The sequence below is a fragment of the Kitasatospora sp. Xyl93 genome, from assembly GCF_055383135.1.
On sequence record NZ_AP029185.1, the window covers coordinates 3,184,526 to 3,297,717 of the forward strand.

Here is a 113,192-nt window from a genome sequence, read left to right on the forward strand (position 1 = left end):
CATCGTGCCGCCGTCCACCAGCAGCACCAGCGGGGTGCGCTGGTCCCCGCCGGGCGGGGCGGTCAACTCCCTGGTCCCGCCGCGCTCCTGGTACGAGCCGACCGGTCCGCCGTCCAGGAAGATCCCGGCGGTGCCGGCCGCCTCGTCGACCAACCCGCCGGAGTTGCCGCGCAGATCGAGCACCACGCCGGTGTGCGGGGCGCGCAGCGCGGCGCGCACCTGGTCGGCCACGCCGCTGGTGAAGGCGCGCACGGTCACCCGCAGCACGCCCTTGCCCAGCTGCTCGGCGGTGACCTGGCGGCTGTCCAGCAGCACGCGCCGCAGCCGCAGTTCGCGTTCGTCGCCCCCGCCGCGCCGGACCGCCACGGTGACCTCGGACCCCGCCCGGCGCTCCTCGCCCTGGCCGCGCAGCCGCGCGACCACCTCGGTGACCGGCAGGTGGTCGGCCTGGTCCCGGCCGATCCGCACCAGCCGGTCGCCGGGGGCGATCCCGGCCTCGGCGGCCGGTCCGCCCGGCGCGACCTGGGAGACCTCGGTGACGCCGTCCTGGCCGCGGCCGACCGACACGCCGACGCCCGGGTACCGGCCGTCCAGGCCCTGGCTGAACTCGGCGTACTCCTGGGCGCTGTAGTACGCGCCCCAGCGGTCGCCGCCGGCCGCCAGCAGGTGCTCGGCCTGCTGCTCGGACAGGGCGGCGCCGGCCGGGTCGGCCGGGAGCCCGGCGGCGGCCCGGACGGTGTCGGCGGAGGGCCGGTGCGGCGGGTCGGCCGGGTCGCCCCAGGCGCCGGTCGCCGCGCCGGTCAGCAGCACGGCGCCGAACACCAGGCTGAGGGCGGCCACCTGGCGGCCCCTGCGCGGAGTTTGCAGCATGGCATCGGAGTGTAGACACCGCTCCGCGCGGGGCGGGCCGGAACGGTGGACCGCGGAAGGCCGACGGCCCCGGACGGCGCAGTGCCGTCCGGGGCCGTCGGGGCGTCCGGGGATCAGACCTTGAGGTACTTGCGCAGCGTGAAGAACGCCGCGACGCCGGCCATGCCCATACCCACCACGATCAGCAGCGGTATCACCGCGAGCACCGACCCGAGGCCGATGAAGTGGATGAACTGCACCCGGTCGGCCAGCCAGTTCTGGACGAAGAAGTGCCCGCCGATCAGCAGTCCGGAGGCCATCATCGCGCCGAGCAGCGCCGAGAAGGCCGCCTCGGCGATGAAGGGCATCTGGACGTAGAAGTTCGAGGCACCGACCAGGCGCATGATCCCGGTTTCGCGCCGTCGGCTGTACGCCGACACCCGGACGGTGTTGACGATCAGCAGCAGCGCGACGAACAGCATCAGCACCATGATCACGAAGGCTGCCGTCTGGAGGCCGTTGAGCAGGCCGAACAGGTTCTCCAGGATCTTCCGCTGGTCCTCGACCGACTTGACGCCGGGCTTGCCGGCGAAGGCGCTCTGGATCACGTCGTACTTGGTCGGGTCGTTGAGCTTGACCCGCCAGGACTGCGGCATGGCGTCCGGGCCCAGGACGGAGATGAGCGGGTTGTCCGGGTTCATCTCCTTCCAGTGCTTGTACGCCTCGGGGGAGCTCTCGTAGGTGGACGACTGGACCACCGACGTCATCTTGTCCAGCTGGTCCTTGATGTCCTGGACCTGCTGGTCGGTGGCCGCGCCCTTGTCGCACTGGGGCGAGTTGCGGGCGTCCGCCTTGGTGCAGAAGTAGATGCTCACCTCGACCTTGTCGTACCAGTACCCCTTCATGGAGTTCACCTGGTCGCGGACCAGGAGCGAGGAACCGGCGAGGGCGAGGGAGAGCGCGACGCTGACCACGACCGCGATGGTCATGGTCAGGTTGCGTCGGAGACCCACACCGATCTCCGACAGGACGAACTGGGCACGCATGCGGGAAACAACTCCAGGGTCGGTACTGCTCCGGGACTGGCGGTTCGGGCCGACGGCCCTACGGGTCAGCGCTGGTCGGTCAGTGCTGGTACCCGTAGACGCCGCGGGCCTGGTCGCGGACGAGCAGCCCCTTGTCGAGCTCGATGACGCGCTTGCGCATCTGGTCGACGATGGCCTGGTCGTGGGTGGCCATCAGCACCGTGGTGCCGGTGCGGTTGATCCGGTCGAGCAGCTTCATGATGCCGACCGAGTTCTGCGGGTCGAGGTTGCCGGTGGGCTCGTCCGCGATGAGCAGCATCGGACGGTTCACGAAGGCGCGGGCGATCGCCACGCGCTGCTGCTCACCACCGGACAGCTCGCCCGGCATGCGGTCCTCCTTGCCGCCGAGGCCGACCAGCTCCAGCACCTCGGGCACCACCTTGCCGATGGCGCTCTTGGGCTTGCCGATCACCTCCAGGGCGAAGGCGACGTTCTGCGCGACCGTCTTGTTCGGCAGCAGGCGGAAGTCCTGGAAGACGGTGCCCAGCTGGCGGCGCATGTGCGGCACCTTCCAGTTGGACAGCTTGCCGAGGTCCTTGCCCAGCACGTGCACGGCGCCCGTGGAGGGGCGCTCCTCGCGCAGGCACAGGCGCAGGAAGGTGGACTTCCCCGAGCCGGACGAGCCGACCAGGAAGACGAACTCGCCCTTCTCGATCTCCAGCGAGACGTTGTCCAGGGCGGGACGATTCTGCTTGGGATAGGTCTTGGAGACGTTGTCGAATCTGATCACGGCTGCATCACGGAGGCCATCCTAGGCGGCGCCAGTCCTCGGTCGGTCCGCCCCGGAGGCCCGGTCCATGGGCGGGCGACGGGAACGCAGAGGGCCGCTCCCGGACTGGGACCATACGCGAATCGGGAACGGGCCCGCAGGGACCGCCCGTGACAACGGCCACCCCTTGGGAGAGAATGTCCGCTTATGCCCCGAATATTGGGAGGCATCTCACAGCCCGGGAGCCGGAACCGCCGGAACCTGGCAGAGTGGAGGGGGCGACCGTGTCACGGCCGCTCCCCCGTACAGGGCAGTGCGTGGAACCAAAGCCCCGTCCGGTGCGTTGGCTGTAGCAGCAAGGAGGAGATCGCATGACCTGCGACCATCTGGTGTGCGCCAACTGCAACGGCCGCGTCAGCGACGGGCGTTGCCCGGTGTGCCGGGCCAACCGGGCCCGGATGCAGGAGCAGCAGGGGCCGTTCGCCGCGCTCTCCCCCGCGATGCTGCTGGCTTTGGTGGCCGGGCTGCTCGCGGTGGCGCTGATCGCCCGGCAGGCACTGGCCTGACCCCACGAGACGTACGAGAAGGCCCCCGACCACTGCGGTCGGGGGCCTTCTGCGTCGTGTCGGTGCCTACTCGGCGCTGGTCTCGCGCTGCTTGCGCCAGCGGATCCCGGCCTCGATGAAGCCGTCGATGTCGCCGTCCAGCACGGCCTGCGGGTTGCCGGCCTCGTACGCGGTGCGGACGTCCTTCACCATCTGGTACGGGTGCAGCACGTAGGAGCGCATCTGGTTGCCCCAGGAGCTGCCGCTGTCCTTGAGCGCGTCCATCGCCGCCTTCTCCTCCTGGCGGCGCCGCTCCAGCAGCTTGGCCTGGAGGACGTTCATCGCGGACGCCTTGTTCTGGATCTGCGAGCGCTCGTTCTGGCAGGAGACCACGATGCCGGTCGGGAGGTGGGTGATGCGCACCGCCGAGTCGGTGGTGTTGACGCCCTGGCCGCCGGGGCCGGACGCGCGGTAGACGTCCACCCGCAGGTCGCCCTCGTCGATGTCGACGTGGTCGGACTGCTCGACGACCGGGAGGACCTCGACGCCGGCGAAGGAGGTCTGCCGGCGGCCCTGGTTGTCGAACGGCGAGATGCGGACCAGGCGGTGGGTGCCCTGCTCGACCGAGAGGGTGCCGTAGGCGTACGGCGCCTTCACGGTGAAGGTCGCGGACTTGATGCCGGCCTCTTCGGCGTACGAGGTGTCGTACACCTCGGTGGGGTACCCGTGCCGCTCGGCCCAGCGCAGGTACATGCGCATGAGCTGCTCGGCGAAGTCGGCGGCGTCCACGCCACCGGCCTCGGCACGGATGTTGATCAGCGCCTCGCGGGCGTCGTACTCGCCGGACAGGAGGGTGCGGACCTCCAGCTCCTCGACCGCCTTCTGCAGGGCGACCAGCTCGGCCTCGGCCTCGGCGCGGGTGTCCGCGTCGTCCTCGGACTCGGCCAGTTCGAACATCACGCCCAGGTCGTCGATGCGGCCGCGCAGGCCCTCGACGCGGCGCAGTTCGCCCTGCAGGAAGGAGAGCCGGCTGGTCACCTTCTGCGCGTTCGCGACGTCGTCCCACAGGGTGGGGGCGGCTGCCTCCTCCTCCAGGACCGCGATGTCGGCCCGGATCTTGTCCAGGTCGATGACGGCCTCGATCGACCCCATGGTCGTATCGAGGTTCTTGAGCTCTTCGGAAGGATCGACGGCTGCCACGCCCCCCAGGGTAATGGTTCCGGGGGTGGTCATGACGACACCCCCGGTTCCCCAGGCGTCACAACGGCGGTCAGGGCGCCCGCGGGGCCGTGTCCGACACCGCCGGGCGGGTGGGGCGGCCGCCGTCCGGGACGGTGGCCGCGAAGGCCGTCCAGGCCGCGGCGGCGCCCGCCAGCAGCAGCACGGTGGCGATCAGGACGGCCAGCAGCCGGCGGCGGCGCAGCAGCGCCTGGCGGTCCCGGCGGTGGCCGGGGGCGACGCGCTGGGCGCGGGACTCGACCGCGTAGGCGGCCAGCTCCTCGGCGGACGGGCGGCGCAGGCTGGTGTGGGTGTCCCGGGTGGAGTCCGGGGCGGCGCCGGGCACCAGCGGCACGGCCGGGCCGCGGCGGCGCTTGTGGGTGCCGGGGCCGGCGTCGACCTCGGCGTAGACGGCCTCGCCGGGAGTCAGCTGCTCCTCGGCCGGGGCCCGGCCCTGGACGGGCACGGCGAGCACCGGCAGGCCGGCCAGCGAGGGCAGCTGCTCGCGCAGCCGGGAGGCCAGCTCGGCGGCGCGCAGCCGGGAGGCCGGGGCCTTGGCCAGGCACTCGGAGATGATCCGCCACAGCCCGTCCGGCAGACCGGGGATCGGCGGCACCTGCTCGGTGACGTGCCGGCGCAGCACCGCGCCGGTGTGGCCGCCGCCGAACGGGGTGGAGCCGGCCAGCAACTCGTACAGCACGGTGGCGAGGGCGTAGATGTCGACGGCGGCGCGCGGCTCCAGGCCCTCGATGATCTCGGGGGCGAGGTAGTCGGGGGTGCCGATGATCCGGGTGGCCCGGGTGCGGCGGGGGGCGTCGACCAGGCGGGCCACGCCGAAGTCGGTGAGCTTGGCGCGCGGGGCGCCGCCCGGGCCGGGGGCGGCGGCGAGGTCGAGCAGGACGTTCTCCGGCTTGACGTCGCGGTGGACGATCCCGGCCGTGTGCGCGGCGGCCAGGCCGTCGGCGACGTCGGCGATGACCGAGGCGGCGGTCTGCGGGGGCAGCGCGCCGTCCCGCTCCAGCCGGGAGCGCAGGTCGGTGCCCTGGACCAGCTCCATCACCAGGGCGAGGTCGCTGCCGTCCACCACCATGTCGCGCACGCCGACCACCCGGGGGTGGTCGAGGCTGGTCAGCGCGGTGCGCTCCTGGACGAAGCGGCCGACCAGCACCTGGTCGGCGGCGAGGTCCTCGCGCAGCAGCTTGACCGCCACCGGGCCGTCCGGCCCCTCACCGAGCCAGACCGTCCCGGCCGAACCCCGGCCGATCACCTGGTGGACGGTGTACCGGCTGCCGATCTTGCGTGCCAATGCTGCTCCGTGGGCGGCGCGGGAGCGCTCCGGGGGTCCGGCGCGCTCGGTGGGGCGGGACAACAGCGACCAACCTACGCGCCCGGAGGCCCCGCGCGGGCCGCCTGAGGGGCCCTGGGCGGGACTCCCGGCCGAGAAATCTCGCGAATTGTCGACATAGCGTCAATATCGCCGCCCGGGCGGGCCGGGGCCGGATCGGCCCGGCCCCCGATGCCGAGCCGGCACGGGCACCGGCCCAGTCGGCCTGGCACGGGCGCCCTCCCGGGGCGCTACCTGCCGAGGACGCTGTTCACCCAGCCGCGCGCCGAGTCGAACCAGCCCACCACGTTGTCCCAGTACTGCGGCAGCGGCGTGAAGTTCCACAGCGCCACCCCGGCCACGGCCAGCACCAGCAGGACCATCAGGCAGCCCTTGAGGCAGCCGAGCCCCGGGATGTACATCCGGTTGCGGCTGCGCGGGCGCGGCTCGCGGGCCGGCGCGGGCTCGCGGCGGGCCGGGGCCGGCGGCTCCTCACGGCGCTGCGGCGGGGCCTCCCGGTACTGCGGCGCGGGCGGCTCGGCCCGGCGCGGCACCGGGGTGGGCGCGGGCGGCGGCGGGTAGCCGCCCTGCGGCTGCCCGTACCCGGACGGGGCCTGCCGGTAGCCGCCGGGCTGCTGCGGCCCGGGGCGGCCGCCCTGGCCGCCCTGGCCCCGCTGACCACCCTGGCCCTGCGGACCGCCGTGGCCGCCCTGGCCCGCCTGGTACGGCGGCGGGGCCACCGGCGGGCGCTGGGCGTAGCCGGGCGGGGGCGGGGACTGGCGGTAGCCGCCGGGCTGCTGCGGCCCGGGGCGGCCGCCCGGGGCCCCCTGGCCCGGCCGACGGCCCTGGCCGGGGTGGCCGCCCTGGCCGGCCTGGTAGGGCGGCGGGGCGACCTGCGGGTCCGGGTAGTCCTCGTAGTCCTCCGGGCCGAAGTAGCCGACCTGGGTCTGCTGGTTGCGGTCCCGCGCCGCGCGCAGCTGGGTCTGCCACGGGTGCGGCGCCTCCTCCTGGGGCGGCGCGGCGGGCGGGGGCGGCGGCACGGCGGCGGGCGGCATCACCCGGGTGCGGTCCTCGGCGCCCTGCGGGGGCGCCGGCGGCGGCTGGGTGCCCATCACCCGGGTCGCCCCGGCCGGGTCGTACTGCGGTCCGGCCGGGGGCGGCGGCAGCACCTGGGTGCGGTCGTCGGCGCCCAGGGCCGTCGCACCCGGGCCCATCGCGCCCGGCACCGTCGCGGGCGGCAGCGGCGACGCGGTGGCGGGGACGGCGGTCGGCTGCGGGTCCGGCAGCAGCAGGGCGCCGACCGCCAGCGCCTCGTCCACCGCCGCCGGGGAGGCGTGCACGCCGACGCCGGCCGCGACCACCCGCAGCGCGTGGGCCAGCGAGGTGGCGCCGGGCCGCTGGGCCGGGTCCTTGCGCAGGCAGCGCTCGATCACCGTCCAGAGCGGCTCGGGCATGGTGCTGGGCCGCTGCGGCTCCTGGGCCAGGTGGGCCTGGAGCACGGCGAGCGCGCTGTCGCCCTGGAACGGCTGGCGGCCGGTGACCAGCTCGTACAGCATGATCCCGGCGCCGTACACGTCCACCGCGGAGGTCTGCGGACGGCCCTCGGCGGACTCCGGCGCGACGTAGGCGGGGGTGCCGACGAACTCGTGGGTGCGGGTGACGCCCGGGGAGTCGGCCAGCCGGGCGATGCCGAAGTCGGTCAGCAGCGGGTGCATCCGCTCGACGCCGTCCACCAGGGTGGAGGCGAGCAGCACGTTGGCCGGCTTGAGGTCGCGGTGGACGATCCCGTCCGCGTGGCTGGCCGCCAGCGCGTCCGCGACCTGGGCCATCAGCAGGGCGCCCGCGATCGGGCTGAAGGGGCCGTTGGCGCGCAGGTAGCGGGCCAGGTCGGGGCCCTCCACCAGGTCCATCACCAGGGCCAGCAGCTCGCCCTCGACGACCAGGTCGCGGACCCGGACGATGTTGGGGTGGGTCAGCCGCAGCAGCAGCGAGCGCTCGCGCAGGAAGCGCATCACCACGTCCGGGTCGGCGGCCAGCTCCTCGCGCAGCACCTTGATCGCCACCCGCTGGCCGGGCGCGCAGCCCGGCACCTGGACGTCCTCGCGCACCACGCCGCGCCAGACGGTCCCGGTCGCACCCCGCCCGAGGGTCTCATCCAGCAGATATTTGCTGCCGACTGGCCGCACCTGTCGCACTCCTCGCCGTGCCGCCCGCGCGGGGCGCTCCTCCGCTGGTGCGGTGAGCCTGCCGGGCCCGTGTCTGCGGCCACTCTAACGGTGTCCGTTCGGGTTTTTGAGGTGGCCGGTAGGCCATCCGCAGGGTCTGGGGAAGGGTTGGGGGACATCCCCTAGGGAAGGTCCCGGGCACCCCGCGAGGGGCCGGTCGACCTGACCCTCCGTCGCCCGCGCCACGGCGATGATCGCAAGATCGTCAAATCCGGTACGGTGCGCGGACCGTCCTCGACGGATGGCAGGATGGACACTCGCCACTCGTGTGGCCCAACGGTGCCCACGGCACCGGGCAGCGGCACCAGGCTTCACATCAGCAGAAGGGACCCGCGGGCGAGATGCAGATCCGGCTGACCGTCCTCCGACCGCGCAGCGGCCCGTCCGCCGCCGGCTCCGCCATTCCCTACGTGGACGTGCTGGTCACCGCGCCCGTCGGCACCGCACTCGGCGCCATCGCGGGCGCGCTCGCCGGGGCCGTGGGCGTCCGCGGGCCGCGGGCCGCCACCCACGTGCACCTCTACGCCGGGGCGCACCGGGTCGACGAGCACACCCTGCTCGGCCACCCCCCTCTGCTCGACGGCGCCGTGCTCAGCCTGAACGAGCCCGACCCCACCGCCGACGACCCCGACGACGCCCCCGCCGCCGAACTGCGGGTGGTCGGCGGCCCCGACGCCGGCGGCGTGCACCGGCTGCACGGCCGGGAGATCCGGGTCGGCCGCTCCGCCGAGGCCGACGTCCCGCTCGACGACCCGGACGTCTCGCGGCTGCACCTGTCCCTGCACCTCGCCGAGGACGGCCGGGTCTCCGTCCGCGACCTCGGCTCCACCAACGGCACCGCCCTGGACGGCCGGCTCGTCCCGCCCGGCCCGCCGGAGGCCGCCGTCCCGCTGGAGCCCGGCGCCCTGCTGCGGATCGGCGAGTCCACCCTCCAGGTGACCGCCCCCGAACCGGCCGAAGCCACCGGAGCCGTCCGCGCCGCCCTGCCGGACGGCCACGGCCACCTCCAGCTCGCCGCCCCCGGCCCGGTCCGGCCCGCGCCGCCCGTGGTCGAACCGCCCGCCGCCCCCGAACCCGCCCAGGGCCGCGGCCGCGGGCTGTTCTCCCTGCTGCCCGGCCGCGCCGCCGAGCCGCCCGGCCAGGAGAGCGCCGAACGCCACCACGCCGCGGTACGGCTGCGCCAGACCGCCGCCCAGCGCGAACGCTGGCCCGACCTCGCCACCCTGCTGCTCAACGCCGTCGGCCCCGGCCCCCGGCTCTGGGAACGCGGCCCCGGCCACCCCGACGCGCTCACCCTGCGCCTCGGCACCGCCGACCGCCCCGGCGGCCCCGGCACCACGCCGGGCACCACGCTGCCCGCCGTCCCGATCACCCTCGACCTCCAGACCGCCGGCAGCCTCGGCCTCAGCGGCCCGCGCGAGCGCCTGGACGCGCTCGCCCGCGCCGTCGTCGCCCAGCTCGCCGCGCTGCACCCGCCGACCGGGCTCAGCCTTGTCGTGGTCGACGCCGACCCGGCCCGCGCCGCCGAGGACCGCGCCGACACCTGGGCCTGGGCCCTGTGGCTGCCCCACCTGCGCCCGGTCGACGGCCAGGACTGCCGACTGCTGATCGGCCTCGACGACGAACAGGCCACCGCCCGGCTGACCGAGCTCACCGCCCGGCTCAGCGGCCCCAGCGGCCTCGGCGGCCACCCCGCCACCGTGGTCGTGGTGGACGGCCGCCCGGCCACCGAGGCCGCCCGGCAGGCGCTCGACCTGCTGCTGCGCCAGGGCCCCGCCGTCGGCATCTTCCCGATCTGCCTCGCCGAACAGCCCGAACTGCTCCCCCGGGGCCTCGGCGCCACCGCCGTGATCACCGGCGAGGTCGGCACCCAGTTCTCGCTGGACCGCCCGGTCGCCCGCGGCCGGGAGGCCCTGCACGAGGTCTCGCTGGACGCCGTCTCGGACGCCTGGGCCGAACGCCTCGCCCGGCTCCTCGCCCCGCTGCGCGAGGCCACCCCGGCCGCCCGCGGCCCGCTGCCCGACGTCCTGCGGCTGCTCGACCTGCTCCAGCTCGACACCGTCACCCCGGCCAAGCTCTCCGCCCGCTGGGACGCCCACGCCGGCGGCATCGGCGCCGCCACCGCCCTGCTCGGCACCACCCGGGACGAGCTCTGCACGCTCGACCTGGCCGACCCCGAGCTCACCCTCCCCTCCCCCGACCCGGGCGGCCCGCACCTGCTGATCGGCGGCGCCCGCGGCTCCGGCAAGACCGAGCTGCTGCGCACCCTGGTCGCCTCGCTCGCCGTCTCCGAGCGGCCCGAGCGGCTGGCCGTCACGATCATCGAGGGCCGGGCCGTGTCGGACGGGCAGGACGGGCTGGACGGCTGCACCGAGCTGCCGCACGTCACCGGCCGGGTGAACGCCGCCGCCGACCCGCGCGCCGCCCTGCTCGCCGCCGAGGCGCTGGAGGACGAACTCACCATCCGGGAGCGGCTGTTCGACGGGCTGGACTTCGCCTCCTGGCACGCCGCCCGCATCCTGGACGAGCAGAGCCTGGACGGGCCGGAGGAGGACGCGGAGCACGCCAAGGTCCCGGTGCCCGCCGCCGTCGGCGGCGGAGCGGCCACCACCCCCCGGATCATCCCGCCGCGCAGCGCGGAAGGCCCCCGCCCGACCGGACCGGCCGCTCCCCCCGCCCGGCTGGTCGTCGTCGTCGACGACTACGACGCCCTGCTCTCCCCCACCTCCGCCGCCGGCCGCCCGCTCGCCCGCGCGCTGGCCGCCGTCGCCCGCCGCGGCGGGCCGCTCGGCATCCACCTCGCCGTCGCCACCGGCCGCCCGGAGGAGAGCGCCGGCACCGAGGTGGACGAGGCCGCGCTGCTGAGGATCGCGCTGCGCACCGACGACCCGGCCGACTCCGACCTGCTGATCCATCTCGGCGACGCGGCCGCCCTCCCCGAGGACACCCCCGGCCGCGGCTACCTCCGGCTCCCGGACGGCGGCGTCACCGCCTTCCAGACCGCCCGGATCAGCGGCCGCATCCCGCGCACCGCCACGCTGCGGCCCACCGTCGTCGCCATAGACCCGCTCCAGCTCGGCGCCCCACCGGCCCGCCGCCCGGTCCGCGAGCTCGGCAACGGCCCCACCGACCTCGCCCTCCTCGCCAGCGCCCTCCAGCGCGCCGCCGCCCGCTGACCGGCCGTCCCGCACGAGAAGTCGGCCAGTCCGACTTCCCGTGCGGCAGGTGGGCGTACCACGCCGAAGCCGGCGGCGGGGCCGCGTGAACGCACGCGGCCCCGCCCCGAAGAGAGAGTCACGGCGGCCCCGGCCATGAGTGGCTGGGGCCGCCGAACGCACAACCGACCTCCCCTCAGCGGCGGCAGATCAGGATGCCGCCGAGGCTGTTGATCTCGAAGACCCCCTCGGTGGCGATCGCCGCGGCGACGATCTCCGCTGCCCGGCCGACCGTCTCGTGGAACGGGACGCCGCTCCGGTCGGCCCAGGCCTCGTAGGAGGCCAGGTGGGCGACGACCGGCGCGGGGTCGGTGACCTCGATGACGCCGGGCAGTTCCCGCACCCTGATGTCCTCGAACACCGCACCGAGGTAGCCGGAGGCCTTCTCCAACGAGAACCGGGAGCTCAGGGTGACCCTCCCCGGGCCCTCGGGAACCCCGAGGACGTCCCCTGCGGCCCTGGCCCAGAGCCGGTCGAGCTCCTGCTTGTCGGTGTCGCTGTTGGTCGAGGCGATGAGCACACCGCCAGGCCGGAGGACGCGGGCCAGTTCCTTGATCGTGGCCTCGATGTCGCCCACGTGGTACAGCATGTGCAGGGCCAGCACCGCGTCGGCGCTGCCGTCGCCGAACGGCAGGGCTTGGGCGTCGGCCACCAGGACCGGCTTCGGGACGTCGGCGAGGATGCCCGCCGAGATGTCCACTCCCACGACCTGGAGGTCCGGTCGGTCCCGGTGCAGGCGATTGACGTACGTTCCGTTGCCGCAGCCGATGTCGATCACGGTGCCGCTGGTGCCGGCCAGCTCTTCGACGACGATCCCCGGCAGGTCGTACCGCGGCCGCTGCCACTGGTAGAGGGACTGCCGGGCGGCCAGGTGGCGGCCGTCGGCGTAGGCGCTGTTCGCGAGGATCGCCTTGTCGGCGACGGCGGCGTCCTGCTGTGCGGTGTTGCTCGTCACTGTGGCAGCTCCGGAGGATTCGTGAGTGCGGGGCGAGAGCAGGCTTCTCCGCCATTCTCACGACGCCTCGGGACGATTGGGAAGCCCGCCCCGACTCCTCCTTCTCCCCGTCGCCGCTTCGGTGAGCCGAAGCGGCGAGACTGCGTTGTCCGGTCTTCTGCGCAGGAAGTCGGCCTGGCCGACTTCCTGCGTGCACAGGCAGGTCACACGGGTGCGGCAGTGAGTGAGGGCGTACCTGATGCGGCGGTCGGAGGGGAGGGTGGTGGCGAGGAGTTCGCCGGCGGTGACGAGGCTGGCCCAGTAGCGGGTGGGGTCGCCGGTGCGGGGCAGGGGGCGGGCAGCGGCCAGGGAGAGGTAGGCGGCTGTGAGGTTGCCGGTGGCGAACCAGCGCTGGAGGCCGTGCTGGTGGCCGGGCCGGATGCCGCCCATGGCCTCGATGGCGACCAGGAAGTGGTCGACGACGGCGAGTTCGGTGTCGGTGAGGGACTTGGGGACGTCGAAGACGCCGAGGGCTTCGAGGAGTTCGCCGGTGTCGTGTTCCGAGTCGGGACGGGGGTCGGCGAGCAGCGCGTCATGGCAGTCGGCGAGGCGGCGGACGGTCTCGGCGAGGGGGATGCCGAGGGCGAGGCAGACGGCGCGGGCCGTGGGCAGGGGCTTGTGACCGAGGCGGGCGATCAGGGCGTAGGTCGCGGCCGGGGTGGCGCCACGGGAGAGGGTGTGCCGGGCGAGGGTGGCGAGGTGCATGGGGAATCGGGCTTTCAGGGGGTGGTGGCGGGGGCGATGAGGGCCCAGACGTACTTGCCGATGCCGCACGGGCGGGAGGCGCAGCCCCGGCGTTCGGCCAGTTCGCCGACGAGGAGCAGGCCGCGTCCGTGCTCGTCGTCGGGAGTGGCGGTACGGAGGAGGGGGCGGGTGGTGTCGGCATCGTGCACTTCGAGGCGCAGGAGGTCGTCGGGGGTGAGAGTGAAGCGGACCTCGATGTGCCGGTCGTCGGGCGCGGCGGAGTGCTGGACGGCGTTGGCGAAGAGCTCGCCGAGGAGCAGCTCGGCAGTGTCGCGGTAGCGGTCACCGGTGGGGAGGCCGGAGAGGTAGGCCCGGAGCAAGTAGCGTGCCAGGGGCGTGGATTCGACACGGGAGTCGAGACGCGCGACGAACATGCGGGGGCGACGGAACGTGAGCATGGGGGAGCACCTCGAAGGGGAGGAAAGAGGAGGCCGGTTGCACCACCGTTGGTGATCATCCGATAGCGAGCAGTCATCACCGGAGGGCTTGATGGTGCCCTGCGAGGTCAATCCATTGCGACGCCGCTCAGACGTCTTTCCGGTGTCCGACAAGGCGTCATTTCGGCGTCTTTCAGCGGCGGCTGACCTCTATCGTTGGGTTCATGACGACGCCGAACGAAACTCTGAGGGCCGTGCGCCTTGGACTTCGCCTCAGCCAGGACGAGTTCGCGAAGCGCCTGAGGGCAGTCGGGGTGACCCAGGGAGAACCCAATGACGCGAGCAAGCGTCTCGTACAGCGCTGGGAGTCAGGGGAGGTCAGGTTTCCCCGCCCGGTGTACGTTCGAGCCCTTGAGGCTGTCACCAAACTCTCCGTGGACCGCCTCGGCTTCGAATCACCACAGCTACCGCCGAGGGTCAGCGTGGACGGTACGGGAGGCCATGACATGACCAGCGATGAACCGGGCGTGCCCGTGCAGGCCGCATCCACCTCCCCGGGTGAGGACTACTCGGGGATCTGGATCAGCCACTACGAGTTCTTCAGCAGCAGCCGGGAGAACTCGTTCACAGGCCTGCACCACGTCGTGCTGTCCCAGAGCGGAAACCGGATCACCGGCCGCTCCCTCCCCGGCGCGTCGTCCAACCCCGACTCACCGCTGTCGTTCGACCTCACCGTCGACCGGAACGTCGTGACGGGCTCATGGGTGGAGCAGACCGCGCAGGACGGCTACTACCAGGGGGCCAGGTACCACGGCGCCCTTCAGCTGCTGGTCGATCCGACCGGGCGCCGGATGGCCGGCAAGTGGGTCGGCTTCGGCAAGGAGTTCGACGTCAACACCGGGCCCTGGGAGCTGCGCCTGCTGGACAGGGCCACCACCGACGACGTCTTGAGCCGCTACAGCGTGCCGCCCGAGGCGTAGCGCCGTGTTCGATCGAGGTGGTGGATCATGTCCAGGCGTGACTACAAGGACGACCCGAACGCCCCCGAGGCAAACTCGCTGGTCCCGGCCGCGTCGGTGGTCGCAGTCGACGGCGCGGGCCGTGTCCTGCTCCAGCGGCGTACCGACAACGGGATGTGGGCACTGCCCGGCGGAAAGATGGAGATCGGTGAGTCGCTCGCCGGGTGCGGCATCCGCGAGACGCGCGAGGAGACCGGCATCGAGGTCGAGATCACCGGAATCGTCGGCACATACACCGACCCTCGGCACGTCTTCGCCTACGACGACGGCGAGGTCCACCAGGAGTTCTCCATCTGCCTACTCGGCCGCCCGCTCGGCGGGGAACTGAGGGTGTCCGACGAGTCCCACGAGGTGGCCTGGTTCACCCCGGCCGAAACGGACGGGCTGCCGATGGTGTCGAGCATCCGCAAGCGGCTGGCCGACTGGCGCTCCGGAGCGATTCCCGTGGTGCGTTAGCCGCCGGGCGATTCCTCCTCCTCTACGGCACCCCTGGCGGGCGGGGGATGTCCGCAAACGGTTCGCACCCTGTGTAGCCGATGTGCTACTTTCCGCATCATCAACAGAACATAGGAGACCCCGGCGGTGGTGACACACCCCGGGGTCGGGCACCAGGAGCAGCAACTCCAGATGCAGATTCATCGTAGCGTTCACACACGCGCGTTCACCGTGCTTCCCAACGGCCTGTTGCAGGACCGTCGGCTTTCCTACACCGCTCGCGGCCTGCTCGCCGATCTCCTCTCCCGCCCGGACGGCTGGCGGGAGGACGGGCGGCAGATGGCGGACAGCAGCCCGCAGGGGCGGGGCGCTGTGCGGCGGGCGCTCAAAGAACTCAAGGACGCCGGGTACTACCGGGTCGACACCGTCCGGATGGCCGACGGGACGGTCCGCTCCGAGGCCCACGTCTACGACACCCCGCACCGCGCACCGGCTGTCCCCCGTCCGGCTTCCGGTGGAGGAGGGACCGGCGGCGCTGTCACCCCTCCCGTAAAGAACCCGGAGCAAGAACCCACCCTCCCGGATGAACGGACACGGGCGGCCGTGGCCACCCTGTTCCGGGTGATCCGGCCCGAGCCGCGTCTGCGCATCGGCGAGGCCGAGGCGCGGACGCTGGCGCCGCTCGTCGCGCAGTGGCTGGAACGGGGATGCGACGAGGCCGGGTTGGCCCACGCCCTGCTCCCCGGGCTGCCGCAGCCGATGCACTGCCCGGCGGCGGTCCTCCGGGACCGGCTGCGGCGCAAGCTCCCCCCGGAACGCCCCGAAGCCCCACCACCCACGCCCCGAGCCGAGTGCGGCCGCTGCCACGATCCGGTGCCCCGCCCCGGCATCTGCCGCGCCTGCGCGGGCCTCGGCACGAGAACCGTCGCCGTCGGCACCGGGGCCGGGGCCACCCCCGGCGGCGCGGCCCGCGCCCGCGCGGCGCTGCGCGGGCTGCCCCTGCCGAACCGTCAGGCCGTCAGCTGCACTTGATGTCGCGGTTCACCGCGGCCATCCCGGTGACCTTGCCGCCGTCCACGGTGAACTCGTACTGCCAGCCCTGCTGTCCCTCGGCCGGCATCACGTACCTGCCCCTCTTGTCGAGCTGGAGGCCCTTGGCCCCGTACGCCTGCTGGAGCGCCTCCACGGTGGAGCCGGCGCCGATGCCCTCGGCCGTCCGCGCGTCCGCCGGGGCGGCCAGCTCGCGCAGGCCCGTCGCGGCGAAGGAGACCCGGCCGGTGGCCAGGTACGCCTGGTCCTTGGCCTCCTGGGCGAACCTCATGGCGACCAGGGCCTGCGTGGCGTCCGCGATCAGCTTCGCGGAGGCGGCCGAGTCCGCGGCCGCGGCGGCCGATCCCGCGGCGGCGGCCGCCGCGTCCTTGGCGGAGGCGTTCGGCGGCAGGGTGCCGCCCGGGGCGGGCGCCTTCCCCGAGGCCGCGTCGGCCTGGGCGTTCAGGTCCTTGTAGCGGGCCTCGGTGGCCGCCTCTGCGGCCATCCGGGCCTGGTCCGGCGCCGGGCCGCCCTTGTAGACGAAGTCCGTGCAGCCGTCGAGCAGCGAGACCGGCGAGCTCTCCAGGGCGCCGGTGGCCAGCCCCGCGTCCTTGGCCATCCCGGGCTTCAGCCCCCGGTACCCGGCTGCCGCGAAGGCCTCCGGGCCCTTCGTGGCGGTCGCGGTCGCGGCCGCGCCGGTGGCGGCCGGGGCCGCCTTCGCCGTGTCCTTCTTGTCGTCGGACGAGCAGGCCGCCGCTCCGACGACCAGCAGTACCACCGAGATGCCCACGCCCACCGCGCGGACCGAGGCCCGGTTCTCCCCCATGTCACAACCCCCACTTGATCGTTCGAGGGCTACCGTACCGAGGGCGCGGGCACGGCCCATAACCGGTTTCCGCGCGCGTGCGGAGGAGGGACCCGGGCCCCTCCTCCGCACCGCCGGTCAGTCGGCCGGGTGCTGGGCGGCGAGGCCGCGGGAGTAGTGGGCGGCGGCGAGGACGGAGGCCATCAGCTCGGAGTCCAGCACCGAGGCGTCGGCCAGCCGGGTGGCCGACGCGTGGGAGGCGAGCAGGGTCTTGGTGACCCGCAGGGCGGCCTCGGGGCGGCGGGTGACGGGCCGGGCCCACTCGGCCACCGCCCCGTCCAGGTCCTCCTCGGCGACGACGCGCTGCAGGATGGCCAGCTCCCGCGCCTCCACCGCGCCGACCGGACGGCCGGTGAGGATGATCTCGCGGACCCGGGCCGCGCCGACCTCGTGGAGCAGCCGGGGCAGCAGCCCGCCCCAGGCGACCGGCAGGCCCAGGGCCAGCTCGGGCAGCCGGAAGACGGCGTTGTCGGCGCCGACCCGCAGGTCGCAGGCGAGCGCCAGGGCGAAGCCGGCGCCGGTCGCCCGGCCCTGGACCCGGGCGACGGTGACGGCGGGACTGTTGGTGAGGGCGTCGCAGACCCGACGCGCCCTGTCCCCGTAGGCCCGGATCCGGCCGCCGGTCGGGTCCTCGTCCAGGCCCGCGAGGAGTTCGTCGCGGTCGCCGCCGAGGCAGAAGTCCCGGCCGGCCGCGGACAGCACGATCACGCGCACGGCCGGGTCGGGTACGGCGAGGACGGCGAGGAGTTCGTCCAGCATCGCCATGGTGACGGCGTTCCCGGTCTCCGGGCTGTCCAGCTCGACGTGGAGCACCGCGCCCCGGAGCTCGGAGCGGACGGTACGGGCCGGCGCGGGCACGGGGACCGCCACGGGTTCGGGAGCGGGCCGCGGGTACCAGTCGGCGGGCGTCGAGGGGTGCGCGATGTACGGGGGTTGCATCGCGTACGGGGGGTACTGGGGAGCCCGCGGGGTGACGCTCATGCGGCGACTCTCAGGGACGTCACCCGGTGGAAGACCATCCGGGGCGCGTGCTCCGGCGGGCTCACCGCCCGCAACGTCGGGAAGCGCTCCAGCAGTTGGCCGAGCAGGGCGCGCGCCTCCAGCCGCGCCAGGCCCGCGCCGAGGCAGTAGTGGGCGCCGCCGCCGAAGGTGAGGTGGGCGCCCCGGCGGAGCGGGTCGAAGGTGTGCGGGTCGGGGTTGCGGCGCGGATCGCGGTTGGCGGCGCCGTACATCACGTGGACCATGGTGTCCTTGGGCAGGAACACCCCGGACAGCTCGGTGTCCTCGCCCGCGATGCGGCTGTTGACGCGGATCGGCGGGTCGTAGCGCAGTGCCTCGTCGATCACCCCGTCGACGTGCTCGGGCCGCTCCCGCAGCCACTGCCACCGGCCGGGCGACCGCAGCAGCTGCCACACCATCGAGGAGAGCATCGTCGCCGTGGTCTCCAGCGAGGCGATGGTGACGAACATGGTGAGCTGGTAGACCATCCGGTCGGTGGTCTCGCGGTCGGACTCCAGCGCGTCCCAGGTGCGGATCCAGCCGGCGATCACGTCGTCGCCGTCCCCGTCGCGGCGCTCCTGGACGAGGCGGGTGAAGTACCGGCGCAGCTCCATGGTGGCCTGCTCGGAGACCGCCAGCTGGCTCTTGGTGGGCAGCAGCTCCTGGGCGTGCACCTGGTCGTGGGTCATCGCCAGGATGTGCGGGTAGTCCGCGGGCCGGATGCCCAGCCAGCGCCCGACGGTGCCGATCGGCAGCTGCTCGCTGACCACGGCCGCGAAGTCCGCCTCGCCGTCCGCCCGTATTCGCTCGGCGAGGTGGTCCAGCAGCCCGGCGGCGTCGGCCTCGACGGCCGGCACCATGTCCCGGAGGGTGTTGCGGTCGAAGAGGCTCCCGAGGCTGCGCCGTTGCCGGGTGTGCTCGGGGGCGTTGAGCCGGGAGAGCGTCCGGCTCATCTCCTGGGTGGCGACGGCCTCCCAGCGCTCCGTGCCGGTCTGCCGCTCCTGCCAGGCGAAGTCGGGGACGAGCCAGTTCCTGCCGCGCAGGACCTGGTCGCACGCCTCGTAGCCGGTGACCAGGTAGCCGCCCCAGGGCGCCGGGACGAGGTCGCCAAGCGCCCGCAGCTCGTCGTAGACCGGGCTCGGGTCGGCGAGCCCCTCGGGCGAGCGAAGCCTCCGCAGCAGCGGCACGGCGGCGCGGCGGTCGGCCCTCCCGTCTGGTCGCTCCGGCGCGGGGCGGGCTTCCAACACAGCGGTCACACGGGGCTCCTTAACGCGCGGGCGGGCAGTACGGCGGCGTACTACCCAGCAACAGCGCGCTCAAGCGTCGATCAGTGTTGCCCCCGTCACGTACCGCACCGGCGTCGCACGCCGTTCACCTCGCGGTGACCGAAGGGCCCTTGACGGCCCCTCCGTCGACGCCCCCGACCGGAGGCCGGGCCCCAGGACACCCCAGGGCCCGGGCCAGCCCGGGACACCTCGGGCCCCCGAACACCCGGGCCCCGGGCCACCCCGGGGCCCGAGGACGCCTCAGAGCCGGAAGACGTCCAGGAAGGAGCTCCACCACCCCTTCTTCTGCGGAGCCCGGCCCGCCGCCGGGGCGGTGGCCTGCGGGTACGCCTGCGCCGGCTCGGAGCCGGCCGGCGCCGCCGACGGGGCCGGTGCGGCGTCCGCCCCAGCGGCCGGCCCGGTGGTCCGGGCGGGCGCCGGGCTGAACCGCACCGGCAGCGAGACCAGGCCGCGCTGGAACGGACCCGGCCGCCACTCCACGCTCTCCGCGGGCACCGCGAGCGTGACGTCCGGCAGCGCGTTGAGCAGGCACTCGATCGCGCTCAGGGCGATCAGCTGGGCCGGGGACTTGGCCGGGCAGGCGTGCGGGCCGGCGCCCCAGGCCAGGTGCGCCCCCTTGCTGAGGGTCAGCCGGGCGTCGGTCAGCGCGGGGTCGCTGTTGGCGGCGGCGAAGCTGATCACCACGGGGCTGCCGGCGTCCATCGGGACGCCGCCCAGGTTGAGGTCCTGCATCGGGTAGTGCGTCGCGTAGTTGGCGATCGGCGGGTTGTTCCACAGCACGTCGTCGAGGGCGTCCTCGATGCGCAGCCCGGAGCCGCCCTCGCCGGAGAGCAGCAGGAGCAGCGCGTTGCCGATCAGGTTGCGCTCGGGCTCGACGCCGGCGCCCATCAGCATGACCAGCTGGTCCTTGAGCTCCTCGTCGCGCAGGCCGGCCGGGTGCTGGATGAGCCAGGAGGTGATGTCGTCGCCGGGCTGGCGGCGCTTCAGCGCGACCAGGTCCATCAGGCAGGAGGTCAGCTCCTCGTTGGCCTGGATGACGTCGATGCCGTCGAAGAGCGCGGACATGCTGCGGGTCAGCCGGTCGCCGATGTCGGCCGGGCAGCCGAACAGCTGGTTGAACAGCAGCAGCGGCAGCAGCCTGGCGTAGTCGTTGAGCAGGTCGGCCCGGCCCAGCGGGCTGAACTGGTCGATCAGGTAGCCGGCTATCCGCTCGACGTGCCGGTTGAGCCGGCTGTCGTTGAGCCGCTCCAGGCTCTCGGTGACCGCCTTGCGCAGCCGCAGGTGCTCGGCGCCGTCCGTGAAGAGGCAGTTGGGCCGGTAGAACATCATCGGCAGGACGGGGCTGTCCATCGGCACCCGGCCCTCGTTCAGCGCCGCCCAGCGCCGCGAGTCCCGGGCGAACATCCCCGGGTTCTGCAGCACCCGCAGCGCGGCCTCGTGCGAGGTGACCAGGGTGGCGTCCACCCCGGGGGCCAACTCCACCGGCGCGGCGGGGCCGTGGACGCGCAGCTTGTCGTAGACCGCGCCGGGGTCGGCCGAGAACATCTCCCCGTAGAGCGGGGTGCTCACGCCGGCGTGCATCGGGCAGCCCGGCGGAGGCGACGGGACGGGTCGCGGCAGAGATTCCATGGGTCGTTCCTTGGAGGTGGCCCCGGGCGGATGCGGACCCGGGAGGTGTGAGGGGAGGAAGGCGTGGGGGAGGTCAGGAGGCGCGGTCGAGCAGGTGCCGGACGAGCGTCAGCAGGGCGTTGGCCGAGGAGCGCTGGTCCCGCGCGTCGCAGAACACCACCGGGGTGTGCGGCAGCAGGTCGAGCGCCTCGCGCAGCTGGTCCTCGGTGTAGTCGCTCTGCCGGTCGAAGCTGTTGACCGCCACCGCGTACTCCAGGCCGTACTGCTCGATCAGGTCGATGACGGGGAAGGTGTCCGCCAGGCGGGTGGGGTCGGCCAGCAGCAGCGCTCCCAGCGCGCCCCTCGCCATGTCCTCCCAGAGCTGCATGAACCGCTGCTGCCCCGGGGTGCCGAACAGGTACAGCACCAGGTCGTCGCCGAGCGTCAGCCGGCCGAAGTCCAGGGCGACGGTCGTGGTCTTCTTGTCCGGTACGCCGCGGAGGTCGTCGACGCGGACGGACGCCTGCGTCATGCTCTCCTCGGTGCTCAGCGGGGCGATCTCCGACAGGGCCCCGATGAGCGTCGTCTTGCCGACCGCGAAGTGCCCCACGACCAGGATCTTGACGGCGGTCGTCACCGCGCCCGGGACGTAGATGTCCTCAGGCGAACCGGCGTTGAAGTCCATGCAGTACCTTCTCTAGAAGTCTCGGGTCCGGAGCCTGGGCCGGAGGCGGGGCCGACCGGCGCAGCAGCCGTCCCTCCCGGATCAGGTCCGTCAGCAGCAGCCTGACGACCCCCACCGGAAGCTCCAGCCGTGCCGCGACCTCGGCCACCGAGAGGTAGCCGCCGGAGCACAGCTCCCAGATCGCCCGGGTCTCCGGGCTCGGCAGGACGGGCATGCCCTGCTCGGGCGCGACGGTGACCAGGGTGATCAGAGACAGGTCGTCCGCGTTCGGTAACTCGCGTCCACCGGTGATGACGTAGGAGCGGATGAAGCCACCGGTGACCCACTGTTCCTCGCCGCCGGCCGTCATGAGCCGCTGAGCGTGCTCTGGCGCGGCGCCGCCGACATCGCCCGGCCGAGTGCGCCCACCTGCTGCTGCATCCGGAAGGACATCGCCTCCATGTCGACGTCGGGGGCGGTGGAGGCGGCCAGGTACGCGCCGCTGCCGGCCGCGATCAGGAAGATCCAGCCATGGTCGTACTCCAGGAGGGTCTGGCGCCAGGCCCCGCCGCCTCCGCCGACGAACGGGGCGACCGCGCGGCTCAGCGACTGCATGGAGCTCATCGCGGCGGCGTTGGTCTCCGCCTCGTCGCGGCCGATCTCGCTGGACCGTTCGAGCAGGAGGCCGTCGGCGGAGACGAGGATAGCGTGCCGGGCGCCCGGTACCTGGAGTACGTCGTTGAGCACCCAGGAAAGATCGCGGCTCACTGGATCTCGGTTCCTTCCGTGGTCATGGTGTTGCGCCCGGACAGCGTGCCGCGCTGGAACGCGCCGAGGCGGGACGGCGTGTGCTGGCCGGTGCTCCGCACCGGTTCCTCGGCCCGGACGGGGTCCTGCGGGGCGGGGACGACGGACACGGGGCGCTGGCGGCGCCGCCGGGGCAGCAGTCCGTCCGCGGTCGTCTCCGCCGCCGCCGTCGGCGCCGGCTGCGGCGCCGGCACCGGGGCCAGCGGCGCGGCCGGCTCGGACAGCGACACCAGCCGCTGGCCGGCGGCGGGCGCCCAGGCCTGGGCGGGCTGCTCCACCGGCACGGGCTGGTAGTCTGCGCGCTCGGCGACGGGCGGGGCCGCGACCTCGCTGCTGAGCAGCTCGGCCGGCAGCAGCACCACGGCCCGCACGCCGCCGTACGGGGAGACCGAGTCGACGGAGACCCGGAAGCCGTAGCGGGCGGCCAGCATGCCGGAGACGGCGAAGCCGAACTTCGGGGGGTTGCCCAGGCTGGCGAGGCTGATCGGCGCGCCCGGGTTGAGGAGCTGCGCCGCGCGGTCCTTCTCCTCCTGGCCCATGCCGAGGCCGGCGTCGTCGATGATCAGGCAGACGCCGGTCGGGACGGCCTGGACGCTGACCTCCACCGGGGTGTCCGGGGCGGAGTAGTTGGTCGCGTTGGCGAGCAGCTCGGACAGCACGACGGCGACCGGCTCGACGACCTTGCTGGCGAGCGAGACGCTGACCCGGGAGTGGATCCGCACCCGGTCGAAGTGCCGGATCCGGCCCTGGGCGCTGCGGGCCACGTCGTAGACCGAGGCGACGCTCTCGCGGCGGCCCAGCCAGCCGCCGCAGAGCACCGCGATGCCCTGGGCGCGCCGGCCGAACTGGCTGTTGGTGTGGTCGATCGTCATCAGGTCGGCGAGGATCTGCGGGCTGTCGCCGTACTTCCGCTGCACCTTGTCGATGACGACCTGCTGCTCGTCGGCCAGGCCCTGCAGCGTCCGCATCGCCGCCTTGAGGACGGCCTTGGTGTCCTCCTCGGCGTCCCGGCGGACGGCGGTCAGTTCGGACGCGTGCTGCCCCCGCAGGTGGTCGTGCAGCGCGGCGGCCTCGTCGCGCTGCCGCTGTGCCAGGGCGCTCTCCTCCTCCAGCGCGGCGTTGCGCCGCCGCAGGGCGAGGTTGGTTCTGCGTGCTTGGAGGGCCGCTCCGACGGCCACGAACATCACCACGATGAAGACCCAGAAAAAGGGTTCCTGCACAAATGACGTCATGAAACTCTCTTCAGGTGGCATCGCGTGGAGCCGGTCCGGGCCCCGAAGCGCGAATGGGACTGGCGGCCCGAGCCTCTCCGAAAGGCACCTGATGTCACATCACATCGAAGTGCTTTGCGGCACGAGACCTGCGGCGACGCCTATCGCGGAGTCAGCCTACTGCAACTCATGCCTTGTCAGAACAGCTGTCAAAAAGGGCAGTTGGGGCGAAATTCCGCGACCCGCCGGGAACTCTGACGGCAATTGGCGGAGTTTGTGATGCCGCGTTAACCGCAGGGACACATCCGGAGCCCGTCCCGGTTCACGCGCAGCGTGATCCGGCCGTCACGCTCCGGAATCCGGGCGGCGTCCGGGAACGCGGAAGGGGCCCGCGTCCGAAGACGCGGGCCCCTTCCGGTGCGGCCGTCCGTCAGCGCATCGAACCGGTGCGCAGCAGGGTGCGGATGACGCGCATCGCGACCGAGAGGCTGGACAGCTCGTAGTTGTCCGAACCCCTTATGTCGTCGAGGGTGCTCTTGGCGCGGTTCAGCAGGGTCGAGTTGAGCTCGGCCCAGGCGGTGTACCGCTCCTCCGGGGTGGCCGCCTCGGGCCCGCAGGCCAGGATGTCGGCGGTCAGCGCCGCGTGCGCCGCGAAGAGGTCCTCGCGGATCGCGGCCCGGGCCATCGACGACCAGCGGTCGGTGCGGGGCAGCTCGATGATGCGGTCGAGCAGGTGCGAGATCTGGAGCCGGTCGCCCAGGTCGTAGTAGAGGTCGGCGACCTCGGCGACGTCCTTCCCGGAGCGGTCGGCGACCTCGACGATGTCCAGGGTCGGGAAGACCGAGGAGAGGCCGGCGATCCGGGTGGCCAGCTCCTCCGGCACCCCGGCCGCGGCGAGCTCGCCGTACACCGACTCGAACCAGGTGAGGTCCTCGCCGCGCAGCGGCTTGGGCAGCGAGGCCCAGACCTGGTTGACGCGGTCGTGGAAGAACTCGATGGTGCCGGCGATGTCGAGCGGCTGGCGGCGGTTGTTGAGCATCCACCGGGTGGCGCGCTCGACCAGGCGCCGCGAGTGCAGCCGCATCTTGGTCTGCACCCGGGCCGGGACCTTGTTGTCCAGGTCCTCGATCTCGGCCCAGATCGGCTCCAGGTCGAAGACGGCCCGCGCGGCGGTGTGCGTCCGGGCGATCTCCTCGTAGGTCGCGCCGGTCTCCTCCTTCAGGCGGAAGGCGAAGGTGCAGCCACCCCGGTTGATCGTGTCGTTGACGATCAGCGTGGTGATGATCTCGCGGCGCAGCGCGTGGTTGTCGATGGCGTCGGCGAACCCCGCCCGCAGCGCGCTCGGGAAGTACTCGTGCAGCGCGGTGCGGAAGAACGGGTCGTCCGGCAGGTCGGTGGCCAGCAGCTCCTCAGCGAGGATGATCTTGGTGTACGCGAGCAGGACGGACATCTCGGGCTGCGAGAGTCCGCGGCCGCCCTGCTGGCGCTCACGGATCTGGCGCTCGGTGGGCAGGAACTCCAGCCCCCGGTCCAGCCGGCCGGCCGACTCGAAGCGGCTGATCATCCGGGCGTGCACGTTGACCATGCTGTGCGCCTGGGCGACGGCGTTGGCCAGCACCACGTTCTGCGCGTAGTTGTTGCGCAGCACCAGGTGGCCGACCTCGTCGGTCATCTCGGCCAGCAGGGCGTTGCGCTGCTTGACCGTCATGTCGCCCTCGGCGACGACCTGGTTGAGCAGGATCTTGATGTTGACCTCGTGGTCCGAGGTGTCCACACCGGCCGAGTTGTCGATCGCGTCGGTGTCGATCCAGCCGCCGGAGCCCTCCGGGCCGCCGGTGGCCGCGTACTCGATGCGGCCGAGCTGGGTGCAGCCGAGGTTGCCGCCCTCGCCGATGACCCGGGCCCGGACCTGCTCGCCGTTGACCCGGATGGCGTCGTTGGACTTGTCGCCGACCTCGGCGTTGGTCTCGGTGGAGGCCTTGACGTAGGTGCCGATGCCGCCGTTCCAGAACAGGTCGACGGGCGCCTGCAGGATCGCCTTCATCAGCTCGGCCGGGGTCAGGCGGGTCTCCTCGACGCCGAGGGCGGCCCGGACCTGCGGGGTCAGCTGGATCGACTTCGCCGAGCGGGGGTGCACCCCGCCGCCGGCCGAGATCAGCGACTTGTCGTAGTCGTCCCAGGAGCTGCGCGGCAGCTCGAACAGACGGCGGCGCTCGGCGTACGAGGTGGCCGCGTCCGGGTTCGGGTCGAGGAAGATGTGGCGGTGGTCGAAGGCGGCGACCAGGCGGATGTGCTCGCTGAGCAGCATGCCGTTGCCGAAGACGTCGCCGGACATGTCGCCGATGCCGATGACGGTGAAGTCCTCGGTCTGGGTGTCGACGCCGAGCTCGCGGAAGTTGCGCTTGACCGACTCCCAGGCGCCGCGGGCGGTGATGCCCATGCCCTTGTGGTCGTAGCCGGCCGAGCCGCCGGAGGCGAACGCGTCGCCCAGCCAGAAGCCGTAGGACTCGGCGACGCCGTTGGCGATGTCCGAGAAGGTCGCGGTGCCCTTGTCGGCGGCGACGACCAGGTAGGTGTCGTCCTCGTCGTGGCGGACCACGTCGGCCGGGTGCACGACCTCGCCGCCGACCAGGTTGTCGGTGATGTCGAGCAGCGCCGAGATGAAGGTCTTGTACGAGGAGACGCCCTCGGCCAGCCAGGCGTCGCGGTCGACCGCCGGGTCCGGCAGCTGCTTGGCGACGAAGCCGCCCTTGGCGCCGACCGGGACGATGACGGTGTTCTTGACCATCTGGGCCTTGACCAGGCCCAGGATCTCGGTGCGGAAGTCCTCGCGCCGGTCGGACCAGCGCAGACCGCCGCGGGCGACCTTGCCGAAGCGCAGGTGGACGCCCTCGACCTGCGGCGAGTAGACCCAGATCTCGAACGCCGGGCGCGGGGCCGGCAGGTCCGGGATGGCCTTCGGGTCGAACTTCATCGACACGTAGGAGTGCCACTCGCCGGAGCCGGAGCGCTGGAAGAAGTTGGTCCGCAGGGTGGCCCTGATGAGGTTCAGGAAGGAGCGCAGGATGCGGTCCTCGTCCAGCGAGACGACCTCGTCCAGGGCGCCGGCCAGCTCCTCCAGGATGCCCTCGGTCAGCTCCAGGGCGCCCGAACGGTGGCTCGGGCTCAGCCGGGCCTCGAACAGGTTGACCAGCAGCCGGGTGGTGTGGGTGTTGTTGCGGAGCGCGTCCTCCATGTAGTCCTGGGAGAACGTGGAGCCCGCCTGGCGCAGGTACTTGGCGTACGCGCGCAGCATCATCGCCTGGCGCCAGGTCAGCCCGGCGGTGAGGACCAGCTCGTTGAAGCCGTCGTTCTCGGCCCGGCCGGTCCAGGTGGCGGCGAAGGTCTCCTGGAACCTCTCGCGGGCCTCGTCGGTGAGCTCGGTGGCCTCGCGCAGCTTCAGGCCGAAGTCGTAGACCCACGCGGTGGTGCCGTCGGAGCGGCGCAGCGCGTACGGGTGCTCGTCCAGCACCTCGACGCCCAGGCGCTGGAGCACCGGCAGGACCTCGGTGAGCGAGATCGGGCCGCCGACCCGGTAGATCTTGAAGCGGCGCTCGTCGTCGCCGGCGCCGACCGGCTGGTACAGGTTCAGGCGGAAGTCGCCCTCGCCGTGCAGCGACTCGATCTGCTTGATGTCGGCGACGGCGGTGCGCGGCGGGAAGTCGGCGCGGTAGCCGTCGGGGAAGGCGTTGGCGTACTTGTGGCCGAGCTCGGCGGCCTTCTCCTCGCCCAGCTCGGTGTGCAGCTGGTCGTGGAAGCCGTCCATCCAGAACCGGGCGGCCTCCGCCAGGCGGTTCTCGATCCGCTCGATGTCCGTCTCGGAGAGCTGCGGCAGCTCGGTGCCCGGGGCGACCCGGACCACGAAGTGCAGACGGGTCAGCACCGACTCGGTGGCGTACACCGTGTAGTCGATGGTGGCGCCGTTCAACTCCTCCTTGAGGATGTCGGTGATCAGCAGCCGGATGCGCGTGGTGTAGCGGTCGCGCGGCAGGTAGATGAACGCCGAGAAGTAGCGCCCGTACTCGTCCTGGCGCAGGAACAGCCGCAGCTTGCGGCGCTCCTGGAGGTAGAGCACGCTCGTCGCGATGGAGAGCAGCTCGGAGGCCGGGGTCTGGAAGATCTCGTCCCGCGGGAAGGTCTCCATGATCTGGAGCAGGTCGCGGCCGTCGTGGCTCTCGCTGGAGAAGCCGGACTCCTCCAGGACCTCCTGGACCTTGCGGCGCACGACCGGGATGCGGGTGACCGACTCGGTGTAGGCGGCGGAGGAGAACAGGCCGAGGAAGCGGCGCTCGCCGACCGGCTCGCCGGCGGCGTCGAACTTCTTCACGCCGACGTAGTCCAGGTAGGCCGGGCGGTGCACGGTGGCACGGCTGTTGGCCTTGGTGAGGACGAGCAGCTTCTTCTCGTGGGCCTTGGCGCGCACCGGCGCGGAGAGCCGGCCGAAGGCCTCGCTGACCGCGTGGTGGTGGTCGTCGTGGCTGTGCGGGTCGGAGCGCAGGATGCCGAGGCCGGTCCCGGCGACGGCCTTGAGGACCTCCTCGCCCTCGTGCTCGACCAGGTCGTACTCGCGGTAGCCGAGGAAGGTGAAGTGGTCGTCGGCGAGCCAGCGCATCAGCTCCCAGGCCTCGCCGACCTCCTGCTCGGGCAGGCCGGTCGGGGGCTCCTCGGCCAGCTCGTCGGCCAGGCGCAGGGCGCTCTCGCGCATCTTGCCCCAGTCCTCGACGACCTCGCGGACGTCGCCGAGCACCCGGCGCAGGTCGGCCTCGATGGAGCGCAGGTCCTCGCGGTCGGTCTCGCGGTCGATCTCGATGTGCATCCACGACTCGACGGTCGCGTCGGCGGGCCACTCGGTGCCGGCGGCCTGGCTGCGGGAGCAGGCGTCGACGTCCAGGATCTCCAGCAGCTTGCCGGTGATGTCACGGCGGACGACCAGCTGGGGGTGGATCACGATGTGGATCGCGCGGTCCTGGCGGGACAGCTCGTTGGTGACGGAGTCGACCAGGAAGGGCATGTCGTCGGTGACGACCTCGACCACGGTGTGGCCGCAGGACCAGCCGTTCTCCTCGACCGAGGGGGTGTGGACCCGCACCTCGGCGGTGCCCTGCGGGCGCTTGAGCCCCAGGCGGTAGTGGGAGGCGGCCGCGCCGTAGACGTCGACCGGGTCGAGGTCGACCAGGTCCTCGGGCGCGGTGTGGAGGTAGTAGTGGTGCAGGTACGCGGTCAGAGCGCCGTTGCTCAGACCCTCCCCCGGCGCCGCTCCCCCCACCTGGCTGTTCTCAGCGGCTGCGGCTGCCTTCTTGAGCAGTTCGGCCTTGGCTGCGTCCAGCTTGGTCTGCATGACTTCTTGGCTCCTGTCGCGCGCCGTTGCGTGACTCGGTGGTGTGTGGATGTACACCGACGGGTCACCGCAATCCTGCCGCACCATCCGACTGAAAGGGGCTCATGGCACGCATGAAACGTCCTCCCAGCGGGTAGGACGACTCGTTCGTCCTGCAGCCACCCGACGACGCCAGCCAGCCTAACCGGATCAATCGAAGGTGCACAGGGACAGGTAGGCGCAAACCCGCAGGAAGTCGGCTCCGTCCTGGACAGCATGTCCAAACCGGAGCCCGGTGTTCACTCTCAGCCCATGTGCGGGTATCCGTGGTGGGTCGGCGGGACGAAGGTCTCCTTGATCGACCGGGCCGAGGTCCAGCGGAGCAGGTTCTGCGCGGCGCCCGCCTTGTCGTTGGTGCCGGAGGCCCGGCCGCCGCCGAAGGGCTGCTGGCCGACGACGGCGCCGGTCGGCTTGTCGTTGATGTAGAAGTTCCCCGCGGCGAAGCGCAGCTCCTCGACGGCCTGGGCGATGGCGTAACGATCCTGCGCGACCACCGAGCCGGTCAGGCCGTACGGGGCGCCGCCGTCGACCCTTCGGAGCACGTCGTCCCAGCGGGAGTCCTCGTAGACGTGGACGGCGAGGATCGGGCCGAAGTACTCGGTCCGGAAGATGTCGCCCCGGTGGTCGGAGGAGACCAGCACCGTCGGCCGGACGAACCAGCCGATCGCGTCGTCGTACTGCCCGCCGGCCGCCAGTTCGATCGTCGGATCGGCCTTCGCCCGGTCGATGGCGTCCCGGTTCTTCTCGAAGGCCCGCCGGTCGATCAGGGCGCCCATGAAGTTGGACAGGTCGGTCACGTCGCCCACCGGGAGCGCGTCCACCTCGGCCAGGAAGTCGTCCTTGATCCGCTGCCAGAGGCTGCGCGGCAGGTAGGCCCGGGAGAGCGCCGAGCACTTCTGGCCCTGGTACTCGAAGGCGCCGCGGACCAGCGCGGTCCGCAGGACGTCCGGGTCGGCCGAGCGGTGGGCCAGCAGGAAGTCCTTGCCGCCGGTCTCGCCGACGATCCTCGGGTACGCGCGGTAGCCGCCGATGTTGGCGCCGATGGTCTGCCACAGCGACTGGAAGGTGGCGGTGGAGCCGGTGAAGTGCAGCCCGGCGAACGCCGGGTCGGCCAGCACCACCGGGGAGACCTGCAGGCCGTCGCCGGTCACCAGGTTGATCACCCCGGGCGGCAGGCCGGCCGCCTCCAGCAGCCGCATCAGGTGGTACGCGGCCAGGGTCTGGGTCGGCGCGGGCTTCCAGACCACGGTGTTGCCCATCAGCGCGGGGGCGGTGGGCAGGTTGCCGGCGATCGCGGTGAAGTTGAACGGGGTGACCGCGTAGACGAAACCTTCCAGCGGGCGGTGGTCGGTGCGGTTCCACACGCCGGGCGAGGAGATCGGCTGGTCGGCCAGGATCTGCCGGGCGAACCGGACGTTGAACCGCCAGAAGTCGACCAGCTCGCAGGCGGAGTCGATCTCGGCCTGCTGCGCGGTCTTGGACTGGCCGAGCATGGTGGCCGCGTTGAGCGTCTCCCGCCAGGGGCCGGCCAGCAGGTCGGCGGCGCGCAGGAAGACCGCCGCGCGGTCGTCGAAGGAGAGCGAGCGCCACTGCCGCCCGGCGGCCAGCGCCGCGTCCACCGCCGCCCGGGCGTCCTCCCGGGTCGCGTTGCCGAGCACGCCCAGCTTGGCGGCGTGGTGGTGCGGCTGGACCACCTCGATCCGCTCACCGCCGCCGAACCGCTGCTCGCCGCCGATGGTCATCGGCAGCGGGACCTGCTCGGCCGCCAGTTCGTCCAGCCGCCGGACCAGCCGGTCCCGCTCCGGGGTGCCGGGCGCGTACGAGCGCACCGGCTCGTTGACCGGCACCGGCACCTCGGTGACTGCGTCGATGGGCATGGCGGCTCCGTCCTGGCGGCTGGTCGGGTGTGACACCAGCCTGACCAGCCGGGGCGCGATCCGCCCGTTCAGACACGCGGACGGCGGACGTGGCGCCCGCCACGTCCGGCCGGTCCGGGGCGTGGTTCAGCCCGCGCCGACCGCCTGGTCCCGGGGTGGTTCACCGCGCCGCGTCGGGCCGGTCCTGGGCGTGGTTCAGCCCGCGATCCGGCCGGCCAGCTCGACCGCCTCGGCCAGGGTGTCCACCACCGGGACGCCGACCGGCTCCAGCTTCTCCCTGGTGTGCGAACCGCCGGTGTAGAGCACCGCGTGGGCCCCCGCCCCCAGCGCCGCCAGGGCGTCGTCCGCGGCGTCGCCGATCAGCACCGTACGGGCCGGGTCCACCAGCTCACCGAGCGCGGCCAGGTGCCTGACCAGGTGCTCCGCCTTCTGGCCGCCGGCCGGGCCGCTGCGGCCGTCCACCCGCAGGAAGCCGTCGGTCAGGCCGAAGGTGTCGACCAGCGGCACCAGCCGGTCGTGCTCGTACATCGACAGCAGCGACTGGCTGTTCCCGGCCTCCCGCCAGCCGTCCATCAGCTCGCGCACGCCCTCGGCCAGCCCGCAGGACGGGCTGAGCTCCCGGTAGCGGTCGTGGAACGCGTCGTCGAGCCTCAGCCACTCCTCCGTGGAGGGCATCCGGCCGAGCAGGCGCTGGTAGAAGCGGGGAATCGGGATCTCGTACTGCTCGCGGTACTCCTGGAGGGTCATCGGCCCGACGCCGATGGTCGCGAAGGCGGCGTTGCTCGCCCCCAGCACGGCCTCCATGTCGTGGAAGAGCGTGCCGTTCCAGTCCCAAACGATGTGAGTGCGCACAGGGTGAAACGGTAACCCGGCCGGGTGACACGCCGGTAGGACGGAACTCACGCGGACCGGGGCTCAGGCCAGCAGGGCGGGGATCTCCTGGGTCGCGTACCAGAGCAGGTCGTGGTCCTCGGCGCCGTCCACGGTGAACTGGGCGTCCTGGTCGCCCGCGTCGGCCGCGGCGACCGCCGCCACCGCCGCCGCGACGTCCGTGACCACCTCGTCGTCGGCCACGTCGGCGTGCACCGCGGCCGCCTTGGCCAGCCGCACCGGGCCGGCCAGCACCACCCGGCCGAGCGAGGCCTGGTCCTGGTACTCGTCGCCGGGGAAGGGCCGCACCGAGGCGTCGGCCACGTCCAGCGCCACCACGACCCGGCGGCGCGGGGCGCCCGGGTCGGCGGCCAGCTGCCGCAGCGAGGCCTGCGCGGCCCGGTTCAGCGCCGCGTACTCCAGTTCCTCGAGGTCGTCGCTGACGTACCACTCGCGCAGCGCGGGGGTCACGGCGTACGCGGCGGACTGCTCCAGGGAGCCGCCCTCGTGCGCCGCCGCCAGGCCGGTCAGGGTGGTGGGCAGGTACACGCGCATCGGTGGCACTCTCCGGTTCGTCCAGCGGGGTTCGTCCAGCGGCACAGCTTCTCCAGCGCCCCAAGAATAAGCGCCGCCGGACCGGCCGTGATCACCTCCGTGCGGGGCCGGGCGCTCACCGCCCGGCGCCGAGCGCCTCCCGGCTGGTGCGCAGGGCGCTCTCCAGGACGGCGCCCCGGCGGGCCGGGTCCATCATGTTCGGGCCCATCACGGCGAGGTCCGCCGGGGTCGGCGCCAGCAGCCGCACCCGGACGCCCTCCGCCCGCAGCAGCGCGGCCTCGCGCAGCAGCTGCCGGGTGACGGCGCGGCGGTAGCGGCTCACCAGCTGGGCGAGGACGCCGCGCGGACGGTCCCGGGCACGCCACTCGCGCAGGGCGGCCAGGATGTCGCCGCCGTGCCGGAGCCGGCCCCCGCCCCCGGCCCGCCCCGGCCGGGGGTCCAGCCGCAGCGCCATCGGGGCGAGCACGTACACCTCGTCCAGCCCCCGGCCGAGCATCAGGTCGGCGTTGGTGGCGGACCAGCAGCCGCCGTCCACGTACGCCGAGCCGCCCAGCCGCACCGGGGCGAACCATCCGGGGATCGCGCAGGAGGCCATCACCGCGTCGGGCACCGGGACGGCCGGGGCGTCCGGGTCGCCGAACACCACCCGGCGGCCGCTGCGGTAGTCCACGGCCACCACCCGCAACGGCGATCCCCCGCCACCGGGCGGCCCACCGGGGCCGGACGTCGCGCCGAAACCTGACGCCGCGCCGGGACCTGACGCCGTGCCGGAGCCGGACGTCGCACCGGGGCCGAGCAGGCCGCGGACCAGCTCGCCGACCGGCGTCAGCGACCCGCGGCCGTGCGGCGCGATCGCCGAGACCATGGTCAGCAGCGGGTACGCGCGCGGGTGCCGGACGGCGTCGCGCAGCAGGCCGGGCGACCCGATGCCGGCCCGGGGGCGGGGCGGCAGCGCGCCGCCGACGGCGGTGTCGTAGTCGAAGGCCGCCCCGGCCAGCGGCCCCTCGGTGACCGGCAGGCCGCGCTGGTGGTCGCGCAGCTGGTCGGGGCGGACGCCGCCGGCCAGCATCGCGGCGAGGATCGCGCCGGCCGAGGTGCCGAGCAGCACGTCGGCCTCGCCCGGCGGCCGCCCGGTCACCTCCTCGACGGCGCACAGCGCGCCGACCGTCCAGGCCGCGCCGAGCATCCCGCCGCCGCCCAGCACCAGGCCGCGCCGGGGCGCACCCGCGGCGGGCGGGGCGCCGCCCGCGGCCCGCGCCGCCCGTGTGGTCATACCGGCCACCCCTCGTCGTGGGAGCCCCGCCGTCCGCTCCCGACCAGGCTCCCGATGGTGCGCGCCGGGCCGGTACGGCGCAATGCGGCGGGCGGGCGCCGCCACCCGGTCCGCCCAGCCCGAACGTCCCCTTTAGGACCGTACGGCCCGTCCCCACACGTCAACCGGACGCCTTCGCCCGACCCCTGGGGCCCGGCGCCGCACTGGCCGGTTCACCCGGATAGGTGAACTCGGCAGCCCGTCCGGACCACCCCGGAAACCCGTTGCCGCCCTGCGCGGGACGCCCCCAGCCTGGACCCGTCCGTACCCGCACCACCAGCTCGAGGAGCCCCGCCGTGACCGTCCGCTGCAGCGCCCACCCCACCGTCCGCCCGCACCGCCGTCCGCGCGCCGCCGGCGGCTGCGACCCGGCCGGGCGCCGCCCGCGCCACCCGCGCGCCGCCTGCACCGCCGCCCCCGGCGTCGGGCCCGGGGCCGGCTCCCGGCCCGACGCCGGGGCACTGGCCGGCCGGTTCGCCCGCCAGCTGGTCGAGGTGCTCACCGGTGCACGGCCCTCCGGCCAGCTGATGCGGCACACCAGTCTGGACGGCTACGGGCAGCTCGCCTCGCTGGTCCGGGCCGGCGCGCTGCGCCGCGGCGGCCCCGCCGACCGGCCCAGGCTCGGCCCGGTGCACGAACGCTCGCCCTCACCGGACGCGGTCGAGGCCTGCGTCCGGGTCGACCTCGGCCGACGGCACCACATGGTGGCCTTCCGGCTGGAGCAGCGCGGCCCGGCCGGGCAGTGGCAGTGCACCGCCGTGGAGGCCCGGTGAACTCCCTGCCGCGCCCCCGGCGGCACACCACGGCGCAGGGCGCCGCCCCGGTCCGGGAACGGCGCCCTGCGAGGCGTCCTGGCTGGTCTCCAGCGGCGGGCTCAGGCCTTGCGGCGGCGGCCCTTGGCCGACTTCGCGGCCTTGCGGCGCTCGGCGCGGGTCAGCCCGTCGCCCTCGTCCTCCGGCGCGAGGTCCTCGAAGTCGCCCTCGATGACACCGCCGCCGACCTCGTCCGAGGGGGCCGTGTAGTGCAGCCGCTGCGGCTTCGGGGCCTCCAGGCCCTTGGCCTTGATCTCCGGGCGGGCGGAGTCCTTCTCCAGCTTGTCGAGCACCACCTGGGCGTCCTCGACCGGGACCTCCTCGACCTGCTGCTCGACCTGGACCTCCAGGTTGAACAGGTAGCCGACGGACTCCTCCTTGATGCCCTCCATCATCGCGGTGAACATGTCGAAGCCCTCGCGCTGGTACTCGACCAGCGGGTCGCGCTGCGCCATGGCCCGCAGGCCGATGCCCTCCTGGAGGTAGTCCATCTCGTAGAGGTGCTCGCGCCAGCGGCGGTCCAGCACCGACAGCACGACCCGGCGCTCCAGCTCGCGCATGATCTCCGCGCCCAGCTGGTCCTCACGGGCGCCGTACTGCGCCTGGATGTCCTCCTGGATGACCTTGATCAGGAACTCGGGGGTCAGCCCGGCCTGGCCGCCGGCCTCCTCCTCCAGCTCCTCCAGGTCCAGGGTGATCGGGTAGAGCTGCTTGAGCGCCGTCCAGAGCTTCTCCAGGTCCCAGTCGTCCTCGAAGCCCTCGCCGGTGGCCGCCCGGACGTACGCCTCGACGGTGTCGTCCATGAAGTGGCCGACCTGCTCCTGGAGGTCCTCGCCCTCCAGCACCCGGCGGCGCTCGCCGTAGATGACCTCGCGCTGGCGGTTGAGCACCTCGTCGTACTTGAGGACGTTCTTGCGGATCTCGAAGTTCTGCTGCTCGACCTGGGTCTGCGCGGAGGCGATGGCGCGGGTGACCATCTTGGACTCGATCGGCACGTCCTCGGGCACGTTGGCCATCGAGAGCACGCGCTCGACCATGCCGGCCTTGAACAGGCGCATCAGGTCGTCGCCCAGCGACAGGTAGAAGCGGGACTCGCCCGGGTCGCCCTGACGGCCGGAGCGGCCGCGCAGCTGGTTGTCGATCCGGCGGGACTCGTGCCGCTCGGTGCCGAGGACGTAGAGGCCGCCGGCCTCCTTGACCTCGTCCTGCTCGGCCTTCACCGAGGCCTTGGCCTTCTCCAGCGCGGCCGGGAAGGCGGCCTCGTACTCCTCCGGGGTGTCCGTCGGGGTCAGCCCGCGCTGCGCCAGCTCGGCGGCGGCCAGGTGGTCGGCGTTGCCGCCCAGCATGATGTCGGTGCCGCGGCCGGCCATGTTGGTGGCGACGGTGACGGCGCCCTTGCGGCCGGCCTGCGCGACGATCTGCGCCTCGCGCTCGTGGTGCTTGGCGTTCAGCACCTCGTGCGGGATGCCGCGCTTGCGCAGCTCCTGCGACAGGTACTCGGACTTCTCGACCGACACGGTGCCGACCAGCACCGGCTGGCCCTTCTCGTGCTTCTCGGCGATGTCCTCGACCACGGCGGCGAACTTGGCCGGCTCCGACTTGTAGATCAGGTCGGGCTGGTCGATGCGCAGCGGCGTCTTGTTGGTCGGGATCGGCACCACGCCGAGCTTGTAGATCTGGTGGAACTCGGCGGCCTCGGTGGTGCCGGTACCGGTCATGCCCGCGAGCTTGTCGTACAGGCGGAAGAAGTTCTGCAGGGTGATGGTGGCCAGGGTCTGGTTCTCGTTCTGGACCTCCACCCCCTCCTTGGCCTCGATCGCCTGGTGCATGCCCTCGTTGTAGCGGCGGCCGGCCAGGATGCGGCCGGTGTGCTCGTCGACGATCATGACCTCGCCGTTCATCACGACGTAGTCCTTGTCCCGCTTGTACAGCTCCTTCGCCTTGATGGCGTTGTTCAGGAAGCCGACCAGCGGGGTGTTCACCGACTCGTAGAGGTTGTCGATGCCCAGGTAGTCCTCGACCCGGGTGACGCCCTCCTCCAGGATGCCGACGGTGCGCTTCTTCTCGTCGACCTCGTAGTCGCGGTCGATCTTCAGGCGCAGCACCAGCTTGGCGAAGTCGGCGTACCACTTGGTCGCCTGGTCGGCCGGGCCGGAGATGATCAGCGGGGTGCGGGCCTCGTCGATGAGGATCGAGTCGACCTCGTCGACGACCGCGAAGTAGTGGCCGCGCTGGACGAGTTCGTCCTGCGACCAGGCCATGTTGTCGCGCAGGTAGTCGAAGCCGAACTCGTTGTTGGTGCCGTACGTGATGTCCATCGCGTACTGGCGCTTGCGCTCGGCCGGCGTCATGTTGGCCAGGATCACGCCGACTTCGAGGCCGAGGAAGCGGTGCACCCGGCCCATCCACTCCGAGTCGCGCTCGGCGAGGTAGTCGTTGACGGTGATCAGGTGGACGCCCTTGCCGGTGAGCGCGTTCAGGTACGCCGGCAGGGTGCCGACGAGGGTCTTGCCCTCACCGGTGCGCATCTCCGCGACGTAGCCGTGGTGCAGCGCGGCGCCGCCCATCAGCTGGACGTCGTAGTGCCGCTGGCCGAGGACGCGCTTGGCGGCCTCGCGGACGGTGGCGAACGCCTCGGGGAGGATGTCGTCCAGGGTCTCGCCGTCGGCGAGCCGCTGCTTGTACTCGTCGGTCAGTGCGCGCAGCTCGGCGTCGGTGAGGTTGACGAAGTCCTCTTCGATGGAGTTGACCTGGGCAGCAATCCGCTGCAGCTTGCGAAGGATCTTGCCCTCGCCTGCGCGCAAGATCTTGTCGAAGACGGACACGTGAGCGGGCTCCTTGCCTGTATTGGCACTGGACGACTGCACGGGGGGTCCACCCCACCGCACGGGCCATCGTATGCGAGGAGTCCAACCCCCCGGGAGGTGCGTCAGCACGGTATTCCCGTGTCACCCGCGCGAGCACATGGCCCGATAGCACCGTCCACCGGGACAAAACGGTCGGCGGGCCCGAGAGTTGGCCGTCCGCGGAACCGGTGGACCGGCGGAATAATCGGGTGCCCGCTTTCCTCGTCCGGCGAAATAATCCGTTCATGGAAGAAACCCCCGAACCGGTCGTCCTCACCACCGAGCGGCTCGTGCTGCGCGCTCCGCGGGAATCCGACATCGACGCGGTCTTCGCCGCCTGCCAGGACCCGGAGATCCAGCGCTGGACGGTCGTCCCGTCCCCGTACCGGCGCGAGGACGCGGAGTTCTTCGTACGCGATCTCGCGATTGAGGGCTGGCGTACCGGGGCGAACCGGATCTGGTGCGTTTTCGAGCGCGATTCCGGCGCCCTGGTCGGCAGCCAGGGGCTCGTCCTGCGCGCCCACGACCCGGGCGCCGCCGAGATCGGCTGGTGGGCCGTGAAGGAGTTCCGCGGCCGCGGCTACACCACCGAGGCCGCCCGCGCCGTCTCCCACTACGGCCTGCGCGACCTCGGCCTGCGCCGCCTGGAGTGGCTGGCCTACGTCGGCAACGCGGGCTCCCGCGCGGTCGCCGAGAAGGCGGGCTACCGCTTCGAGGGCACCCTGCGCTCGTACGCGGAGCAGCGCGGCGTCTTCCACGACGCCTGGGTCGCCTCCCTGCTGCCCTCCGACCTGGGCTGAGTCCGCGCTGTCGGTGCCCCCGGCTACGCTCGCCGGCATGACCGCCGCTGCCGCCCGCCCCGCCCCCGTCGCCGTCCTCAGCGCGGACGACGCCCGCCGGATCGCCCTGCGCGCCCAGGGCCTGCTGGGTGCGCCGGACCGCCGGGGCGGGGTGCGCGGGGTGCTGCGGCACCTGGGCGCCGTCCAGCTGGACACCATCTCGGTGCTCGCCCGCTCGCACGAGCTGGTGCCGTACGCCCGCCTCGGCGCGGTCGGCCGCCCGGCCGTCGAGGCGGCGTACTGGGGCGGCGGCACGAGCTTCGAGTACTGGTCGCACGCGGCCTGCGTCCTGCCGGTCGAGGAGTGGCCGCTGTTCGCCTTCCGGCGCCGCCGCTACCGCGACCGCGGCCACCTCTGGGGCCACCAGGTCGCGCCCGAGACCTACCGCGCCGTGCTCGACAAGCTGCGCGCCGAGGGGCCGTTGACCTCCACCGAGCTGGGCGGCGCCAAGCGGACCGCCGAGTGGTGGGACTGGTCCGACACCAAGATCGCGGTCGAGCGGGCGCTGGCCTTCGGCGACGTGGTCTGCACCGAGCGCCGGAGCTGGAAGCGGGTCTACGCGCTGGCCGAACAGGCCGTCCCGGACGCCCTGTTCGGCCAGGACCTGCCGGACGAGGAGTGCGTGCGCACCCTGGTCGCCCAGGCCGGAGCCGCGCTCGGCGTGGCCACCCGGGCCGACCTGCTGGACTACCACCGGTTGCGCGCCGAGCAGTTGGACCCGGTGCTCGCCGACTGCGGGCTCGTCCCGGTCGAGGTGGCCGGCTGGGGCCCGGACGGCGCCCCGGCCCCCGCCTGGGCGGACCCGTCGGCCCTCGCCACCGCCCCGCGCGGGCGCCACCGCACCACGCTGCTCTCGCCGTTCGACTCGCTGATCTGGGACCGCGCCCGCACCGAGCGGATCTTCGGCATGACGCACCGGCTGGAGGCCTACACCCCCAAGCACAAGCGGGTGCACGGCTACTTCGCGATGCCGCTGCTGGCCGGCGGCCGGCTGGTCGGCCGGGTCGACCCGGCCCGCGAGGGCCGCACCCTGGTCGCCCGGCAGGTCTCGCTGGACGGCGGCCGGGCCGGCGGTGCCCGGCACGTGGAGGCCCTGGCGACGGCCCTGCGCGAGGCGGCCGCCTGGGTCGGCTGCGAGGAGGTGCGGGTCGGGACGCTGCACGACGAGCGGCTGCGCCCGGCCCTGGAGAAGCTGCTGGCCGGCCGCTAGCGGCCGGCCCAAGTCCCGTAAGACTCAGCCTATTTCGAGGATCTTCTCGCGCATCGCGTACACCACGGCCTCCATCCGGGAGTGCAGCTGGAGCTTCTCCAGGATGTTGCGCACGTGGTTCTTCACGGTGTTCTCGCTGATGAACAGCTCCTTGGCGATCTCCCGGTTGTTCATCCCGGTCGCCACCAGCTTGAGCACCTCCAGTTCCCGGTCGGTGAGCCGGGGCGCGGGCACCAGGTCCCGGTCGTCGGAGCGGCGCTGGATCATCGACTTGAACTCGGTGAGCAGCTTGGAGGCCATCGACGGGCTGATCTGGGACTGCCCGTCGGCGACCGCGCGGATCGCGGTGGCGACCTCGTCGGTGGAGATCTCCTTGAGCAGGTAGCCGGTGGCCCCCGCCTTGATCGCCTCGTAGAGGTCGGCCTCCTCGTCGCTTATCGTCAACATGATGATCTTGGTGCTGGGCGCCACGTCCTTGATCGCCGTACAGGCCTCGATCCCGCTGCGGCGCGGCATCCGGACATCCATGAGGATGATGTCGGGCAGCAGGTCGGCGGCCTTCAGCACGGCCTCTGCGCCGTCCCCCGCCTCGCCGACGACCTTGATGTCCGGCTCCTCCGCGAGGACGATCTCCAGCCCCCGGCGGAACAGCGCGTGGTCGTCCACCACCAACACGCGGATCGGCTCACCCCGGTGCGGCTCGTACGCGGGCTCGTCCTCCGCCCCCAACGGCAGCCCGGGCCCTGCCCCGGGCCCCAGCCCGAAGTGATCCCCCATCCGCTCCTCCCCCTTCGCGGGTCGTCGTACGCCAATCATTCCACGCTCCGACCCCGCCACGGTCACCCTCCGATGCCGATTCCCCCGCATCGGGTGACCCCTCGCCCGGGACGCGACGCGTTCGAACCGCCCTTCCCCCGAACGCCGGTGACCCCGGCGGCCACGGGCCGCCGGGGTCACCCCTCCATCGCTGCTCGGACGGTCAGTCCTCGTCGTCGGCCCCGCCGATCGCGCCGCCCGCCCCGCCGCCCGGCCCGGCCGCGAGGTCGGTCTGCAGGTGGATGACGCCGTAGTGGTAGCCGTGCCGGCGGTAGACCACGCTCGGCAGGCCGCTGTCCTTCTCCACGAAGAGGTAGAAGTCGTGGCCGACCAGCTCCATCTCGTAGAGCGCCTGGTCCAGCGCCATGGGGGCGGCCGGGTGCGTCTTCTCCCGGACCACCAGCGGGCCTTCGCCCTCCACTTCCAGGGAGCCCATCATGGTCTTGCGGACGGCGCCGTTCGTCTCGCCCTCGGGCGCCGTCGTGTCCGGCAGCGCGGCCAGGGCCGCGGTCGCCTCGGCGACGCTGATCGGGGTGCGGCCGTTCGCGCCGCCCTTGTGCACCCGACGCCGGTCCGCGGACTTGCGCAGCTGCGCGTCGAGCTTCGCCGAAGCCAGGTCGAGCGCCGCGTACGGGTCGCCGGCGGCGGCTTCGGCCCGGATCACGGGACCGCGGCTGCGGAGAGTGATCTCCACCCGATCGGACCGGTCGGCCTGCCGCGGGTTGTGCTCCTTGGACACCTCGACGTCGAGGCTGATGGCCTTGGCGTCGAACTTCTGGACCTTCTCCAGCTTCTCGGCCACGTGCTCGCGGAACCTCTTGGGCACCTCGGTCTTGCGGCCCTTGACGACGATGTCCACGCAGAACTCCGATCCCTCGTGCTGACGCCGATCCGGGTGCTACCGGACCGGACTGAGACCCAGCTGGACCAGCCCATCCACTGCCGGCCCCCCGCCCCCGCCGCCAGCGGCGGGAAACGACTGGCCCTCACCTCACTTCCTCCCCACCAGGGACGGTTGAAACCCCCTGGGCCTTATCGAACACCTCACACGGGTTTTTCGCCTCCTCAGGCGACAAGGAGGGTATGACCCGATACTGCGACCGGGCGGTCAAGCTGGTGCACCCTGTCTACCCTCCCGCGAGTGAAGTAAGGGTAAATACCTGGACAACGCCCCCCATACGGCGCATCCTTTGCTGACTCTCCGTGCCTGCCGCCGCCAGGAGCAGCCGTGCCGCCCTCCCTCTCCCCCGCTCCTCCGCCGTCCGCCCAAGGGCCGTTCGGCCACGCACTGGCCGGGCTGCTGGACGTCCTGCTGCCCGCCGACTGCGCGGGCTGCGGCAGCGAACGCACCCAGCTCTGCCCGGCCTGCCGGCACGTGCTGGCCACCGCCCGGCCGGCCCCCACCCCGCTGCCCTGGGCGCACGCCGCCGCGCCGTACACCGGTCCGGTCCGGCAGCTGCTGCTCGCCCACAAGGAGCGCGGCGCGCTGCGGCTGGCCGGGCCGCTCGGCGAGGCCCTCGGCCGGGCGGTGCGCTCCGCCCTGGGGGCGCGGGCCGGGGCGGCGCCGCTGCTGCTGGTCCCGATGCCCTCGGCACGCCCGGCCGTCCGCGCCCGCGGGCACGACCCGACGCTTCGGCTGGCCGGGGCGGCCGCCCGCTCGCTGCGCCGGGCCGGCCTGGACGTCCGGGCCGCGCCGCTGCTGCGGCACGCCCGGCCGGTGGCCGACCAGACCGGGCTGAACGCGGCCGAGCGGCGCCGCAACCTGCACGGCGCGCTCACCGTGCTGCCGCGCGCCCGCACCGGACGGGCGGGCCTCGCGGGTCTGGCGGGCCTGGCAGGCCTGGCGGGCCGTCACCCGGTGCTGGTGGACGACCTGGTGACCACCGGGGCCAGCCTCGCCGAGGCCGCCCGGGCACTGGCCGACGCCGGCCTGCCGGCCCGTGCCGGCGCCACGGTCGCGGCCACGGCGCACCCGGCCCGCTGAGCCCGGCGCGCGCGCCGACCCACCGGGCCGTCAACCGGCCGCCGGTCAGCCCGGGTAGAAGAACGAGCGCGGCTTGTCGATCAACTGGGCTTCCCGCCACTGGTTGTTGAGCAGCCGGTAGACCTTGGTGTCCGACACCGCGAGCACCGGCGGCGCCTGGGTCAGCACGTCCCCGCGGGACTCCGAGGCGGAGACGGTCCGCATGCTCTCGCCGATCCCCAGCCGGGTGTCCGAGCTCTGCGAGCCGTCGGTGCTGATGTAGTGCAGCTGCTGGGTCCGGTCGACCTCCTTGCCGAGCACCAGCAGCTGGTCGGTCTCCACCCAGGACACCGAGGCGACGTCGGTGATGGTGGGGGCCGCCCGGCGGATCCCGGTGATCTTCGCGGTCGGCGCCTCCTTGGTGCCGCCGTGCACCACCAGACCGAACACCAGCGAGCTGGTGGCCACGCCCGGGGTCTTGACCACCAGGGCGACCCGGGCGCCGTCCGAGGCGATCTTGAGCGACTCCACGGTCTGCCCGGTCAGCCCCTCGACCGGCACGGTGTACGACTTGTTGCCGCGCACCATCACCACCCGCGGGTTCTGCTTGCCGCGGTCCACCACCCAGAGGTCGCCGCGGCCGTCCCAGCTGGGCGAGGCGAAGCCGTCGTCCTTGTCGCCGCCCTTGGCCGGCGCGCTGAGCACCGGCTCGCCCATGCTCGCCGTGCTGTCCGACAGCGGCACCGAGAAGACCTGGCGGCCGTCCCCGCTGACCGCGGCGGCCCAGCCGCCGTCCCGGCTGACGGCGACGGTGCCCAGCGGCGGGGTGCCGTTCGGCTGCGGCTTGCCGAGGGGGCCGCGGACCGGGTCGCCGGTGCGCCCCTCGTCGATCTTCATCAGCACGCCGTTGTCGGCGCGCTGGTAGTACTGCTGGGTGGAGGCGCTCCCGGCCAGCGAACCTGGCCCGGTGGCCGGTCCGTCGTTCCGGCTGGCCGTGCAGGTGCCGTGCCGCCCCTTCAGCTCCAGGCGGTCGAGCCCCTTGCCCTGGTCGGCGAGGGTGTAGAAGAGCTGGGTCGCCATCCGCCGGCAGCCCGTCGGCTCGCCGGTGTCCGCCCCGCCGAGCCGCACGTGGGCGCCCCGGTTGTCGTCGATGCCGACCTCCTCGACCGTGGTGCCGGACGGGAACGCCGTGCCGACCACCGGCGAGAGCCAGGTGGACGGGCCCTGGACGAGCGCCCGGGCGGCCGAGGCGAGCGGGTCTATCCGGCGCCGCAGGTAGATCGGGTCGGCGACCAGCACCTCCTGGCCGGTGTTCCCGGCGACCGCCGAGGACGGGTCCGGCGCGGTGTAGAAGAACCGCTCGACCTGCCGGAAGCTGTTCCGGAAGTTGGTCTCGTTCATGATCACGCCGGGCGGCAGCTTGTCGATCCGCCACTCGCCGCCCTCCCGGACGAAGGTGAAGTCGGAGGAGACGTTGTTCTGCCCGGCCACCAGCAGGTACGAGTGCCGCTCGTCGACGGTGGCGACCAGCTGCCCGGTCACCGTCGCGGAGACCACGGTGTCCGTGTCGGTGACGTCCTGGCCGGCCGTGGTGGCGGTGGCGGTGAGCACCTGGGTCCCGGCGTCCGGGTTCCAGGTGGCGGCAGCGCTCTCGGTGAGGTACTTGCGCGCGGTGTCGTACCCCTCGTCGGCGGTCACCGCGTCCAGGAACCCGGTCAGCAGCTCGCGCGGCTTGGCGCCCCGGCCGGGCGCCATCGGGTAGACCCGGGCCTGCAGGTTCTTGTCGGCCGAGCCCTGGGACAGCTCCACCTTGGTGATGCCGCCGGAATCCGGCATGGCCGCGCAGCCGCTCGCCACCAGGGCGCCGAGCAGCCCGCCGACCGCCGCGAGGAGCCGCGGCTCAGTCCTGTTGCTCGTCCTTCGCACGCTGCGGCCCCTCCGCCGTCGTCCCACCCGTCACGTCCGGCTCCGCCGTCCGCTGTGCCACCGACGGCCGTCCCGGCGTCGGGTCCACCATGACCTGGGCGCCGGTGGTCCCGTACCCGGCGGCCGTCCACACGTCCGAGGGGTCCGCGCGCGGCCCCTCGGGCAGCCGGCGCCGGCCCAGCCCGGGGCCGATGTTCAGCACTCCGCCGAGCCCGCTGCCGAGGCCGTTGCCCACGGCCTCCGGCGTCTCCGCCTGGTCGTCGACGGCGGCCGTCGCCGTCGCGCCGGCCGGGCTGATCGCCCGCCGGTACGGCGTGCCCTGCGCGCCCAGGCCCCGGTTGTTCCGGGAGTCCTCCGGCTCCAGCCGGAACGGCGCCCGGGTGATCTCGCCGCCACGGGTGCGCGGCAGGGTCAGCCGGAAGTGCGAGCCGCCGCCGGGCTCGCCCCAGGCCTGGAGCCAGCCGCCGTGCAGATGGGCGTCCTCGACCGCGATGGACAGGCCGAGGCCGGTGCCGCCGGTGGTCCGCACCCGGGACGGGTCGGCCCGCCAGAAGCGGTGGAAGACCCGGGACGCCTCGCCCGGCTTGAGGCCGATGCCGTAGTCGCGCACGCCGACCGCGACGGCGCCGTCCGCGGAGCCCAGCCGGACCACCACGTCGCGGCCCTCGCCGTGCTCCAGCGCGTTGACCACCAGGTTGCGCAGGATGCGCTCGATCCGGCGGGAGTCCACCTCGGCGAGCACCGGCTCGCCGTCGCCGCGGATCAGCACGGTGCTGCCCTTGGCCTCGGCGAGCGGCTCGGCGGCCTCCACCACGCGGGCGACGATCTCGCGAAGGTCGACCGGCTCGGCGTCCAGGATCGCGGCGCCGGCGTCGAAGCGGCTGATCTCCAGCAGGTCGGCGAGCAGCGACTCGAAGCGGTCCAGCTGGCCCTGGAGCAGTTCCGCCGAGCGGGCCGCCATCGGGTCCAGGTCCTCGCGGCTGTCGTAGATGAGGTCGGCGGCCATCCGGACCGTGGTCAGCGGGGTGCGCAGCTCGTGCGAGACGTCCGAGACGAAGCGGCGCTGCACCCGGGACAGCTCCTCCAGCTGGCGGATCTGCGCCTGGAGGGCGTTGGCCATCCGGTTGAAGGACTCCCCGAGGCGGGCGATGTCGTCCGTCCCGGTGACCTTCATCCGCTCTTCCAGGTGCCCGTCGGCGAGCCGCTCGGAGATCCCGGCGGCCATCCGGACCGGGGTGACCACCTGGCGCACCACGACCCAGGCGATGCCGCCCATCAGGATCACCACGAACACGCCGGCGGTCGCCAGGGTGCCGGTGACCAGGTTGAGGGTGTCGGTCTCCTGCCCGAAGGAGAACACGTAGAACAGCTGGTAGCTCTTGTCGGCCGGGCCCATGAACTGCATGCCGAGGGCCAGCCCGGGCTCGGACTTCCCGCTGCTCTCGGGCGAGCGGTGGATCCGGGTCGGCTGGTCGAACATCTGGTTGGGCTCGGCGAGCAGCTTGGCCCGCAGGGAGTCGGGGATGCTGCTGGGCTGGATGTCGCCCGAGTAGCGCGGCGCGAAGCCGGCGGTGTCCGGGACGACGGCGCCGGTGCCGGGGGCCATCGCGATCACCGAGTAGACGGTCTGCCCGCTCCCGGCCAGGTCGTTGACCTGCCGCAGCAGCCAGGTGCCGGTCTCGTCGAGGGTCGGGTCCGCGGTGCCCCGCAGCTTCTGGTCCCGGGCCTCGTCGATCTTCTTCTGCTCGACCTGGAAGCCGATCCTGGCCTGCGCCCGGGCGGCGTCCATCTTGGTGTCGAGCAGGCCGTTGCGCACCTGGGCCACCACGACCACGCCGAGCACCAGGACGACGGCGATGGACGCCAGCAGCGACACCGCGACCACGCGCAGCTGGATCGACCGGCGGTACAGCGCGGCCGTCCGGTGCACGGGGCGGCGCAGCTGACGCTTCACCAGCGCGACCACGCCGGACGGGCGCCGGCGGCGGGTCGTCGAGCTGAGCACGTCGCCGCGCACGGCCCCGGCCCCGTCGGTCGCGGTACCCGACGGGGTGTCGTCTGCCCGGTCCGTCACGTCAGCTGGGTCCGGCCTTGTAGCCGACGCCGCGGACGGTCACCACGATCTCGGGGCGCTCCGGGTCCTTCTCGATCTTGGAACGCAGGCGCTGCACGTGGACGTTGACCAGGCGGGTGTCCGCCGCGTGGCGGTAGCCCCAGACCTGCTCCAGCAGCACCTCGCGGGTGAACACCTGCCAGGGCTTGCGGGCCAGCGCGACCAGCAGGTCGAACTCCAGCGGGGTCAGCGGGATGCCCCGCCCGTCCCGCTTCACGGAGTGGCCGGCCACGTCGATCACCAGGTCGCCGATGGTCAGCTGCTCGGGCGTGGGCTCCTCGGCACGGCGCAGCCGGGCACGCACCCGGGCCACCAGCTCCTTGGGCTTGAACGGCTTGGTGACGTAGTCGTCGGCACCCGACTCCAGGCCCACCACGACGTCGACCGTGTCGGTCTTCGCGGTCAGCATGACGATCGGGATGCCGGACTCCGCCCGGATCTGCCGGCACACGTCGATGCCGTCCCGGCCGGGCAGCATCAGGTCGAGCAGGACCAGGTCGGGCTTGGTCTCCCGGAACGCGGCTAGCGCCCTGTCCCCATCCGCGACGAAAAACGGCTCAAAACCCTCACCACGCAGCACGATGCCGAGCATCTCGGCCAGTGCGGAGTCGTCATCAACGACGAGGACGCGTCCCTTCATGCGTCCATCTTCTCATTACCGGATTGTGACCTGCCGCACAGCAGTGCCATTGCTCCAGAACGGCCAACTCCCCCACCGGTGCATTCCGGCCATACCGGGCGAATACCCCCGCCGGGGACACCTCCGGACTCCCTCCCGCCCCACCGCGGACCACCACCCGCCCCGCTGCGGACGCCCGTTGCCGATCAGCAACCGGATCGCGCTGGGGCCGGTTTCCGGCCCATGGCACGATGGGCGCTGCGCGCGGGCGGAAGATCCGTTCGCAGTCGCGCCCGTGACGCCCTCCGAGGAGCAGTGATGACCGACACCCCGGGCTGGGCCTCGCCCAGCTCGTCCGAGCCGCCCCGCGACGACGCCCGGCCCCCGGCCGACGCGACCGCCGCCGCGCCCGGGCCGTCGGCACCACCGCAGGCCGCCCCCGGCTGGACCGGCCCGGCCGGCGCCCCCCGCGGCGGACAGCAGTGGGGACAGCCCTCCGGCGGGCACCGCCCGTACGGCTGGGGCGCCCCCGCGAGCCCCAAGCCCGGCGTCATCCCGCTGCGGCCGCTGAACACCGGTGAACTGCTGGACGGTGCCGTCACCACCGTCCGCCGGAACTGGCGCACCGTGCTCGCCCTCTCGCTCGGTCTCGCCGTGCTCTCCCAGGCCGGCACCGTCCTGGTCGACCTGACGGTCAAGGGCAGGACCGGCGAGGCCACCCAGGTCCTGCGGCTGCTGGCCGGCCTGCCGCTGGACCTGCTGCTCAACGTGTTCGCCACCGCCCTGCTCACCATCGTGGTCAGCCGCGCCGTCCTCGGCCGGTCGGCGACCGCCGGGGAGGCCTGGCGCGACGCCCGCCCCCGGCTGCTGCAGCTGCTCGGGCTGACCCTGATCACCGCCCTGATGGGCCCCGGGGTGGTGCTGCTCGGCTTCGTCCCGCTGCTCGGCTACGAGGCCGGCGGCGCGGGCTCACCCGCGATCAAGGGCCTGCTGGCGCTGGTCGCCCTGCTGATCGTGCCGGTCGCCGTCTGGCTGTGGATCCGCTTCAGCCTCGCCGCCCCCGCCCTGATGCTGGAGAAGCAGGGCGTGCTGACGGCGCTGTCGCGCGCGCGGCGCCTGGCCCGCGGCGCCTGGTGGCGGATCCTCGGCATCACCCTGCTGGGCCACGTGCTGGCGCTCGTCGTCGCGCTGGTCATCGCCGTCCCGGCCCAGTTCATCGGCCTGGCGCTGGGCTTCGAGAGCCTCGACAGCCAGGGCCTGCCCGACTCCGCCGACCGGGGCGTCGCCATGCTGCTCCTGCTGGCGGTCGCCGGGATCATCGCCGGCACCTTCACCACCCCGTTCATCGCCGCCGTCGGCGTGCTGGTCTACATCGACCAGCGGATCCGCCGCGAGGCCCTGGACATCGAGCTCGCCCGCGCGGCCGGCCTGCCCGAACACGGCGGCACCGGCCCGGCCGGGCCGGGCGACCCGACCGCGGCGAGGCGCTGAGCCGGATGTCTGACTGGGGGGACAGGCTCCTCGCCGCGGGCGGAGCACCGGTCACCGTGCCACGTGACCCGGCACGCGAGGCCGCCCGCGACGAGCTGCTCGACGCGGAGTACCACAAGCACGACCCGTCCGTGCTGCAGCGGATCACGGACTGGTTCTACGACCGCATCGCCGGCGCGCTCGACAGCATCTCGGGCGACGGCACCACCGGTACCACCGGGCTGGTCCTCTTCGTCATCGTCGCGGTGCTGATCGGCGCCGCGCTCTGGTGGCGCCTCGGCGCGCCCCGCCGCGCCGCCCGCACCGTCCAGGACGTGTACGGCACCGAGGGCCCGCGCAGCGCCGACCAGTACCGGGCGGACGCCGCCGGGCACGCCGCCGCCGGACGCTGGACCGAGGCCGTCCGCGAGCAGATGCGCGCCCTGGTGCGCAGCCTGGAGGAGCGCACCCTGCTCGACACCCGCCCCGGCCGCACCGCCGACGAGGCCGCCGCCGAGGCCGGCCGGGCCCTGCCCGAGCACGCCGCCGCCCTGGCCGCGGCCGCCCGGACCTTCGACGACATCGCGTACGGCGAGCGCACCGCCGACCAGGACGCCTACCGGCTGCTGCACGAACTCGACCGGACGCTGGAGCGCACCCGCCCGGTCCTCGCGCCCGACGCCGCCGAAGCCCCCGTCCCGGCCCCGACCCCGGGAGGAGCGGCATGACCGGTACCGTCCCCGCCCCCGCGACCCCGCCCGACGCCGGGGCACCCGCGACCGCGCCCGCCGTCCCGACCAGCCTCGCCCCCACCACGCGCGGCCTGTGGCGCCGGGCCCGCTGGTACCTGGCCGTCCTCGCCGCCCTGCTGATCGGCGCCGCCGCCGTCTCCGCGCTCGGCCAGGACCGCCGCTACCCGGCGCTCGACCCGCGCTCGTACGACCGCGACGGCACCCACGCCGTCGTCGCCCTGCTCGAACGCCAGGGCCTGAAGACCGGGTTCAGCACCGATCCGGCCGCCGCCCCGGACGGCCCGGACACCCTCGTGCTGCCCGAACCCGACCTGCTCAGCCCCGACCAGCTGCGCGCCGTCGCCGCCGCCCGGCACCGCCGGCTGGTGCTGGTCGCCCCCGGCCCGGCCGCGCTCACCGCGCTCGCCCCCGGCATCCGGCTGTCCGACGACGCGGGCGGGCTGCCGTACGCCGCCGTCCGCTCCACCACGGCGGAGTGCTCGCTCACCGAGGCCGTCCGGGCCGGCAGCGCCCAGCAGGGCGGCATGCTCTACACCAGCGGCAGCCGCGGCCAGGGCTGCTACCCGCGCGGCCACGGCTACCCGCTGGTCAGCCTCCCGGTCGGCGACGGCGGCCGCGACGTCATCGTGCTCGGCAGCGGCACCTTCCTGCACAACGGCGAGCTGGCCAAGGATGGCAACGCCTCCCTGGCGCTCGGCCTGCTCGGCTCGCAGCCCCGCCTCAGCTGGCACCTGCCCGACTACTCCGTCCCCGCCCCCGAGGGCGCCCGCACCAAGACCTTCGGCGACTACCTGCCGAGCGGCTGGCACTGGGCCGGCTACCAGCTCGCCGTCGCCGCCGTGCTCGCCGCCCTCTGGCGCGGACGCCGGCTCGGCCCGGTGGTCAGCGAGAACCTGCCGGTGGTGGTCCGCGCCGCCGAGACCACCGAGGGCCGCGCCCGGCTCTACCGGCGGGCCAGGGCCCGCGGCCGCGCCGCCGAGGCGCTGCGCGGCGCCACCGCCCACCGCCTCGCCCCCGCCCTGGGCGTCCCGCTCCAGGCCGGCGCCCCCGACCCCGACGCGCTCTGCGTCGCCGTGGCCGGCCGACTGCCCGAACGGCCCGCCGGGGACGTCCGGGCCCTGCTGTACGGCCCGCCCCCCACCGACGACGCCGCACTGCTGCGGCTCGCCGACGACCTCGACGCCCTCGAAAGGCAGGTACGGAACCCGTGACCGACCAGGCAACCGCCCAGCTCCGCCCCGTCCCCGGCACGGCACCCGCTACCCCCGCCACCGACCCGCGCACCGCGCTCACCGCCCTGCGCGCCGAGATCGGCAAGGCCGTGGTCGGCCAGGACGCCGCCGTCACCGGCCTGGTCGTCGCCCTGCTCTGCGGCGGCCACGTGCTGCTGGAGGGCGTCCCCGGCGTCGCCAAGACCCTGCTGGTGCGCACCCTCTCCACCGCCCTGAGCCTGGAGACCAAGCGCATCCAGTTCACCCCCGACCTGATGCCCGGCGACGTCACCGGCTCGCTCGTCTACGACGCCCGCACCGCCGAGTTCTCCTTCCAGCCCGGCCCGGTCTTCACCAACCTGCTGCTCGCCGACGAGATCAACCGCACCCCGCCGAAGACCCAGGCGGCCCTGCTGGAGGCCATGGAGGAGCACCAGGTCACCGTGGACGGCGAGCCGCGCGCGCTGCCCGTCCCGTTCCTGGTCGCCGCGACCCAGAACCCGGTCGAGTACGAGGGCACCTACCCGCTGCCCGAGGCCCAGCTGGACCGCTTCCTGCTCAAGCTGATCCTGCCGCTGCCCGACCGCGACCAGGAGTTCCAGGTGCTCTCCCGGCACGCCGCCGGCTTCGACCCGCGCGACCTCGGCGCGGCCGGCGTCCGCCCGGTCGCCGGGCCCGAGCACCTCGCCGCCGCCCGCGAGCAGATCGCCCGGCTGACCGTCGCCCCCGAGGTCCTCGCCTACATCGTCGACCTCTGCCGGGCCACCCGGCAGTCCCCGTCGCTGTCGATCGGCGTCTCCCCGCGCGGCGCCACCGCCCTGCTGGCCGCCTCCCGGGCCTGGGCCTGGCTGGCCGGCCGCGACTACGTCACCCCGGACGACGTCAAGGCGCTGGCCCTGCCCACCCTGCGGCACCGGGTCGCGCTGCGCGCCGAGGCGGAGATGGAGGGCGTCACCGCCGACTCCGTCATCCAGGCCGTCCTGGCCCAGACGCCCGCCCCCCGCTGACCCGGCCCACCGCACCGTCACCCGCACCGCACCGCCCCCGTTCGGCCCTCCGGCCCACGGGCTTCCGACCCACCGGTCTCCGACTCACGGGCTTCCGAAGGAGCGCACCGCATGGCCCTCACCGGGCGAACCGCCCTGCTCGCCGCACTCGGCGCGCTCGTCGTGGGCCTGCTGCTGCCGTCCCGGACCGGGATCGGCCTGGTCACCGGTGCGGTGCTGGTCGCCGTCGCGGTCGACCTGGTGCTCGCCGCCCCGGTCCGCGGCCTGCGGTTCGCGCGCGGCGGCGACACCACGGTCCGGCTCGGCGAACCCGCCACGGTCGAGCTGACCGTCACCAACCCGTCCGCCCGACCGCTCCGGGGCCTGGTCCGCGACGCCTGGGCCCCGTCCGCCTGGCGCCCCGGCACCGCCGAGACCGCCTCCCGCCACACCCTGGCCCTCCCCGGCGGCGAACGGCGCCGGATCACCACCGTGCTCACCCCCACCCGCCGCGGCGACCACCACGCCCACCGGGTGACGGTCCGCTCCCTCGGCCCGCTCGGCCTGGCCGGCCGCCAGGGCTCCCACCTCGTCCCCTGGACGGTCCGCGCGCTGCCCCCGTTCGCCAGCCGCAAGCACCTGCCCTCCCGGCTCGCCCGGCTGCGCGAACTCGACGGCCGCACCTCGGTCCTGACCCGCGGCCAGGGAACCGAGTTCGACTCCCTGCGCGAGTACCTGCCCGGCGACGACGTCCGCTCCATCGACTGGCGCGCCAGCGCCCGCCGGAACACCGTCGCCGTCCGCACCTGGCGCCCCGAACGCGACCGGCACATTCTCGTCGTCCTCGACACCGGCCGCACCTCGGCCGGCCGGGTCGGCGACGCGCCCCGCCTGGACGCCGCCCTCGACGCCGCACTGCTGCTCACCGCCCTCGCCACCCGGGCCGGCGACCGGGTCGACCTGCTCGCCCACGACTCCCGCAAGCGGGTCGCGGTGGCCGGCAGCTCGGCCCACGAGGTGCTGCCCGCCTTCACCCACGCGATGGCGGGCCTGGAACCCGCGCTGCACGAGACCGACATGCGCTCGCTGGTCGCCACGGCCCTCAAGATGGCGCCGCAGCGCTCGCTGATCGTGCTGCTCACCGGCCTCGACGCGGCCCCGGTCGAGGACGGCCTGCGCCCGCTGCTGCCGATGCTCACCAAGCGCCACGAGGTCGTCCTCGCCTCGGTCGCCGACCCCCGGCTGGACGTCCTCGCCACCGGGCGGGGCACCGTGGAGGCGGTCTACGGCGCGGCGGCCGCCGAGCAGACCCGGGCCGACCGCCGGGCCACCGCCGAGCGCCTCACCCGCCACGGCGTCACCGTCCTGGACGCCCCGCCGACCCGGATCGCCCCCGCCCTGGCCGACACCTACCTGGCGCTGAAGGCGGCCGGCCGGCTCTGAGCCGAGGCGTCACGTCGGCCGACGGCGCTTCAGCAACGTGTTGAGCCGGGCGGCCTGACGGGTCAGATGCTCGCGCTCGGCGAGGTTCGGCGCGCGGTGCGCCGCCTGCGCGTACAGCCGGGCCGCCGCCGCCAGGTCCCCGTCACGCTCGTGGAGGTAGGCCGCCACCGCCGCGTACCTGGGCAGGGTGTCGTCCAGCTCCGCGAGCGCCGCCAGCCCGGCGCGCGGACCGTCGGCCTCGCCGACCGCCACCGCCCGGTTCAGCCGCACCACCGGGCTCCCGGTCAGCCGGACGAGCTCGTCGTACCACTCGACGATCTGCGTCCAGTCCGTCTCCCCGGCGGTGGGCGCGTCGGCGTGCAGCGCCGCCACGGCCGCCTGCGCCTGGAACTCCCCCAGCCGGTCCCGGGCCAGGGCCGCCTGGAGGATCCCGATGCCCTCGGCGATCATCGCGGTGTCCCACCGACCGCGGTCCTGCTCGGCCAGCGGCACCAGCGCGCCGTCCGGCCCGGTCCGGCCGGCCCGCCGGGCGTGGTGCAGCAGCATCAGGGCCAGCAGCCCCGCCACCTCGGGATGGTCGATCACCGCCGCGAGCTGCCGGGTCAGCCGGACGGCCTCCGCCGCCAGGTCGACGTCACCGGAGTAGCCCTCGTTGAAGACCAGGTAGAGCACCCGGAGCACGGTGGCGACGTCCCCCGGCTGATCGAACCGGACGGCCGAGACGGTGCGCTTGGCCCGGCTGATCCGCTGCGCCATGGTCGCCTCGGGCACCAGGTAGGCCCGGGCGATCTGGCGGGTGGTCAGCCCGCCCACCGCGCGCAGGGTCAGCGCGACCGCCGACGAGGGCGTCAACGACGGGTGGGCGCACAGGAAGTAGAGCTGGAGCGTGTCGTCCACGGCGGCCGCGGGCCCCGGCTCCGGCTCCTGGTCGGCCGCGTCCTCACGGCGCCGGCGGGCGGCGTCCGACCGGGTCGCGTCCAGGAACTTGCGCCAGGCCACGGTGATCAGCCAGCCCTTGGGATCGCGCGGCTGGTCGGCCGGCCAGACCCGGATCGCCTCGACCAGCGCCTCCTGAACGGCGTCCTCGGCCGCCGCGAAGTCTGCTCCGCGGCGGACGAGGACGCCGATGACGCTCGGCGTGAGGCTCCTCAGCAGGGCCTCGTTCATCGGCGAGGTCACTCCGTGACGGTCGGCGGCATCGCCAGGAACGGCCGCAGCTCCAGCCACTCGTGGATCGGCTTCCCCCCGGCGCCGGGGGCCGCCGACAGTTCCCCGGCCAGCTCGACGGCGCGCTCGTAGCTGTCGACGTCGATCACCATCCAGCCGGCGATCAGGTCCTTGGTCTCGGCGAACGGACCGTCGGTGACCGGCGGACGCCCCTCACCGTCGTACCGGACCCAGGTCCCCTCCGGCGCGAGCGCCTGGCCGTCGACGAACTCGCCGGTCTTCTCCAGCCGGGCCGCGAACTCCTGCATATACGCGATGTGCGCCGTGACCTCCTCCGGCGTCCACTGGTCCATCGGCACGCAGTTGACCGCTTCCGGGGCGCCCCGGTAGTGCTTCAGCAGCAGGTACTTGGCCATCGTCTTCTCCTCGGAGCCTGGTGCGACCCATTGTGGCCGCGTCCACCCCGGGGACGACGCCGGTCACGGGTTCTCGACACGACTGACCAAGATTTTTTCTGGCGACCCTCCCGGACCGCACCGGCCCGGAAACGCGAAGAACCCCCACCCGGATCCCGGATGGGGGTTCTTCAGCAATGATTGTTCGGCGGCGTCCTACTCTCCCACAGGGTCCCCCCTGCAGTACCATCGGCGCTGTAAGGCTTAGCTTCCGGGTTCGGAATGTAACCGGGCGTTTCCCTCACGCTATGACCACCGAAACACTATGAAACTGTCAACCGCACACCCGTGGACACGGGCGGGTCGTTGTTTCAGAACAACACAGTGGACGCGAGCAACTGAGGACAAGCCCTCGGCCTATTAGTACCGGTCAACTCCACCCCTCACAGGGCTTCCATATCCGGCCTATCAACCCAGTCGTCTACTGGGAGCCTTACCCTCTCAAGGAGGTGGGAGTGCTCATCTCGAAGCAGGCTTCCCGCTTAGATGCTTTCAGCGGTTATCCCTCCCGAACGTAGCCAACCAGCCATGCCCTTGGCAGAACAACTGGCACACCAGAGGTTCGTCCGTCCCGGTCCTCTCGTACTAGGGACAGCCCTTCTCAACACTCCTACGCGCACAGCGGATAGGGACCGAACTGTCTCACGACGTTCTAAACCCAGCTCGCGTACCGCTTTAATGGGCGAACAGCCCAACCCTTGGGACCTACTCCAGCCCCAGGATGCGACGAGCCGACATCGAGGTGCCAAACCATCCCGTCGATATGGACTCTTGGGGAAGATCAGCCTGTTATCCCCGGGGTACCTTTTATCCGTTGAGCGACGGCGCTTCCACAAGCCACCGCCGGATCACTAGTCCCTACTTTCGTACCTGCTCGACCCGTCAGTCTCACAGTCAAGCTCCCTTGTGCACTTACACTCAACACCTGATTGCCAACCAGGCTGAGGGAACCTTTGGGCGCCTCCGTTACCCTTTAGGAGGCAACCGCCCCAGTTAAACTACCCACCAGACACTGTCCCTGATCCGGATCACGGACCCAGGTTAGACATCCAGCACGACCAGAGTGGTATTTCAACGGCGACTCCACAACAACTGGCGTTGCTGCTTCACAGTCTCCCACCTATCCTACACAAGCCGAACCGAACACCAATATCAAGCTATAGTAAAGGTCCCGGGGTCTTTCCGTCCTGCTGCGCGAAACGAGCATCTTTACTCGTAATGCAATTTCACCGGGCCTATGGTTGAGACAGTCGAGAAGTCGTTACGCCATTCGTGCAGGTCGGAACTTACCCGACAAGGAATTTCGCTACCTTAGGATGGTTATAGTTACCACCGCCGTTTACTGGCGCTTAAGTTCTCAGCTTCGCCTGGTCGAAACCAAGCTAACCGGTCCCCTTAACGTTCCAGCACCGGGCAGGCGTCAGTCCGTATACATCGCCTTACGGCTTCGCACGGACCTGTGTTTTTAGTAAACAGTCGCTTCTCGCTGGTCTCTGCGGCCACCCCCAGCTCAAGGTGCAAGACCCATCACCAGGAATGGCCCCCCTTCTCCCGAAGTTACGGGGGCATTTTGCCGAGTTCCTTAACCATAGTTCACCCGAACGCCTCGGTATTCTCTACCTGACCACCTGAGTCGGTTTGGGGTACGGGCCGCCATGAAACTCGCTAGAGGCTTTTCTCGACAGCATAGGATCATCCACTTCACCACAATCGGCTCGGCATCAGGTCTCAGCCCATATGTGAGGCGGATTTGCCTACCTCACGGCCTACACCCTTACCCCGGGACAACCACCGCCCGGGCTGGACTACCTTCCTGCGTCACCCCATCGCTCACCTACTGCAGACTTGGTTCAGCGGCTCCACCACGTCCCTTCGTCCGAAGACTCCAGGCCGGCTTCACGGCTTTAGCATCACCTGGTTCAGCGTTGGCGCTTCAAAGCGGGTACGGGAATATCAACCCGTTGTCCATCGACTACGCCTGTCGGCCTCGCCTTAGGTCCCGACTTACCCTGGGCAGATCAGCTTGACCCAGGAACCCTTGGTCAATCGGCGCAAGAGTTTCCCACTCTTGTATCGCTACTCATGCCTGCATTCTCACTCGTATACCGTCCACGACTGGTTTCCACCGCCGCTTCACCCGGCACACGACGCTCCCCTACCCATCACAGCAGGCGTTGGCCCTATTGCTGCAATGACACGACTTCGGTGATGTGCTTGAGCCCCGCTACATTGTCGGCGCGGAATCACTTGACCAGTGAGCTATTACGCACTCTTTCAAGGGTGGCTGCTTCTAAGCCAACCTCCTGGTTGTCTCTGCGACTCCACATCCTTTCCCACTTAGCACACGCTTAGGGACCTTAGTCGGTGTTCTGGGCTGTTTCCCTCTCGACCATGGAGCTTATCCCCCACAGTCTCACTGCCACGCTCTCACTTACCGGCATTCGGAGTTTGGCTAAGGTCAGTAACCCGGTAAGGCCCATCGCCTATCCAGTGCTCTACCTCCGGCAAGAAACACGTGACGCTGCACCTAAATGCATTTCGGGGAGAACCAGCTATCACGGAGTTTGATTGGCCTTTCACCCCTAACCACAGGTCATCCCCCAGGTTTTCAACCCTGGTGGGTTCGGTCCTCCACACGGTCTTACCCGCGCTTCAACCTGCCCATGGCTAGATCACTCCGCTTCGGGTCTTGGGCATGCAACTCAACCGCCCTATTCGGACTCGCTTTCGCTACGGCTACCCCACACGGGTTAACCTCGCTACACACCGCAAACTCGCAGGCTCATTCTTCAAAAGGCACGCAGTCACGGCCCACCAGCAAGCTGGCGAACGACGCTCCCACGGCTTGTAGGCACACGGTTTCAGGTACTATTTCACTCCGCTCCCGCGGTACTTTTCACCATTCCCTCACGGTACTATCCGCTATCGGTCACTAGGGAATATTTAGGCTTAGCGGGTGGTCCCGCCAGATTCACACGGGATTTCTCGGGCCCCGTGCTACTTGGGAGTTCTTCAAACGAGCCGTACAGATTTCGTCTACGGGGGTCTTACCCTCTACGCCGGACCTTTCGCATGTCCTTCGACTACCCATACGGTTTCTGACTCGCCGACCGGCCGGCAGACCGGTCAAGAAAAATCCCACGACCCCGAAACGGCAACCCCTGCCGGGTCTCACACCATTCCGGTTTAGCCTCATCCAGTTTCGCTCGCCACTACTCCCGGAATCACGGTTGTTTTCTCTTCCTGCGGGTACTGAGATGTTTCACTTCCCCGCGTTCCCTCCACACTGCCTATGTGTTCAGCAGCGGGTGACAGCCCATGACGACTGCCGGGTTTCCCCATTCGGAAACCCCCGGATCAAAGCCTGGTTGACGGCTCCCCGGGGACTATCGTGGCCTCCCACGTCCTTCATCGGTTCCTAGTGCCAAGGCATCCACCGTGCGCCCTTAAAAACTTGGCCACAGATGCTCGCGTCCACTGTGCAGTTCTCAAACAACGACCAGTCACCCACCCTCGACGATCCGAAGACCACCTCAAGTGAGGCCGGCTCTGAGACAACGTTTCCGTTCCCTCAGGACCCAACAACGTGCCCGACACAGTCGATACAGGACCTGTCTTCCACGCCCCGAAGGGCAGTACTGGCAGTCCGTTCTCCACTGTGCCGAATAGTCAACGTTCCACCCATGAGCAACCGTGCAGGACATTCGCCTGCAAGCGGCTATGTGCTCCTTAGAAAGGAGGTGATCCAGCCGCACCTTCCGGTACGGCTACCTTGTTACGACTTCGTCCCAATCGCTGGTCCCACCTTCGACGGCTCCTCCCCTTACGGGTTAGGCCACCGGCTTCGGGTGTTACCGACTTTCGTGACGTGACGGGCGGTGTGTACAAGGCCCGGGAACGTATTCACCGCAGCATGCTGATCTGCGATTACTAGCAACTCCAACTTCATGGGGTCGAGTTGCAGACCCCAATCCGAACTGAGGCCGGCTTTTTGGGATTCGCTCCACCTCACGGCATCGCAGCCCTTTGTACCGACCATTGTAGCACGTGTGCAGCCCAAGGCATAAGGGGCATGATGATTTGACGTCGTCCCCACCTTCCTCCGAGTTGACCCCGGCAGTCTCCTGTGAGTCCCCATCACCCCGAAAGGCATGCTGGCAACACAGAACAAGGGTTGCGCTCGTTGCGGGACTTAACCCAACATCTCACGACACGAGCTGACGACAACCATGCACCACCTGTATACCGACCACAAGGGGGCACCTGTCTCCAGGTGTTTCCGGCATATGTCAAGCCTTGGTAAGGTTCTTCGCGTTGCGTCGAATTAAGCCACATGCTCCGCTGCTTGTGCGGGCCCCCGTCAATTCCTTTGAGTTTTAGCCTTGCGGCCGTACTCCCCAGGCGGGGAACTTAATGCGTTAGCTGCGGCACCGACGACGTGGAATGTCGCCAACACCTAGTTCCCAACGTTTACGGCGTGGACTACCAGGGTATCTAATCCTGTTCGCTCCCCACGCTTTCGCTCCTCAGCGTCAGTAATGGCCCAGAGATCCGCCTTCGCCACCGGTGTTCCTCCTGATATCTGCGCATTTCACCGCTACACCAGGAATTCCGATCTCCCCTACCACACTCTAGCCTGCCCGTATCGAATGCAGACCCGGGGTTAAGCCCCGGGCTTTCACATCCGACGCGACAGGCCGCCTACGAGCTCTTTACGCCCAATAATTCCGGACAACGCTCGCACCCTACGTATTACCGCGGCTGCTGGCACGTAGTTAGCCGGTGCTTCTTCTGCAGGTACCGTCACTTGCGCTTCTTCCCTGCTGAAAGAGGTTTACAACCCGAAGGCCGTCATCCCTCACGCGGCGTCGCTGCATCAGGCTTTCGCCCATTGTGCAATATTCCCCACTGCTGCCTCCCGTAGGAGTCTGGGCCGTGTCTCAGTCCCAGTGTGGCCGGTCGCCCTCTCAGGCCGGCTACCCGTCGTCGCCTTGGTAGGCCATTACCCCACCAACAAGCTGATAGGCCGCGGGCTCATCCTGCACCGCCGGAGCTTTCCACCAACCCCCATGCGGAGGAAGGTCGTATCCGGTATTAGACCCCGTTTCCAGGGCTTGTCCCAGAGTGCAGGGCAGATTGCCCACGTGTTACTCACCCGTTCGCCACTGATCCACCCCGAAGGGCTTCACCGTTCGACTTGCATGTGTTAAGCACGCCGCCAGCGTTCGTCCTGAGCCAGGATCAAACTCTCCGTGAATGTTTACCCGTAATCGGGTGCACACCCGCGTTGAGCGGCACGGCAACCACCGGAATAGGGCGGCCCCGCGCACTGCGTCCTCGCTAGTGTTTGTTTCAAAAGGAATCTCCAACCCCAGGAATCCTGAGGCCGGGGATGTCAACATATCTGGCGTTGACTTTTGGCACGCTGTTGAGTTCTCAAGGAACGGACGCTTCCTTCGAGCCGCCTTCCAGCAGGCCCTCCGGGCTTCGTTCTTCCGTGTTTCCAGCTTACCAGACGTTTTCCGCTCCGTTTTCCGGAGTTTCAATTCATCCGATTCCCGCTGGCGGGATTTCCTGCGACTTCGTTCCCAAGCCTATCAAAGGCTTTCGGAGTGTTCAGTCCGCGGGATTTGCTTCGTCGGAGGGCGCGCATTTCGTGAAACGCGCTCGCCTCGATTCGGCGGTGTCGTAGACACTAGCGCCCGGGCCCGACCGTTGTCCAGTCAGTCCCAACCGTTCAAACCTACTAGCCCACCCTCACCACGTCAATGGTTTGACCGGGCTGAGAGGAAGACTAGCAGGTCAGGGGCCTGTCGATCACATCGGCTCAGGCGGCGACGGGCTGGAGGTCCGCCCGGTCGGACTCGTCCAGATCGCCGAACTCCCCGGCCTCGGCGGCCCGGCGGCCCAGCACCAGGGCGTAGAGGAGGAAAGCCGCCTCCGCGAGCACGCCGATGGAGATGCGGGCCCAGGTCGGCAGGCCGGACGGGGTCACGAAGGCTTCGAGGACGCCGGAGACCGCCAGGACCGTCGCCAGGCCGATCGACATGCCGATGATCGAGCGGCCCTGTTCCGCCAGCGCGACCGACCGGGTGCGCGGACCGGGGTCGATGACGGTCCAGCCGAGGCGCAGGCCGAGGCCGCCGGCCACGAAGACCGCGGTCAGCTCCAGCAGGCCGTGCGGGATGAGCAGGCCGAGGAAGACGTCGAGGCGCCCGGCGGAGGCCATCAGCCCGACGCCGATGCCGAGGTTGAGCACGTTGGTCCACATCACGTAGAGCACCGGGATGCCCAGCGCGATCCCGAACAGCAGGCACTGCACGGCGATCCAGGCGTTGTTCGTCCACACCTGTGCGGCGAAGGAACTGGCCGGCCGGTCCGAGTAGTACGACTCGTACTGGCCACCGGGGCGGGTCAGCTCCTGGAGGTGCTCGGGGGCGATCAGGCTGTTGCGGACCTCGGGGTGGCTGGCCATCCACCACGCGAGCAGTGCGGTGGCGGCCATCGAGACGACCGCCACCGGGATCCACCAGCGGCGCGCCCGGTAGAGCGCGGCCGGGAAGCTCACCGCGTAGTAGCGGGCGACGTCCTGCCAGCCGTTGGTCCGGGCGCCGGTCACCGCGCTGCGGGCGCGGGAGACCAGGCCGGTCAGCCGGCTCACCAGGGCCGGGTCCGGCGCGGCGGCCTGGACCTTGGCGAGGTGTCCGGTGGCGCGCTGGTAGAGGGTGACCAGTTCGTCGGCCTCCTCCCCGCTGAGCCGGCGCCGACGGGCGAGGGCGTCCAGTCGGGCCCACTCCCCCTGGTGGGTGGCGACGAAGACGTCCAGGTCCATTTCGGCGGCTCCCTGATCGGCGGCGGGCGCGGACGTGCGTGCGCGGGCGGGTCGGTCCGGGCGGGCGGGTGCCGGCGGACACGTGCGGCCCAGCATGCCAGCAGCGGCCGTCGCCCCGGCCGTCGGGATCTCACTTCCCGTGCGCCCACCGGGCCCCGTATGTTTGCGGCTGCGGATCAGACGGCGGGGAGCGGGTCACGGGGAGCCGATCCGGGGTGGTTCCCTCCCCCGGCACCGCCGCCCTCCCCGGGGCCGGATCTCCATGCGCGAGCCGTACGGGCTCCAAGAACGTGAACGGACGGGTGTCTTGAGCGACCTGGTGACGGGTGAGGCGGTCGTCCTCGGCCTCCAGACGGCGAAGCTTCCGAGCCGGGCCCTGGCGATCGTGATCGACCTGCTGGTGGAGTTCGCCGCCCTGCTGGTGTTCACGCTGGCGCTGAGCATCGCCCTGATCGGTCTGGACGGCGCGGCGCTGGCCGCCACGATGATCGGCCTGACCGTCTTCTTCCTGGTGGCCGTCCCCGTGATGGTCGAGACCCTCACCCGCGGCCGCTCGCTCGGCAAGGCCGCGCTCGGCCTGCGGGTGGTGCGCACCGACGGCGGGCCGGTGCGGTTCCGGCACTCGCTGGTGCGCGGGCTGGTCGGCTTCTTCGAGATGATCGTGCTGACCGGTGCCCCGGCCGTGATCACGTCGGCGGTGCACTCGGACGGCAAGCGGCTGGGCGACATCTTCGCCGGGACGGTGGTCGTCCGCGAGCGCACCCCGGGCGCGGGCGGCTCCGCCTCCCCGCTGCCGCCGGTCCACCCGCACCTGCTGCAGGCGATGGGCCACGAGCTGGTCGCGATGGACCTGTCCGCCGTGCCGGAGCCGCTCTGGCTCGCCATCCGCCAACTGCTGGGCCGGATCCGCCAGTTGGACCCGGCGGTGATGCTCCGGATGTCCACCCGGCTGGCCGAGGACCTGTCCGACCGGATCGGCCACCCGATCGCCCCGGGGCTGCACCCGGCGGCGTACCTGGGCGCGGTGCTCACCGAGCGCCAGCGGCGGGAGTGGACGCGGGCCCAGGAGCAACTGTGGGCGGGCAGGCCGCCCTTCGCCCCGCCGGCCGCCGCCCAGGTGCCCGCTCCCCGCCCGGCCTCCGGTCCGTTCCCCGCGCCGGTTCCGACGGGCCCGGCCGGCGGACGGCCCGCCCGGGTCCTCGGCCTGCCGGCGCAGCAGCCCGCGCCCGTGGCTCCGGCCCCGCCCGCCGCACCCGCCGCACCGCCGGCTCCGTCCTTCGACAAGCCCGCCGCGGACACCGGCTTCGCCCCGCCCGCCTGAACCGGTCCGCCCCGGACCGGGTGGTACGCCCGAGCCGGGCCGCCCCGGCCGTACGGCCCGCTACTCCTCCTCCGCCCCCACCCGCCAGGCGTTCGGCGCCGACTCCAGCTCCTCCAGCTCGATCCCCTCCGCCGCCAGCACCACGTCGCCCGCCAGGTGCACGACCTGCTGCTCGCCCGTCTCCAGGTCCGCCACCTGGTAGCGCTCCACCAGCAGCGGCCCCTCGTCCGTCTCGTGGGTGTCGACGCCCTCCAGCAGCCATCCCTGGTCGAGGGTGCGCGGCGCCAGCACCGGCTCGGTGAACGCCACCAGCCGCACCCGCGCGCTCGCCCCCTCCCGCAGCCGCAGCAGCCGGGCGGTGGCGACCAGGAAGCCCGGCGAGCGGCCGGTGAAGGCGTGCGCCCGGTCGTGGCCCTCCGTCGCGTGCTCGCCGCCGGGGTCGGCGGCGTCGGTACGGACCCAGGCCACCCCGTCCACCGCCCCGCCGCGCACCTGCCAGCCGCCGGCCCGCAGTTCCATCCGCAGCGGCCGGGCGCGCGAGTCCAGCGTGAGGTCGGTGCTGCCGAGCACCCGGCCGTCCGGCGCGTAGGTCTTGGAGACGTACCGCCACCCGGCCGCGCCGGGGGCGCAGCTGAAGCGTTCCTCCCCGAGCAGCAGGTGGTCGTGGCTGTCGTGGAGCGAGTACCGGCCGTTAGGCATACCGGAAAGCCTACGTGCGCGTCCGCGTGCAACCTTCCGCCCGGTACCCGCATGAGAGCGGCGGACGCCGCGACAAGGCGCCGCCGCCACGACGAGAGGGGGTGCGGATGGCGGAGCAGGCGCGCGACGTGGAGTTCACCGAGTACCTGGCGTCCAGGAGCGGCTGGCTGCGCAAGGTCGCCTATCTGCTGTGCGGGGACTGGCACCGGGCCGACGACCTGGTGCAGGAGTGCGCGACCAAGCTGTACGTCAACTGGTCACGGGCCGGCCGGGTGGAGAACCTGGACGGCTACGCCCGCAGGGTGCTGGTCAACACCTTCCTCGCCGAGCAGCGCACGTCCTGGTGGCGGCGGACGACGCGGACCGCGACGCCGGCGGAGGTCGCGTCGGTGGCCGCCGACCTCGACGTCCGGCTCGACCTGCGCAGGGCACTGACCGCGCTGCCGCCCAAACAGCGGGCCACCGTGGTGCTCCGGTACTACTGCGACCTCACGGTCGACCAGACCGCCGATGCGATGCGCTGCTCATCGGGCAATGTGAAGAGCCAGACCTCGCGCGCCCTCGCCACCCTCCGGACGACGCTCGCCCCTCGTCCCACCACCGCCGAGAGGACGTCATGAGGTCGCACGAACAGCATGAGCTGACCGCCCGGCTGAGCGCCCTCGCCGAGGCCCCGGCGCCGCCCGCCGCACTCGACGCCTCGGCGGTGATCGCCCGCGGGCGGGTCCGGCTACGCCGACGCCGGCAGGCCCTGGTCGGCGTGGTGGCCGGGTCGACCGCCGCCGTGCTGGCCGGCGTCCTGCTGCTGCGCCCGTCCGGCGGGCCGCCCGTCCCGGCTGTCCCCGCGCCCACCGCCCCGACCTCGTTCGTCCCGTCCCCGACCGCCACGCCGACGCCGGCCGTGATCACCGGTCCGCTGGGCGCCGAGGCCCGCTTCGGCTGGCTGCCGCCGTGGCTGGCCCGGCCGGCCGTCGGCTACGCGAACAGCGACGGCCGGTCCGTCGTCACCGCGGCCACCACGACCGCCGTCGAGAACGCCGTCCCCGCCCTGAGGCTCGAACTGCTGCGCGACCCCGGCGAGTCCGTCGCCCCCGGGGTGCACACGGTCGCCGCGCCCGCGGTCGCCGGCCGGGAGGCCCGGTGGCTGGTCACCGACGCGTCGGGGACCCCGGTCGGCCTGCGCTGGATGACCGCTTCCGGTCGCTGGGCCCAGCTGAGCGCCACGCTGTGGATCGGGGCGAAGGTCAAGGAGGACCTGCTCCGGGTCGCGGCCGGCGTCGAGTTCGGCGGCCGGGACGTCCCGTTCCCGGTGCGGCCGACCGGCGTGCCCGCCGAGCTGGAGCCCCGGAACGTCGAGCTCCACCGGCCCACCAAGGGCTCCGAGCCCCCGTGGAGCGCCATGCTGTCGTACACCGTCGACGGGAAGTGGCTGAGCGTCACGGTCCAGCCGGACGGCTTCGGGGTGTTCGCGGACGGCCGGCCGGACGGCGGCACCCCGGTGTGCCGGGTCGAGAAGGGCGTCCAGCTCTGCGCCAACGGCAGCGCGGCGACGATCCCGGCGGTGCAGCGGACCGGCGGGCTCGCGGGCCTGCTCGAACGGTTCACCGTGCTCGGCGCGGACGAGGGGTCCTGGACCACCGGCCGCTGACCGGGCCCGCCGACGCCGACGGCCGGCGCCCCCGGAGGAAGGGCGCCGGCCGTCGGACCGTCGGGCGATGCGATCAGTAGCGGTACTGCTCCGCCTTGTACGGGCCCTCGACCGGAACGCCGATGTAGTCGGCCTGCTCCTGGGTCAGGGTGGTCAGCTTCACGCCCAGCGCGTCGAGGTGCAGGCGGGCGACCTTCTCGTCCAGGTGCTTCGGCAGCACGTAGACGCCGATCGGGTACTGCTCGGTCTTCGTGAACAGCTCGATCTGGGCGATCGTCTGGTTGGCGAAGGAGTTGGACATCACGAAGGACGGGTGGCCGGTCGCGTTGCCCAGGTTCAGCAGGCGGCCCTCGGACAGCATGATGATGGTGTGGCCGTCCGCGAAGCGCCACTCGTGGACCTGCGGCTTGACCTCGGTCTTCACGATGCCGGGGAGCTTCGACAGGCCCGCGATGTCGATCTCGTTGTCGAAGTGGCCGATGTTGCCGACGATCGCCTGGTGCTTCATCTTCTCCATGTGCGAGGCAAGGATGATGTCCTTGTTGCCCGTGGTGGTGATGAAGATGTCGGCGATCGAGACGACCTCCTCCAGGGTGGTGACCTGGTAGCCGTCCATCGCGGCCTGGAGCGCGCAGATCGGGTCGATCTCGGTGATGATCACGCGGGCGCCCTGGCCGCGCAGCGACTCGGCGCAGCCCTTGCCCACGTCGCCGTAGCCGGCGACGACGGCGACCTTGCCGCCGATCAGGACGTCGGTGGCGCGGTTGATGCCGTCGATCAGCGAGTGGCGGCAGCCGTACTTGTTGTCGAACTTCGACTTGGTGACGGCGTCGTTGACGTTGATGGCCGGGAACAGCAGCTTGCCGTCACGGTGCATCTCGTACAGGCGGTGGACACCGGTGGTGGTCTCCTCGGTCACGCCCTTGATCGTGGCGGCGACCTCGGTCCACTTGTTCGGGGTGTCCTTGAGGGTGCGGTTGAGCAGCTCCAGGATGATCCGGAACTCGTCGTTGTCCGCCGTGGACGGGTCCGGCGCGGCACCGGCCTTCTCGAACTCGACGCCCTTGTGGATCAGCAGGGTGGCGTCGCCGCCGTCGTCCAGGATCATGTTCGGGGTCTTGCCGTCAGGCCAGGTCAGGGCCTGCTCGGTGCACCACCAGTACTCCTCCAGGGTCTCGCCCTTCCAGGCGAAGACCGGCACGCCCTGCGGGTTCTCCGGGGTGCCCTCCGGGCCGACGGCGATGGCCGCGGCCGCGTGGTCCTGGGTGGAGAAGATGTTGCAGGAGCACCAGCGGACCTCGGCACCGAGCGCCGTCAGGGTCTCGATCAGGACGGCGGTCTGCACGGTCATGTGCAGCGAGCCGGTGATCCGGGCGCCGGCCAGCGGCTGCGCCTCGGCGTACTCGGCGCGGATCGCCATCAGACCGGGCATCTCGTGCTCGGCCAGCTGGATCTCCTTGCGGCCGAACGGCGCCAGGGAAAGGTCGGCGACCTTGAAGTCACCGGTGATGTCGGTCGACATGCGTCTGCTCCTCGCTGAGGGGGGTGGGGCCATAGGTCCGGGCGTGCGTCGCGCGCGTCGGCCGTACGGGTGCACGGCCACGCCGGAAGGGCCGGGTCCGTGGTGGACCGGCTTCCGTTGCGCAGCACAAACCGTCGGAGGACCTCTCTCCCTCGACCGGCGCACACCCCACGGGATGCCGACCGCCGATCGACCGCCATCAGCAGCGACGTTCTGGCTCTGGTGACGAATCTACACCGACGGCCCTGCCGGTCGTCCGCCGATGACCGATTTCGGCCCCCGCCCCGACCCGCTCCCGGGCCTGGCCGCGGACCGGGGTCAGTGCGCCCCGCCCGGGCCGGGACCGCCCGGCGTGGCGGCCGGGTCGTCGCCCGCCGCGGCCTTCTCGGCGCTGTAGACGTCGGGCTCCAGGTAGATCGCCCGGGCAATCGGGACGGCCGCGCGGACCCGCTCCTCGGCGGCGTCGATCGCCTCCGCCACCCGGGCCGCGCTGTCCTCCGCGTTGACGGCCACCTTGGCGGCGACCAGCAGCTCCTCCGGGCCGAGGTGCAGGGTGCGCATGTGGATCACCCGGGTGACCGTCTCGCCGTCCACCAGCGCCTCGCGGATCCGGTGCACCGACTCCTTGTCGGCCGACTCGCCGAGCAGCAGCGACTTGGTCTCCAGGGCGAGCACCACGGCGATCACCACCAGCAGCACGCCGATGCACAGGGTGCCGACGCCGTCCCAGACGCCGTCCCCGGTGATCACGGTGAGCCCGACGCCGAACAGCGCGAGCACCAGGCCGATCAGCGCGCCGGTGTCCTCCAGCAGCACCACCGGCAGCTCCGGCGCCTTGGCGGTGCGGATGAACTGCACCCAGCCCTGCCGGCCCTTGGCCTTGCTGGACTCCCGCATCGCGGTCAGGAAGGACCAGCCCTCCATGGCGATGGCGAAGACCAGCACGCCGACGGCCCAGCCCCAGGCGTCCAGCGTCTCCGGGTGGCTGATCTTGTGCCAGCCCTCGTAGACCGCGAACAAGCCACCGACGCTGAACAGCACGATGGCCACCAGGAAGCCGTACACGTAGCGCTCGCGGCCGTACCCGAAGGGGTGCTCCTCGTCGGCCGCCCGGCGCGCCCGCTTGCCGCCGATCAGCAGCAGCACCTGGTTGCCGGAGTCGGCCACCGAGTGCACGCCCTCGGCCAGCATCGAGGAGGAGCCGGTGAAGCCGAAGGCGGTGAACTTGGCCGCCGCGATCGCCAGGTTCGCGGACAGCGCCGCGATCAGTGCCTTGGTGCCGCCTTCGGTACTCATGCCTTCGCAATCCTCACGGGTCGATCTGCTCGACGGGGCGATCTGCTCGTCGAGCGCTTACCGTACCGGCCGGGGGGCCCAGACCGGCCGACGTCTCAGGCCTGCGCGGCGGCGAGCCCCAGGTAGACGGCGGCGAAGTCGGTCAACGCGACCAGGTCGGCCAGCGCGTGCAGCGCGTCCGGCCGGGCGCTCGCGTACTCGGTCAGCCGGACGTCGTGCGCGGCGGCCAGCCGGTGCGCCCTGGTCACCCCGAAGCCGCGCGGCCCGGGGTCGTCCTCCGGCACCTCGGCCGGGCCGTCCTGCCCGTCCTGCCCGTCCTGCGCCGTACCGGCCGCGCCCGGGGCGTGCCGCAGCAGCAGCACCTGGAGGTGCAGCGGGTCCGGCTCCTCGACGCGGTCGCGGAAGAAGTCGTCCGGGTCGGCGCCCCCGCCCAACTGCCCGGTGAACATGCCCCGGTGGGCGGTGAGCACCTGCGGCAGCGGCCCGGCCAGCGCCGGGCGGCCGGCCCGGTCGGCCAGCTGGGCGGCGAACCGGGCGACGGCCGCCCCGGCGATCGGGCCCTCGGCCCACAGCAGCGGGACCGTCCCGGCCAGCCGGGCGGCCAGGCCCTTCGCCGGGTTGGTGTACGCGGCGGCGTCCGGGCGGCAGCGCACGGCGGTGGCGTCCAGCAGGTCGGCGACGGCCGGCAGCGCGTCGTACGGGAGCTGGGTGAGGCCGATCTTCTGGGCGAGCGCCAGCAGCGGGGTGAGGTGGGACCAGAGCGCCGCCGGGTCCTCGGGCGGCAGGTCCGGCTCGGCGGCCGGGACGGGGGCGAGGTCCTCCGGCGCCACCGAGGCCACGAACGGCAGCGGCAGCGCGCGCACCTGCAGCGCGGCCTCGGCCAGCGCGCTGCCGGGCGGGGCGGTGACGACGATCGCGCAGCCGCGCGCGTACGCCTGCTCGGCGAGGCCGACCAGGCCCTGCTCGCCGCCGTCGGCGGAGCTGATCACCAGTAGGTCCAGCGGGCCCGCCCAGCCGGGCAGCTGCCAGCCGAGCCCGGCGGTGAGGGCGGGCGGGGCGCCGGCCCGGTCGGCGCGCGGGGCGGCCGCCTCGGTCGGCGGCAGCGGGGTGACCAGGGAGGCCGTGCCGGCCAGCGCGGACAGCATCTCGGCGGCGGTCAGCGCGCTGCCGTGCCCGGCGACCAGGACGGCGCGCGGGCGGCCGTCCGGACGCAGCCGGTCCAGGCCGGCCGCCTCGGCCTGCCGCAGCGCGGTGCGGACCCGCGCGCCGGCGCCGGCCAGGGCCAGCAGGGCGCGGTCGCGGTCGGCGCGCCGGAGGGCGGCCGGATCGTCGAGCAGGGTGTCGTCGAGCATGCGGCAAACCTCCGGCTGCGGTCCTGGGCGCGCGTTCCGTTGCGCGCCGGGCGGTCGGGGCGGGGCGGCCGGCCCCCGCGGCTGCGGGGAGGGCCTTTCGCGACCTGCGGTGGGCGGCTGACCCCGCGGGTGCGGGGAAGCCTTTCGCGACCTGCGGTGGAACGTCGGACTCGGGGCTTCGCCCCCAGGATCAGGCCGGGCGGCGGGCCTCGTCCACCAGGAGGACCGGAATGCCCTCGCGGACCGGGTACGCGAGGCCGCAGTCCGTTCCGGTGCAGACCAGCTCGGGCTGCTCCTCGGTGCCGCCCTCGACGAGCGTGGCCCGGCACTGCGGGCAGAGCAGGATCTCCAGCAGGAAGGATTCGAGCTTCATGGGGCTCTCCAGGGTTCGTGGGTGGCACGGAGGTGCCCCGGCCGATAGGAAACCCTACCGGCCGGGGCACCGGGGCCCGTGATCAGGCGCGGGCCCCGGTCGCGGTGCTCGGGTGCGGGGTCAGCCGCGGACGACGGCGAGCACGCCGTCGCGCAGTTCGGCCATCCTCGCCGGGTCCTTGGCCTCGACGTTCAGGCGCAGCAGCGGCTCGGTGTTGGAGGCGCGCAGGTTGAACCACCAGTCCGGGCCGGCCACGGTCAGGCCGTCCAGCTCGTCCACCGTGACGCCCTCCGCGCCCGCGTAGGCGGCGCGGACGGCGGCGGTGCTGGCGGCCTGGTCGGCCACGGTGCTGTTGATCTCGCCGGAGGCGGCGTAGCGGTCGTACTCCGCGGTGAGCTCGGACAGCGTGCCCGGCTGCCCGCCGAGCGCGGCCAGCACGTGCAGCGCGGCCAGCATGCCGGTGTCGGCGCGCCAGAAGTCGCGGAAGTAGTAGTGCGCGGAGTGCTCGCCGCCGAAGACGGCGTCGGTCTCGGCCATCTCCTGCTTGATGAAGGAGTGGCCGACCCGGGTGCGCACCGGCTTGGCGCCGAGCTCGCGGACCACCTCGGGGACGGTCCAGGAGGTGATCAGGTTGTGGATGATCGTCGGCTCGGCCTCGCCGGTGGCCCGGGCGCGGGCGATCTCGCGGGCGGCGACCAGGGCGGTGATCGCGGACGGGGAGACCGGCTCGCCGCGCTCGTCCACGACGAAGCAGCGGTCGGCGTCGCCGTCGAAGGCCAGGCCCAGGTCGGCGCCGACCTCGCGGACCTTGGCCTGGAGGTCGACCAGGTTCTTCGGGTCGAGCGGGTTGGCCTCGTGGTTCGGGAAGGTGCCGTCCAGCTCGAAGTACATCGGGACGAGCTCGATCGGCAGGCCGTCGAAGACGGTCGGAACGGTGTGGCCGCCCATGCCGTTGCCGGCGTCCACGGCGACCTTCAGCGGACGGATCGCGGTGAGGTCGACCAGGCCCAGCAGGTGGTCGGCGTAGCCGCGCAGGGTGTCCTGGGCGGAGAGCGAGCCCGGCTCCACGTCCCTGACCGGGACGGTGACGGTGTCGTCCTCGGCGGTCCAGGACTCGACCAGCTCGCGGATCTCGGACAGGCCGGTGTCCTGGCCGACCGGGGCGGCGCCGGCCCGGCACAGCTTGATGCCGTTGTACTGGGCCGGGTTGTGGCTGGCGGTGAACATCGCGCCGGGCAGGTCGAGGCTGCCGCTGGCGTAGTACAGCTGGTCGGTGGAGCACAGCCCGATCTGCACCACGTCGGCGCCGTAGGCCGCGGCGCCCTCGGCGAAGGCCAGGCTCAGCGACGGGGAGGAGGGCCGCATGTCGTGCCCGACCACGATCGCGGTCGCGCCGGTGACCTGCACGAACGCGGCGCCGAAGGCCCGGGACAGGCTCTCGTCCCACTGGTCCGGGACGACGCCCCGGACGTCGTACGCCTTCACGAGCTGCTTGAGGTCGCGCACTGCGGCTCCACCCTGGTCTTAGGACTGATCACGGAACGTCTGGGCCACCGCGCGTCCGGTCGACGGGCGCGGTGACGGTAGACGGGCAGCGTACCCGGGCCGGACGAACGCCCCGTGCCGGGTGAGTCCTCAGTTGTCGGGCGAGCGCAGGACCCGGAGGTGGCCGCGGCGGCCGCCCTCGGTGGACTCGCCCTCGGGGGCGCGGCCCTGACGGGGGGTCTGCGGGCGGGCGGCCTCGCGCACGGCGTTGGCCAGCGCCTCCAGGTCGTCGCTGCTGCGGCGCAGCGGCCCGGCCTCGGCGGCGAGCCGGACGACCTCCCAGCCGCGCGGGGCGGTGAGGCGCTCGGCGTGCTCGGCGCACAGGTCGTAGCAGTGCGGCTCGGCGTAGGTGGCGAGCGGCCCGAGGACGGCGGTGGAGTCCGCGTAGACGTACGTCAGCGTCGCGACGGCCGGCCGGCCGCACGCGGTCCGCGAACAACGACGTACAGAGCTCACGAGGGTGGACGGTACCGCACTCCCCGCCGGGGAGCGAAGACCGCCTGCCCGGAGGGGGTGCCGTGTCGCCGTCCGGGCGCCGGGGGCGTGTATCCGCCGCCCCGTGCGATTCCCCGTCGGAGTGGTCCACTTCCGACCGTCCAAGGACTACCCTCGGCAGTGATATGGACAGCTCCGCACCGCAGTCATCGACAGGCCCAGCGCGCCGCCCCCGGCACCGCGACCGGCACGGCAGGGGCCTGCGCGGCCCGCTGGCGCCGCCCCAGGTGCCGATCTCGCTCACCCGCTCCGAACTGTTCGACGACTACGTGCGCGAGTCGGTGGAGCGTCTCGAACGGCGTTGGCCGCAGCTGATCGAGGTGGAGTTCGCCGTCCAGGAGGTGCCGCTGCACGAGCCGGACGGCGCCGACGCCGAGGACGGCGTGCCGCTGGGGCGGGTCTCGCCGGGCCAGCAGGGGCGCAAGAGCCAGATCGTGGTGTACCGGCGGCCGGTGGAGATCCGGGCGAAGACCCGGGAGGACCGCGCGGCGCTGGTGCACGAGATCCTGATCGAGCAGGTCGCCGAGCTGCTGGGGCTCTCCCCGGACGCCATCGACCCGCGCTACGACGAGGACTGAGCCCGACGAGGACCGAGCCCGACGGGGCGGCACCCGGAGGTGCCGCCCCGTCCGCCGCTCAGCGCAGCACGACGCCCGGGTCCTGCCCGGCCTGCGGGACCTTGACGGTGCTGTGGTCGTCGCGCAGCGCCTGGACAGTGAACATCGGCACGTCCTTGGCCGGCAGCGACAGCATCCGGGCCGCCGTGACCGGGCCGCCGGAGACGGTCTCCACGGTGAGCGCGAAGACGCCGTTCAGCCCGGCCGGCTCGGGCGCCGGGAGGGCGACCGTGCCGCCGGCCGGGAGCTGGACCTCCTTGGTGGCCGGGGTGCCGCCGCCGCTGCCGGCCGAGGCGGTGACCCGGACGGTGGCGGCCTCGCCGCTGGAGGTCAGGTAGAGCGTGGAGGCGCCGGCCCGGTTGTCGGCGACGGTGGCGCGGGCGCCGACCGGGTTGCTGCCGGCCAGCCAGGCCGCGTCGCTCTTGCCGTTGGCCGCCGCCCGGTCGATCCGCAGCCCGGCCACCACCGGGGTGCGGTGCTTGTCGTCGCTGGGCGACAGCCGCAGCCCGGCGACCTCGTCCCGGGTGACCTTGCCGAGGTCGACGGCGGCCACCATGCCCGCCTTGACGTGGATCGACTCGTTGCCGGCCGGGCTGAACCAGCCGTTCTTGCCGGACAGTTGGACCTTCAGGTCGGCGTCGTCCTCCGGCGGCGCCCAGACCACCAGGCGGGCGGAGGCGGTGTCGGCGGGCAGGCCGGGCAGCACCTGGACGGGTGCCGGGTCGGCCGAGGCCGGGATCCAGTCGGCACCCTTGCCGGCGTCGGCGGCGTGCAGTGCGGCGCCGACCCGTCCGGAGCGCACCACCACGTGCACCGCGAGGTCGGCGACGGCGCCCTTGCTGAGGGTCGACAGCAGGACGGCCTGGGAGCTGCCGGGCGAGACGGTGATGCCGTTGGCGGCGTCGTTGTCGATCAGGCCCTTGTCGCCGTACAGCTTGATGTCCACCACCGCGGCGGAGGACTCGGGGTTGACCAGGCTGACGTAGTCGACCCGGTCGCCGGCGGTGCTGGCCCCGGCGAACCAGAAGCTCGTCCCGGCCGGGGTGCAGGTCAGGCCGGACAGGCCCAGGCCGCGCTGCTCGGTGACCACCGTGGTCTGGGTGACGGTGAAGCCGGGGGCCAGGGCGCCGGTGGCGACGGCCCCGGTGCCGGGCGCGGTGTCGCCGTTGGCGGCCGGGCCGGTGGCGGGGGTGCCGGGCTTGGGCACGGTCAGCCGGGCGTCGGCGGGCGCCGCGTTCTTGTCCTGGACCGGGGCGCTCGGGGCGGCCGAGCCGGTCGGCGCCGGGGCGGCGGGCAGAGCCGGGGCCGCCGGCGCGGCGGTCGGCTGGGCGGCGGGCACGGCGGGCGCGGCCGCGTCGGAGAGCCAGCCGGCCCCGCCGGTGGCGGCGCCCGTCCCGGGCGGGGTGTAGGCGGTGAGCGTGGTCGAGCCGGTCAGGCCCTGGACCGGCTGGGGGCAGACCGCCGACGTCCGCTCGACCTGCGCGGTGGTCGGGGCGGCGCCGGTGGCCGCCTTGGCCGGGACGGCCGGCGCGCGCAGCTGGGCGATGCCGAACACCGCCGCGAGCACCACGGCCGCGGCGAGCAGGGACTGGGTGGTCCTGGCCGCGCCGCCGGCCCCTCCGCGGAACGGGCCGCGACCGGAGCGGGCGGCCTCGGCCGGGCCGGACGGCTCCGCCGCGAAGGCGGTCCCGGCCGGTTCGGCGGCCTCGCCGGCGCCGGACTTCTTCCTGAATGCGGGCTTCTTCATCGCGGGTCAGCTCCCCGATCCGTGCTGGTGCGGGTACCGGCCGGGGCCGTTGGGGTCGTTCGGGTCGTAGTAGGGCTCGCCCTGCCGGCCGGGCTCCCAGGGCTGCTGCTCCGGCTGCCGGCCGCCGTCGTACCCGTGGGCGTCGTAGCCGTACGGCTGCTGCTCGGCGGGCTGGTACGGCTGCTCGTAGCCCTGCTGCCGGTGCGCGTCGTAGCCCTGGCCGTCGTACCCCTGGCCGCCGTACGGCGCGGCGACCGGCTGCTGGGCCGCGTACTGGTCGTAGCTGTACGGGTCGGCCTGCTGGTACGCCTGGTACGGGTCGGTGTACTGCTCGGCGTCCTGGACGGCGGCGGCCGCCTGGACGGCCCCGATCACCGGCTCGCCGATCGGCTGCGCCGGAATCGCGCCCGGCCGGTCGTACACCCCGGACTCGTCGGCACCGCCCTCGGTGCCCTCGGCACCCTCGCCGCGCTCGGCCATCCGGCGGGCCCGGCGGCTGCCGGGGGCGGGGGCCTGCGCCTGGGCGGCGGCGGCCAGCGCGGCGGCGGCGACCACCTCCTCGGGCAGGTCGTCGTCCTTGTGGCTGCGGCGGCCGGGCAGGGCCAGCACCAGGATGGTGAGGCCGAGCAGCACCTGGGCCCAGATCCAGCCGGTGTGGGCGGCGCCGCCCTCCCGGGTGACGCTCAGCTTCCCGCCGGCGGCCGGGAGCTTGAAGCCCTGCGCCCAGCCGTCGACCGTGGTGGGCTCCAGCGCGGTGCCGTCCACGGTGGCCTTCCACTCCGGGGCGGCGGACTCGGCGAGCCGCAGCACCCGGCCGTCCGGACCGGCCGGGACGGTGGCGGACAGGTCGCGGGCCCCGGACGGGACGACCACCGGGTTGGCGCCCGGGGCGGTGATCACCGCGCGGACTGCGGGGGTGCCGTTGACCTGCCAGAGCGCGGCGGCGCCGTCCTGGTTGGCCTTGACCAGGCCGGGGGTGGTGTCCAGGACGTCCTTGAAGACGTCGATCACCGGCTGCTGGACCAGCACGTAGGCGATGCCGTAGCCGGCCAGGGCGCTCGCCTGGTCGGCGCCGGAGCCGGCCAGCAGGCTGCCGACCATCTTGTTCAGGCCGTCCTGGGTGCCGGTCGCCGGATCGACGGTGGACTCGGCCTGGCCGAGCGTCAGACCGGCGCCGCGCAGCACGGTGTAGCGGACCGCGCCGCCGCCCGGCTCCCCGGTGACGACCAGGGTGCGGGCCCGGTCGGTGGTGCCGGCCTCCTCGGCGATGAACGCCGGGACCTGGTCCGACTGGCCGCGGTGCAGCGGACCGCCGGCGCCGGTCAGCGCCCACCACAGGCCGGTGCCCAGCGGGGCCAGCACGGCCGCGGCCACCACCAGGGCGGCCACCGGCTGGCGCCAGCCGAAGGCGATCCCGGCCACGCGGGCGTTGGCGCCGTCGGCGCCGATCGCGGCGGCGGCCAGCAGGGCGAGCCCGGCGATCAGGGTGGCCGGGCCGGCCCAGGCGGGCACCGCCGGGCCGCCGGAGGCCGGGGTGACGGAGGTGCCCGCCACCACGACCGAGAAGACCAGTCCGGCGCCGGCCGCGCCCCAGGCCGCGAGCACCGCGCGGCGGCGGTCGGCGCGCAGCAGCGCGGCCAGCGCGGCCAGCACGACGCCCGCCGAGAGCCAGATCGGCGGCACCCCGGCGCCGCCCGGGTTGACCAGCAGCAGGCCGGCCGCGCTCGCGCCGGCGCCGTGCAGTCCGGGCAGCCCGGCCTCCAGCAGCAGCCACTGCGGGTGCGACAGCACCGTGAGCGACCACGGGGCCAGCACCGCGACCGGCACCGCCAGGATCACCAGGACGCGCAGGCCGAGCAGCCGCAGCGCGCTGCCGCCGGAGCCGAAGGCGCCGCCGCGCAGCACCGCGACGACCAGCATCGCCAGGCAGAGCGGCACCGCGAGCGCCCACGTTATCGGGACGAAGGCGGTGGCCAGGGTGAGCAGCAGGACGGTCATCCAGACCGGGCGCCAGCCCGGGCGGGCGCCCTGGGCGGCGCTCTCCGCGCGGATGCCGAGGCCGGCCGCGATGGCGGCGGCGCGGGCCAGCGGCGGCAGCAGCACGGCGAGCACGGCGGTGCCGATCCGGCCCTGGGCGAGCGCGCCGGTCGCCGCGGGCAGCAGCGCGTAGGCGGCGCTGGCCCAGGCGCGGACCATCTTGGAGTCCAGCAGCGGCCGGGACACCAGGTAGGCGCTGACCGCGGACAGCGGGACGGCGAGCACCACGATCAGGGTGAGCGCGAGGTCGGCGTGGTCGAACAGCAGCCAGGAGAGCACCGCGAGCACGCCGAGGTACGGCGGTGCGGCGGCGGTGGAGCCGGTGCCGACCGGGTGCCAGGCGTCGGCGTACATCGACCAGAGGCCGCCGGCGCCGTCGGCCGCGGGCAGCAGGGCGCCGCCGAACAGCCCGCCGCTGCCGAGCAGGCCGCGACAGGCGACCAGCGCGAACACCAGCAGGGCGGCGAACAGAACCGGCGCCGGGCGCCGGGCGAGCTTCTTGAGCAGCGCGAACTGCTCGACGACCAGGTCCTCGGCGTCCTCGTCGCCGCCGGCCTCGGCCGAGCCGTGCCGGCCGCCGGTGTCGTCGCCGCCCCCTATCCCGAGCGAGCCGACCACGCCCTCGACCGCCAGCCGGGTGGTGGCGCCGGGGGCCGGGAAGAGCGTGCGGTCGTCCAGGGCGTCCGCCGCCCGGGACCGGGCGCGGCGCTTGCGCGCGGCCAGCAGCCTAGGGAAGCGGACGAGTTCGTGGCCGAGGCCGGCGAGTTCGTCGAACGCCTGGCGCGGGTCCTTGCCGAGCAGGTTGGTGACGGCCCGTACCAGGGTGCCGAGCACCAGCCGCAGCAGGACGTAGGGGAAGAGCGCGCCCTTGCAGTTGGCGAGCAGGGTGTAGACGGCACCGGCCTTGTCCACCCGGTGCGGGTGGGAGGGGCCGCAGTCGATCGGGCGGCGCTCGCGGGCGGACGCCTCGGCGTGCCGCAGCACGGCGTCGGGGGCGACCACCACCCGGTGGCCGGCGGCGTTGACCCGCCAGCAGAAGTCGGTGTCGTCCCGCATCAGCGGGAGGGCCCGGTCGAAACCGCCGAGCTCCTCGAAGACGTCCCGGCGCACCAGCATGCCGGCGCTGGAGACGGCGAGCACCGGACGGACCTGGTCGTGCTGTCCCTGGTCCTGCTCGCGGCGGTCGAGGCCGGTCCAGCGGCGGCCGGAGCGGGCGATGGTGACGCCGACCTCCAGGAGCTGGCGGCGGTCGTACCAGCTGCGCAGCTTGGGGCCGACCACGGCGGCGCTGGGGGTGGAGTCGGCGACCTGGAGCAGTCGGCGCAGCGCGTCGGTCTGCGGCTCGCAGTCGTCGTGCAGCAGCCAGAGCCACTCGACCGGCCGGGTCTCGCGCGGGCCGCCGCGGCCGAGGTCGTCCTCCTGGGCGAGCGGGTCGCCGAAGTCGTCCCAGCCGCCGGTGACCGGGTCGTAGCCGGAGGGGTCGAGCCGGTACGGCAGGTCCTCCGCGCGCAGCGGCGCGCTGCCCGACACGGCCTCGGCGACGGCGGTGCCGAAGCCGGCCCGGCGGCCGAGGACCAGCGGACCGCTGTCGGGCAGCCAGTCGGCGAGGGTGTCGGCGAGCAGTTGCGGGGAGTTGTCGGTGGATCCGGTGTCCACGGCGAGGATCCGCTGGACCTGGCGGTCCTGACCGAGCAGGCCGGCCAGGGCCTGCGGGAGCCAGCGGGCGCCGTCGTGCGAGACGACCACGGCGGTGACCAGGTGGCGCGGATAGGCGGGCGGCCGGGAAGCGGTGAAGCCGCTCTGGTGGCTGTAGACGGTCATCGAGTGCGCGGGCCCCAGTTCTCGGTGGACACAGCCGGTGAACGGCAACCGGATGGCGCACCACACTAACGGCTCCGGGTGGCCGGTTCGTCCGGGGTGTGCGTGCGGAGACGGTGAAGGGGGCCCCGGGAACACGAAAGCGCCCCACCGTCGCGGTGAGGCGCCCGTACAGCTGTGCGGCTGTCCGTCGTTGTCGGTCGGTCAGCGGGGGCAGGGGGCCGCCCGGTCAGACCGCGCTCTTCTTGAGCCGACGGCGCTCGCGCTCGGAGAGGCCGCCCCAGATGCCGAAGCGCTCGTCATTGGCGAGCGCGTACTCCAGGCATTCCGAACGGACCTCGCAGGCGAGGCAGACCTTCTTGGCCTCGCGGGTCGAGCCGCCCTTCTCGGGGAAGAAGGACTCCGGGTCGGTCTGGGCACACAACGCGCGCTCCTGCCAACCGAGTTCCTCCTCGTCCTCCGCGATGCCGTCCCCGATCAACAGCTCAAAGAGCTCGCTCATGTGGCGCGCCTCCTCTGCCCCTACTTGGCGTCCCCGTGGTTGCCGTTGCCTCGTGCGGCTGACGACACGAGTGAAATTACAGTTGCGTCACTCTGGCCCAGTCAAGCCGAGCTCTGGTATTGGGGCCGGGATTCACTCCCTGGCACCAAGCCGTTACGAATAGTGTACATATCCGGACACATCGGACCTTCTGCCTCAAGGTCCTGAACAGCGCCGAACCATCCGCAACCATTCACCAGGTGACGCAGGGTCACCGCCACAGGCCGGTCATCGGCCTGCCTTCCCGGCGATCTTCCCATCGAAACATAGAGAGTGATGAATCACCCCATCAGGGCAAGATCCGGACTTAACCCACCCGAATGCCGCATCCTGCGGTTTGACACCGCCCCCGCGGATGCGGTCTCCTTTTCCCTATGTCAGAGTTCGCCAGCCCTCGGAGCGGTTCCACCCTCCGCCGTGCCGTGAACTTCTGTTGTCGCCTCTGTTCCTGCTGTATCTAGGCGCCCGCGTCCCACCGCGCGCCGCCCCCAGGAAGCACAGAGGCCGCCCGCGACTCCCGTCCCAGGACATCCCGGATCCGGCCGATCCCGACGAACCCGGCCGACTCCTCCGAGGACGACTCCCGTGCGCATGATCCGCATCCGCGAGCGGAACCGCGACCGCAACAAGCTCGCCCGCCGTGGCCCCGCCACCGTCCGTACCGCGACCGCCCGTACCGGCACCACCGCCGACACCCGGACCCCCCGGTGGGCCGACGGCCTCAGCGACGTCTCCATCGCGGGCGACCCGCTCGCCTTCCCGCACCTGGCCCGCACCGACCTGCCCGCCCACCCCACCACCGTCGCCGGGTACGCCCGGCTGGTGCGCGAGATCGCCGCCGACCGCGACCGCTGGGAGCCGCTGGTCCGCTACGACGCGCTGACCCGCTGGTACGCCCGGCTGGAGACCGGCCCCGGCTACGAGGTCTGGCTGCTCAGCTGGCTGCCCGGCCAGGGCAGCGGCTTCCACGACCACGGCGAGTCCTCCGGCGTGATGAGCGTCGTCCGGGGCGAGCTGATCGAGCGCTCCCTCACCCACGCCGGCGACGGGGCCCGGGTGCTGCGGCCCGGCGGGCAGAGGGTGTTCTCCTCCGGCTACCTGCACGAGGTCGTCAACGGCGCCCTCGAACCCGCCGTCTCCATTCACCTCTACGCCCCCGGCCTGACCGAGATGAACCAGTACGGCGCCCCCGCCGTCCCCGAGCAGCACCCGGAGCAGCACCCCGGGCGGCAGGCGCCGGCCGGGTCGCACTGACCACGGGCTGACGGGCAGTCCGACCGTGGCAGGATGAGCCCCATGCGCATCGTGGCACTGGCAGGCGGAATCGGCGGAGCGCGCTTCCTGCGCGGACTCCGGGCGGCGGTCGGACCGCAGGACGAGATCACCGTCATCGGCAACACCGGTGACGACATCCACCTCTACGGCCTCAAGGTCTGCCCCGACCTCGACACCGTGATGTACACCCTCGGCGGCGGCATCCACGAGGAGCAGGGCTGGGGCCGGACCGACGAGACCTGGTCCATCAAGGCGGAGATGAAGGAGTACGGCGTCGGCCCCGAGTGGTTCGGGCTCGGCGACCGGGACTTCGCCACCCACCTGGTGCGCAGCCAGATGCTCACCGCCGGGTACAGCCTCAGCCAGGTCACCGAGGCGCTGTGCGTGCGCTGGAAGCCGGGCGTGCGGCTGCTGCCGATGAGTGACGACCGGGTCGAGACCCACGTGCGGATCACCGACGAGCAGGGCAGCCGGGCGATCCACTTCCAGGAGTACTGGGTCAGGCTGCACGCCGCCGTGGACGCCGAGGCGATCGTCCCGGTCGGCGCGGACACCGCCAAGCCCGCGCCGGGCGTGCTGGAGGCGATCGCCGAGGCGGACGTCATCCTGTTCCCGCCGTCCAACCCGGTGGTCTCGATCGGCACCATCCTCGCCGTCCCCGGCATCCGGGAGGCGGTCGCCGCCGCGCCCGCTCCGGTGGTCGGGCTCTCCCCGATCATCGGCGGGGCGCCGGTGCGCGGCATGGCCGACAAGGTGCTCGCCGCCGTCGGCGTCGAGGCCACGGCCGAGGCGGTCGCGCTGAACTACGGCTCGGAACTGATCGACGGCTGGCTGGTGGACACCGTCGACGAGGCCTCGGTGGCCGCCGTCGAGGCCGCCGGGATCGCCTGCCGGGCCGTCCCGCTGCTGATGACCGACGTCGAGGCCACCGCCGAGATGGCGCGTACGGCGCTCGCGCTGGTGGAGCAGGTGCGGAAGTGACGCTGGAGGTCATCGGCGTCGACGGGCTGCCCGAGGTCGCGGCCGGGGCGGACCTCGGCGAACTCGTCGCCAAGGCGGGGACGTACCGGGACGGCGACATCCTGCTGGTCACCTCGAAGATCGTCAGCAAGGCCGAGGGCCGGCTGCTGCACGCCGCCGACCGCGAGGCCGCGATCGACGCCGAGACCGTCCGACTGGTCGCCCGGCGCGGGCCGATCCGGATCGTGGAGAACCGCAACGGCTTCGTCATGGCCGCCGCCGGGGTCGACGCGTCCAACACCGCCCCCGGTACCGTGCTGCTGCTGCCCGAGGACCCGGACGCCTCCGCCCGGGCACTGCGGGCCCGGCTCCAGCAGCTCACCGGCGTCCGGCTCGCCGTCGTCGTCACCGACACCTTCGGACGGCCCTGGCGCAACGGGCTGACCGACGTGGCGATCGGCGCCGCCGGCCTCTCCGTCCTGGAGGACCACCGGGGCCGCACCGACAGCCACGGCAACGCGCTGGAGATGACGGTCACCGCGACCGCCGACGAACTCGCCGCCGCCGCCGACCTGGTCAAGGGCAAGGCCACCGGCGTCCCGGTGGCGGTCGTGCGCGGACTCGGCCACCTGGTCACCGCCGAGGACGGCGAGGGCGTGCGGCCGCTGGTCCGGCCCTCGGTGGACGACATGTTCCGGCTCGGCACCTCCGAGGCGCTGCGGCAGGCCGTCACCCTGCGGCGCACCGTCCGCTCCTTCACCGCCGAGCCGGTCGACCCGGCCGCCGTCCGGCGCGCCGTCGCCGCCGCCGTCACCGCGCCCGCCCCGCACCACACCACGCCGTGGCGGTTCGTGCTGCTGGAGTCCGCCGACACCCGGGTGCGGCTGCTCGACGCGATGCTCGCCGCCTGGCAGCGCGACCTGCGCGAACTCGACGGCTGGGACGAGGCGAGGATCGCCCGGCGCACCGCCCGCGGCAACGTCCTGCGGGACGCCCCGTACCTGGTGGTGCCCTGCCTGGTGATGGACGGCTCGCACGACTACCCGGACCCGCGCCGGGCCGCCGCCGAACGGGAGATGTTCACCGTCGCCGCCGGCGCCGCCGTGCAGAACCTGCTGGTCGCGCTCACCGGCGAGGGCTACGGCTCCGCCTGGGTCTCGTCCACCATGTTCTGCCGCGACACGGTGCGGGAGGTGCTCGACCTCCCGGCGGGCTGGGACCCGATGGGGGCCGTCGCGGTGGGCCGGCCCGCGGAGCCGGCGAAGGCTCGGGGGGAGCGGGGGGCCGACGCGTTCGTCGTGGTGCGGTAGGGGTCAGAGGCCGCGGTAGATGTCCCGGCGGTTGCCGACGTGGACGACGAGGATCAGCAGCTCATCGCCGCGGATCTGGTAGACCACGCGGAAGTCACCCACGCGGAGCCGGTACAGGCCGTCGTTGCCGGTCAGCTTCTTGACGTCGGGCCCCACGGCGAACGGGTCGTCCCCCAGCGCGGTGAGTGCCGTGAGGATGCGCATCGCCTCGAGCCGGCCGATCGCGCGCAGCTGGCGTCGGGCGTGCGAGGTGAATCCGAAGGCGTACTTCACGCGGCGCTCCCGGCGGAGTCCGTCGGCGGGCCGAACAGGTCCACCAGCAGCTCGGCCATGGTGACGGTCGGCTCGTCCAGGTGCTTCCGCGCCTCACGGGCCAGGAGTTCGTCCTCTGCCTCCTCTATGGCATCGAGGATCTCGATCGGCACGACCGCTCCGACACGCTCGCCCTTGCGCGTGATCACGGTGATCTCGCCGGCCTCGGCCCGGCTGACGACCTCGGCGAGGTGGGCGCGGGCTTCACGGATGCTCAGTGCGTCAGTCATGCCTCGAGCGTACACAGGGATGTGTACACCGCGCGGGGGTTCGCGGTCAGCGGTGGCGGTGGTCGTTGGGGGTCAGGCGGGGGCCGTAGCGGGGGGCGTGGGTGCCGGTGGCCAGGAGGAGGCGGCAGACGCGGTGGCGTTGGGGGCGGTAGGGCTCCAGCAGGGCGAGCATCTGGGCGTCGTCGCTGCGGGGGCGGCCGGCCAGGGCCCAGCCGACGAGGTTGGGGAGGTGGAAGTCCCCGACCGAGACCGCGTCCGCGTCGCCGTTGCTGCGCTGCAGGGTTTCGGCGGCCGTCCAGACCCCGATGCCCGGGACGGCGGTGAGGCGGGCGAAGGACTCCTCGTGGCCCATCGCCGAGGCCTCCTCCAGCCGCGGCGCCAGCCGGACGGCGCGCATGACCGTCGCGGAGCGCTTCGGGTCCACGCCCGCCCGGTGCCACTCCCAGCTCGGCACCAGCGCCCACTCGCGGGCGGACGGCGCCACCCGCATGCCCTCGGCCGGGCCCGGTGCCGGGGTGCCGAAGTCCCGCAGCAGGGTGCGCCAGGCGCGGTAGGCCTCGTCGGTGGTGACCTTCTGCTCCAGGATCGCCGGGACCAGCGACTCCAGCACCAGCCCCGTCCTGGCCAGCCGGACCCCGGCGGTACGGCGCTGGGCGTCCCGCAGCGGGCCGGGCGGCAGCACCAGCGACTCCGGGGCGTCCTGGGCGCCGAGCAGGGTGGGGAGGCGGTCGAGCAGCCAGTCCGCGCCCGGGCCCCAGGCGCTCGCCTCTACCTCGCCGGCGGCCGGGCGCGGCAGCACCCGCAGGGTGCCGATGCCGGCCGGGGTGCGGGAGGCCCGCCAGACGGCGCCGTCCCCGGTGCTGCGGTAGGCCGGGTCGGCCGGGCCGCGGCGCAGCGGGAGCAGGGTGCGGGCGACGTCCAGCGGGAAGCCCGGACGCCAGCGCCGTACTGCTTCCACTGCCGTCGCCTCCCGCGTCGCCTCCGGATATGAACGATACGCGGGAGGCCGGACAGGCCGGGTGGACGGCGGACGGGCACGGGGTCAGCCGGTCTGGAGGGCGGCCGCGGCGGCTCGCAGGTCGGGGAGGCGGGCGTAGAGGGCGGCGCCGGGGCATTCGGTGGCGACGCCGTCGCGGTGGCCGGAGACGGCGTCGAAGTCGACGACGGTGCCCTTGGGGTAGCGGCTGGCGTCCGAGCCGGAGGTGAGCTGGGTCCGGCCGTCGGCGGGCTGGCCGGTGAGGCCGAGCTTCCAGGCGGCGAGGGCGGCGAGGCCGTCGAGGAGGGGGCCGGGCGGCTGGTCGCCGTCGTAGGTGCCGATCGCGGCGACCCCGGTGGAGTCGGTGTTGAAGCCGAGGGTGTGGGCGCCGTGGACGGGCAGGTCGACGCCGCCGGCCCGGCCCTCGTAGACGGTGCCGCAGCGGTCGACCAGGAAGTTGTAGCCGATGTCCCGCCAGCCGTTGGTCTTCACGTGGTAGACGTAGATCGCCCGGATCACCCGGGGTGCGTCGGCGCAGGCGTAGTCGGTGGCGGTGGCGGTGTGGTGGACGAAGACCTCGCGGACCGGGCCGGTGTACTCGAACTCCTGGTCGCGCAGTGACTCGTCGGCGCCCCAGCCGGCCCGGGTGACGATCCCCGGGCGCGGGGCCTGGCCGCCGGCCGACCCGGCGGTCGGCCTCGACGGCGGCTCGACGGACGGCGGCGTCGTCGGCCCACCGGACGGCGGCTTCGGCGGCTCGACGGACGGCGGCGTCGTCGGCCCACCGGACGGCGGCTCGACGGGCGGTTCCGCGGGCAGGGTCCGTACGGCGGTCGAGGGTGCGCCCCGCCCCGGGTCGACCAGGTCGAGCCGCAGCCCGGGCGGCACTCCGGCGGGCCCGGGCCTGACCTCGACCGCGACGCCGTCGCTGCGGCCGGTCCACAGCGGGGCGGTGGCGCCGTGCGCCGCGTCGTCGGGGCCGTCCGAGGCCTCGGTCTCCAGGCGGTGCCAGCCGCTCCAGCGGCCGGTGGCCGCGTCCCGGGTGCGGACCCGGACCACCGCGTCGGCGAGCGCCCGCGTCGGGCCGTCCCAGCCGAGGCCGAGGAGTTCGAAGGGTTCGGTGCCGCGCGGCGCGAGGACGGCCCCGGCGGGCAGCGGCAGCGTGGTGGTCGAGCCGCCACCGGCGAAGTCTTGGCGCTGCGGGGCCGGCGAGGGGGTCGCGGTGGCGGCGGGCTGGAGGAGCAGGGCGGCGGTGCAGCCGGCGAGCAGGGCGGCCGGGAGCGAGCGGCGCGCGGCCGTGGTTGAGAGGCGCATAGTCCGGATCGTCGCCGCAAACCCGCCCGCCCGCCACGCCGCTGCGCGCCCGTTCGGCCGCCCCTCCCGGCCGCCCACCCGAAGGCCGTAGGCTGGGGCGCACCATGACTGCGCCTTTCGCTGCCGATGCCCGCACCCCCGTCGAGCTGCTGCACGCATTCCTGCGCGGCGGCACCCCTTCGGTCGATCCCGCGGCCCCGATGGTCACCTTCTACGACGACGCCACCGGCGAACGGGTGGAGCTGTCCGCCCGGACCTTCGACAACTGGGTGGCCAAGACCGCCAACCTCCTCCAGGACGAGCTGAACGCCGGCCCCGGCGACCGGGCGGCGCTGCTGCTGCCCGCCCACTGGCAGAGCGCCGTCTGGCTGCTGGCCTGCTGGTCGGTCGGGGTGGCGGCGGTGCCGGGCGGCGACCCGGCCGCCGCCGACCTGGTGGTCAGCGGCCCGGACGGGCTGGAGTCCGCCCAGGCCTGCGAGGGCGAGCGGGTCGCGCTCGCCCTGCGGCCGCTCGGCGGCCGCTTCCCGCAGCGTCCGGACGGCTTCCTCGACTACGCCGCCGAGGTGCCCGGCCAGGGCGACCGCTTCGCGCCGTACTCCCCCGTCGCCCCGGACGGGCAGGCGCTGGAGACCGTGGTGGACGGGCTGCCGCTGAAGCTGACGGGCGAGCAGACCGTGGCGCTGGCCCGGGAGGGCGCGGCGCGGCTCGGCCTGAAGCCCGGTGACCGCGTCCTGTCCACCCTCTCGTACGACGACTGGACCGGTCTGGAGGCCGGTCTGCTGGCGCCGCTGGCGGCCGGCGCCTCGGTGGTGCTCTGCCGCAACTCGCAGGCGCTGGACGCCGGGCAGTGGGAGAAGCGGGTGGAATCCGAACGGGTGACACTGCGCCTCGGCTGACCCCCGGGGCGGCCCCGGCGGGTAGGGATCCCGGCCATGGCCGAGGACGACACCGAGCACCCCCCGACCGCCACTCCCCCGACGAACGACCCCGGGCGGGACGGTCCGCCCACGGGCCCGCCTCCGGGCGGGACCGGACGCCCGCGCAGGCGCCGGCGGTGGCTGATGATCACCGCCGGCGCCGTCGCGTTCCTGCTGGTCGCCACCGGGGCCCTGCTCTGGATCGCCTACCGCACGCTGGACGGCAACATCCGCACCGACTCGGCCACCGACCGGCTGCTCGCCAAACTGGAGGCCGAGCGCCCGAGCCGCACCGCCGGGGCCCGGGGCGCCCAGAACATCCTGCTGATCGGCAGCGACGACCGCTCCGGCGCGAACGGCTCGTACGGCGGTGAGGCGGGCACCCAGCGCTCGGACACCACGATCCTGCTGCACCTGGCCGCCGACCGGAAGCACGCGACGGCGGTCTCCGTCCCGCGCGACGTCATGGTCACCGTGCCCGCCTGCGAGCAGCCGGACGGCTCCCGCAGCCGGCCGGCGCTGATGCAGTTCAACCGGGCCTTCGAGACGGGCGGCCCGGCCTGCTCGATCCGGACCGTCGAGCAGCTGAGCGGCATCCGGATCGACCACTACGTGATCCTCGACTTCAGCGGCTTCAAGCGGATGGTGGACACCATCGGCGGGGTCGAGGTGTGCGTGCCGCAGCCGATCCACGACAAGGACGCCAAGCTCGACCTGCCCGCCGGCCGGCAGACCCTGCACGGCGAGCAGGCGCTCGGCTACGTCCGGGCCCGGGAGAGCCTGGGCGACGGCAGCGACACCCAGCGCATGGGCCGCCAGCAGCAGTTCCTGGCCGCGCTGGTCCGCAAGGTGCAGTCGCAGGGTGTGCTGCTGAACCCGGCGAAGCTGTGGCCGGTGCTGGACGCCGCGACGTCCTCCGTCCGGGCCGACGGCGCGCTGTCCTCGCTCGGCGCGCTGTACGACCTCACCCAGGACCTGCGCGGCGTCCCCTCGGCGGACGTGGTCCTGCTGACCGCGCCCCGCCGCCCGTACCGCTACGACTCGGACCGGGACGAGTTCGTGCAGCCGCAGACCGGCCAGCTGTTCGCGGCGCTGCGGGACGACCGGCCGGTCGCCGTCCGGCCGCCCGGGTCCGCGCCCTCGCCGGGCCGCGGGCCCGGCGCGATCCCCACCGCGTCGGCGGGCCCCCGGCCGGGTGCCGGGACCGCCCCGACGGGCGGGGTGGCGGCGGTGGCGAAGGCGTCGCCCTCGGCGGGCGCCTCTCCCACCTTCGAGGGACGCACCGCCGACGTGGACGCCTGCGCCCCGCACTGAGCCGGTCTCCCCGACCACCCCGGCCGACCCGCGCGGTCGCCGCCGGCCGCTCCGGTCGTTTCCGCAATTGCTCGGCCACGAGCGGTATTTGCCTCCGCGCTGCCGGAACATGGCGGAGATCACACCGGGAACGACTGCCCCGCGCGGCTCGTCTAGTGTGTCCGGATCGGTCCGTCCGTACGGGTGGTCCGCAGCCGTGACCGGTCGAAGCTAGGGGACCCCCGTGCACGAGGAGCAACCGGAAGCCGGCCGGTACCGGGTGGAGCCCGCGCCGGGCGTCCCCCGGCAGCGCCGCCGGGCTGCCGAGACGCCCGCGGCACCGGCCCCGGAGGGCCGCCGGGACAGCCGGCGGCGGGCGGCCGCGATCGCCAGGCGCAGCCGGCGCCGGCGGGCCCTCAAGTGGACGGCCGGGGCGGGCGCCCTGGTGATGGTGGCGGGCTGCGGCGGGGCGTACTACCTGTACCGGCACTTCAACGACAACCTGACCTCGGTCAAGGTCCAGCTCGGCGACGAGTCCGAGCGGCCCCCGGCCGCCGGGGACGCGCTGAACATCCTGGTGATCGGCACGGACAGCCGGGAGGGCCTCGGGCGGGAGTACGGCGACGAGGGCAGTACCGGGCACGCCGACACCACGCTGCTGTTCCACATCGCCAAGGACCGCTCCAACGCGACCGTGGTCAGCCTCCCGCGCGACCTGATGGTGCCGATCCCGGAGTGCCAGAACGCCCAGGGGAAGAGGATCCCGGGCTCGGCGCGGTCCGAGTTCAACAACAGCCTCGGCCAGGAGGGGCGCGACGCGGGCTGCACCTGGAAGACCGTCGAGAAGACCACCGGGATCCGGGTCGACCACTTCGTCCAGGTCAACTTCGAGGCGGTGAAGACCCTTTCCACCGCGGTCGGCGGGGTCGAGGTCTGCGCGGCCAAGGACATCAACGACTCCGGGTCCCACCTGAAGATGACCAAGGGGCGGCACGTCGTGCAGGGCGACGAGGCGCTGGCCTTCGTCCGCACCCGGCACGCGGTCGGCCAGGGCGGCGACCTCACCCGGATCCCGCTCCAGCAGCAGTTCATCAGCTCGATGATCCGCAAGATCAAGAGCGACGACACCCTGACCAGCCCCACCAAGCTCTACAAGCTCGCGGACGCCGCCACCAAGGCGCTGACCGTGGACTCCGGCATCGGCAGCGTGGACAAGCTCAAGGACCTCGCGCTGGACATCAGCAAGGTGGACACCAAGAACATCACCTTCACCACCGCGCCCGTCCTGGACGACCCCAAGGACGAGAACCGGGTGATCCTCAAGCAGCCGGACGCCGGACAGCTGTTCGCGATGGTCGCGGCCGACCGCTCGCTGACCGAGACCGCCGCCCCGCCCGCCCCCGAGGCGCCGGCCACCGGAGCCGCGGCCGCGCCGCCGGCCCCGGCCGCCACCGCCCCGACCACCCCGGCCGCCACCGCCGAGGCCGCCGACACCAAGGGCGTCCAGCTGACGGTGCGCAACGGCAGCGGCAAGCGCGGGCAGTCCGGGCCGACCGTGGATAAGCTCCGGGCGAAGGGCTTCGCCAAGGCAGCGGTGGGCAGCGACGCCACGCCCGCCGCGACCACCACGGTGGCCTACCCGGCCGGCCTGGAGGCCGAGGCGAACGCGCTGGCGGCCGCCCTCGGCCTGCCCGGTGACGCCCTCCGCCCGGCCGCGAAGTCGGACCCGAAGGGCGGGCTGCTGCTGGTGCTCGGCAAGGACGTGCTGGACGCCGCCCCCACCACCGCGCCGGCGGTGCCCACCGAGGCGCCCGAGGACCTCCAGCGGGTGCAGGCGGACGACACCGACGTCTGCGCCAAGTAGCCGCGGGGGCAGGAGGGTTCCGCCCTCCTCGCGTACCGCCCGACGGTCCGGGAGCACGGCCGGCGGCCGTCCCCGGCGGGCCGCGGCCCGTTCGCCGGCCCGGCGCCGGCCGCGGCCCGTTCGCAGGAGTTCGCGACAGGCCCGATCCGGGGCGCACCCGACCCGCCGTCAACTGCCGCCGCGCGCACCGCCGGCAGCGGTGCGGAAACGAATCAGCCGGCCTTCGAGAGCACGTCCTTGGAGGACGGGCCGACACTGGCGATCACTCTTCGGGCCAGCGAGCGCGGTGAGGTCAGGAAGCCGAAGCCCCAGCTGAGGTGCATGGTCGCGAGGGCCACCGGCAGCAGCACCCTGGCCCTGAACGACAGGCCGCGGCCCTCGACCGCCGCGCCGCCGAGGATGCCCAGCAGGTAGGCGCCGGGCACCGCGAGGAAGGCCGGGTGGACGGCGGCGCCGAGCACCAGCCCGACGGTGACCGCCGCCAGCGCGGCCGGCGGGGCGAGGTAGCGCAGGTTGACCGAGCCGCGGTGGTAGCGGGTGACCACCCGGCGCCAGCGGCCGTAGTCCTTGTACTGCTTGGCGAGCGCCCGCACCGAGGGGCGGGGCCGGTACGTCACCTTGAGCTGCGGGGTGAACCAGACCAGGCCGCCGTCCTGGCGGATCCGGTAGTTCAGCTCCCAGTCCTGGGCGCGGATGAACTCCTCGTTGTAGCCGCCGAGCTTCTCCAGCACCTCGCGCCGGAACACCCCGAGGTAGACGGTGTCCGCCGGGCCGGCCAGGCCGCCGGTGTGGAAGGCCGCGTTCCCGACGCCGATCTTGGAGGTCATCGCGGCGGCGACCGCGTTCTCCCACTCGGTCTCGCCCTCGGCGTACATGATGCCGCCGACGTTGGCCGCGTCCATCTCGCCGAGCAGCCGGACCGCCGTGGTGATGTAGCCGGGAGTGAGCAGGCCGTGGCCGTCCACGCGCACGATTATGGGGTGCCGGGAGCCCCGGATCGCGGCGTTCAGCCCGGCCGGCGTCCGGCCGGTGGGGTTCGCCACCGTCCGCACCCGCGGGTCCTCCGCCACCAGCTCGGCCGCGATCTCCGCGGTGCGGTCGGTGGAGGGACCGAGGGCGATCACCACCTCCATCGGCCCGGGGTACTCCTGGTCCAGGATGCGCCGGACCGCCGTGCGCAGGTGACGTTCCTCGTTGAGCACCGGCATGATCACGGAAACAGCCGGCAGCTCCTCAGCAGCCTTGGTGTTCATCGGGGCCAACCGTACCGGTGCGGACGTGTCCCCGTCTTGTCCCGGTCTGGGCGGCCCGGGGCGCCTCGCGGCGCGGCACCGGTCCTGTGATCAAGGACACCGTACTACCCCTTACGCGCAGGCCGGAAGCGGTGTGGATCCGGTGCCGGTCCGGGGCGGATTCAGAGTGCGTAGTGGGCCACGGTGAAGACCGCGTACCCGGTCAGCGCGAGCCGGTTCACCAGGTGCTGGGGGCCGCCCAGTCGGTCCGGCAGGGCCTGCGCCGGACGCAGGTCGGGCCGGTGGGCGGCGGTGGCGACGGTCCGGGCCAGCGCCACCGGGTCGTACCGGCCGCCGAAGAAGGCGGCCAGCCGGACCGTCGGACGGCTGAAGAAGGAGAACTCCCGGCCGCCGTGCAGCCGGATGGTGAGCAGGTCGCGGTGCACCGCCGCCGCGGAGATCTCCGCCCACCGGTAGCTGCGGGTGCGCAGCGCGGTGGCCACCCGCAGGCCGTCGCGGTCGGCCACCAGCTGCCAGGACAGCGTCTGGGCGCAGGCGAGGATGGCCAGCGAGCCGATCCACAGCGGGCGCAGCAGCCCCTCCCACCAGCCGTCGTCGTCGAGCAGCACGACGGCGGCGGCGACCACCAGCGCCGCCAGCGGTCCGGCCGCCGCCCGCAGCGGCAGCGGCATCTCCCAGCGGCGGGCGGCCAGCGGCTCGGCCTCCGGCCCGGCCTCGGGGGCGGCGGCGACGACCTCGGCGGTCAGCGCGGCGACGGCCTGGTCGCGCTCCCGGTAGCGCCCCGAGCGCCGGCCGAAGCGCGGGGCCCGGGCGGCGGGGGCGACGACGGCCGCCACCCAGTGCGGGTCGCCGTCCAGCACGCCGGGGCGGACGAGGAGCTGGCGGTCGGGGCCGTCCGGGCCGACGTACAGCACGGCGGGCACGCTGCGGCCGGCCCGGGCCAGCCGCTCGGCGGCCTCGGCCGGGGTCACGCGGTCGTACGGCTCCTCGTCCTCCGGCTCGTCCTCGTCGTGGTCGAGCGGCGGTTCGGGGTAGTCGGCGTCCTCGTCCTCGGTCGCCAGGTGTTCGGGTACCCAGGCGGCGGCCTCGCCGTCCGGGGCGGCGTGCCGGGCCCAGCGGTAGCGGTCGCGCTCGACCAGCCGCCAGAGCCCGGGGCCGTCCGGCGGACCGTCCGGCGGACCGTCCAGCGGCAGCACCAGCAGGTCGCCGCGGGCGTCGGCGCGCACCCGTACGGCGAGCGCGGGGGCGGCGCCGACGAAGGCGGGCCCGGTCCGGCGGGCGCTCGCGACGGCGGCCGAGCCGAGCAGCACCAGGCCGGGCAGGGCGATCAGACCGCCGGCGCTCAGCTGGCCGGAGACGTCGTAGTCGTCGCCCAGGGCGCGCACCGCGTCGCCGTCCACCAGCAGCGGGACGGGCTCGCCGGGCTGGGGGCGGCGCTGCCACCGGACGTCCAGGGCGGCGGTGCGCTCGGGGCCGCCGCCGGGCGGCTGGAAGCGGACGGTCAGCACGCCGTCCCGGTCGCTCCCCTCGGCGGTGCCGGTCACCCGGGTGGCCCGCTCGGCGGCGGAGGAGGCCCGGGCCTGCGCCCAGAGGCCGTACACCGGGAAGGCCGCGGCGACCACCAGCAGCAGGACGCCGAGGGCGCGGCGCAGCACGGGCGGGCCGTCCCGGTGGACGGGCGAGGGCGCGTCGGCGGCGGTCCACGGGTAGGGGACGGGCGGGGCCATCAGCTCGTCCAGCTGCTGGCGGGCGCGGCGGCGGCCGGCCTCGGCGCCGAGCAGGACGGCGGTGAGCAGGCCGTGGACCAGCACCGCCGACCAGCGGGCGACCGGGGTGACCAGGCCTCCGGGCAGGTACCAGAGCAGCGCCAGGACGACCGGCGGGACGAGCACCCGGACGCGGGCCCTGGTGGCCAGCAGGACGATCTCGGCCAGCACCGACCAGCCGGCCAGCCCCGAGCCCCAGGTGTCCCGGCAGACGTTCTGGACGTTGCAGCGGCTCACGTCCGGCTCCACCGCACCGGCCAGGAGCACGAACCCGAGCGGGACCAGTGCGAGCCGGCGGCCGTCCAGCCGCCAGGCGGTCCGGGCGGCGCGCCAGCGGGCGGCGGCGGCGCTGGTGAGGGGCGCGGCGCTGGGCAGGGGCGGGGCGTCCGAGGGGAACATCGGACGATCATCTCAGCACCCCGGAAACGGAGCGCCTGCCCGGCGGAGGTCCCCGGCGGAGGCCTCCGGCGGCGGTGCGGAAAGGCGCAGGGGCCGGGTGCTGTGCGCACCCGGCCCCTGTCCCCCGTTCCCCCCTGCCCGACGCCCCCCGACGCCGGGTCAGTCCGTCGCGATGGCCGCGAGGACGTTCATCCGTCCGGCCCGGAAGGCCGGGACGAGCGCGGCGAACAGGCCGATCAGCACCGAGGCGGCCAGCGTGACCGCCACCGTGACGGTCGGGACGGAGAGCGTCCCGAGGCCCTGCTCCCGCAGCACCCGCTGGGCGGTGACACCCCAGGCCAGGCCCAGCCCGGTGCCGAGGACCGCGCCGAACACCGCGATCACCACGGACTCCAGCCGGATCATCCGGCGCAGCTGGCGGCGGGAGAGCCCGATCGCCCGCAGCAGGCCGATCTCGCGGGTCCGCTCGACCACCGACAGCGCCAGGGTGTTGACCACGCCGAGCACCGCGACCGTGATGGACAGCGCGACCAGCCCGTAGATCAGGTACAGCAGGGTGTTGATCTGGGACTGGGCGAGCTCCTTGTAGCCGGCCCGGTCCTTGATGGTCAGCTGCGGGTACTCCTTCAGCGCGTCCTCGATCGCGGCCAGCGTCCGCTCGACGTCGGCGCCCCGGGCCGCCTTGGCGAAGAAGGTCCACACCGGCGGCTGCTCGGCGGCCGGGACGGCCTTCTCCATGGTGTCCACGGCCACGAAGGAGGCGTCGCCGAACAGCCCGCCCCGGCCGAAGACCGCGCCCACCGGCACCGCCTGGGTGCGGCCCTGGCCGTACTCGACAGTGACCTGGTCGCCGACCTTCAGGCCGTGGTCCTTGGCGAAGGCGGCGCCGATCCCCAGCGAGCCGCGCTGGATCGAGTCCGCCGCCCCGGAGTCGACGGTCGGCCGGAAGTCGCTGCCGAAGAAGGTCGGCGGCACGGCGGTCAGGTCGGTCCTGGCCGTCCGCCCGTCCGGCAGCCGGACCTTGGCGGCGAAGAACCGCTGGGTGGTGACGTGGTCGATGCCCGGGGTCCGCCGGACCGCGTCGATCATCTCCGGGGTGACGGCGGTGCGGCCGCCGGAGACGATGTAGTCCGCGCCCACCGACTTGTCGATCTGGGCGCTGGTCGAGGTGACGGCCGAGGAGCTGAACACCGCGGAGGCGATCACCAGCGCCAGGCCGATCATCAGCGCGGCGGCGGTGGCGCCGGTGCGGCGCGGGTTGCGCATCGCGTTGCGCTGGGCCAGCCTGCCGGACGGGCCGAACAGCGCCGGCAGCAGCGCGCCGAGCACCCGGACGACGGCCGAGACCAGCAGCGGGCCGAGCACCACGAAGCCGACCAGGGTGACCACCACGCCGAGTCCGAGGTACCGGCCGCCGGTGGCCGCCTTCTCCGCGTCCGCGCCGAGCACCAGCAGCGCGCCGCCGCCCGCCGTCAGCAGCAGGCCGAGAACGGTGCGGACGAGGTTGGCCCGCGACTCCGCCGGGGTGCCGTGGTCGCGCAGCGCGGCCATCGGCGAGATCCGGCTCGCCCGGCGGGCCGGGAACCAGGCCGCGAGCAGGGTGACCACGATGCCCAGCGCGTACCCGGCGACGAACACGTCCGGCCCGATCCGCAGGTCGGCCGCCTTGAGGTCCATGCCGATCGCGCTCATCAGCCTGATCAGGCCGACCGCCACGCCCAGGCCGGCCGCGACCCCGAGGGTCGAGCCGAGCACGCCCAGGATCAGCGCCTCGACCAGCACCGAGCGGTTGACCTGCCGCCGGCTGCCGCCGACGGCGCGCAGCAGGCCGATCTCCCGGGTGCGCTGGGCGACCAGCATCGAGAAGGTGTTGACGATCAGGAAGGCGCCGACGATCGCCGAGACGAAGGCGAAGCCGAGCATCGCGTACTTCATGAAGCCGAGGCCCTTGCCGACCTGCTCGCTGCGGTCGGCCTTCTGCTCGGCCGCCGTCTTCACCTGGTACCCGCCGCCGAGCGCGGCCAGCGCGTCCGCCTTGAGCCGGTCGTTGCCCCGGCTGCCGTCGCCGTACGCCTCGACGGTGCTGAAGGCCTCCTCGCCGAGCAGCACCCGCTGGGCGGTCGGGGTGTCCAGGAAGGCGAGCGCCGCTCCCGGATTGGTGGTGGTGAAGGTGCCGATGCCGACGATGGTGAAGTCGTGCCTGCCGAGCGGGTTCTCGACCCGGAGCCGGTCGCCGAGGCCCAGCTTGGCCTTCTTCACGGTGTCGGCGTCCAGCACCAGCTCGGTCGGGCCCCGCGGGGCGTGACCGGAGGTGATCTTCACCGGGTTGCTCGGGGTGTCGGTCCAGTTGCCGGCCAGGGTGGGCGCGCCGGTGGTCGGGCCGACCAGCTTGTTGGTGGCCGGGTTGACCAGGACGGCGTTCTCGACCATGACCTGGCCGACCGCGTTCCTCACCCCGGGCAGCGCGGCGAGCTGCCGCTCCAGCGCGACCGGGACGGTCGGCGGCTTGACGGCGGCCTGCTGCTCCTGGTCCTCGGTCGGCTTGGGCGGCTGGACCGAGACGTCCGAGGCGGTCGCGGCGAAGAGCTTGTCGAAGGTGCCGGTGGCGGTGTTCGAGAAGACGAGGGTGCCGGAGACGAAGGCCACCGACAGCACGACGGCGATGAGCGAGAGCGCCATCCGGCCCTTGTGGGCGAAGAAGCTCCGCAGTGAGGTCTTGAGCAGCATGGTGGTGTCGGCCCGCCGCTCAGCTGGTGCGCTTGCCGTCGAAGCGGCGCATGCGTTCGAGGACGGAGTCGGCGGTGGGCGCGTGCATCTCGTCGACGATCACGCCGTCGGCGAGGAAGAGCACGCGGTCCGCGTAGCCGGCGGCGACCGGGTCGTGGGTCACCATCACGATGGTCTGGCCCAGCTCGTCCACCGAGCGGCGCAGGAAGGTCAGCACCTCGGCGCCGGAGCGGGAGTCCAGGTTCCCGGTGGGCTCGTCGCCGAAGATGATCTCGGGGCGGGCGGCCAGCGCCCGGGCCACCGCGACGCGCTGCTGCTGGCCGCCGGAGAGCTGGGCGGGGCGGTGCCGGAGCCGGCCGGACAGGCCGACGGTCTCCACCACCTGGTCCAGCCAGGCCCGGTCGGGCCTGCGCCCGGCGATGTCCATCGGCAGCGTGATGTTCTCCAGCGCGGTCAGGGTCGGGAGCAGGTTGAACGCCTGGAAGATGAAGCCGATCTTGTCCCGCCGGAGCCTGGTGAGCTGCTTGTCCCTGAGGCCGGTGATCTCGGTGTCGCCAATCCAGATCCGCCCGGAGCTGACCGTGTCGAGGCCCGCCAGGCAGTGCATCAGGGTGGACTTGCCCGAGCCCGAGGGGCCCATGATCGCGGTGAACCGGCCGCGCTGGATGTCGACGTCGACCGCGTCCAGCGCGGTCACCCTGGTCTCGCCCGCACCGTACGCCTTGGTGACCTGACGGGCCGACGCGGCGACGGCGGACGCGCCGCCGGGAAGCTGGGGGTCGTACACGGCTGCTGCCGTCGTCACAGGACTCTCCTAAGGAAGATGCGCTCACCCGTTGGCCCCCAGCCTCACGGGCCCGCCCGCCGCGCGACATGGCGCGGGCGGTAGTCCTCGACCGGGAGTTGTCTCCACCCTCCCGGTGGACCTGGCCACCGGACCCGACGGAACCGGGCCGCTTCCTGGCGGGTGGGGATGTGTGAACCACGTTAGGAGTCGTCGGCGGAGGGCTCGTCATCCGCCGGAATGAAGCCGCCCAACCAGGGTTCTACGGGGCACCGGGCGGCTCCCCCTAGGGGTCGCCGCGGCCCGTCTCGGGGACGCCCCGTACGGGCCGCGGCGACGGTCCGTCAACCGGCCAGCGCGGGTGCGGCCCGCCGCTCCAGGGCCGTGGCGAAGCCCTCCACGACCGGGGCCAGCAGCGCTTCGGTCGCGCGCTCCACCAGGGTCGTCCCGTCCTCCCGGACGGTGATGTGGCGGTCGAGCACGAACCAGCCCTGGGTGATGTGGCCGGCGCCCATCGAGCTGAGCACCGGGCGCAGCGCGTAGTCCACCGCGAGGACGTGCGCGGGCGAGCCGCCGGTGGCGAGCGGCAGCACGGTCTTGCCGGCCAGCGCGTGCTGCGGGAGCACGTCCAGCAGGGCCTTCAGCAGGCCCGAGTAGGCGGCCTTGTAGACGGGGGTGCCGATGACCACGCCGTCGGCGCGGGCGAACAGCTCGGTGACGGCGACGATGCCGGGGTGGTCGAAGTCGCCCGACAGCAGCGCGTGCGCGGGCAGGCCGCGGGCCTCGAAGGGGACGACCTGGTGGCCGCGCTCCGCCAGCCGCGCGTCGACGTGGCGCAGCAGGCGGGTGGTGCGGGAGGTGGCGGACGGGGAGCCGGAAACGGACAGGACGACGGCCATGGGTTCACCTCTGGCTGGAAGCGGGGCGGCGCGGTGCGGCGGCGGGGAGGGAGCCGCGGTGGGGAGGCCGGTACCGGGAGCGGTGCCGGGGGGCGGCACCGGGGGCACTACGTCGGCGGACGTGCGGGGAGTGCGGGGACTCGACGGGCGGCGCGCGTCAGCCGCGACAGAGCGAACAGGCCACACCGCGCCGCAGGTCGACGTGCCGCCGACGCGTGAGTGCCCAACGCTGGTCCATGCCCGGAATGCAAGCACGCGGCGTTCGAGCTGGTCAAGAAACGTTTCAGCAGCTGGAACACCGGATGTCCGGACGTTGCGGCGGAACGATCCGGTACGTGCATCAAAACTGCTACAAGAGGCCCGGCGGGCACCCCGGGGGGAGTCAGCCCGACCGGGGTCGGGCATCCTCGTCGGCATGAACACGTGGCAGGAGGGCCGCCCGGGGGGCGGCGGGAACCCGTACGGCGGCAACGGTGGAGGCGGCTCGGCCGAGCCGCCGCTGCCGTCCTCGCTGAACCCGCGCGGGCCGGGGGCACCCGCGCCACGGCAGCCGCACCACCCGGCGCAGCCGGGGCACCAGGGGTACCCCGGGCAGTCCGGACACCCGGGACAGCCGGGGCCGTCCCGGCTCGGCGGCGTCCCGCCGCAGGGGCCCGGCGCCCCCGGTGCCCGCCCCGGCGGTCCCGGTGGCCCTGGTGGTCCCGGCGGCTCCCGCCCGGCCGGTCCCCCGGCGGCCCGGCGCTGGCCGCGCCGGCGGATCGTGAAGTGGTCGGTCTTCGGCGTGCTGATCGCCGTCATGGTGACCGCCGTCTCCACCTGGTTCTGGGCGGACTCCAAGATCAACCACGAGAACGTGCTCGCCGACTACCCCGGCCGCCCGGCCGCGGGCAAGGGCACCAACTGGCTGATCGTCGGCTCCGACAGCCGCCAGGGCCTCACCGACGCCGAGCAGGACGACCTGCACACCGGGCACGACACCGAGGGCAAGCGCAGCGACTCGATGATGATCCTGCACGTCGGGGACAACGGGAACACCCTGATGAGCATCCCGCGCGACTCCTGGGTGCCGATCCCCGAGCACCCGGGCGCCAACGGCAAGCCGGTCAAGGGCACCACCGCGAAGATCAACTCGGCCTTCGGCAACGGCGGCGGCCGGCTGCTGGTCCAGACCGTCGAGCAGAACACCGGCCTGCGGATCGACCACTACGCCGAGATCGGCTTCGGCGGCTTCGTCGGCATCGTCGACTCGATCGGCGGCGTCGAGATGCACATCGACCAGGACATCAAGGACAAGGACTCCGGCCTCGACCTCAAGGCCGGCGACCAGACCCTCAGCGGCAAGCAGGCCCTGGCCTTCGTCCGCCAGCGCCACCAGATGGCCGACCAGGACCTCGGCCGGATGCGCAACCAGCAGAAGTTCCTCGGCGCCCTGGCCCACCAGGCCGCCTCCCCGGGCAACCTGCTGAACCCGTTCACCTTCTACCCGCTGGTCGACGCGGGGCTCGGCACCCTGATCGTCGACGAGGACTGCGGACTGACCGACCTCGGCTCGCTCTTCCTCGCCATGAAGGACGTCAACGGCGGCAGCGGCAAGTCGGTGACCGTGCCGATCGGCAACCCGGACTTCCGGACCAAGACCGGCGAGTCCGCCGTGCTGTGGGACGCCAAGCAGTCCAAGCAGCTCTTCGACGCCTTCCGGAACGACACCCCGGTGCCGGAGTCCAAGTAGTCCGCCACTTCCCGTGACCGCTCCACCACAATGGGTGGATGTCCCTCGTCGCCGCGCTGATCCGCCACCGTCGCCACCGCCTCCTGGGCCGCCTGGTCCAGGAGGCGCTCGCGCTCTACGGGATGGAGGTGCCCGCCGCCTGCGAGATCGGGCCCGGGCTGCTCGTCTTCCACCGCGGCTTCGGCACCGTGCTGCACCCGTACACCACCCTGGGCGCCGGCGTGACGCTCTACAACGGCGTGACCATCGGCCGGGCCGACCCCTGGGTGCCGCAGGAGGAGAGCGCGATGCGGCGGGTGGTGGTCGAGGACGGCGCGGTGCTGTGCGCGGGCGCCAAGGTGGTGTGCAAGGAGGGCGTGCTGACCGTCGGCGCGGGCACCATCGTCGGGGCCAACGCGGTGCTCACCCGCTCGACCGGGCCCGGCGAGATCTGGGCCGGCGTTCCGGCCCGCAGGGTGGGCCTGCGGGCGGGCGACTGGGGGCGGCCCTCGCCGGTGCCGGCCCAGCCGGCCGCGAGCCCCTCCTGAACCGCCCCCACGGCCGGCCGCGGGACCGGACGTACGGCCGTGGCGTACCGCTGTGAGGTACCGCCGGGCGGGTACGGCTAGACGTACGGCAGAAGGCCGGTACCGCACTCCGGGAAGCGGACCAGCCACTCCCCCTCACCGCCGGCCGCCTCGGTGGCACCCGAGAAACCGTAGTGGATCGGCTGCTCCTCGCCGCTCAGCCACCGCGCGTGGGTCAGCTGCACCGACAGCGAGGCCGGGCGGTGCGGGGCGACGGCCGGGACGGGCGGGGCGGGCTGCTCCAGCACCAGTTCGTGCTCGGTCTCGCCGGGCCGGAAGGTCACCACGGTCTCGGTGCCGGGGCGGCGCGGGAAGCCGCCCGCCGGGTCCGTCCAGTACGCGGCGACCATCACCGCGAGGGTGCCGTCCAGGCTGCCGGTCTCCGGCCGCACGTACTCCTCGTCCGCGACCCAGCGGGCGTGGTGGCGGACCTCCTCCGGGCCCCACCGCTCGTCCCAGCGCACCCAGTAGCCCGCCACGCGCTTGACGGTCATGCCCTCGCGGACGACCCGGACGGCGAACCGCGCCGGGGCGACCGGCTCGCAGCCGACCAGGGAGACCACCGTCACCTGTTCGTAGGTCACCTCGCCGTCGTCGGCGCCCTGCTCCATCATCGGTCAACCACCTTGCCGCAGAGTCGAGTTCGGCCGCGGTCGGGCCGCGTCCGAAGTCGAGCGTAGGGCCCCGGCGAAGCAGGGCGACAGGATTGCCCGGTTCCGGCCCGGAGGGCGGCGCTCCGGGATACCCTGCCCGCCGCACCGCACCGCACCGCACCGCGCCCGGTCGCCGAAGCCGGAGCGGGAGCAGAAGCGGGAGCGAACGGGTACGAAACCGCCCCGGAGCGGGAGGCCGGAAGATCCGACGTCCCGCTCCGGGGCGGTGTGTGCCAGGTGGCGGCGGTGACTACTCGACCACGCCGGACTTGGCGATGGTGACCTTGGCCGAGGTGCGGCCGCTCTGCGAGCCGAGGCCCTCGATCTTCTTCACGACGTCCATGCCCTCGACGACCTCGCCGAAGACGACGTGCTTGCCGTCCAGCCAGTCGGTGACGATGGTGGTGATGAAGAACTGCGAGCCGTTGGTGTTGCGGCCGGCGTTGGCCATCGACAGCAGGCCCGGGCGGGTGTGCTTGATCTGGAAGTTCTCGTCCGCGAACTTCTCGCCGTAGATGCTCTTGCCGCCGGTGCCGTTGTGGTTGGTGAAGTCACCGCCCTGGAGCATGAAGGCGGGGATCACGCGGTGGAAGCCGGAGCCCTCGTAGCCGAAGCCGTTCTGGCCGGTGGCCAGCTCGCGGAAGTTGCGGGCGGTCTGCGGAACGACGTCGTCGTACAGCTTGAAGACGATCCGGCCGGCCGGCTCGTCGTTGACCGTGATGTCGAAGAAAACGTTGGAAGACATGCAGGGATGATGGCACGATCATCTGCCCGACGCTCGGTACCCCCGGTCGGGCGAGTTCGGACGCGGCTGTGTTATCCGGCCGCTCGGCCCGGGCATGTCGTCCGGTTCACACCCCCGAGCGGGGCCGGGGAAGCTACCATCGATGCCGGCTTCAGGCCTTGGCGCGGGACGACCAGGATGACCGGGACGGTGGGGTGGACGGCATGCGGATCGGCGAACTGGCCCGGCGGACGGGCGTGAGCGAGCGCTCGCTGCGCTACTACGAGCAGCAGGGCCTGCTGGCCGCCCGCCGCACCGAGGGCGGCCACCGGGAGTACCCGGAGGCCGCCGTCGACCGGGTCGTGCACATCCAGGAGCTGTTCGCGGCCGGCCTGCACAGCCGCACCATCTACAAGATCCTCCCCTGCATGCGGGACTCCGACGGCAGCCCGAGCGAGATCGCCACCCCGCTGCTGGTCGACGAGCTCACCGCCGAGCGCGAGCGGATCGACCGGACGATCAGCGACCTGCTGCGCTCCCGCGAGGTGCTGGACGAGGTGATCGCGGCCGCCTCCGGGCAGCCGCCGGCCGCCTCCGAGGCCGCCTGAGGGCCGCCCGAGGGCCGCTCGGGGCCCGCCGGGGGCTCAGCCCTTCGGCTTGCGGGCCAGCAGGTAGGCCTGCGGGGTCTTCTCGTCCCCCTCCGGCTCGCGGACCGTACGGGAGGTGACCGGCAGACCGGCCTCCCGGGCCAGCTCCTCGACCTGCTCCGGCCGCAGCCGGCGGAAGTCCAGCGACACCGGGCGGCCGAACGGCCGCTCCAGGTGCAGGGGCCGTTCGCCGACCTGGAAGGCGAGCATCAGGTGGCCGCCGGGGGCGAGCACCCGGGCGAACTCGGCGAACACCTCGGGGAGCCGCTCCGGCGGGGTGTGGATGATCGAGTACCAGGCCACCACACCGGTCAACTCCCCGTCCCCGAAGGGGAGATCGAACATCGAGCCGACGCTGAACGGCACCTCCGGGTGGGCCTGCCGGGCCAGCTCGACCATCCGCGGGGAGAGGTCGATCCCGTGCACGTCCAGGCCGAGCCGGTGCAGCGGGCCGGTCATCCGGCCCGGACCGCAGCCGACTTCGGCCGTCCTGGCGTCCGGCCGCTCGGCGCGGACCAGGTCGGCGAAGAGCGCCAGCATCGCCCGGTCCATCGGCATCCCGCCCAGCGCGTCCCGGTAGCGGTCGGCGTACTCGGCGGCGATGGCGTCGTAGAACACCCTGGTCTCGGCGAGGAAGTCCGGCTCGGTCATGGTCCGGGACCCTACCCGGCGGCCGCCGCCGGCGGCACCGGTCGCGCGGACCGGCCCGGGGGCGGGAGACGGGCGGCGCCGCCGCTCAGCCGAGCGGCGGGAGGTCCAGCTCGGCGACGGTCTGGTCCCCGCTCAGCTCCCCGGTCGGACGGAAGCCCAGACGGGCGTAGAACCCCTCCGGGCCGTCCGGGCCGGGGACGTAGCTGACCGTCGCACGGGTGCCGCCGCGGCGGCGGACCTCCTCGCAGACCTGCTCGACGGCGAAGCGGCCGTAGCCGCCGCGCTGCTGCCCGGCGTCGATCAGCAGCCGCCACAGGCCGGAGCGCGGGCGGTCGCCGGGGCGGTCCGGGTAGAAGGTGATGTCGAAGAAGGCCATCACGAAGCCGACCGGCCGCTCGCCGTCCAGGATCAGCCGGGGCCAGGCGGTCTCCCCGTACGCGTACGCCTCGGCCAGCGACTTCACCACCGGCGCGACCAGGCCCTCCTGGTCGGGGCGGACCCGCAGGGCGAGGGCGGCATCGACGTTCTCGGGGGTGACGGGGGCCAGGCTGAGCTCGGCGGGCGTGATCGACATGGCGGGCAGCCTACGGAGCACGGCCGCCCGCCGTCGCGTGCTTTTCCGCCCGGCGGCGGGCCCGGGGGTCGCCCCGACGGCGGGCCGCCCCGCCGGGAGGCCGCTACTCGCCGGCCGGGAAGTCGGTGCCGCGGCCGACCTCCGCCCACTCCTCGGCCTCCTGCCGCGCCGCTTCGAGGGTGCCGAGGACGCCGTCCACCGCGTCGCTGCCGAGCGCCAGCCGCAGCGGGGTCCGCTCGGCGGCCAGCGCGGCCAGGATCGCCCCGGCGGCCCGCGCCGGGTCCCCGGGCTGCTTGCCGTCGGTGTCCGGCAGCCCGGTGCGGACCGGGGAGACCACCGGCTCGTACGCCTCGATCGGGGTGGAGTGGGCGAGCGCGCCGCCGCCCGCGAAGCCGGTCCGGAACGCGCCGGGCTCGACGATCAGCACCTTGATCCCGAAGCCGGCCACCTCCTTGGCCAGCGCCTCGGACAGCCCCTCCAGGGCGAACTTGGTGGCCGAGTAGGCGCCCACCCCGGGGAAGCTGAAGCGGCCGCCCATGCTGCTCATCTGCACCACCGCGCCCGAGCCCTGGGCCCGCAGGTGCGGCAGCACGGCCCGGGTGAGCGCGGCCGGGCCGAAGAAGTGCAGCTCCATCAGGTCCCGCAGTTCGCGGTCGGTGGACTCCTCGACGGCGCCGATCAGTCCGCGCCCGGCGTTGTTCACCAGGACGTCGATCCGGCCGTGCCGTCGCACCGTCTCCTCGACGACGGCCGGGATCCGCTCCTGGTCGGTGACGTCCAGCTCGACCGGGAACAGCCGGTCCGGGTGCGCGGCGGCCAGGTCCGCCAGCGTCCCGGGGCGCCGGGCGGCGGCCACCACGGTGTCGCCGGCCGCCAGCGCGGCCTCGGCGATCGCCCGGCCGAAGCCGGAGTTGGCGCCGGTGATCAGCCAGACCCGGCCGGCGGGGTGCTGCTCGGAGGTGTTTCCCATGATCGTCGATCTCCCGCAATCGTCGTGCCTCGGCAACGAATTGACGATCATTTATGACACCGGCGCGGGCGCCGCGTCCAGGACGGTTCGACGCCGGACGACATACGGCCCCCGACCGCGGAAGGGCGGTCGGGGGCCGTGGACGTACGTCGTCGCAGGTGACGGACTACGGGAGGTTGCGGGCCATCACGATCCGCTGGACCTGGTTGGTGCCCTCGTAGATCTGCGTGATCTTCGCGTCCCGCATCATCCGCTCCACCGGGTAGTCCCGCGTGTACCCGTACCCGCCCAGCAACTGCACCGCGTCCGTCGTGATCTCCATCGCCGCGTCCGACGCGTAGCACTTCGCCGCCGCACCGAAGAACGTCAGGTCCGCGTCCCCGCGCTGCGACTTCGCCGCCGCGACGTACGTCATCTGCCGCGCCGCCTCCAGCTTCATCGCCATGTCCGCCAGCATGAACTGCACACCCTGGAACTCCGCGATCGCCTTCCCGAACTGCCTGCGCTCCTTCACGTACCCCTTGGCGTAGTCCAGCGCCCCCTGCGCGATCCCCACCGCCTGCGCCGCGATCGTCACCCGCGTGTGGTCCAGCGTCCGCATCGCCGTCGCGAAACCCGTACCCTCCGCACCGATCATCCGGTCCGCCGGAATCCGCACGTTGTCGAAGTACACCTCACGCGTCGGCGACCCCTTGATCCCCAGCTTCTTCTCCGGCGCACCGAACGACACCCCCTCGTCGCCCTTCTCCACCACGAACGCCGAGATGCCCTTCGACCGCTTCTCCGGGTCCGTCACCGCCATCACCGTGTAGAACTCCGACACCCCCGCGTTGGTGATCCACCGCTTCACACCGTTCAGCACCCAGAAGTCACCGTCCCGCACCGCCCGGGTCCGCATCCCCGCCGCGTCCGAACCCGCCTCCGGCTCCGACAGGCAGTACGAGAACATCCCCTCCCCACGGGCCAGCGCCCCCAGGTACCTCGCCTTCAACTCCTCCGAACCCGACAGCTGCACCGGCAGCGAACCGAGCTTGTTCACCGCCGGGATCAACGACGACGACGCGCACACCCGCGCGACCTCCTCGATCACGATCACCGTCGCCAGCGCGTCCGCCCCCGCACCGCCGTACTCCTCCGGCACGTGCACCGCGTGCAGATCAGCACCCTGCAGCGCGTCCAGCGCCTCCTGCGGGAACCGCCCCAGCTCGTCCACCTCCGCCGCGAACGGAGCGATCTTCGCCTCGGCCAGCGAACGCACCGCCTCACGGAGCATCCCGTGCTCCTCGGAGATACGGAAGAGATCGAAGTCAGCCGCCCCTGCGCTGCCCGCCATGATGCCTGCCTCGTCGTTCGGTGACCGGCGCCCGATCGAGGTCCGATCGGTGCCCGGTGCGAGTGAATCCGCGGTTAACTACCGTTCAGTAGAGATCCTAGGGCGCCGACCTGCGGCTGCCTAGCGTCCCGGGTGATCCCGGTGCGCCCGTCGCGGACGGATAGCATCAGGGCATTCGTACTGGTCGCGTCCGCATCCAAGGAGAACCCGTGACCCTCCGCATCTCCGTGATCGGCACCGGCTACCTCGGCGCCACGCACGCCGCCGCGATGGCCGAGTTCGGCTTCGAGGTGCTGGGTCTGGACATCGACCCCGACAAGATCGCCATGCTGACCGCCGGCCGCGTCCCGATGTACGAGCCCGGGCTGTCCGAACTGCTGCTCAAGCACGTGGCCGGGCACGAGGGTTCGACCGGGCGGCTGCGCTTCACCACCTCCGCCCAGGAGGCCGCCGAGTTCGGCGACGTGCACTTCATCTGCGTCAACACCCCGCAGCGCAAGGGCGAGTTCGCCGCCGACATGTCGTACGTCGACACCGCGCTCGACGAGTTGGCGCCGCACCTGACCCGCCCCGCCCTGGTGGTCGGCAAGTCCACCGTCCCGGTCGGCTCGGCGGCCCGGCTGGCCGAGCGGCTGGCCGCGCTGGCGCCGGTCGGCGAGGGCGCCGAACTCGCCTGGAACCCCGAGTTCCTGCGCGAGGGCTTCGCCGTCCAGGACACCCTGCGGCCGGACCGGATCGTGGTCGGCGCCCAGAGCGAGCGGGCCGAGCGGCTGCTGCGCGAGGTGTACGCGGAGCCGATCGCGGCCGGGGTGCCGTTCATGGTCACCGACTACGCGACCGCCGAGCTGGTCAAGGCGGCCGCCAACTCCTTCCTGGCCACCAAGATCTCCTTCATCAACGCGATGGCCGAGGTCTGCGAGGCGGCCGGCGCGGACGTCACCCAGCTCAGCAAGGCGCTCGCCTACGACGAGCGGATCGGCGGCAGGTTCCTCAACTCCGGCCTGGGCTTCGGCGGCGGCTGCCTGCCCAAGGACATCCGCGCGTTCATGGCCCGGGCCGGCGAGCTGGGCGCCGACCAGGCGCTGACCTTCCTGCGCGAGGTCGACTCGATCAACATGCGGCGCCGCTCCCGGATGGTCGAGCTGGCCCGCGAGCAGTGCGGCGACGGCTTCCTGGGCCGCCGGGTCGCCGTCCTCGGCGCCGCCTTCAAGCCCAACTCGGACGACATCCGGGACTCCCCCGCCCTCAACGTGGCCGCCCAGATCCAGCTCCAGGGCGCCCAGGTCACCGTCTACGACCCGAAGGCCGTGGACAACGCCCGCAAGATGTTCCCCTCCCTCGCCTACGCCCACTCCGCCCTGGAGGCCGCCGAGGGCGCCCACGTCGTCCTCCACCTCACCGAGTGGTCCGAGTTCCGCGAGCTGGACCCGGCCGTGCTCGGCGCCGTGGTCGCCGAACGCCGCCTCCTCGACGGCCGCAACGTCCTGGACGCCGACGCCTGGCGCGCCGCCGGCTGGACCTACCGCGCCCTCGGCCGCCCGAGCTGACGCCCCCGCCCGCGGCGCCCGGGGCCGGAATCCCGAGCCCCCGGCCGTCGTTGGTACCGGCATGACGAACTACGGCGACGACGCGACGGTCCGCGGGATCCTCACCGGCGCGGGCGACACCTGGGCCGTGGTGGGCCTGTCGAACAACACCGCCCGGGCGGCGTACGGGGTGGCCCGGGTCCTCCAGAAGTACGGCAAGCGGATCGTGCCCGTGCACCCGAAGGCCGAGACGGTCCTCGGCGAGCAGGGCTACGCCTCGCTCGCCGAGATCCCGTTCCCGGTGGACGTGGTGGACGTGTTCGTCCGCTCCGAACTCGCCGGGGAGGTGGCCGACCAGGCGGTGGCGGCCGGGGCGAAGGCGGTCTGGTTCCAGCTGGGCGTGGTGGACGAGGCCGCCTACGAACGGACCCGGGCGGCCGGGCCGGCCATGGTGATGGACAGGTGCCCGGCGATCGAGATCCCGCGGCTCGGCTAGGAGCCCGTCCCTCGGATCCTCACCGGGTCCGCCGGAATCCCGGAGACGGTCCCTAGCCCCGCTGGGAGCCCGGGCCGTCCAGGCGGTCGATGGTGGCGATGGACGGGCGGCGGCTGCCGCGCAGCCCGGCGGCCACCGACTCGGCGTCGCGCAGGACGCGGACGGCGTTGTGCCAGGTCAGCTTGGCCAGGTCGGCCTCCGACCAGTGCCGTCCGAGGAGTTCGGCGACCAGGTTGGGGTAGCCGGCCACCGATTCCAGGCCGTCCGGCAGGAAGGCGGTGCCGTCGAAGTCGCCGCCGATGCCGATGTGGTCGATGCCGGCCACCTCGCGCATGTGGTCGAGGTGGTCGGCGACGGTGGCCGGGGTGGCGATCGGGCGCGGGTTGGCGGCCTCGAAGGCGCGCTGGCGCTCCATGGCCGGCGGGGTGGTGTCCAGCGGGTCGAAGCCGTGGGCGCGCATGTTCTCGTCGGCGGCCCGGGTCCACTCGATGGCGGCGGGCAGGATGAACTTCGGCACGAAGGTGGCCATCGCCACCCCGCCGTTGGCGGGCAGCTGGGCGAGCACGTCGTCCGGGACGTTGCGCGGGTGGTCGCAGACCGCGCGCGAGGAGGAGTGCGAGAAGACCACCGGCGCCTCGCTCACCCGCAGGGCGTCGCGCATGGTGTCGGCGGAGACGTGCGAGAGGTCGACCAGCATGCCGAGCCGGTTCATCTCCCGGACGACCTCCTCGCCGAACCGGGTCAGCCCGCCGGCCGCCGGCTCGTCGGTCGCGGAGTCCGCCCACGGCACGTTGTCGTTGTGGGTGAGCGTCAGGTACCGCACGCCCAGCTCGTACAGGGCGCGCAGGGTGGCCAGCGAGCAGTCGATGGAGTGGCCGCCCTCGGCGCCCATCAGCGAGGCGATCCGGCCCTCGGCGCGGGCGGCCTCCATGTCGGCGGCGGTACGGGCCAGCCGCAGCCGGTCCGGGTAGCGATCGACCAGGGCGTGGACGAAGTCGACCTGCTCCAGGGTGGCGCTCACCGCGTGGTCGCCGGCCAGCGAGGAGGGGACGTAGACGGACCAGAACTGCGCGCCGACCCCGCCCCGCGCCAGGCGGTCGAGGTCGGTGTGCAGCCGGTCGCTCTGGTCGGCGGCGAGGTCGAGCGCGCCGAGGTCGTACCCGGCCTGCTCGCGCATCGCCCACGGGAGGTCGTTGTGGCCGTCCACCACGGGGGCGGTGCGCAGCAGGGCGCGGGCGCGGTCCAGCGGGGTGGGGGAGTCCGTCCGAGAAGTCATACGGGCTGTTCTACCCCACCCCCACCAGCGGGATTACTTGCCGAAGCCGAAGGACGAGGAGCCGGCCACCTTGGCGCGCAGCTTCTTGCCCTTCTCGGTGGCCTGGTTGTTCAGTTCGGCCTGGAAGTCGGTCATCTTCTCGGTCAGCTCGGGGTCGAAGGCGGCGAGCATCCGCACCGCGAGCAGGCCGGCGTTGCGCGCGCCGGCCACCGAGACGGTCGCCACCGGGACGCCGGCCGGCATCTGGACGATCGACAGCAGGCTGTCCATGCCGTCCAGGTAGCGCAGCGGCACCGGCACGCCGATGACCGGCAGCGGGGTGACGGAGGCGAGCATGCCCGGCAGGTGGGCCGCGCCGCCGGCGCCCGCGATGATCGCCTTCAGGCCGCGCTGGTGGGCCCGCTCGCCGTACTCGACCATCTCGCGGGGCATCCGGTGGGCGGAGACGACGTCCACCTCGTAGGGGACCTCGAACTCGTCGAGCGCCTGGGCGGCGGCCTCCATGACCGGCCAGTCGGAGTCGGAGCCCATCACGATGCCAACAACAGGAGCGGCGGAGGTCATTCGGTGATCGTTCCTCGCAGGTAGGCGGCCGCGTGGCGGGCGCGCTCGCGGACGTCTTCGAGGTCGTCCCCGAAGACGTTGACGTGGCCGACCTTGCGGCCGGGCTTCACGTCCTTCCCGTACATGTGGATCCGCAGCCCGGGGTCGCGGGCCATGCAGTGCAGGAAGGGGCGGTACATGTCCGGGTAGTCGCCGCCGAGGACGTTGACCATGACGGTCCACGCGGCGCGCGGGCGGGGGTCGCCGAGCGGGAGGTCGAGGACGGCCCGCAGGTGGTTCTCGAACTGCGAGGTGACCGCGCCGTCCTGGGTCCAGTGCCCGGAGTTGTGCGGGCGCATGGCCAGCTCGTTGACCAGGATGCGGCCGTCCCGGGTCTGGAACAGCTCGACGGCGAGGTGGCCGACGATGCCGAGTTCGCCGGCGATCCGCAGGGCGAGCTGCTGGGCCTCGTCGGACAGGGCCGGGTCGAGGTCCGGTGCGGGGGCGGTGACCTCGGCGCAGACGCCGTTCTCCTGGACGCTCTCCACCACCGGGTAGGCGACGGCCTGGCCGCTGGGCGAGCGGACCACGTTGGCGGCCAGCTCGCGGACGAAGTCGACCTTCTCCTCGGCCAGCACCGCGACGCCGGCCAGGAACGGGGCGTGCGCCTGCTCCTCGTCGTCGACGACCCAGACGCCCTTGCCGTCGTAGCCGCCGCGGACGGTCTTCAGGACGACGGGGTAGCCGGCGCCCTCCTCGGCGAAGGCGGTCACGTCGGCCGGGTCGGCGACGATCCGGTGCCGGGGGCAGGGGACGCCGATGGAGTCCAGCCTGGCCCGCATCACGCCCTTGTCCTGGGCGTTGACCAGCGCCTCCGGGCCGGGGCGGACGGCGATGCCGTCGGCCTCCAGGGCCCGCAGGTGCTCGGTGGGGACGTGCTCGTGGTCGAAGGTGATCACGTCGCAGCCGGCGGCGAAGGCGCGCAGGGTGTCGAGGTCGCGGTAGTCACCGAGGACGACCTCGGAGACCACCTGCGCGGCGGAGTCCTGGGGCGTGTCGGCGAGGAGTTTGAACCTGACCCCGAGCGGGATGCCCGCCTGGTGTGCCATGCGGGCCAACTGCCCGCCACCGATCATGCCGACCACTGGAAAATTCACATTGCCCGGGGAAGTCACGCGGCCCAGGATATCCGGGCCGGTGGGGGGCGGTGGAGCCGCAGGTGGGGCCTTCGGAGCGGACGCGCGTAGATGTCAACCTGCCGCCCTGAGGGCTGAGCCGTTCGGTGGAAGCGGGTAGCCTGGTCGGCTAGGTCCTGGTCTGCGCGGTCCGATCATGTGCGTGCACGCAGGGCTCAAGGGGTCGCCGCTCCGTCGCGGCCGGCCCTTTCGTCCCGCAGGCACATGGAGGCAGTCCGGTATGGCGACGACCGCAGCTTCGAAACCCCCGCTCGCGCAGAAACTGCGCGGGCTCACGGGCGAGGTCGTGAAGTTCGGCATCGTCGGCCTGAGCGGCGTGGTGGTCAACTTCGCCGTCTTCTGGGTCTGCATCAACGGCATGGGCCTGGCCTCGGTCCGGTCGAACATCGTCGCGACGGTGATCGCCATCGCGACCAACTACCTGGGCTACCGCTACTGGCTGTACCGGGACCGCGACGCCGCCTCCCGCAAGCGCGAGATCACCCTCTTCCTGGTCTACAGCGGCATCGGCATGCTGATCGAGACCGGGGTGCTCGGCTTCTCGGTGTACGTGCTCGACCTGCGTTCGCACTACGAGCAGATCGGCGCCAAGGTGATCGGCCTCGCCGTCGCCACCGTGTTCCGCTTCGTCTCGTACCGCACCTGGGTGTTCAAGGCCGTACCGGAGCCCGTCGAGCTGCCCGCCCAGCAGGCGGCGGACAGCGCCGGCGGACAGGAGCTGGCCGCCCAGGCCGAGCTGATGCTGGCCGCCGAGCGGATCCGCTTCGCCAAGGCCGAGTAGGTCCCCACCCCCACCCCCGCCTCGTGCGGGCCGCTCAGTCCCGGTGGCCGCGTCCGAGGAAGAGCGCGAAGACCGCCGGCTTCAGCGAGAGCAGTTCGAGCCGCCCGCCGTCCGCCTCCGCGAGGTCGCGGGCGACGGCCAGCCCGATGCCGGTGGAGTTGCGCCCGCTGACCGCGCGTTCGAACACCCGGTTGCCGAGGTCCGCCGGCACGCCGGCGCCCTCGTCCTGGACCTCGACCACCACCGAGGTGCCGGACGGCCGGACCCGCAGGGTGATCGTCCCGGCGCCGTGCATCAGCGAGTTCTCGATCAGGGTGGCCAGCACCTGGGCCACCGTCCCCGGGGTGCCGACCACGGTGACCCCGTGCAGCCCCTCCAGGGAGAGCACCCGGCCCTGCTCGCGCAGCGTCGGGCCCCACTCCTCCACCTGCTGCTTGATCACGTCGTCCAGGTCGAAGGCGACGGCGGTCGGGCTGCGCGGGTCGCGCTGGGTGGTGAGCAGCCGCTGCACCACGTCGGTGAGCCGCTCGACCTGCTGGAGGGCGATGGTCGCCTCCTCCCGGACCGTCCGCGGGTCCTCGGCGAGGGCGGTGATCTCCTCCAGCCGCATGGAGAGCGCGGTGAGCGGGGTGCGCAGCTGGTGCGAGGCGTCGGCGGCGAGCCGGCGCTCGGCGGTGAGCATCCGGGCGATCCGCTCGGCGCTGGTGTCCAGCACCTCGGCGACCCGGTCCAGCTCGGGCACCCCGTAGCGGCGGTCGCGCGGGCGGGGGTCGCCGGAGCCGAGCCGCTCGGCGGTCTCGGCGAGGTCGGTGAGCGGCCGGGCGAGCCGCTTGGCCTGCCAGACGGCGAGCGCCACCGCGGCCTGGACGGCGAGCAGGGCGACGACGCCGAGCAGCAGGAGGTTGTTGGCGATCTCGTGGTCGACGTCCTCGCGGGACTGCTCGACGGTGACGGTCTCGCCGCTGTTGCCACGTTCGACGGCCTTCAGCAGGTGGCTCCCGGCCGGGCGCTCGCCCGCGGAGACCACCGGCTGGCCGGGCACCTGCACCTCGACGTAGCTGCCCTCGGTGACCTGGCTCTGGAAGGCCCGCCCGGTGACCGGCTCCCCCGCGGCGAGCCGGCTCTCGACCAGGGCGAGCACCCGGACGGCGGCCGCGTCCACCCGGTCCTGGGCCGAGTTGACGATGGTCCGCTTCTCGACCAGGGCGATCGGCACGCAGAACACCACGACCACCACCAGGACGACGCCCAGCAGCGAGTTGATCATCCTGCGCTTCACGCCGCCGCTCCCCTGGGTGGTCCGCCGCTGTCGGCCGAGGGCCTGGTCAGGGGGCTAATTCTTCTCGAACCGGAACCCGACGCCGCGCACGGTGGCGATGTAGCGCGGGTTGGCCGCGTCGTCGCCGAGCTTCTTGCGGAGCCAGGAGATGTGCATGTCCAGCGTCTTGGTGGAGGTCCACCAGGTGGTGTCCCAGACCTGCCGCATGATCTCCTCGCGGGTGACCACCCGGCCGGCGTCCCGGACCAGGACCCGCAGCAGCTCGAACTCCTTGGCGGAGAGGGTGAGTTCCTCGTCGCCGAGCCAGGCCCGGTGGGACTCGATGTCGATCTTCACACCGTGCGCGCCGGTGGTGAGCTGGTCGACGTTGCCGCGCCGGAGCAGGGCCCGGACCCGGGCGAGCAGCTCGGCCAGGCGGAACGGCTTGGTGACGTAGTCGTCGGCGCCGGCGTCCAGGCCGACCACGGTGTCCACCTCGTCCGCGCGGGCGGTGAGCACCAGGACCGGGCAGCTCTTGCCGTCGGCGCGCAGGCGGCGACAGACCTCCAGGCCGTCCATCTCGGGCAGGCCGAGGTCCAGGACGACGAGATCGACCTCCTCGGTGAGGCCGGCGGCCAGTGCGGTCGGACCGTCCTCGCGGACGAGCACCTCGTAGCCCTCGCGTCGCAGGGCCCGGGCGAGCGGTTCGGAGATCGCCGGATCGTCCTCGGCGAGCAGCACACAGGTCATGGGGTGATGGTAGTCCGCCGGGGTGAGCCCGGATGCCCTGTGAGGTAGTTCACAGAGCGTGATCGTTATACAAGCCCACAAAGGGGCTCAACCCGGGGTGACGGACCGGCTGTTCGGCGAAGATTCTTCGTTTGGATCTTGAAACCGAAGGAAGACACGCCCGTCTACCATCGATAGATCGGGCAGATCTGTCGCCAACTTTGCCATTCCCGTACCTGATTCAAGGCTTTTGTCATCTGATAAAGCCAAATGTCGCCACGTAGAGTGGTTTCGTCCACGTCCGCCGCCACCCCCCTAGGCGGACGCTGTCAGGCAAGGAACCAGTACTCATGGCGTCTAAGACCCTGGAAGCCGACATCTCGTCGGCCTCTCCCAGCGGCAAGACCTTCCTCGGGCACCCCCGAGGTCTCGCCACCCTGTTCATGACCGAGATGTGGGAGCGCTTCTCCTACTACGGCATGCGCGCCCTGCTGATCTACTACCTGGTCTCCGGAGGCGCCGACGCCGCTGTCGGCAGCCAGGGCGGCGGCCTCGCCATGACGGCCACGATGGCGACGGCGATCTACTCCGTCTACGTCTCGATGGTCTACCTCATGGCCTACCCGGGCGGCTGGTTCGGCGACCGGGTCTGGGGCGCCCGCAAGACCGTCGCCATCGCCGGGTCCGTGATCGTGGCCGGCCACATCGCGCTGGCCGTCCCGGGCCAGGCGGCGTTCTTCGCCGGTCTGCTCCTGGTCGCGGTCGGCTCCGGGCTGCTGAAGGCCAACATCTCCACGATGGTCGGCCACCTCTACAACGGCCCCGAGGACCCGCGCCGCGACGGTGGCTTCACCGTCTTCTACATGAGCATCAACCTCGGTGCCTTCGTCGCCCCGTTCGTCATCGGGACGATCGGCAAGGAGCACAACTGGCACCTGGGCTTCGGCCTGGCCGCGGTCGGCATGGCCCTCGGCCTGGTGCAGTTCCTGCTGGGCAGCCGCCACCTGAGCGAGAAGAGCAGCGAGGTCCCGAACCCGCTGCTGCCGGCGGAGCGCAAGAGCCTGCTGGTGAAGGTCGGCGTCACGGTCCTCGCCGCCGCCGCGTTCTACGGCGCCATCGTCGCGATGGGCGTCTACACGCTGAACTGGGCCCTGGTCCCGCTGACCCTGGCCGGGCTGCTCATCCCCGTCGCCGTGCTGGTCCGGATCAAGCGCGACAAGGAGCTGAGCGCCGCCGAGCAGTCCAAGATGTCCGCGTACATCTGGTTCTTCGCCGCGGCCGCCGCCTTCTGGATGATCTACGACCAGGGCGGGTCGACGCTCTCCCTGTTCGCGGACAAGAAGACCGCGGACACCCTGTTCGGCTTCGGCTTCTCGGCCACCTGGTACCAGTCGCTGAACCCGCTGTTCGTGATGGCGCTGGCGCCGGTCTTCGCCTGGCTGTGGATCTGGCTCTCCCGCCGGAACAAGGAGCCGAACACCATCGTGAAGTTCTCGATGGGCCTGCTCCTGGTCGGCGCCTCGTTCTTCATCTTCATCGTCCCGATGAACAT

Annotated in this window: 92 protein-coding genes and 3 rRNA genes (2 of these 95 running past the window's edge); 31 read left to right on the forward strand and 64 right to left on the reverse strand. The window is 73.0% G+C overall.

The genetic code is table 11. The features are described 5' to 3' along the window. From ACZ5GH_RS14075 to ftsE, 3 genes are all read right to left on the reverse strand, one after another. A protein-coding gene (locus ACZ5GH_RS14075) for a S41 family peptidase (protein WP_387756870.1) crosses the window boundary here: on the reverse strand, positions 1-870 show its 5' portion. 267 nt of this gene lie to the left of the window's left edge; 870 of the gene's 1,137 nt are visible here — the first part of the coding sequence; it begins with the start codon at positions 868-870; its stop codon lies beyond the left edge, outside the window. A 113-nt stretch (positions 871-983) separates the two neighbouring features. After that, positions 984-1,895, reverse strand: a complete 912-nt coding sequence (gene ftsX, locus ACZ5GH_RS14080; protein WP_387756869.1) for a permease-like cell division protein FtsX — start codon at positions 1,893-1,895, stop codon at positions 984-986. A gap of 79 nt (positions 1,896-1,974) precedes the next feature. Continuing rightward, positions 1,975-2,664: a cell division ATP-binding protein FtsE gene (gene ftsE, locus ACZ5GH_RS14085; protein ID WP_188307673.1), complete on the reverse strand. Its 690-nt coding sequence runs from the start codon at positions 2,662-2,664 to the stop codon at positions 1,975-1,977. Positions 2,665-3,014: 350 nt separating this feature from the next. Between ftsE and ACZ5GH_RS14090 the strand changes: the two genes are divergently transcribed. Beyond that, positions 3,015-3,209 carry a hypothetical protein gene (locus ACZ5GH_RS14090; RefSeq protein ID WP_387756868.1) on the forward strand — a complete coding sequence of 65 codons (195 nt, stop codon included), beginning with the start codon at positions 3,015-3,017 and terminating at the stop codon, positions 3,207-3,209. Between the two features lie 66 nt (positions 3,210-3,275). Here the strand turns inward: ACZ5GH_RS14090 and prfB are convergent, their stop codons facing one another. The 3 genes from prfB to ACZ5GH_RS14105 form a co-directional block, all read right to left on the reverse strand. Beyond that, the gene (prfB, locus tag ACZ5GH_RS14095) at positions 3,276-4,388 is read right to left on the reverse strand and encodes a peptide chain release factor 2 (RefSeq protein WP_387756867.1); all 1,113 of its coding nucleotides are present in this window, start codon (positions 4,386-4,388) and stop codon (positions 3,276-3,278) included. 70 nt (positions 4,389-4,458) lie between these two features. Continuing rightward, positions 4,459-5,712, reverse strand: a complete 1,254-nt coding sequence (locus ACZ5GH_RS14100) for a serine/threonine-protein kinase (RefSeq protein WP_464334421.1) — start codon at positions 5,710-5,712, stop codon at positions 4,459-4,461. Positions 5,713-5,981: 269 nt separating this feature from the next. Beyond that, on the reverse strand, positions 5,982-7,916 hold the full coding sequence (locus ACZ5GH_RS14105; protein WP_464334422.1) for a serine/threonine-protein kinase: 1,935 nt from the start codon (positions 7,914-7,916) through the stop codon (positions 5,982-5,984). Positions 7,917-8,296: 380 nt separating this feature from the next. Here ACZ5GH_RS14105 and ACZ5GH_RS14110 point away from each other — a divergent pair, with 380 nt between their 5' ends. After that, positions 8,297-11,131 (forward strand): FtsK/SpoIIIE domain-containing protein, encoded by a 2,835-nt coding sequence (locus ACZ5GH_RS14110; protein WP_464334423.1) that lies wholly within the window; start codon positions 8,297-8,299, stop codon positions 11,129-11,131. 175 nt (positions 11,132-11,306) lie between these two features. Here ACZ5GH_RS14110 and ACZ5GH_RS14115 read toward each other — a convergent pair whose 3' ends face one another. From ACZ5GH_RS14115 to ACZ5GH_RS14125, 3 genes are read right to left on the reverse strand one after another with little or no spacing between them, the layout of a single operon-like run. Next, positions 11,307-12,125 (reverse strand): class I SAM-dependent methyltransferase, encoded by an 819-nt coding sequence (locus ACZ5GH_RS14115; protein WP_464334424.1) that lies wholly within the window; start codon positions 12,123-12,125, stop codon positions 11,307-11,309. Positions 12,126-12,182: 57 nt separating this feature from the next. After that, the gene (locus ACZ5GH_RS14120) at positions 12,183-12,869 is read right to left on the reverse strand and encodes a hypothetical protein (RefSeq protein ID WP_464334425.1); all 687 of its coding nucleotides are present in this window, start codon (positions 12,867-12,869) and stop codon (positions 12,183-12,185) included. A 14-nt stretch (positions 12,870-12,883) separates the two neighbouring features. Then, positions 12,884-13,306, reverse strand: a complete 423-nt coding sequence (locus ACZ5GH_RS14125; protein ID WP_464334426.1) for an ATP-binding protein — start codon at positions 13,304-13,306, stop codon at positions 12,884-12,886. 203 nt (positions 13,307-13,509) lie between these two features. Here ACZ5GH_RS14125 and ACZ5GH_RS14130 point away from each other — a divergent pair, with 203 nt between their 5' ends. The 3 genes from ACZ5GH_RS14130 to ACZ5GH_RS14140 all read left to right on the forward strand — a co-directional run bounded on the left by ACZ5GH_RS14130 (position 13,510) and on the right by ACZ5GH_RS14140 (position 15,771). After that, positions 13,510-14,265, forward strand: a complete 756-nt coding sequence (locus ACZ5GH_RS14130) for a helix-turn-helix domain-containing protein (protein ID WP_464334427.1) — start codon at positions 13,510-13,512, stop codon at positions 14,263-14,265. A gap of 27 nt (positions 14,266-14,292) precedes the next feature. Beyond that, positions 14,293-14,760, forward strand: coding sequence for an NUDIX hydrolase (locus ACZ5GH_RS14135; RefSeq protein ID WP_464334428.1), 468 nt, complete (start codon positions 14,293-14,295; stop codon positions 14,758-14,760). 171 nt (positions 14,761-14,931) lie between these two features. Further along, positions 14,932-15,771 (forward strand): hypothetical protein, encoded by an 840-nt coding sequence (locus ACZ5GH_RS14140; protein WP_464334429.1) that lies wholly within the window; start codon positions 14,932-14,934, stop codon positions 15,769-15,771. Here the strand turns inward: ACZ5GH_RS14140 and ACZ5GH_RS14145 are convergent. The 13 genes from ACZ5GH_RS14145 to ACZ5GH_RS14205 form a co-directional block, all read right to left on the reverse strand. Next, positions 15,758-16,594, reverse strand: coding sequence for a hypothetical protein (locus ACZ5GH_RS14145; RefSeq protein WP_464334430.1), 837 nt, complete (start codon positions 16,592-16,594; stop codon positions 15,758-15,760). The genes ACZ5GH_RS14140 and ACZ5GH_RS14145 overlap by 14 nt on opposite strands. A gap of 117 nt (positions 16,595-16,711) precedes the next feature. After that, positions 16,712-17,614 carry an enoyl-CoA hydratase/isomerase family protein gene (locus ACZ5GH_RS14150; RefSeq protein ID WP_387756856.1) on the reverse strand — a complete coding sequence of 301 codons (903 nt, stop codon included), beginning with the start codon at positions 17,612-17,614 and terminating at the stop codon, positions 16,712-16,714. Next, positions 17,611-18,813 carry a cytochrome P450 gene (locus tag ACZ5GH_RS14155; RefSeq protein WP_387757051.1) on the reverse strand — a complete coding sequence of 401 codons (1,203 nt, stop codon included), beginning with the start codon at positions 18,811-18,813 and terminating at the stop codon, positions 17,611-17,613. The genes ACZ5GH_RS14150 and ACZ5GH_RS14155 overlap by 4 nt, the downstream gene beginning before the upstream one ends. Before the next feature lie 345 nt (positions 18,814-19,158). After that, on the reverse strand, positions 19,159-20,547 hold the full coding sequence (locus ACZ5GH_RS14160) for a cytochrome P450 family protein (protein ID WP_387756855.1): 1,389 nt from the start codon (positions 20,545-20,547) through the stop codon (positions 19,159-19,161). A 73-nt stretch (positions 20,548-20,620) separates the two neighbouring features. Then, positions 20,621-21,211 (reverse strand): GTP-binding protein, encoded by a 591-nt coding sequence (locus ACZ5GH_RS14165; protein ID WP_387756854.1) that lies wholly within the window; start codon positions 21,209-21,211, stop codon positions 20,621-20,623. Beyond that, the gene (locus tag ACZ5GH_RS14170; protein WP_464334431.1) at positions 21,186-21,560 is read right to left on the reverse strand and encodes a DUF742 domain-containing protein; all 375 of its coding nucleotides are present in this window, start codon (positions 21,558-21,560) and stop codon (positions 21,186-21,188) included. Before ACZ5GH_RS14170 ends, ACZ5GH_RS14165 begins: the two co-directional genes overlap by 26 nt. Further along, complete coding sequence (locus ACZ5GH_RS14175; RefSeq protein ID WP_387756852.1) at positions 21,557-21,958, reverse strand: roadblock/LC7 domain-containing protein; 402 nt, start codon at positions 21,956-21,958, stop codon at positions 21,557-21,559. Before ACZ5GH_RS14175 ends, ACZ5GH_RS14170 begins: the two co-directional genes overlap by 4 nt. Further along, positions 21,955-23,229: an ATP-binding protein gene (locus ACZ5GH_RS14180; RefSeq protein WP_464334432.1), complete on the reverse strand. Its 1,275-nt coding sequence runs from the start codon at positions 23,227-23,229 to the stop codon at positions 21,955-21,957. Before ACZ5GH_RS14180 ends, ACZ5GH_RS14175 begins: the two co-directional genes overlap by 4 nt. Positions 23,230-23,638: 409 nt before the next feature. After that, on the reverse strand, positions 23,639-28,585 hold the full coding sequence (locus ACZ5GH_RS14185; protein WP_387756850.1) for an NAD-glutamate dehydrogenase: 4,947 nt from the start codon (positions 28,583-28,585) through the stop codon (positions 23,639-23,641). A gap of 284 nt (positions 28,586-28,869) precedes the next feature. Beyond that, on the reverse strand, positions 28,870-30,495 hold the full coding sequence (gene pruA / locus ACZ5GH_RS14190; protein WP_387757050.1) for an L-glutamate gamma-semialdehyde dehydrogenase: 1,626 nt from the start codon (positions 30,493-30,495) through the stop codon (positions 28,870-28,872). Between the two features lie 201 nt (positions 30,496-30,696). Beyond that, complete coding sequence (locus ACZ5GH_RS14195; RefSeq protein ID WP_387756849.1) at positions 30,697-31,353, reverse strand: HAD family hydrolase; 657 nt, start codon at positions 31,351-31,353, stop codon at positions 30,697-30,699. Between the two features lie 63 nt (positions 31,354-31,416). Then, positions 31,417-31,926, reverse strand: a complete 510-nt coding sequence (locus ACZ5GH_RS14200; RefSeq protein WP_401118041.1) for a DUF6912 family protein — start codon at positions 31,924-31,926, stop codon at positions 31,417-31,419. 115 nt (positions 31,927-32,041) lie between these two features. Continuing rightward, a complete protein-coding gene (locus ACZ5GH_RS14205) occupies positions 32,042-33,199 on the reverse strand; it encodes a patatin-like phospholipase family protein (protein WP_464334433.1) in 1,158 nt (385 codons plus the stop codon). A 335-nt stretch (positions 33,200-33,534) separates the two neighbouring features. On the opposite strand from ACZ5GH_RS14205, the gene ACZ5GH_RS14210 reads away from it, so the two are divergent. Further along, the gene (locus tag ACZ5GH_RS14210) at positions 33,535-34,011 is read left to right on the forward strand and encodes an Rv3235 family protein (protein WP_387756846.1); all 477 of its coding nucleotides are present in this window, start codon (positions 33,535-33,537) and stop codon (positions 34,009-34,011) included. A gap of 101 nt (positions 34,012-34,112) precedes the next feature. On the opposite strand, the gene secA is transcribed toward ACZ5GH_RS14210, so the two are convergent. Then, positions 34,113-36,875 carry a preprotein translocase subunit SecA gene (gene secA / locus ACZ5GH_RS14215; RefSeq protein ID WP_387756845.1) on the reverse strand — a complete coding sequence of 921 codons (2,763 nt, stop codon included), beginning with the start codon at positions 36,873-36,875 and terminating at the stop codon, positions 34,113-34,115. A 266-nt stretch (positions 36,876-37,141) separates the two neighbouring features. Here secA and ACZ5GH_RS14220 point away from each other — a divergent pair, with 266 nt between their 5' ends. After that, on the forward strand, positions 37,142-37,696 hold the full coding sequence (locus ACZ5GH_RS14220) for a GNAT family N-acetyltransferase (protein ID WP_387756844.1): 555 nt from the start codon (positions 37,142-37,144) through the stop codon (positions 37,694-37,696). 37 nt (positions 37,697-37,733) lie between these two features. Beyond that, entirely contained in the window at positions 37,734-38,945 is a 1,212-nt protein-coding gene (locus ACZ5GH_RS14225) for a winged helix-turn-helix domain-containing protein (RefSeq protein WP_387756843.1), read from the forward strand. 24 nt (positions 38,946-38,969) lie between these two features. Here the strand turns inward: ACZ5GH_RS14225 and ACZ5GH_RS14230 are convergent, their stop codons facing one another. After that, positions 38,970-39,722 (reverse strand): response regulator, encoded by a 753-nt coding sequence (locus ACZ5GH_RS14230; RefSeq protein WP_387756842.1) that lies wholly within the window; start codon positions 39,720-39,722, stop codon positions 38,970-38,972. Positions 39,723-39,924: 202 nt separating this feature from the next. Beyond that, positions 39,925-40,620, reverse strand: coding sequence for a ribosome hibernation-promoting factor, HPF/YfiA family (hpf, locus tag ACZ5GH_RS14235; protein WP_387756841.1), 696 nt, complete (start codon positions 40,618-40,620; stop codon positions 39,925-39,927). 369 nt (positions 40,621-40,989) lie between these two features. Between hpf and ACZ5GH_RS14240 the strand changes: the two genes are divergently transcribed. Continuing rightward, positions 40,990-41,745 carry a ComF family protein gene (locus tag ACZ5GH_RS14240; RefSeq protein ID WP_464334434.1) on the forward strand — a complete coding sequence of 252 codons (756 nt, stop codon included), beginning with the start codon at positions 40,990-40,992 and terminating at the stop codon, positions 41,743-41,745. A gap of 45 nt (positions 41,746-41,790) precedes the next feature. On the opposite strand, the gene ACZ5GH_RS14245 is transcribed toward ACZ5GH_RS14240, so the two are convergent. Genes ACZ5GH_RS14245 through mtrA form a run of 3 tightly spaced genes read right to left on the reverse strand, consistent with a single transcriptional unit; the run spans position 41,791 to position 46,403 of the window. Next, positions 41,791-43,650 (reverse strand): LpqB family beta-propeller domain-containing protein, encoded by a 1,860-nt coding sequence (locus ACZ5GH_RS14245; protein ID WP_387756839.1) that lies wholly within the window; start codon positions 43,648-43,650, stop codon positions 41,791-41,793. Continuing rightward, complete coding sequence (gene mtrB, locus ACZ5GH_RS14250) at positions 43,625-45,724, reverse strand: MtrAB system histidine kinase MtrB (protein WP_387756838.1); 2,100 nt, start codon at positions 45,722-45,724, stop codon at positions 43,625-43,627. The genes ACZ5GH_RS14245 and mtrB overlap by 26 nt, the downstream gene beginning before the upstream one ends. A 1-nt stretch (position 45,725) precedes the next feature. Next, a complete protein-coding gene (mtrA, locus tag ACZ5GH_RS14255; protein WP_030247322.1) occupies positions 45,726-46,403 on the reverse strand; it encodes an MtrAB system response regulator MtrA in 678 nt (225 codons plus the stop codon). Positions 46,404-46,700: 297 nt separating this feature from the next. Between mtrA and ACZ5GH_RS14260 the strand changes: the two genes are divergently transcribed. The 5 genes from ACZ5GH_RS14260 (at position 46,701) to ACZ5GH_RS14280 (ending at position 52,244) form a co-directional block, all read left to right on the forward strand. Continuing rightward, positions 46,701-47,873: a hypothetical protein gene (locus tag ACZ5GH_RS14260; RefSeq protein WP_387756837.1), complete on the forward strand. Its 1,173-nt coding sequence runs from the start codon at positions 46,701-46,703 to the stop codon at positions 47,871-47,873. A gap of 5 nt (positions 47,874-47,878) precedes the next feature. Continuing rightward, on the forward strand, positions 47,879-48,580 hold the full coding sequence (locus tag ACZ5GH_RS14265; protein ID WP_464334435.1) for a DUF4129 domain-containing protein: 702 nt from the start codon (positions 47,879-47,881) through the stop codon (positions 48,578-48,580). Further along, a complete protein-coding gene (locus ACZ5GH_RS14270) occupies positions 48,577-49,815 on the forward strand; it encodes a DUF4350 domain-containing protein (RefSeq protein ID WP_464334436.1) in 1,239 nt (412 codons plus the stop codon). Before ACZ5GH_RS14265 ends, ACZ5GH_RS14270 begins: the two co-directional genes overlap by 4 nt. Next, the gene (locus tag ACZ5GH_RS14275) at positions 49,812-50,822 is read left to right on the forward strand and encodes an AAA family ATPase (RefSeq protein ID WP_387756834.1); all 1,011 of its coding nucleotides are present in this window, start codon (positions 49,812-49,814) and stop codon (positions 50,820-50,822) included. Before ACZ5GH_RS14270 ends, ACZ5GH_RS14275 begins: the two co-directional genes overlap by 4 nt. 111 nt (positions 50,823-50,933) lie before the next feature. Then, entirely contained in the window at positions 50,934-52,244 is a 1,311-nt protein-coding gene (locus ACZ5GH_RS14280) for a DUF58 domain-containing protein (RefSeq protein WP_387756833.1), read from the forward strand. 9 nt (positions 52,245-52,253) lie between these two features. Here the strand turns inward: ACZ5GH_RS14280 and ACZ5GH_RS14285 are convergent, their stop codons facing one another. From ACZ5GH_RS14285 to ACZ5GH_RS14310, 6 genes are all read right to left on the reverse strand, one after another. Next, positions 52,254-53,411, reverse strand: coding sequence for an RNA polymerase sigma factor (locus tag ACZ5GH_RS14285; protein WP_464336829.1), 1,158 nt, complete (start codon positions 53,409-53,411; stop codon positions 52,254-52,256). An 8-nt stretch (positions 53,412-53,419) separates the two neighbouring features. Then, the gene (locus tag ACZ5GH_RS14290; RefSeq protein ID WP_401118074.1) at positions 53,420-53,827 is read right to left on the reverse strand and encodes a YciI family protein; all 408 of its coding nucleotides are present in this window, start codon (positions 53,825-53,827) and stop codon (positions 53,420-53,422) included. A gap of 182 nt (positions 53,828-54,009) precedes the next feature. Next, positions 54,010-54,126: ribosomal RNA gene (gene rrf / locus ACZ5GH_RS14295) — 5S ribosomal RNA — on the reverse strand. A gap of 80 nt (positions 54,127-54,206) precedes the next feature. After that, a 23S ribosomal RNA gene (locus ACZ5GH_RS14300) occupies positions 54,207-57,326 on the reverse strand. Positions 57,327-57,599: 273 nt separating this feature from the next. Further along, a 16S ribosomal RNA gene (locus ACZ5GH_RS14305) occupies positions 57,600-59,123 on the reverse strand. The 16S, 23S and 5S rRNA genes sit together here, the layout of an rRNA operon. A 570-nt stretch (positions 59,124-59,693) precedes the next feature. Further along, positions 59,694-60,698, reverse strand: a complete 1,005-nt coding sequence (locus ACZ5GH_RS14310; RefSeq protein ID WP_387760720.1) for a stage II sporulation protein M — start codon at positions 60,696-60,698, stop codon at positions 59,694-59,696. A 307-nt stretch (positions 60,699-61,005) separates the two neighbouring features. On the opposite strand from ACZ5GH_RS14310, the gene ACZ5GH_RS14315 reads away from it, so the two are divergent. Then, positions 61,006-62,019, forward strand: coding sequence for an RDD family protein (locus ACZ5GH_RS14315; protein ID WP_387760719.1), 1,014 nt, complete (start codon positions 61,006-61,008; stop codon positions 62,017-62,019). Between the two features lie 60 nt (positions 62,020-62,079). Here the strand turns inward: ACZ5GH_RS14315 and ACZ5GH_RS14320 are convergent, their stop codons facing one another. Further along, the gene (locus tag ACZ5GH_RS14320; protein WP_387760718.1) at positions 62,080-62,718 is read right to left on the reverse strand and encodes a hypothetical protein; all 639 of its coding nucleotides are present in this window, start codon (positions 62,716-62,718) and stop codon (positions 62,080-62,082) included. Positions 62,719-62,825: 107 nt separating this feature from the next. On the opposite strand from ACZ5GH_RS14320, the gene ACZ5GH_RS14325 reads away from it, so the two are divergent. Next, positions 62,826-63,338, forward strand: a complete 513-nt coding sequence (locus tag ACZ5GH_RS14325) for a SigE family RNA polymerase sigma factor (RefSeq protein WP_464334437.1) — start codon at positions 62,826-62,828, stop codon at positions 63,336-63,338. Continuing rightward, positions 63,335-64,366 carry a hypothetical protein gene (locus ACZ5GH_RS14330; RefSeq protein WP_464334438.1) on the forward strand — a complete coding sequence of 344 codons (1,032 nt, stop codon included), beginning with the start codon at positions 63,335-63,337 and terminating at the stop codon, positions 64,364-64,366. The genes ACZ5GH_RS14325 and ACZ5GH_RS14330 overlap by 4 nt, the downstream gene beginning before the upstream one ends. 73 nt (positions 64,367-64,439) lie before the next feature. Here ACZ5GH_RS14330 and ahcY read toward each other — a convergent pair whose 3' ends face one another. The 6 genes from ahcY to ACZ5GH_RS14360 form a co-directional block, all read right to left on the reverse strand. Beyond that, on the reverse strand, positions 64,440-65,888 hold the full coding sequence (gene ahcY / locus ACZ5GH_RS14335) for an adenosylhomocysteinase (protein WP_387760717.1): 1,449 nt from the start codon (positions 65,886-65,888) through the stop codon (positions 64,440-64,442). 318 nt (positions 65,889-66,206) lie between these two features. Further along, complete coding sequence (locus ACZ5GH_RS14340) at positions 66,207-67,184, reverse strand: cation diffusion facilitator family transporter (RefSeq protein ID WP_387760716.1); 978 nt, start codon at positions 67,182-67,184, stop codon at positions 66,207-66,209. Between the two features lie 95 nt (positions 67,185-67,279). Continuing rightward, entirely contained in the window at positions 67,280-68,536 is a 1,257-nt protein-coding gene (locus tag ACZ5GH_RS14345) for an SIS domain-containing protein (RefSeq protein ID WP_387760715.1), read from the reverse strand. A 190-nt stretch (positions 68,537-68,726) separates the two neighbouring features. Beyond that, the gene (locus ACZ5GH_RS14350; RefSeq protein WP_387760714.1) at positions 68,727-68,909 is read right to left on the reverse strand and encodes a Trm112 family protein; all 183 of its coding nucleotides are present in this window, start codon (positions 68,907-68,909) and stop codon (positions 68,727-68,729) included. Positions 68,910-69,029: 120 nt separating this feature from the next. Continuing rightward, the gene (locus tag ACZ5GH_RS14355; RefSeq protein WP_387760713.1) at positions 69,030-70,415 is read right to left on the reverse strand and encodes a phosphomannomutase/phosphoglucomutase; all 1,386 of its coding nucleotides are present in this window, start codon (positions 70,413-70,415) and stop codon (positions 69,030-69,032) included. A gap of 129 nt (positions 70,416-70,544) precedes the next feature. Further along, positions 70,545-70,910 (reverse strand): DUF3499 domain-containing protein, encoded by a 366-nt coding sequence (locus ACZ5GH_RS14360; protein WP_280686050.1) that lies wholly within the window; start codon positions 70,908-70,910, stop codon positions 70,545-70,547. A 164-nt stretch (positions 70,911-71,074) separates the two neighbouring features. Between ACZ5GH_RS14360 and ACZ5GH_RS14365 the strand changes: the two genes are divergently transcribed. After that, a complete protein-coding gene (locus ACZ5GH_RS14365; protein ID WP_049659268.1) occupies positions 71,075-71,527 on the forward strand; it encodes a metallopeptidase family protein in 453 nt (150 codons plus the stop codon). 58 nt (positions 71,528-71,585) lie between these two features. Here ACZ5GH_RS14365 and ACZ5GH_RS14370 read toward each other — a convergent pair whose 3' ends face one another. The 3 genes from ACZ5GH_RS14370 to ACZ5GH_RS14380 form a co-directional block, all read right to left on the reverse strand. Then, on the reverse strand, positions 71,586-73,313 hold the full coding sequence (locus ACZ5GH_RS14370) for a DUF5719 family protein (RefSeq protein WP_464334439.1): 1,728 nt from the start codon (positions 73,311-73,313) through the stop codon (positions 71,586-71,588). Positions 73,314-73,319: 6 nt separating this feature from the next. After that, entirely contained in the window at positions 73,320-77,171 is a 3,852-nt protein-coding gene (locus tag ACZ5GH_RS14375; protein WP_464334440.1) for a glycosyltransferase family 2 protein, read from the reverse strand. A 226-nt stretch (positions 77,172-77,397) separates the two neighbouring features. Continuing rightward, positions 77,398-77,670, reverse strand: coding sequence for a WhiB family transcriptional regulator (locus ACZ5GH_RS14380; protein WP_030062195.1), 273 nt, complete (start codon positions 77,668-77,670; stop codon positions 77,398-77,400). A 624-nt stretch (positions 77,671-78,294) separates the two neighbouring features. Between ACZ5GH_RS14380 and ACZ5GH_RS14385 the strand changes: the two genes are divergently transcribed. The 3 genes from ACZ5GH_RS14385 to ACZ5GH_RS14395 are packed head-to-tail and all read left to right on the forward strand — an operon-like array spanning position 78,295 to position 81,254. Continuing rightward, a complete protein-coding gene (locus ACZ5GH_RS14385) occupies positions 78,295-78,963 on the forward strand; it encodes a cysteine dioxygenase (protein ID WP_464334441.1) in 669 nt (222 codons plus the stop codon). 42 nt (positions 78,964-79,005) lie between these two features. Further along, positions 79,006-79,965 (forward strand): 2-phospho-L-lactate transferase, encoded by a 960-nt coding sequence (gene cofD / locus ACZ5GH_RS14390; protein WP_464334442.1) that lies wholly within the window; start codon positions 79,006-79,008, stop codon positions 79,963-79,965. Then, entirely contained in the window at positions 79,962-81,254 is a 1,293-nt protein-coding gene (locus ACZ5GH_RS14395; protein ID WP_464334443.1) for a coenzyme F420-0:L-glutamate ligase, read from the forward strand. Before cofD ends, ACZ5GH_RS14395 begins: the two co-directional genes overlap by 4 nt. Positions 81,255-81,257: 3 nt before the next feature. Here the strand turns inward: ACZ5GH_RS14395 and ACZ5GH_RS14400 are convergent, their stop codons facing one another. The 4 genes from ACZ5GH_RS14400 to ACZ5GH_RS14415 form a co-directional block, all read right to left on the reverse strand. Next, complete coding sequence (locus tag ACZ5GH_RS14400; RefSeq protein WP_387760707.1) at positions 81,258-81,527, reverse strand: type II toxin-antitoxin system RelE family toxin; 270 nt, start codon at positions 81,525-81,527, stop codon at positions 81,258-81,260. Further along, positions 81,524-81,796: a type II toxin-antitoxin system Phd/YefM family antitoxin gene (locus ACZ5GH_RS14405; protein ID WP_387760706.1), complete on the reverse strand. Its 273-nt coding sequence runs from the start codon at positions 81,794-81,796 to the stop codon at positions 81,524-81,526. The genes ACZ5GH_RS14400 and ACZ5GH_RS14405 overlap by 4 nt, the downstream gene beginning before the upstream one ends. 46 nt (positions 81,797-81,842) lie before the next feature. Continuing rightward, positions 81,843-82,754, reverse strand: coding sequence for a DNA-3-methyladenine glycosylase family protein (locus ACZ5GH_RS14410; protein ID WP_401119114.1), 912 nt, complete (start codon positions 82,752-82,754; stop codon positions 81,843-81,845). 84 nt (positions 82,755-82,838) lie between these two features. Further along, positions 82,839-84,086 carry a peptidoglycan recognition protein family protein gene (locus ACZ5GH_RS14415; protein ID WP_464334444.1) on the reverse strand — a complete coding sequence of 416 codons (1,248 nt, stop codon included), beginning with the start codon at positions 84,084-84,086 and terminating at the stop codon, positions 82,839-82,841. 104 nt (positions 84,087-84,190) lie between these two features. Between ACZ5GH_RS14415 and ACZ5GH_RS14420 the strand changes: the two genes are divergently transcribed. The 3 genes from ACZ5GH_RS14420 to ACZ5GH_RS14430 all read left to right on the forward strand — a co-directional run bounded on the left by ACZ5GH_RS14420 (position 84,191) and on the right by ACZ5GH_RS14430 (position 88,160). Then, positions 84,191-84,982, forward strand: a complete 792-nt coding sequence (locus tag ACZ5GH_RS14420; RefSeq protein ID WP_387760703.1) for a TIGR03089 family protein — start codon at positions 84,191-84,193, stop codon at positions 84,980-84,982. Positions 84,983-85,147: 165 nt separating this feature from the next. Next, a complete protein-coding gene (locus ACZ5GH_RS14425; protein WP_464334445.1) occupies positions 85,148-86,317 on the forward strand; it encodes an LCP family protein in 1,170 nt (389 codons plus the stop codon). Positions 86,318-86,540: 223 nt separating this feature from the next. Then, on the forward strand, positions 86,541-88,160 hold the full coding sequence (locus ACZ5GH_RS14430) for an LCP family protein (protein WP_464334446.1): 1,620 nt from the start codon (positions 86,541-86,543) through the stop codon (positions 88,158-88,160). Between the two features lie 212 nt (positions 88,161-88,372). Here the strand turns inward: ACZ5GH_RS14430 and ACZ5GH_RS14435 are convergent, their stop codons facing one another. From ACZ5GH_RS14435 to ssuE, 5 genes are all read right to left on the reverse strand, one after another. After that, the gene (locus ACZ5GH_RS14435) at positions 88,373-89,413 is read right to left on the reverse strand and encodes a glycosyltransferase family 2 protein (RefSeq protein WP_387760700.1); all 1,041 of its coding nucleotides are present in this window, start codon (positions 89,411-89,413) and stop codon (positions 88,373-88,375) included. Between the two features lie 161 nt (positions 89,414-89,574). Next, a complete protein-coding gene (locus ACZ5GH_RS14440; protein WP_464334447.1) occupies positions 89,575-91,578 on the reverse strand; it encodes a hypothetical protein in 2,004 nt (667 codons plus the stop codon). A gap of 159 nt (positions 91,579-91,737) precedes the next feature. Then, complete coding sequence (locus ACZ5GH_RS14445; protein WP_464334448.1) at positions 91,738-94,305, reverse strand: ABC transporter permease; 2,568 nt, start codon at positions 94,303-94,305, stop codon at positions 91,738-91,740. Between the two features lie 19 nt (positions 94,306-94,324). Next, entirely contained in the window at positions 94,325-95,110 is a 786-nt protein-coding gene (locus tag ACZ5GH_RS14450) for an ABC transporter ATP-binding protein (protein WP_387760697.1), read from the reverse strand. A gap of 323 nt (positions 95,111-95,433) precedes the next feature. After that, positions 95,434-95,988 carry an NADPH-dependent FMN reductase gene (gene ssuE / locus ACZ5GH_RS14455; RefSeq protein ID WP_387760696.1) on the reverse strand — a complete coding sequence of 185 codons (555 nt, stop codon included), beginning with the start codon at positions 95,986-95,988 and terminating at the stop codon, positions 95,434-95,436. 415 nt (positions 95,989-96,403) lie between these two features. Here ssuE and ACZ5GH_RS14460 point away from each other — a divergent pair, with 415 nt between their 5' ends. Together ACZ5GH_RS14460 and ACZ5GH_RS14465 are read left to right on the forward strand one after the other, a co-directional pair. Further along, a complete protein-coding gene (locus tag ACZ5GH_RS14460; protein ID WP_387760695.1) occupies positions 96,404-97,717 on the forward strand; it encodes an LCP family protein in 1,314 nt (437 codons plus the stop codon). A 38-nt stretch (positions 97,718-97,755) separates the two neighbouring features. Then, positions 97,756-98,244, forward strand: coding sequence for an LbetaH domain-containing protein (locus ACZ5GH_RS14465; RefSeq protein WP_464334449.1), 489 nt, complete (start codon positions 97,756-97,758; stop codon positions 98,242-98,244). 77 nt (positions 98,245-98,321) lie between these two features. On the opposite strand, the gene ACZ5GH_RS14470 is transcribed toward ACZ5GH_RS14465, so the two are convergent. Together ACZ5GH_RS14470 and ACZ5GH_RS14475 are read right to left on the reverse strand one after the other, a co-directional pair. Next, the gene (locus ACZ5GH_RS14470) at positions 98,322-98,897 is read right to left on the reverse strand and encodes a hypothetical protein (RefSeq protein WP_464334450.1); all 576 of its coding nucleotides are present in this window, start codon (positions 98,895-98,897) and stop codon (positions 98,322-98,324) included. Positions 98,898-99,186: 289 nt separating this feature from the next. Next, complete coding sequence (locus ACZ5GH_RS14475; RefSeq protein WP_387760692.1) at positions 99,187-99,681, reverse strand: peptidylprolyl isomerase; 495 nt, start codon at positions 99,679-99,681, stop codon at positions 99,187-99,189. Between the two features lie 203 nt (positions 99,682-99,884). Between ACZ5GH_RS14475 and ACZ5GH_RS14480 the strand changes: the two genes are divergently transcribed. Further along, positions 99,885-100,268, forward strand: coding sequence for a MerR family transcriptional regulator (locus ACZ5GH_RS14480; RefSeq protein ID WP_387760691.1), 384 nt, complete (start codon positions 99,885-99,887; stop codon positions 100,266-100,268). 36 nt (positions 100,269-100,304) lie between these two features. On the opposite strand, the gene ACZ5GH_RS14485 is transcribed toward ACZ5GH_RS14480, so the two are convergent. The 4 genes from ACZ5GH_RS14485 to ACZ5GH_RS14500 all read right to left on the reverse strand — a co-directional run bounded on the left by ACZ5GH_RS14485 (position 100,305) and on the right by ACZ5GH_RS14500 (position 103,835). Beyond that, positions 100,305-100,958, reverse strand: coding sequence for a class I SAM-dependent methyltransferase (locus ACZ5GH_RS14485; RefSeq protein ID WP_464334451.1), 654 nt, complete (start codon positions 100,956-100,958; stop codon positions 100,305-100,307). A gap of 85 nt (positions 100,959-101,043) precedes the next feature. Next, a complete protein-coding gene (locus tag ACZ5GH_RS14490; protein ID WP_387760689.1) occupies positions 101,044-101,532 on the reverse strand; it encodes a GNAT family N-acetyltransferase in 489 nt (162 codons plus the stop codon). Positions 101,533-101,635: 103 nt separating this feature from the next. Continuing rightward, positions 101,636-102,502, reverse strand: a complete 867-nt coding sequence (locus tag ACZ5GH_RS14495; RefSeq protein ID WP_464334452.1) for an oxidoreductase — start codon at positions 102,500-102,502, stop codon at positions 101,636-101,638. 166 nt (positions 102,503-102,668) lie between these two features. Continuing rightward, entirely contained in the window at positions 102,669-103,835 is a 1,167-nt protein-coding gene (locus ACZ5GH_RS14500; RefSeq protein WP_464334453.1) for an acyl-CoA dehydrogenase family protein, read from the reverse strand. Positions 103,836-104,044: 209 nt separating this feature from the next. On the opposite strand from ACZ5GH_RS14500, the gene ACZ5GH_RS14505 reads away from it, so the two are divergent. Continuing rightward, positions 104,045-105,382 carry a UDP-glucose dehydrogenase family protein gene (locus ACZ5GH_RS14505; protein WP_387756603.1) on the forward strand — a complete coding sequence of 446 codons (1,338 nt, stop codon included), beginning with the start codon at positions 104,045-104,047 and terminating at the stop codon, positions 105,380-105,382. 61 nt (positions 105,383-105,443) lie between these two features. Then, positions 105,444-105,857 (forward strand): CoA-binding protein, encoded by a 414-nt coding sequence (locus ACZ5GH_RS14510; protein ID WP_387756602.1) that lies wholly within the window; start codon positions 105,444-105,446, stop codon positions 105,855-105,857. A 52-nt stretch (positions 105,858-105,909) separates the two neighbouring features. Here the strand turns inward: ACZ5GH_RS14510 and ACZ5GH_RS14515 are convergent, their stop codons facing one another. The 3 genes from ACZ5GH_RS14515 to ACZ5GH_RS14525 are packed head-to-tail and all read right to left on the reverse strand — an operon-like array spanning position 105,910 to position 108,833. Next, positions 105,910-107,133 carry a dipeptidase gene (locus ACZ5GH_RS14515; protein WP_387756600.1) on the reverse strand — a complete coding sequence of 408 codons (1,224 nt, stop codon included), beginning with the start codon at positions 107,131-107,133 and terminating at the stop codon, positions 105,910-105,912. 33 nt (positions 107,134-107,166) lie between these two features. Continuing rightward, entirely contained in the window at positions 107,167-107,697 is a 531-nt protein-coding gene (gene purE / locus ACZ5GH_RS14520; protein WP_464334454.1) for a 5-(carboxyamino)imidazole ribonucleotide mutase, read from the reverse strand. Next, positions 107,694-108,833, reverse strand: a complete 1,140-nt coding sequence (locus tag ACZ5GH_RS14525) for a 5-(carboxyamino)imidazole ribonucleotide synthase (RefSeq protein ID WP_401117287.1) — start codon at positions 108,831-108,833, stop codon at positions 107,694-107,696. Before ACZ5GH_RS14525 ends, purE begins: the two co-directional genes overlap by 4 nt. A gap of 259 nt (positions 108,834-109,092) precedes the next feature. On the opposite strand from ACZ5GH_RS14525, the gene ACZ5GH_RS14530 reads away from it, so the two are divergent. Next, positions 109,093-109,653 (forward strand): GtrA family protein, encoded by a 561-nt coding sequence (locus ACZ5GH_RS14530; protein WP_387756596.1) that lies wholly within the window; start codon positions 109,093-109,095, stop codon positions 109,651-109,653. Between the two features lie 34 nt (positions 109,654-109,687). On the opposite strand, the gene ACZ5GH_RS14535 is transcribed toward ACZ5GH_RS14530, so the two are convergent. Further along, entirely contained in the window at positions 109,688-110,932 is a 1,245-nt protein-coding gene (locus ACZ5GH_RS14535) for an ATP-binding protein (protein ID WP_401117137.1), read from the reverse strand. Between the two features lie 54 nt (positions 110,933-110,986). Then, positions 110,987-111,661, reverse strand: coding sequence for a response regulator transcription factor (locus ACZ5GH_RS14540; RefSeq protein ID WP_030058577.1), 675 nt, complete (start codon positions 111,659-111,661; stop codon positions 110,987-110,989). Between the two features lie 329 nt (positions 111,662-111,990). Here ACZ5GH_RS14540 and ACZ5GH_RS14545 point away from each other — a divergent pair, with 329 nt between their 5' ends. Beyond that, a protein-coding gene (locus tag ACZ5GH_RS14545) for a peptide MFS transporter (RefSeq protein WP_387756592.1) crosses the window boundary here: on the forward strand, positions 111,991-113,192 show its 5' portion. Its footprint extends 322 nt past the window's final position; the window shows 1,202 of its 1,524 coding nt (coding positions 1-1,202); its start codon is at positions 111,991-111,993; its stop codon lies off the right edge, out of view.

What these genes read in the sequence shown, in the direction of transcription:
- ftsX (WP_387756869.1), bottom strand. Translation starts at nt 1,895, where the DNA reads ATGCGTGCCCAGTTCGTCCTGTCGGAGATCGGTGTGGGTCTCCGACGC.
- ACZ5GH_RS14090 (WP_387756868.1), top strand. Translation starts at nt 3,015, where the DNA reads ATGACCTGCGACCATCTGGTGTGCGCCAACTGCAACGGCCGCGTCAGC.
- ACZ5GH_RS14110 (WP_464334423.1), top strand. Translation starts at nt 8,297, where the DNA reads ATGCAGATCCGGCTGACCGTCCTCCGACCGCGCAGCGGCCCGTCCGCC.
- ACZ5GH_RS14120 (WP_464334425.1), bottom strand. Translation starts at nt 12,869, where the DNA reads ATGCACCTCGCCACCCTCGCCCGGCACACCCTCTCCCGTGGCGCCACC.
- ACZ5GH_RS14125 (WP_464334426.1), bottom strand. Translation starts at nt 13,306, where the DNA reads ATGCTCACGTTCCGTCGCCCCCGCATGTTCGTCGCGCGTCTCGACTCC.
- ACZ5GH_RS14130 (WP_464334427.1), top strand. Translation starts at nt 13,510, where the DNA reads ATGACGACGCCGAACGAAACTCTGAGGGCCGTGCGCCTTGGACTTCGC.
- ACZ5GH_RS14135 (WP_464334428.1), top strand. Translation starts at nt 14,293, where the DNA reads ATGTCCAGGCGTGACTACAAGGACGACCCGAACGCCCCCGAGGCAAAC.
- ACZ5GH_RS14140 (WP_464334429.1), top strand. Translation starts at nt 14,932, where the DNA reads ATGCAGATTCATCGTAGCGTTCACACACGCGCGTTCACCGTGCTTCCC.
- ACZ5GH_RS14145 (WP_464334430.1), bottom strand. Translation starts at nt 16,594, where the DNA reads ATGGGGGAGAACCGGGCCTCGGTCCGCGCGGTGGGCGTGGGCATCTCG.
- ACZ5GH_RS14150 (WP_387756856.1), bottom strand. Translation starts at nt 17,614, where the DNA reads ATGAGCGTCACCCCGCGGGCTCCCCAGTACCCCCCGTACGCGATGCAA.
- ACZ5GH_RS14160 (WP_387756855.1), bottom strand. Translation starts at nt 20,547, where the DNA reads ATGGAATCTCTGCCGCGACCCGTCCCGTCGCCTCCGCCGGGCTGCCCG.
- ACZ5GH_RS14165 (WP_387756854.1), bottom strand. Translation starts at nt 21,211, where the DNA reads ATGGACTTCAACGCCGGTTCGCCTGAGGACATCTACGTCCCGGGCGCG.
- ACZ5GH_RS14170 (WP_464334431.1), bottom strand. Translation starts at nt 21,560, where the DNA reads ATGACGGCCGGCGGCGAGGAACAGTGGGTCACCGGTGGCTTCATCCGC.
- ACZ5GH_RS14180 (WP_464334432.1), bottom strand. Translation starts at nt 23,229, where the DNA reads ATGACGTCATTTGTGCAGGAACCCTTTTTCTGGGTCTTCATCGTGGTG.
- ACZ5GH_RS14185 (WP_387756850.1), bottom strand. Translation starts at nt 28,585, where the DNA reads ATGCAGACCAAGCTGGACGCAGCCAAGGCCGAACTGCTCAAGAAGGCA.
- ACZ5GH_RS14200 (WP_401118041.1), bottom strand. Translation starts at nt 31,926, where the DNA reads ATGCGCGTGTACCTGCCCACCACCCTGACCGGCCTGGCGGCGGCGCAC.
- ACZ5GH_RS14205 (WP_464334433.1), bottom strand. Translation starts at nt 33,199, where the DNA reads ATGACCACACGGGCGGCGCGGGCCGCGGGCGGCGCCCCGCCCGCCGCG.
- ACZ5GH_RS14220 (WP_387756844.1), top strand. Translation starts at nt 37,142, where the DNA reads ATGGAAGAAACCCCCGAACCGGTCGTCCTCACCACCGAGCGGCTCGTG.
- ACZ5GH_RS14225 (WP_387756843.1), top strand. Translation starts at nt 37,734, where the DNA reads ATGACCGCCGCTGCCGCCCGCCCCGCCCCCGTCGCCGTCCTCAGCGCG.
- ACZ5GH_RS14230 (WP_387756842.1), bottom strand. Translation starts at nt 39,722, where the DNA reads ATGGGGGATCACTTCGGGCTGGGGCCCGGGGCAGGGCCCGGGCTGCCG.
- mtrA (WP_030247322.1), bottom strand. Translation starts at nt 46,403, where the DNA reads ATGAAGGGACGCGTCCTCGTCGTTGATGACGACTCCGCACTGGCCGAG.
- ACZ5GH_RS14260 (WP_387756837.1), top strand. Translation starts at nt 46,701, where the DNA reads ATGACCGACACCCCGGGCTGGGCCTCGCCCAGCTCGTCCGAGCCGCCC.
- ACZ5GH_RS14265 (WP_464334435.1), top strand. Translation starts at nt 47,879, where the DNA reads ATGTCTGACTGGGGGGACAGGCTCCTCGCCGCGGGCGGAGCACCGGTC.
- ACZ5GH_RS14270 (WP_464334436.1), top strand. Translation starts at nt 48,577, where the DNA reads ATGACCGGTACCGTCCCCGCCCCCGCGACCCCGCCCGACGCCGGGGCA.
- ACZ5GH_RS14280 (WP_387756833.1), top strand. Translation starts at nt 50,934, where the DNA reads ATGGCCCTCACCGGGCGAACCGCCCTGCTCGCCGCACTCGGCGCGCTC.
- ACZ5GH_RS14285 (WP_464336829.1), bottom strand. Translation starts at nt 53,411, where the DNA reads ATGAACGAGGCCCTGCTGAGGAGCCTCACGCCGAGCGTCATCGGCGTC.
- ACZ5GH_RS14290 (WP_401118074.1), bottom strand. Translation starts at nt 53,827, where the DNA reads ATGGCCAAGTACCTGCTGCTGAAGCACTACCGGGGCGCCCCGGAAGCG.
- ACZ5GH_RS14310 (WP_387760720.1), bottom strand. Translation starts at nt 60,698, where the DNA reads ATGGACCTGGACGTCTTCGTCGCCACCCACCAGGGGGAGTGGGCCCGA.
- ACZ5GH_RS14320 (WP_387760718.1), bottom strand. Translation starts at nt 62,718, where the DNA reads ATGCCTAACGGCCGGTACTCGCTCCACGACAGCCACGACCACCTGCTG.
- ACZ5GH_RS14325 (WP_464334437.1), top strand. Translation starts at nt 62,826, where the DNA reads ATGGCGGAGCAGGCGCGCGACGTGGAGTTCACCGAGTACCTGGCGTCC.
- ACZ5GH_RS14330 (WP_464334438.1), top strand. Translation starts at nt 63,335, where the DNA reads ATGAGGTCGCACGAACAGCATGAGCTGACCGCCCGGCTGAGCGCCCTC.
- ahcY (WP_387760717.1), bottom strand. Translation starts at nt 65,888, where the DNA reads ATGTCGACCGACATCACCGGTGACTTCAAGGTCGCCGACCTTTCCCTG.
- ACZ5GH_RS14340 (WP_387760716.1), bottom strand. Translation starts at nt 67,184, where the DNA reads ATGAGTACCGAAGGCGGCACCAAGGCACTGATCGCGGCGCTGTCCGCG.
- ACZ5GH_RS14345 (WP_387760715.1), bottom strand. Translation starts at nt 68,536, where the DNA reads ATGCTCGACGACACCCTGCTCGACGATCCGGCCGCCCTCCGGCGCGCC.
- ACZ5GH_RS14350 (WP_387760714.1), bottom strand. Translation starts at nt 68,909, where the DNA reads ATGAAGCTCGAATCCTTCCTGCTGGAGATCCTGCTCTGCCCGCAGTGC.
- ACZ5GH_RS14365 (WP_049659268.1), top strand. Translation starts at nt 71,075, where the DNA reads ATGGACAGCTCCGCACCGCAGTCATCGACAGGCCCAGCGCGCCGCCCC.
- ACZ5GH_RS14370 (WP_464334439.1), bottom strand. Translation starts at nt 73,313, where the DNA reads ATGAAGAAGCCCGCATTCAGGAAGAAGTCCGGCGCCGGCGAGGCCGCC.
- ACZ5GH_RS14375 (WP_464334440.1), bottom strand. Translation starts at nt 77,171, where the DNA reads ATGACCGTCTACAGCCACCAGAGCGGCTTCACCGCTTCCCGGCCGCCC.
- ACZ5GH_RS14380 (WP_030062195.1), bottom strand. Translation starts at nt 77,670, where the DNA reads ATGAGCGAGCTCTTTGAGCTGTTGATCGGGGACGGCATCGCGGAGGAC.
- cofD (WP_464334442.1), top strand. Translation starts at nt 79,006, where the DNA reads ATGCGCATCGTGGCACTGGCAGGCGGAATCGGCGGAGCGCGCTTCCTG.
- ACZ5GH_RS14405 (WP_387760706.1), bottom strand. Translation starts at nt 81,796, where the DNA reads ATGACTGACGCACTGAGCATCCGTGAAGCCCGCGCCCACCTCGCCGAG.
- ACZ5GH_RS14415 (WP_464334444.1), bottom strand. Translation starts at nt 84,086, where the DNA reads ATGCGCCTCTCAACCACGGCCGCGCGCCGCTCGCTCCCGGCCGCCCTG.
- ACZ5GH_RS14420 (WP_387760703.1), top strand. Translation starts at nt 84,191, where the DNA reads ATGACTGCGCCTTTCGCTGCCGATGCCCGCACCCCCGTCGAGCTGCTG.
- ACZ5GH_RS14425 (WP_464334445.1), top strand. Translation starts at nt 85,148, where the DNA reads ATGATCACCGCCGGCGCCGTCGCGTTCCTGCTGGTCGCCACCGGGGCC.
- ACZ5GH_RS14435 (WP_387760700.1), bottom strand. Translation starts at nt 89,413, where the DNA reads ATGAACACCAAGGCTGCTGAGGAGCTGCCGGCTGTTTCCGTGATCATG.
- ACZ5GH_RS14440 (WP_464334447.1), bottom strand. Translation starts at nt 91,578, where the DNA reads ATGTTCCCCTCGGACGCCCCGCCCCTGCCCAGCGCCGCGCCCCTCACC.
- ACZ5GH_RS14445 (WP_464334448.1), bottom strand. Translation starts at nt 94,305, where the DNA reads ATGCTGCTCAAGACCTCACTGCGGAGCTTCTTCGCCCACAAGGGCCGG.
- ssuE (WP_387760696.1), bottom strand. Translation starts at nt 95,988, where the DNA reads ATGGCCGTCGTCCTGTCCGTTTCCGGCTCCCCGTCCGCCACCTCCCGC.
- ACZ5GH_RS14460 (WP_387760695.1), top strand. Translation starts at nt 96,404, where the DNA reads ATGAACACGTGGCAGGAGGGCCGCCCGGGGGGCGGCGGGAACCCGTAC.
- ACZ5GH_RS14465 (WP_464334449.1), top strand. Translation starts at nt 97,756, where the DNA reads ATGTCCCTCGTCGCCGCGCTGATCCGCCACCGTCGCCACCGCCTCCTG.
- ACZ5GH_RS14470 (WP_464334450.1), bottom strand. Translation starts at nt 98,897, where the DNA reads ATGATGGAGCAGGGCGCCGACGACGGCGAGGTGACCTACGAACAGGTG.
- ACZ5GH_RS14475 (WP_387760692.1), bottom strand. Translation starts at nt 99,681, where the DNA reads ATGTCTTCCAACGTTTTCTTCGACATCACGGTCAACGACGAGCCGGCC.
- ACZ5GH_RS14480 (WP_387760691.1), top strand. Translation starts at nt 99,885, where the DNA reads ATGCGGATCGGCGAACTGGCCCGGCGGACGGGCGTGAGCGAGCGCTCG.
- ACZ5GH_RS14485 (WP_464334451.1), bottom strand. Translation starts at nt 100,958, where the DNA reads ATGACCGAGCCGGACTTCCTCGCCGAGACCAGGGTGTTCTACGACGCC.
- ACZ5GH_RS14490 (WP_387760689.1), bottom strand. Translation starts at nt 101,532, where the DNA reads ATGTCGATCACGCCCGCCGAGCTCAGCCTGGCCCCCGTCACCCCCGAG.
- ACZ5GH_RS14495 (WP_464334452.1), bottom strand. Translation starts at nt 102,502, where the DNA reads ATGGGAAACACCTCCGAGCAGCACCCCGCCGGCCGGGTCTGGCTGATC.
- ACZ5GH_RS14500 (WP_464334453.1), bottom strand. Translation starts at nt 103,835, where the DNA reads ATGGCGGGCAGCGCAGGGGCGGCTGACTTCGATCTCTTCCGTATCTCC.
- ACZ5GH_RS14510 (WP_387756602.1), top strand. Translation starts at nt 105,444, where the DNA reads ATGACGAACTACGGCGACGACGCGACGGTCCGCGGGATCCTCACCGGC.
- ACZ5GH_RS14515 (WP_387756600.1), bottom strand. Translation starts at nt 107,133, where the DNA reads ATGACTTCTCGGACGGACTCCCCCACCCCGCTGGACCGCGCCCGCGCC.
- purE (WP_464334454.1), bottom strand. Translation starts at nt 107,697, where the DNA reads ATGACCTCCGCCGCTCCTGTTGTTGGCATCGTGATGGGCTCCGACTCC.
- ACZ5GH_RS14530 (WP_387756596.1), top strand. Translation starts at nt 109,093, where the DNA reads ATGGCGACGACCGCAGCTTCGAAACCCCCGCTCGCGCAGAAACTGCGC.
- ACZ5GH_RS14540 (WP_030058577.1), bottom strand. Translation starts at nt 111,661, where the DNA reads ATGACCTGTGTGCTGCTCGCCGAGGACGATCCGGCGATCTCCGAACCG.